Annotated in this window: 105 protein-coding genes (1 of these 105 running past the window's edge); 60 read left to right on the top strand and 45 right to left on the bottom strand. The window is 70.9% G+C overall.

The window, feature by feature from the left end:
• The 3 genes from KK097_RS04910 to KK097_RS04900 form a co-directional block, all read right to left on the bottom strand.
• Positions 1 to 637: the beginning of an alpha/beta hydrolase gene (locus KK097_RS04910; protein ID WP_214543891.1), read on the bottom strand. It extends 1,115 nt beyond the left edge of the window; only the first 637 of its 1,752 coding nucleotides appear in the window; it begins with the start codon at positions 635 to 637; the stop codon falls past the left edge of the window.
• A 191-nt stretch (positions 638 to 828) separates the two neighbouring features.
• A complete protein-coding gene (locus KK097_RS04905; protein WP_214528845.1) occupies positions 829 to 2,181 on the bottom strand; it encodes a M23 family metallopeptidase in 1,353 nt (450 codons plus the stop codon).
• Positions 2,182 to 2,257: 76 nt separating this feature from the next.
• Positions 2,258 to 3,925, bottom strand: a complete 1,668-nt coding sequence (locus KK097_RS04900) for a hypothetical protein (protein ID WP_214528846.1) — start codon at positions 3,923 to 3,925, stop codon at positions 2,258 to 2,260.
• Between the two features lie 97 nt (positions 3,926 to 4,022).
• Between KK097_RS04900 and pyrE the strand changes: the two genes are divergently transcribed.
• The 3 genes from pyrE to KK097_RS04885 all read left to right on the top strand — a co-directional run bounded on the left by pyrE (position 4,023) and on the right by KK097_RS04885 (position 7,766).
• Complete coding sequence (gene pyrE / locus KK097_RS04895; protein WP_214528847.1) at positions 4,023 to 4,574, top strand: orotate phosphoribosyltransferase; 552 nt, start codon at positions 4,023 to 4,025, stop codon at positions 4,572 to 4,574.
• Entirely contained in the window at positions 4,571 to 6,853 is a 2,283-nt protein-coding gene (locus KK097_RS18595) for a septum formation family protein (protein ID WP_214543890.1), read from the top strand. Before pyrE ends, KK097_RS18595 begins: the two co-directional genes overlap by 4 nt.
• Positions 6,854 to 7,121: 268 nt before the next feature.
• Positions 7,122 to 7,766, top strand: coding sequence for a HEAT repeat domain-containing protein (locus KK097_RS04885; RefSeq protein WP_214543889.1), 645 nt, complete (start codon positions 7,122 to 7,124; stop codon positions 7,764 to 7,766).
• A gap of 366 nt (positions 7,767 to 8,132) precedes the next feature.
• Here the strand turns inward: KK097_RS04885 and KK097_RS04880 are convergent, their stop codons facing one another.
• Positions 8,133 to 8,822 carry a metal-dependent transcriptional regulator gene (locus tag KK097_RS04880; protein WP_214528850.1) on the bottom strand — a complete coding sequence of 230 codons (690 nt, stop codon included), beginning with the start codon at positions 8,820 to 8,822 and terminating at the stop codon, positions 8,133 to 8,135.
• 37 nt (positions 8,823 to 8,859) lie between these two features.
• On the opposite strand from KK097_RS04880, the gene KK097_RS04875 reads away from it, so the two are divergent.
• Entirely contained in the window at positions 8,860 to 9,789 is a 930-nt protein-coding gene (locus KK097_RS04875) for a CPBP family intramembrane glutamic endopeptidase (RefSeq protein WP_214543888.1), read from the top strand.
• 54 nt (positions 9,790 to 9,843) lie between these two features.
• On the opposite strand, the gene KK097_RS04870 is transcribed toward KK097_RS04875, so the two are convergent.
• Complete coding sequence (locus KK097_RS04870) at positions 9,844 to 10,641, bottom strand: HAD-IIA family hydrolase (protein WP_027464991.1); 798 nt, start codon at positions 10,639 to 10,641, stop codon at positions 9,844 to 9,846.
• A gap of 180 nt (positions 10,642 to 10,821) precedes the next feature.
• On the opposite strand from KK097_RS04870, the gene KK097_RS04865 reads away from it, so the two are divergent.
• From KK097_RS04865 to KK097_RS04855, 3 genes are all read left to right on the top strand, one after another.
• Positions 10,822 to 14,292 carry an SdrD B-like domain-containing protein gene (locus KK097_RS04865; protein WP_214543887.1) on the top strand — a complete coding sequence of 1,157 codons (3,471 nt, stop codon included), beginning with the start codon at positions 10,822 to 10,824 and terminating at the stop codon, positions 14,290 to 14,292.
• Positions 14,293 to 14,473: 181 nt separating this feature from the next.
• On the top strand, positions 14,474 to 15,163 hold the full coding sequence (locus KK097_RS17915) for a TetR/AcrR family transcriptional regulator (protein WP_214543886.1): 690 nt from the start codon (positions 14,474 to 14,476) through the stop codon (positions 15,161 to 15,163).
• A gap of 30 nt (positions 15,164 to 15,193) precedes the next feature.
• Positions 15,194 to 15,841: a TrmH family RNA methyltransferase gene (locus KK097_RS04855; RefSeq protein WP_214528855.1), complete on the top strand. Its 648-nt coding sequence runs from the start codon at positions 15,194 to 15,196 to the stop codon at positions 15,839 to 15,841.
• A gap of 94 nt (positions 15,842 to 15,935) precedes the next feature.
• Here the strand turns inward: KK097_RS04855 and KK097_RS04850 are convergent, their stop codons facing one another.
• Entirely contained in the window at positions 15,936 to 16,925 is a 990-nt protein-coding gene (locus tag KK097_RS04850; protein ID WP_214528856.1) for a LacI family DNA-binding transcriptional regulator, read from the bottom strand.
• A 485-nt stretch (positions 16,926 to 17,410) separates the two neighbouring features.
• Here KK097_RS04850 and KK097_RS04845 point away from each other — a divergent pair, with 485 nt between their 5' ends.
• Complete coding sequence (locus tag KK097_RS04845; RefSeq protein WP_214543885.1) at positions 17,411 to 18,040, top strand: endonuclease domain-containing protein; 630 nt, start codon at positions 17,411 to 17,413, stop codon at positions 18,038 to 18,040.
• Between the two features lie 10 nt (positions 18,041 to 18,050).
• On the top strand, positions 18,051 to 18,854 hold the full coding sequence (locus KK097_RS04840; protein WP_214543884.1) for an NAD-dependent epimerase/dehydratase family protein: 804 nt from the start codon (positions 18,051 to 18,053) through the stop codon (positions 18,852 to 18,854).
• A gap of 74 nt (positions 18,855 to 18,928) precedes the next feature.
• Here KK097_RS04840 and KK097_RS18590 read toward each other — a convergent pair whose 3' ends face one another.
• The 3 genes from KK097_RS18590 to KK097_RS04825 are packed head-to-tail and all read right to left on the bottom strand — an operon-like array spanning position 18,929 to position 22,571.
• Complete coding sequence (locus KK097_RS18590) at positions 18,929 to 21,163, bottom strand: YhgE/Pip family protein (protein WP_214543883.1); 2,235 nt, start codon at positions 21,161 to 21,163, stop codon at positions 18,929 to 18,931.
• On the bottom strand, positions 21,160 to 21,909 hold the full coding sequence (locus KK097_RS04830) for a hypothetical protein (RefSeq protein ID WP_214543882.1): 750 nt from the start codon (positions 21,907 to 21,909) through the stop codon (positions 21,160 to 21,162). Before KK097_RS04830 ends, KK097_RS18590 begins: the two co-directional genes overlap by 4 nt.
• On the bottom strand, positions 21,906 to 22,571 hold the full coding sequence (locus KK097_RS04825) for a TetR/AcrR family transcriptional regulator (protein WP_250892799.1): 666 nt from the start codon (positions 22,569 to 22,571) through the stop codon (positions 21,906 to 21,908). The genes KK097_RS04830 and KK097_RS04825 overlap by 4 nt, the downstream gene beginning before the upstream one ends.
• Positions 22,572 to 22,722: 151 nt before the next feature.
• Here KK097_RS04825 and KK097_RS04820 point away from each other — a divergent pair, with 151 nt between their 5' ends.
• The gene (locus KK097_RS04820; protein ID WP_214543881.1) at positions 22,723 to 26,370 is read left to right on the top strand and encodes a S8 family serine peptidase; all 3,648 of its coding nucleotides are present in this window, start codon (positions 22,723 to 22,725) and stop codon (positions 26,368 to 26,370) included.
• A gap of 177 nt (positions 26,371 to 26,547) precedes the next feature.
• Positions 26,548 to 26,712, top strand: a complete 165-nt coding sequence (locus KK097_RS04815) for a hypothetical protein (RefSeq protein ID WP_155896763.1) — start codon at positions 26,548 to 26,550, stop codon at positions 26,710 to 26,712.
• 104 nt (positions 26,713 to 26,816) lie between these two features.
• Here KK097_RS04815 and KK097_RS04810 read toward each other — a convergent pair whose 3' ends face one another.
• Complete coding sequence (locus tag KK097_RS04810; protein WP_214528863.1) at positions 26,817 to 26,990, bottom strand: antitoxin; 174 nt, start codon at positions 26,988 to 26,990, stop codon at positions 26,817 to 26,819.
• 208 nt (positions 26,991 to 27,198) lie between these two features.
• On the opposite strand from KK097_RS04810, the gene KK097_RS04805 reads away from it, so the two are divergent.
• Both KK097_RS04805 and KK097_RS04800 read left to right on the top strand, forming a co-directional pair.
• A complete protein-coding gene (locus KK097_RS04805) occupies positions 27,199 to 28,545 on the top strand; it encodes an adenylosuccinate synthase (RefSeq protein WP_214528864.1) in 1,347 nt (448 codons plus the stop codon).
• Between the two features lie 2 nt (positions 28,546 to 28,547).
• The gene (locus tag KK097_RS04800) at positions 28,548 to 29,105 is read left to right on the top strand and encodes an arsenate reductase/protein-tyrosine-phosphatase family protein (protein ID WP_250892817.1); all 558 of its coding nucleotides are present in this window, start codon (positions 28,548 to 28,550) and stop codon (positions 29,103 to 29,105) included.
• A 60-nt stretch (positions 29,106 to 29,165) separates the two neighbouring features.
• Here the strand turns inward: KK097_RS04800 and KK097_RS18585 are convergent, their stop codons facing one another.
• Positions 29,166 to 31,760: a LamG-like jellyroll fold domain-containing protein gene (locus tag KK097_RS18585; RefSeq protein WP_214543880.1), complete on the bottom strand. Its 2,595-nt coding sequence runs from the start codon at positions 31,758 to 31,760 to the stop codon at positions 29,166 to 29,168.
• A gap of 95 nt (positions 31,761 to 31,855) precedes the next feature.
• Here KK097_RS18585 and KK097_RS04790 point away from each other — a divergent pair, with 95 nt between their 5' ends.
• From KK097_RS04790 to KK097_RS04775, 4 genes are all read left to right on the top strand, one after another.
• Entirely contained in the window at positions 31,856 to 32,347 is a 492-nt protein-coding gene (locus tag KK097_RS04790) for an SRPBCC family protein (RefSeq protein ID WP_214543879.1), read from the top strand.
• A gap of 266 nt (positions 32,348 to 32,613) precedes the next feature.
• A complete protein-coding gene (locus KK097_RS04785) occupies positions 32,614 to 33,588 on the top strand; it encodes a CPBP family intramembrane glutamic endopeptidase (protein WP_214543878.1) in 975 nt (324 codons plus the stop codon).
• Entirely contained in the window at positions 33,575 to 34,963 is a 1,389-nt protein-coding gene (locus KK097_RS04780; RefSeq protein WP_214543877.1) for a sensor histidine kinase, read from the top strand. The genes KK097_RS04785 and KK097_RS04780 overlap by 14 nt, the downstream gene beginning before the upstream one ends.
• Positions 34,960 to 35,631 (top strand): response regulator, encoded by a 672-nt coding sequence (locus KK097_RS04775; protein ID WP_214528870.1) that lies wholly within the window; start codon positions 34,960 to 34,962, stop codon positions 35,629 to 35,631. The genes KK097_RS04780 and KK097_RS04775 overlap by 4 nt, the downstream gene beginning before the upstream one ends.
• A gap of 27 nt (positions 35,632 to 35,658) precedes the next feature.
• Here KK097_RS04775 and KK097_RS04770 read toward each other — a convergent pair whose 3' ends face one another.
• Positions 35,659 to 36,174: a hypothetical protein gene (locus tag KK097_RS04770; protein WP_214543876.1), complete on the bottom strand. Its 516-nt coding sequence runs from the start codon at positions 36,172 to 36,174 to the stop codon at positions 35,659 to 35,661.
• A 117-nt stretch (positions 36,175 to 36,291) separates the two neighbouring features.
• Between KK097_RS04770 and KK097_RS04765 the strand changes: the two genes are divergently transcribed.
• Entirely contained in the window at positions 36,292 to 36,930 is a 639-nt protein-coding gene (locus KK097_RS04765; protein WP_214543875.1) for a TetR/AcrR family transcriptional regulator, read from the top strand.
• 157 nt (positions 36,931 to 37,087) lie between these two features.
• Here KK097_RS04765 and KK097_RS04760 read toward each other — a convergent pair whose 3' ends face one another.
• Together KK097_RS04760 and KK097_RS04755 are read right to left on the bottom strand one after the other, a co-directional pair.
• Positions 37,088 to 38,371 (bottom strand): PP2C family protein-serine/threonine phosphatase, encoded by a 1,284-nt coding sequence (locus tag KK097_RS04760; protein ID WP_214543874.1) that lies wholly within the window; start codon positions 38,369 to 38,371, stop codon positions 37,088 to 37,090.
• A gap of 74 nt (positions 38,372 to 38,445) precedes the next feature.
• Complete coding sequence (locus KK097_RS04755; protein WP_214528874.1) at positions 38,446 to 39,168, bottom strand: CPBP family intramembrane glutamic endopeptidase; 723 nt, start codon at positions 39,166 to 39,168, stop codon at positions 38,446 to 38,448.
• A 152-nt stretch (positions 39,169 to 39,320) separates the two neighbouring features.
• Here KK097_RS04755 and KK097_RS04750 point away from each other — a divergent pair, with 152 nt between their 5' ends.
• The 18 genes from KK097_RS04750 to KK097_RS04665 all read left to right on the top strand — a co-directional run bounded on the left by KK097_RS04750 (position 39,321) and on the right by KK097_RS04665 (position 59,402).
• Positions 39,321 to 40,772 carry a tyrosine-protein kinase domain-containing protein gene (locus tag KK097_RS04750; RefSeq protein WP_214528875.1) on the top strand — a complete coding sequence of 484 codons (1,452 nt, stop codon included), beginning with the start codon at positions 39,321 to 39,323 and terminating at the stop codon, positions 40,770 to 40,772.
• A 15-nt stretch (positions 40,773 to 40,787) separates the two neighbouring features.
• The gene (locus KK097_RS04745; RefSeq protein WP_214543873.1) at positions 40,788 to 41,735 is read left to right on the top strand and encodes a beta propeller repeat protein; all 948 of its coding nucleotides are present in this window, start codon (positions 40,788 to 40,790) and stop codon (positions 41,733 to 41,735) included.
• Positions 41,716 to 43,215: a sugar transferase gene (locus tag KK097_RS04740; protein ID WP_250892801.1), complete on the top strand. Its 1,500-nt coding sequence runs from the start codon at positions 41,716 to 41,718 to the stop codon at positions 43,213 to 43,215. The genes KK097_RS04745 and KK097_RS04740 overlap by 20 nt, the downstream gene beginning before the upstream one ends.
• Positions 43,216 to 44,022 (top strand): WecB/TagA/CpsF family glycosyltransferase, encoded by an 807-nt coding sequence (locus KK097_RS04735; protein ID WP_214543872.1) that lies wholly within the window; start codon positions 43,216 to 43,218, stop codon positions 44,020 to 44,022.
• A complete protein-coding gene (locus KK097_RS04730; RefSeq protein WP_214543871.1) occupies positions 44,015 to 45,139 on the top strand; it encodes a glycosyltransferase family 4 protein in 1,125 nt (374 codons plus the stop codon). Before KK097_RS04735 ends, KK097_RS04730 begins: the two co-directional genes overlap by 8 nt.
• Positions 45,140 to 45,164: 25 nt before the next feature.
• Positions 45,165 to 46,244 (top strand): glycosyltransferase family 4 protein, encoded by a 1,080-nt coding sequence (locus KK097_RS04725; protein WP_214528879.1) that lies wholly within the window; start codon positions 45,165 to 45,167, stop codon positions 46,242 to 46,244.
• Positions 46,237 to 47,103, top strand: coding sequence for a glycosyltransferase family 2 protein (locus KK097_RS04720; protein WP_214543870.1), 867 nt, complete (start codon positions 46,237 to 46,239; stop codon positions 47,101 to 47,103). Before KK097_RS04725 ends, KK097_RS04720 begins: the two co-directional genes overlap by 8 nt.
• On the top strand, positions 47,100 to 48,401 hold the full coding sequence (locus tag KK097_RS04715; RefSeq protein WP_214528881.1) for an O-antigen ligase family protein: 1,302 nt from the start codon (positions 47,100 to 47,102) through the stop codon (positions 48,399 to 48,401). The genes KK097_RS04720 and KK097_RS04715 overlap by 4 nt, the downstream gene beginning before the upstream one ends.
• Positions 48,402 to 48,451: 50 nt before the next feature.
• On the top strand, positions 48,452 to 49,465 hold the full coding sequence (locus tag KK097_RS04710; protein WP_214543869.1) for a glycosyltransferase: 1,014 nt from the start codon (positions 48,452 to 48,454) through the stop codon (positions 49,463 to 49,465).
• Positions 49,462 to 50,031, top strand: a complete 570-nt coding sequence (locus KK097_RS18350) for an acyltransferase (RefSeq protein ID WP_307858333.1) — start codon at positions 49,462 to 49,464, stop codon at positions 50,029 to 50,031. The genes KK097_RS04710 and KK097_RS18350 overlap by 4 nt, the downstream gene beginning before the upstream one ends.
• A gap of 22 nt (positions 50,032 to 50,053) precedes the next feature.
• A complete protein-coding gene (locus tag KK097_RS04700) occupies positions 50,054 to 51,112 on the top strand; it encodes a CgeB family protein (protein WP_214543868.1) in 1,059 nt (352 codons plus the stop codon).
• Positions 51,113 to 51,255: 143 nt separating this feature from the next.
• Positions 51,256 to 52,083 carry an O-fucosyltransferase family protein gene (locus KK097_RS04695; RefSeq protein ID WP_214543867.1) on the top strand — a complete coding sequence of 276 codons (828 nt, stop codon included), beginning with the start codon at positions 51,256 to 51,258 and terminating at the stop codon, positions 52,081 to 52,083.
• Positions 52,080 to 53,540 carry an oligosaccharide flippase family protein gene (locus KK097_RS04690; RefSeq protein WP_214543866.1) on the top strand — a complete coding sequence of 487 codons (1,461 nt, stop codon included), beginning with the start codon at positions 52,080 to 52,082 and terminating at the stop codon, positions 53,538 to 53,540. The genes KK097_RS04695 and KK097_RS04690 overlap by 4 nt, the downstream gene beginning before the upstream one ends.
• A 124-nt stretch (positions 53,541 to 53,664) precedes the next feature.
• A complete protein-coding gene (locus KK097_RS04685) occupies positions 53,665 to 54,570 on the top strand; it encodes a beta-1,6-N-acetylglucosaminyltransferase (protein WP_214528886.1) in 906 nt (301 codons plus the stop codon).
• A 40-nt stretch (positions 54,571 to 54,610) separates the two neighbouring features.
• Positions 54,611 to 55,639: a GDP-mannose 4,6-dehydratase gene (gene gmd, locus KK097_RS04680; RefSeq protein ID WP_214528887.1), complete on the top strand. Its 1,029-nt coding sequence runs from the start codon at positions 54,611 to 54,613 to the stop codon at positions 55,637 to 55,639.
• The gene (locus tag KK097_RS04675) at positions 55,639 to 56,610 is read left to right on the top strand and encodes a GDP-L-fucose synthase family protein (protein WP_214543865.1); all 972 of its coding nucleotides are present in this window, start codon (positions 55,639 to 55,641) and stop codon (positions 56,608 to 56,610) included. Before gmd ends, KK097_RS04675 begins: the two co-directional genes overlap by 1 nt.
• 35 nt (positions 56,611 to 56,645) lie before the next feature.
• Positions 56,646 to 58,466, top strand: coding sequence for a DUF4012 domain-containing protein (locus tag KK097_RS04670; RefSeq protein WP_214528889.1), 1,821 nt, complete (start codon positions 56,646 to 56,648; stop codon positions 58,464 to 58,466).
• A gap of 378 nt (positions 58,467 to 58,844) precedes the next feature.
• Complete coding sequence (locus KK097_RS04665) at positions 58,845 to 59,402, top strand: hypothetical protein (RefSeq protein WP_214528890.1); 558 nt, start codon at positions 58,845 to 58,847, stop codon at positions 59,400 to 59,402.
• Between the two features lie 82 nt (positions 59,403 to 59,484).
• Here KK097_RS04665 and KK097_RS04660 read toward each other — a convergent pair whose 3' ends face one another.
• Genes KK097_RS04660 through KK097_RS18580 form a run of 3 tightly spaced genes read right to left on the bottom strand, consistent with a single transcriptional unit; the run spans position 59,485 to position 61,468 of the window.
• A complete protein-coding gene (locus tag KK097_RS04660; protein WP_250892802.1) occupies positions 59,485 to 59,775 on the bottom strand; it encodes a hypothetical protein in 291 nt (96 codons plus the stop codon).
• Between the two features lie 47 nt (positions 59,776 to 59,822).
• Positions 59,823 to 60,986, bottom strand: a complete 1,164-nt coding sequence (locus tag KK097_RS04655; protein WP_214543864.1) for an ATP/GTP-binding protein — start codon at positions 60,984 to 60,986, stop codon at positions 59,823 to 59,825.
• A gap of 14 nt (positions 60,987 to 61,000) precedes the next feature.
• Positions 61,001 to 61,468, bottom strand: coding sequence for a VanZ family protein (locus tag KK097_RS18580; RefSeq protein ID WP_214543863.1), 468 nt, complete (start codon positions 61,466 to 61,468; stop codon positions 61,001 to 61,003).
• 259 nt (positions 61,469 to 61,727) lie between these two features.
• Between KK097_RS18580 and KK097_RS04645 the strand changes: the two genes are divergently transcribed.
• The 3 genes from KK097_RS04645 to KK097_RS04635 all read left to right on the top strand — a co-directional run bounded on the left by KK097_RS04645 (position 61,728) and on the right by KK097_RS04635 (position 68,309).
• Positions 61,728 to 62,057 carry a hypothetical protein gene (locus KK097_RS04645; protein ID WP_110892017.1) on the top strand — a complete coding sequence of 110 codons (330 nt, stop codon included), beginning with the start codon at positions 61,728 to 61,730 and terminating at the stop codon, positions 62,055 to 62,057.
• A 101-nt stretch (positions 62,058 to 62,158) separates the two neighbouring features.
• Complete coding sequence (locus tag KK097_RS04640) at positions 62,159 to 62,488, top strand: hypothetical protein (RefSeq protein ID WP_250896448.1); 330 nt, start codon at positions 62,159 to 62,161, stop codon at positions 62,486 to 62,488.
• A gap of 247 nt (positions 62,489 to 62,735) precedes the next feature.
• Positions 62,736 to 68,309 carry an Ig-like domain-containing protein gene (locus KK097_RS04635; RefSeq protein WP_214543862.1) on the top strand — a complete coding sequence of 1,858 codons (5,574 nt, stop codon included), beginning with the start codon at positions 62,736 to 62,738 and terminating at the stop codon, positions 68,307 to 68,309.
• An 86-nt stretch (positions 68,310 to 68,395) separates the two neighbouring features.
• Here the strand turns inward: KK097_RS04635 and KK097_RS04630 are convergent, their stop codons facing one another.
• The 3 genes from KK097_RS04630 to KK097_RS04620 all read right to left on the bottom strand — a co-directional run bounded on the left by KK097_RS04630 (position 68,396) and on the right by KK097_RS04620 (position 70,369).
• Positions 68,396 to 69,127, bottom strand: coding sequence for an SOS response-associated peptidase (locus KK097_RS04630; RefSeq protein ID WP_214528895.1), 732 nt, complete (start codon positions 69,125 to 69,127; stop codon positions 68,396 to 68,398).
• A gap of 108 nt (positions 69,128 to 69,235) precedes the next feature.
• A complete protein-coding gene (locus tag KK097_RS04625) occupies positions 69,236 to 69,844 on the bottom strand; it encodes a hypothetical protein (protein ID WP_214543861.1) in 609 nt (202 codons plus the stop codon).
• 3 nt (positions 69,845 to 69,847) lie between these two features.
• Positions 69,848 to 70,369 (bottom strand): hypothetical protein, encoded by a 522-nt coding sequence (locus tag KK097_RS04620; RefSeq protein WP_214543860.1) that lies wholly within the window; start codon positions 70,367 to 70,369, stop codon positions 69,848 to 69,850.
• A gap of 403 nt (positions 70,370 to 70,772) precedes the next feature.
• Here KK097_RS04620 and KK097_RS04615 point away from each other — a divergent pair, with 403 nt between their 5' ends.
• The 3 genes from KK097_RS04615 to KK097_RS04605 all read left to right on the top strand — a co-directional run bounded on the left by KK097_RS04615 (position 70,773) and on the right by KK097_RS04605 (position 72,643).
• On the top strand, positions 70,773 to 71,198 hold the full coding sequence (locus tag KK097_RS04615) for an organic hydroperoxide resistance protein (RefSeq protein ID WP_027465016.1): 426 nt from the start codon (positions 70,773 to 70,775) through the stop codon (positions 71,196 to 71,198).
• Between the two features lie 10 nt (positions 71,199 to 71,208).
• The gene (locus KK097_RS04610) at positions 71,209 to 71,595 is read left to right on the top strand and encodes a YchJ family protein (RefSeq protein ID WP_214543859.1); all 387 of its coding nucleotides are present in this window, start codon (positions 71,209 to 71,211) and stop codon (positions 71,593 to 71,595) included.
• Between the two features lie 166 nt (positions 71,596 to 71,761).
• Entirely contained in the window at positions 71,762 to 72,643 is an 882-nt protein-coding gene (locus tag KK097_RS04605) for a multidrug DMT transporter permease (RefSeq protein ID WP_214543858.1), read from the top strand.
• A gap of 389 nt (positions 72,644 to 73,032) precedes the next feature.
• Here the strand turns inward: KK097_RS04605 and KK097_RS04600 are convergent, their stop codons facing one another.
• Positions 73,033 to 73,896, bottom strand: a complete 864-nt coding sequence (locus KK097_RS04600; protein ID WP_214543857.1) for a shikimate dehydrogenase family protein — start codon at positions 73,894 to 73,896, stop codon at positions 73,033 to 73,035.
• Between the two features lie 58 nt (positions 73,897 to 73,954).
• On the opposite strand from KK097_RS04600, the gene KK097_RS04595 reads away from it, so the two are divergent.
• The gene (locus tag KK097_RS04595) at positions 73,955 to 74,962 is read left to right on the top strand and encodes an iron-siderophore ABC transporter substrate-binding protein (RefSeq protein ID WP_307858334.1); all 1,008 of its coding nucleotides are present in this window, start codon (positions 73,955 to 73,957) and stop codon (positions 74,960 to 74,962) included.
• Positions 74,963 to 75,094: 132 nt separating this feature from the next.
• On the opposite strand, the gene KK097_RS04590 is transcribed toward KK097_RS04595, so the two are convergent.
• Entirely contained in the window at positions 75,095 to 75,499 is a 405-nt protein-coding gene (locus KK097_RS04590; protein ID WP_214543856.1) for a DUF1304 domain-containing protein, read from the bottom strand.
• A 60-nt stretch (positions 75,500 to 75,559) separates the two neighbouring features.
• On the opposite strand from KK097_RS04590, the gene KK097_RS04585 reads away from it, so the two are divergent.
• The 3 genes from KK097_RS04585 to KK097_RS04575 are packed head-to-tail and all read left to right on the top strand — an operon-like array spanning position 75,560 to position 77,432.
• Positions 75,560 to 75,919 (top strand): chorismate mutase, encoded by a 360-nt coding sequence (locus tag KK097_RS04585; protein WP_214528902.1) that lies wholly within the window; start codon positions 75,560 to 75,562, stop codon positions 75,917 to 75,919.
• Positions 75,916 to 77,001, top strand: a complete 1,086-nt coding sequence (locus KK097_RS04580; protein ID WP_214543855.1) for a lactonase family protein — start codon at positions 75,916 to 75,918, stop codon at positions 76,999 to 77,001. Before KK097_RS04585 ends, KK097_RS04580 begins: the two co-directional genes overlap by 4 nt.
• A gap of 2 nt (positions 77,002 to 77,003) precedes the next feature.
• Complete coding sequence (locus KK097_RS04575) at positions 77,004 to 77,432, top strand: GNAT family N-acetyltransferase (RefSeq protein WP_214543854.1); 429 nt, start codon at positions 77,004 to 77,006, stop codon at positions 77,430 to 77,432.
• A gap of 25 nt (positions 77,433 to 77,457) precedes the next feature.
• Here KK097_RS04575 and KK097_RS04570 read toward each other — a convergent pair whose 3' ends face one another.
• Genes KK097_RS04570 through purS form a run of 4 tightly spaced genes read right to left on the bottom strand, consistent with a single transcriptional unit; the run spans position 77,458 to position 81,743 of the window.
• Positions 77,458 to 78,378: a 2-hydroxyacid dehydrogenase gene (locus tag KK097_RS04570; RefSeq protein ID WP_214543853.1), complete on the bottom strand. Its 921-nt coding sequence runs from the start codon at positions 78,376 to 78,378 to the stop codon at positions 77,458 to 77,460.
• A gap of 13 nt (positions 78,379 to 78,391) precedes the next feature.
• On the bottom strand, positions 78,392 to 80,773 hold the full coding sequence (gene purL / locus KK097_RS04565; RefSeq protein WP_231495638.1) for a phosphoribosylformylglycinamidine synthase subunit PurL: 2,382 nt from the start codon (positions 80,771 to 80,773) through the stop codon (positions 78,392 to 78,394).
• A 17-nt stretch (positions 80,774 to 80,790) separates the two neighbouring features.
• Positions 80,791 to 81,486: a phosphoribosylformylglycinamidine synthase subunit PurQ gene (gene purQ, locus KK097_RS04560; RefSeq protein WP_214543921.1), complete on the bottom strand. Its 696-nt coding sequence runs from the start codon at positions 81,484 to 81,486 to the stop codon at positions 80,791 to 80,793.
• Between the two features lie 5 nt (positions 81,487 to 81,491).
• Positions 81,492 to 81,743 carry a phosphoribosylformylglycinamidine synthase subunit PurS gene (gene purS / locus KK097_RS04555; protein WP_017886272.1) on the bottom strand — a complete coding sequence of 84 codons (252 nt, stop codon included), beginning with the start codon at positions 81,741 to 81,743 and terminating at the stop codon, positions 81,492 to 81,494.
• 178 nt (positions 81,744 to 81,921) lie between these two features.
• On the opposite strand from purS, the gene KK097_RS18345 reads away from it, so the two are divergent.
• Together KK097_RS18345 and KK097_RS04545 are read left to right on the top strand one after the other, a co-directional pair.
• Positions 81,922 to 82,530: a PadR family transcriptional regulator gene (locus tag KK097_RS18345; protein ID WP_214528906.1), complete on the top strand. Its 609-nt coding sequence runs from the start codon at positions 81,922 to 81,924 to the stop codon at positions 82,528 to 82,530.
• Positions 82,527 to 84,071: a DHA2 family efflux MFS transporter permease subunit gene (locus KK097_RS04545; protein ID WP_214528907.1), complete on the top strand. Its 1,545-nt coding sequence runs from the start codon at positions 82,527 to 82,529 to the stop codon at positions 84,069 to 84,071. The genes KK097_RS18345 and KK097_RS04545 overlap by 4 nt, the downstream gene beginning before the upstream one ends.
• A gap of 95 nt (positions 84,072 to 84,166) precedes the next feature.
• Here KK097_RS04545 and KK097_RS04540 read toward each other — a convergent pair whose 3' ends face one another.
• The 4 genes from KK097_RS04540 to KK097_RS04525 form a co-directional block, all read right to left on the bottom strand.
• Complete coding sequence (locus tag KK097_RS04540) at positions 84,167 to 84,988, bottom strand: cytochrome c oxidase assembly protein (protein WP_214528908.1); 822 nt, start codon at positions 84,986 to 84,988, stop codon at positions 84,167 to 84,169.
• A gap of 166 nt (positions 84,989 to 85,154) precedes the next feature.
• Complete coding sequence (locus tag KK097_RS04535; protein ID WP_214543852.1) at positions 85,155 to 85,832, bottom strand: acyltransferase family protein; 678 nt, start codon at positions 85,830 to 85,832, stop codon at positions 85,155 to 85,157.
• Positions 85,715 to 86,107: a hypothetical protein gene (locus KK097_RS04530; protein ID WP_214543851.1), complete on the bottom strand. Its 393-nt coding sequence runs from the start codon at positions 86,105 to 86,107 to the stop codon at positions 85,715 to 85,717. Before KK097_RS04530 ends, KK097_RS04535 begins: the two co-directional genes overlap by 118 nt.
• Before the next feature lie 81 nt (positions 86,108 to 86,188).
• On the bottom strand, positions 86,189 to 86,467 hold the full coding sequence (locus KK097_RS04525) for a hypothetical protein (RefSeq protein ID WP_214543850.1): 279 nt from the start codon (positions 86,465 to 86,467) through the stop codon (positions 86,189 to 86,191).
• 169 nt (positions 86,468 to 86,636) lie between these two features.
• Here KK097_RS04525 and KK097_RS04520 point away from each other — a divergent pair, with 169 nt between their 5' ends.
• Complete coding sequence (locus KK097_RS04520; RefSeq protein ID WP_250892804.1) at positions 86,637 to 87,134, top strand: Fur family transcriptional regulator; 498 nt, start codon at positions 86,637 to 86,639, stop codon at positions 87,132 to 87,134.
• Positions 87,135 to 87,229: 95 nt separating this feature from the next.
• Positions 87,230 to 88,747 (top strand): catalase, encoded by a 1,518-nt coding sequence (locus KK097_RS04515; protein ID WP_214543849.1) that lies wholly within the window; start codon positions 87,230 to 87,232, stop codon positions 88,745 to 88,747.
• A gap of 142 nt (positions 88,748 to 88,889) precedes the next feature.
• Here KK097_RS04515 and KK097_RS04510 read toward each other — a convergent pair whose 3' ends face one another.
• From KK097_RS04510 to KK097_RS04500, 3 genes are all read right to left on the bottom strand, one after another.
• Positions 88,890 to 89,456, bottom strand: coding sequence for a GNAT family N-acetyltransferase (locus KK097_RS04510; protein ID WP_214543848.1), 567 nt, complete (start codon positions 89,454 to 89,456; stop codon positions 88,890 to 88,892).
• A gap of 110 nt (positions 89,457 to 89,566) precedes the next feature.
• Positions 89,567 to 90,436, bottom strand: a complete 870-nt coding sequence (locus KK097_RS04505; protein WP_214543847.1) for a VOC family protein — start codon at positions 90,434 to 90,436, stop codon at positions 89,567 to 89,569.
• A gap of 68 nt (positions 90,437 to 90,504) precedes the next feature.
• Complete coding sequence (locus KK097_RS04500) at positions 90,505 to 91,290, bottom strand: SDR family oxidoreductase (RefSeq protein WP_214543846.1); 786 nt, start codon at positions 91,288 to 91,290, stop codon at positions 90,505 to 90,507.
• Positions 91,291 to 91,417: 127 nt separating this feature from the next.
• Here KK097_RS04500 and KK097_RS04495 point away from each other — a divergent pair, with 127 nt between their 5' ends.
• The 4 genes from KK097_RS04495 to KK097_RS04480 all read left to right on the top strand — a co-directional run bounded on the left by KK097_RS04495 (position 91,418) and on the right by KK097_RS04480 (position 95,282).
• Positions 91,418 to 91,993: a hypothetical protein gene (locus tag KK097_RS04495; RefSeq protein ID WP_214528914.1), complete on the top strand. Its 576-nt coding sequence runs from the start codon at positions 91,418 to 91,420 to the stop codon at positions 91,991 to 91,993.
• Positions 91,990 to 92,634 carry a signal peptidase I gene (lepB, locus tag KK097_RS04490; protein ID WP_214543845.1) on the top strand — a complete coding sequence of 215 codons (645 nt, stop codon included), beginning with the start codon at positions 91,990 to 91,992 and terminating at the stop codon, positions 92,632 to 92,634. The genes KK097_RS04495 and lepB overlap by 4 nt, the downstream gene beginning before the upstream one ends.
• A complete protein-coding gene (locus KK097_RS18575; RefSeq protein ID WP_214543844.1) occupies positions 92,631 to 93,458 on the top strand; it encodes a helix-turn-helix transcriptional regulator in 828 nt (275 codons plus the stop codon). The genes lepB and KK097_RS18575 overlap by 4 nt, the downstream gene beginning before the upstream one ends.
• A gap of 207 nt (positions 93,459 to 93,665) precedes the next feature.
• Positions 93,666 to 95,282: an MFS transporter gene (locus KK097_RS04480; RefSeq protein WP_214528917.1), complete on the top strand. Its 1,617-nt coding sequence runs from the start codon at positions 93,666 to 93,668 to the stop codon at positions 95,280 to 95,282.
• Here the strand turns inward: KK097_RS04480 and KK097_RS04475 are convergent.
• Complete coding sequence (locus KK097_RS04475; protein ID WP_214543843.1) at positions 95,263 to 95,580, bottom strand: hypothetical protein; 318 nt, start codon at positions 95,578 to 95,580, stop codon at positions 95,263 to 95,265. The genes KK097_RS04480 and KK097_RS04475 overlap by 20 nt on opposite strands.
• 88 nt (positions 95,581 to 95,668) lie before the next feature.
• Here KK097_RS04475 and KK097_RS04470 point away from each other — a divergent pair, with 88 nt between their 5' ends.
• A complete protein-coding gene (locus KK097_RS04470) occupies positions 95,669 to 96,883 on the top strand; it encodes a PP2C family protein-serine/threonine phosphatase (RefSeq protein WP_214543842.1) in 1,215 nt (404 codons plus the stop codon).
• 193 nt (positions 96,884 to 97,076) lie between these two features.
• On the opposite strand, the gene KK097_RS04465 is transcribed toward KK097_RS04470, so the two are convergent.
• Entirely contained in the window at positions 97,077 to 97,946 is an 870-nt protein-coding gene (locus tag KK097_RS04465; RefSeq protein ID WP_214528920.1) for a phosphoribosylaminoimidazolesuccinocarboxamide synthase, read from the bottom strand.
• Positions 97,943 to 99,211, bottom strand: a complete 1,269-nt coding sequence (gene purD, locus KK097_RS04460; protein WP_214543841.1) for a phosphoribosylamine--glycine ligase — start codon at positions 99,209 to 99,211, stop codon at positions 97,943 to 97,945. The genes KK097_RS04465 and purD overlap by 4 nt, the downstream gene beginning before the upstream one ends.
• A gap of 57 nt (positions 99,212 to 99,268) precedes the next feature.
• Here purD and KK097_RS04455 point away from each other — a divergent pair, with 57 nt between their 5' ends.
• Complete coding sequence (locus tag KK097_RS04455) at positions 99,269 to 99,640, top strand: sterol carrier family protein (RefSeq protein WP_214543840.1); 372 nt, start codon at positions 99,269 to 99,271, stop codon at positions 99,638 to 99,640.
• Positions 99,641 to 99,951: 311 nt separating this feature from the next.
• Here KK097_RS04455 and KK097_RS04450 read toward each other — a convergent pair whose 3' ends face one another.
• Positions 99,952 to 102,540 (bottom strand): LuxR C-terminal-related transcriptional regulator, encoded by a 2,589-nt coding sequence (locus KK097_RS04450; RefSeq protein WP_214543839.1) that lies wholly within the window; start codon positions 102,538 to 102,540, stop codon positions 99,952 to 99,954.
• Between the two features lie 108 nt (positions 102,541 to 102,648).
• Between KK097_RS04450 and KK097_RS04445 the strand changes: the two genes are divergently transcribed.
• Complete coding sequence (locus KK097_RS04445; RefSeq protein WP_214528924.1) at positions 102,649 to 103,050, top strand: hypothetical protein; 402 nt, start codon at positions 102,649 to 102,651, stop codon at positions 103,048 to 103,050.
• An 84-nt stretch (positions 103,051 to 103,134) separates the two neighbouring features.
• Here KK097_RS04445 and purF read toward each other — a convergent pair whose 3' ends face one another.
• A complete protein-coding gene (gene purF / locus KK097_RS04440) occupies positions 103,135 to 104,592 on the bottom strand; it encodes an amidophosphoribosyltransferase (RefSeq protein WP_214528925.1) in 1,458 nt (485 codons plus the stop codon).
• 74 nt (positions 104,593 to 104,666) lie between these two features.
• Here purF and purM point away from each other — a divergent pair, with 74 nt between their 5' ends.
• Entirely contained in the window at positions 104,667 to 105,782 is a 1,116-nt protein-coding gene (gene purM, locus KK097_RS04435; protein WP_214543838.1) for a phosphoribosylformylglycinamidine cyclo-ligase, read from the top strand.
• A gap of 494 nt (positions 105,783 to 106,276) precedes the next feature.
• Here the strand turns inward: purM and KK097_RS04430 are convergent, their stop codons facing one another.
• The gene (locus KK097_RS04430; protein ID WP_017886249.1) at positions 106,277 to 106,495 is read right to left on the bottom strand and encodes a DUF3073 domain-containing protein; all 219 of its coding nucleotides are present in this window, start codon (positions 106,493 to 106,495) and stop codon (positions 106,277 to 106,279) included.
• A gap of 158 nt (positions 106,496 to 106,653) precedes the next feature.
• On the opposite strand from KK097_RS04430, the gene KK097_RS04425 reads away from it, so the two are divergent.
• Positions 106,654 to 107,781 carry an NAD(P)-binding domain-containing protein gene (locus KK097_RS04425; RefSeq protein ID WP_214543837.1) on the top strand — a complete coding sequence of 376 codons (1,128 nt, stop codon included), beginning with the start codon at positions 106,654 to 106,656 and terminating at the stop codon, positions 107,779 to 107,781.
• Between the two features lie 128 nt (positions 107,782 to 107,909).
• Here the strand turns inward: KK097_RS04425 and KK097_RS04420 are convergent, their stop codons facing one another.
• The 4 genes from KK097_RS04420 to KK097_RS04405 form a co-directional block, all read right to left on the bottom strand.
• Entirely contained in the window at positions 107,910 to 108,350 is a 441-nt protein-coding gene (locus KK097_RS04420) for a DoxX family protein (protein ID WP_214543836.1), read from the bottom strand.
• A gap of 120 nt (positions 108,351 to 108,470) precedes the next feature.
• Entirely contained in the window at positions 108,471 to 108,746 is a 276-nt protein-coding gene (locus tag KK097_RS04415) for a DUF3072 domain-containing protein (RefSeq protein WP_017886246.1), read from the bottom strand.
• Between the two features lie 132 nt (positions 108,747 to 108,878).
• Positions 108,879 to 109,634, bottom strand: a complete 756-nt coding sequence (locus tag KK097_RS04410; protein ID WP_214543835.1) for a hypothetical protein — start codon at positions 109,632 to 109,634, stop codon at positions 108,879 to 108,881.
• An 11-nt stretch (positions 109,635 to 109,645) separates the two neighbouring features.
• The gene (locus KK097_RS04405; RefSeq protein WP_214543834.1) at positions 109,646 to 111,883 is read right to left on the bottom strand and encodes an APC family permease; all 2,238 of its coding nucleotides are present in this window, start codon (positions 111,881 to 111,883) and stop codon (positions 109,646 to 109,648) included.
• A gap of 129 nt (positions 111,884 to 112,012) precedes the next feature.
• On the opposite strand from KK097_RS04405, the gene KK097_RS04400 reads away from it, so the two are divergent.
• The gene (locus tag KK097_RS04400) at positions 112,013 to 112,465 is read left to right on the top strand and encodes a MerR family transcriptional regulator (protein WP_214543833.1); all 453 of its coding nucleotides are present in this window, start codon (positions 112,013 to 112,015) and stop codon (positions 112,463 to 112,465) included.
• 146 nt (positions 112,466 to 112,611) lie between these two features.
• On the opposite strand, the gene KK097_RS04395 is transcribed toward KK097_RS04400, so the two are convergent.
• On the bottom strand, positions 112,612 to 113,193 hold the full coding sequence (locus KK097_RS04395; protein WP_214528933.1) for a PadR family transcriptional regulator: 582 nt from the start codon (positions 113,191 to 113,193) through the stop codon (positions 112,612 to 112,614).
• Positions 113,190 to 114,068, bottom strand: a complete 879-nt coding sequence (locus KK097_RS04390) for a DUF4097 family beta strand repeat-containing protein (RefSeq protein WP_214528934.1) — start codon at positions 114,066 to 114,068, stop codon at positions 113,190 to 113,192. Before KK097_RS04390 ends, KK097_RS04395 begins: the two co-directional genes overlap by 4 nt.
• Positions 114,069 to 114,275: the final 207 nt, after the last annotated feature.

Raw genomic sequence — 114,275 nt, 5'->3', positions numbered from 1 at the left:
CGCTGAACGCGCTGGCGATCCGATCGATCCACGATGCGTCGTCGGCGTTCTCGGCGAGGTAGTCGGCGAAACCACCTGGCAACGACGCCCCGTCGACCGGGACCCAGCTGCAACCGCTGCGGAACACGGTCCACGCGTTGCGCACCCGCACGAGGTCTTGCTCCGTCGAGGAGTCTTGCACCCGAGCCACGGCAGCGAACTTCCGCAGCCGAGCGGGATCTGCCCCGCTCCGTTCTCCGGACCGGCCGCCGGTGCGCTGCCGGGAGCGCGCGCTGAACACCGCGGACACCGGAGAAGGTCGCTGTGGCGTGCCCGATGGTTCAGGGTCGAACACCGAGCTGCTCCAGTCGAGCACGGGCTGCATCGGGAGCCCGCCGCCGGCGCGAACCAGGTCACGGTCGGCCTCGCGCTGCCGCCACGCGGCGACGTCCGCCAACCGCTTGCGTTCGGCGTCGGCCTGCCGCTGCACGGCCCGGAGCTGCTCGACCAGGGACTCGAGCGCCTTCGCCAGCCGGATCCGGTCTTGTGACTCCGTGAGCCGTGCGGCCTCGAACAACCTCGAGTACGCGCCGTCGAAGTCGAGCAACGCGGCGTCGGCGATGCTCTGACGCGGTGCTGCGCTGGCTCGCAGTGTCATTGCCACCTCCACACCGCAGTCGATCAACCGCGACGCCGCGGCGTCGTCGAACTCGATCCCCATCGTCCCCCCAATACCGACCGGCCCCTCATGGAACCGTAGCAGCCGAAGTGCGAACGGTGAAGTTTCACGCCGATGTGTTGAGAAGTTGCCGCGGCGATGGGCGGCGGTCCCCATCGGGACCGTTCGGGTTAGAAGGCGACTCCCCGCGCGGACATGAACGGCACCGGGTCGGTGGTGGCACCGTTGATGTGCACCTCGACGTGGCTGTGGCAGCCGGTCGAGGCCCCGGTGGAACCGACGAGCGCGATGAGCTGCCCCGCGGAGACCTGCTGTCCGGTGGCGACCCGGAAGCCGCCGTCGACGATGTGGCCGTACGCGGTCTGCACCCCGCCACCGTGGCTGATGCGGACGTAGTTGCCGTAGCCGCCGTACCAGCCGACGTAGTCGACGGTGCCGGACGACGCCGCGACGATGGGCGTGTAGCAACCGCTCGCCAGGTCGGTGCCCTCGTGCATGGTCACGGCGCCGGTGATCGGGTGCACGCGGTAGCCGTAGGGGCTGATCACGTAGCCGCTCGCCGGACGGACCCAGCCGGTGCCCGAGCCTGCGCCGACGGAACCGCCGCCGCCCGAACCGCTGCTGCCGGTCGAGCCGCCACCAGACGGAGCGCCCCCGCCGGAGTTCGCGGCGGCCTGTGCGGCGGCCGCGCGCTGTGCGGCGGCTGCGCGCTCTGCGGCTTCGCGCGCCGCCTTCTCCTCCGCCGCCTTGCGGACGCGCTCACCCTTGGCGAACTCGGCTTCGGTGCGGACACGGCCGGAGGTCAGGGTCGCGAGCTGGGCGTCGAGTCGTGCCTTGTTGGACTGCTGCTCGTCGTAGGCGGCCTGTGCTGCGTCGGAGGCCGACTGGGCTTCCTGCATGCGGTCCTGAGCTTCGGCGGCGAGGTCGCCCAGTGCTTCGGCGGCCCGGTCGGCCTGGGCCTCGAGCGAACGGGCGACGGCGGCGTCGGCACTCGCGGCGGCCTGGACGCGCTCGGCCTGCTCCGAGAGCTTGCTCAGCGCACCGAGGTTGTAGAGGAGGTCACTGGCGTCTTCGCCCTGGGTGATCACCGACGTGGTGACGTCGGCACCGCCGGAGCGGGACATCTGCGCGGCGAACTGCCCGGCCTGCGCGGCGCTCTGGTCGGCGACCTTCGCGTGGTCCTTCGCGTCGGCGCGGAGCTGCTGTTCCTTCTCGGCGGCGGTCTGGGCCTTGCGCTGCGCCTTGTAGAACACGTCACCGAGCTTCTTGGCCTTTGCCTCGGCAGCCTCGACCTTGGCGTCCAGCTCGCTGATGATGCCCCGGATCTCGGTGATCTGCCCCTGCTTCGCGGACTCCTTGCCGCGGGCGGACTTCACTTCGTCCCACGTGGGGTAGCTCACCGCCTGGGCTGCCGGGGCGTCGGCGATGACCGTGCCGACGAGGCCCGCGAGCGCGAGGCCGGTGACGGCGAGGCGCAGGCGCACGGGGACACGGGGGGCGCGGGGGCTGGTGGGGCGAGACATCGAGCACGAGCCTATACATCCGTACAGCGAGTATCGGACGGCGACGCGCCGCTGTGGACAACTTCAGCAGTGGGCGTCAGAAGCCACGGTCACGGCGGATGACCTCGGCGCTCCCGACGACCTCGCGCCGCAGGACCGCTTCGCCCGCGGTGCCGGCGTAGTCGTAGACGTCGAAACCCGTGCAGTGCGTGATGGTCGCCGGTGCGCCGAGGGAGTCCTCCACGGCCGTCGTCCAGAGGTCGTGCGAGCCGACCACCACGAAGGTCGGGTCGGCGTCGCGGTAGGCGCCGAGGTCGACGAGCCACGGGTACGTCTCGAAGGTGTCGCGGACCTGCAGGAGCTCGACGTTCGTCGCCGCGTAGGTGGCGAGGGGCCGCACGGTCCAGAACTGTCCGACGCCGGTGACCTCGCGTCCGTCCGCCCAGCGGTCGAGGCACGCAGCCGCCGGGTACCGCGCGGTCGCCACGGCGTGCGCGGTCCCCGGGGCCACCGCGATCCCGACCGCGAGCACGGCGGCCATCGCGACGGCGACGCCGGCGCGCACCCCGCGGCGCGGACGGTGCACGCGGGTGCGGCGGACCGCGGTGCGGGTGAGTTCGGCGACGGCGACGAGCGCGAGCAGCGGTGCGGTGACGATCGGCTGGAGGTAGCGGGGGGTCTCGGACCCGGCGACGACGACCCCGACGGAGACGGCGACCACGGTGACCAGGGGGAGCAGCGTGGCGACGAGCACGGTGCGGGCGGTGTGGACCCGCCAGGCCCAGACCGTGCCGCCGACGGTGACGAGCACCCCGGCGAACAGCAGCAGGAGCCCGAGGTCGCCCGCGGCGGAGCCCGCCCGATCGTCGGTCAGTGCCGCGAAGAACCGCACGGTGGCACCGGCCCGCGACGGCTGCACGTACGTCGCCGGGTCGAGCGAGACGAAGGGCCGCAGCGGGATGCGCACCAGGTACCCGATGACCGAGCCGACCGTGACGGTGCCGCCCAACAGCACCGCCGGGTGCCACGGCACCCGTCGCGCGAGCACCAGGAGCCCGAGCGTGACCACCACGGGAGCCGCCGACCACGGCACGTACAGCGGGTTCGACGCCGTCGTGCACGCGGCGACGAGTCCGAGCACCACGAGGAGCGGCACCGACGCCCGCCCGAGCCGCACCGCACGCAGCACGAGCACCGCGGTGCCGAGCATCGCCAGCACGGCGCCGTAGTAGTAGGTGGTCGTGAGCAGCAGGGACGCCAGCTCGAGCGAGGTCGCCGTCGCCGACGACTCGGTCAGCACCAGCAGCGTGACGATGCCGAGCGCCCCGGCGGACACCGCGATCCGGGCCGGGCGGCCGGCTGACGGCATCAGCTCGTTCGCGGCCGCCCGCACCAGCGCGTACACGGCGAGGAGCACGAGCACCCCGTTCAGCGCCAGGGCCTGCTGCGGCGTCGCGGTGACGAACGAACTGACCAGGTACGCGGGCAGCTCGGGGAAGAAGAACAGCGCGGGCGACATCGCCCACTCGAACGGCTGCCCGGCCTGCACCGAGCGCTCGACGAGCGGCAGCAGCACCGAGTCGCCGTCGTACCAGAGCAACGCCACCCGGTCCGTGGCGATGACGTGACGCAGGGCGATGACGGCCAGGGCCAGCGCGACCAGGCCGCCCAGGGCCTCCCGACCGATCGTGACGGCCACGGCGCCGGGCCGACGGCCGCCGGACGGAGCCGGCGCCACGGCGGGGCGGCGCGGTGCTCGGGACATGCCCCGGAGCGTACCGAGGCAGCCTCGGTGCCGGCGCTCGATGACCCCACAGGACGGGGGAGCGGGCTGCGAGCCCGACCGACTACCCTTGTGGGCTGTGACCGACGCGCGCGAACAGTTGATCCAGTACATCTCCTCCGAAGCGGTGTTCCACGGCGACTTCACCCTGACCAGCGGGAAGAAGGCGACGTACTACATCGACCTGCGGAAGGTCAGCCTGGACCACCGCGTCGCGCCCCTGATCGGGCAGGTCATGACCGAGCTCGTGCAGCAGGTGCCGGACGTCTCCGCCGTCGGTGGCCTCACCATGGGCGCCGACCCCATCGCCAGCGCCGTCCTGCACCAGGCCGCCGCGCAGGGCCTGACCTACGACGCCTTCGTCGTCCGCAAGGAGCCGAAGGACCACGGCCGCGGCAAGCAGGTCGAGGGACCGGACCTCAGGGGCAAGCGCGTCGTCGTGCTCGAGGACACCTCCACCACGGGCGGCTCGCCGCTCAAGGCGGCCGAGGCGCTCGAGCGCGAGGGTGCGATCGTCGCCGCCGTCGCGGTCGTCGTCGACCGGGACACCGGTGCGAAGGAGACGATCGAAGCGGCCGGGTACCCGTACTTCGCGGCCATCGGGCTGGCTGATCTGGGGCTGACCGCGTGACCGGGGAGCGTCCGGACGACGCACGCGAACCCGACGGCACCGCCGGCCCGGCAGACGGGGACGACGGCCTGGAGGCTCGGCGTGCGTCCGGATCGGACGCTCCGTTCCACGGTCTCCGCAGCGCTGCGGACATCTTCGGGGCCCCGCGTGGCGAGGAGGACTGGCCGTCGCGGCGGGAGCGCCGGGAGGCCGAGCGCACCGCTCGGGAGACCGGCGCACCGCTGCCCGAGCCCTTCGTGGCGGACGCGGACGCGGAGGCTGCCGATCCTGCTGCTGATGCTCCGGCTGCTGACGCTCCGGCTGCTCCGGTGCTCGACGACGGGGCGACCCAGGCCATCTCGATGCCCGCCGAGCTGCTCGCGCCGTCGGAGAACCCCGACGCCGCCGTCGAGCACGAGCGCTCCACGCTGCACGACCGGATCCCGGCCGCCGCCGACGTTCCACCGGACTCCACCGCACCGCACCCGTCCTCGATCGTGCTGCCCACCGCCCAGACCCACCGCGACGAACGGGCTGCCGCCTCGAAGGCCATCGAGGACGAGCGCAGACGGGTCGACCCGTTCGGCGAGGGCCGTGCCGACGTCGACTGGCTCGGCCGTGCGACCGGATCGCACCCGGAGCCCGTCGCCCCTGCTGCGCCGCAGCCCCTCGGCGTCGAGAACGTGCTCCCCCCGACCGAGGAGCCGCCGACCTTCACCGACCTGCTGCGCATCACGAGCACCGGGCCGGTCCCCACGCAGACCGGTGGGCACGACCGGCCGTTCGACTGGGCGATCCACGACGACCAGGCCGGCGAGGTCCCGGCGACGCTGACCACCGACTCGTTCGACACCACCGCGCTCGCCACTGGGTCCTGGTCGCTCGCCGACGAGTCCGACGACGAGGACGAGGTCGTCGCGGGCGAGGTCGACACCCCGGCAGACGGGCTGCCCCAGGCACCGCGCACGTACCCGGTGCCGCCGGCCGTCCCGGTGCCGCCGGTGGTGCCCCCGGCGGTCCCCGCTGCGGGTGCCGCTGCCGCCGTCGCTGCCGGCGCTGGTTCGTCGGACGCGAGCGAGGCCGCGGAACCGACCGAGGCCGTGGAAGCACCCCGTGGGCCCGCCGGAGACGACGTGCCGGACGCGACCGAGGGCCTCCAGTCCGATGCCCCGACCACCGCGTTGCCGGCTGCCGGGACGCCCTGGTGGTCCGAGCCCGACGCGACCGTGCCGCCGACCGCTGCGCCGCCGCTCGTCCAGCCGGCCGCCGACGAGCCGTCCTACCCGGCGCACCTGCCGCCCTCGGTGGGACAGGACCTCGACGCCGTGCTCGGGCTTCGCGGGAACGACACGGGCCCGCAGCCGGAGTCCCTTCCGGCCGCTGCGCCGGAGGACCTGGACCAGTCCGAGTGGGACGGTCGCGAGACCAGCGACACGAGCGCCATCAAGGACCTGTTCGGCACCGAGGCCGTCGGGCAACTCGGCGGCACCGGCTACGACCCGGAGGACACCGGGACGCGGATGATGCCCGCTGCCGCCGTTCCCGCAGCTGCTGCTCCTGCTCCTGCTCCTGTTGCTCCTGCTGCCTCCCGCTCGGCTGTTGGTGCTGCTGGCGGTCCGGACCGTGAGCCCGGCGAGCGCGACAACTTCATCAACGAGGGCTTCGCGCGGCTGCGGAACGAGGGCAAGCGCGGCAAGCAGCTGCTCATCTGGGGCTCGATCGCCCTGATCCTCGTGCTCATCGTCCTGGTGTTCCTGCTGTCGAAGTGGATCCTGGGGAACAACATCGCCGACCAGGCCGTGCCGACGAAGTCGCCTGCTGCGGCCTCCTCGGCACCGGCGACCCCGACCGCTGCGCCGTCGGAGTCCGCCTCGCAGCCGAGTGACGCCGCGGCACCGGGCACCACGCTGCAGTTCGCCACGACGCCGGCGTTGCCCGGTGAGCACGCCTGGACCGACCTCGCGGGCGGGGAGTGCCTGTCGCCGTTCACGAACGCGTGGTCGCAGACCTTCACCGTCGTCGACTGCGCGACGCCGCACATCGGGCAGCTGACCGCACGGCTTGCCGTCGAGGGGGACACCTACCCCGGCGCCGAGGCCCTGGCGACCCAGGCAGCCGACCAGTGCCAGTCCGACGCGGCGCTGAACGCCTCGGCCGCTGCGGCCGTGGGTGACGTGCAGGTGCAGGGCTCGTACGCGCCGGACCAGGCGACGTGGGACCAGGGCAACCGGTTCATCTCGTGCTTCGTGACGCGGTCGTCGGGGCAGCCGCTGACCGGGTCGCTGGCGCCAGGGGCGTAGGGGCGGGGCGGTCGGTGCGGGTCGGTTGGCGCGGTCGGTCGGCGCGGGTCCGACGCGGAACGACGATGTCGACGTCGTACGACAACGACATCGTCGTTCCTCGTGCGCCGGGACTGTCCGCGTGTGCAACGAACGACATCCCCGCTGTCGTACGACAGCGACATCGTCGTTCCTCGTGCGCCGGGGCTAACGACAGCCGACCGCACGGCTCCTGACGCTGTGCCCCGAGGCTTGACACGGCCCCGGCGCGAGGGGCTTCGATGGTGAGATGACCGTGCTCACCGATGCCCTCGCCGACCCGCGATCCTCCGTCCGCCTGCAGGCCGTGATGGCCGCGGGGACCACCCCGGACCCGGCAGACATCGACGTGCTCGTCGCGCAGTGCGCCGTCGAGCCGGACTTCTTTGTCCGCGACATGCTCACGTGGGCGCTCACCCGGCACCCCGCCGAGGACGTCGTCGCGCGCGTCCTGCCCGAACTCGAGCGCCCCGAGCCGCAGGCCCGCAGCCAGGCGCTGCACACCCTGTCGAAGATCGGCGACCCGGGCGCGTGGCCCGCGGTGCGCCCGCTGCTCGAGGACCGGGACGACGAGGTGCTCCGCGCGGCCTGGCGGACCGCCGTCGCGCTGGTGCCCGACGGCGAACGGGCGGCGCTCGCGCGGACCCTCGCGGTGCAGCTCGGCGTCGGCGACCGGGAGCGTCGGCTCAGTCTGTCGCGTGCCCTGGTGGGACTCGGCGAGGACACCGTCGCGCCGGTCCTCGCAGCGGCCGCCGACCGGGGGACCGACGCCGTCCTGGAGCACGTGCGCGAGACCGAACGACTCCTGCACGACCCGGACGCTGCGTCCGCGCTCGCTGTCGAGCGGGCCCGGCGCGAGGTTGCCCTCGGCCGGACCCGGTCCGTCAAGGGCTAGGGCCTGCGGGCGCGCCCGGCCGGGAGCGCCGGGTGGTCGCGAACCGTCGGCTGCGGGGCTCCCGGGCGACAGATGGTGACTTCTCGACGGACGTGAGCGGGGTGTCGTGACCGGTGGGGGCGCCGGACGGGAGGCCCGTGGCGGCCGCGCACCGGGCCTCCCGTCCGACGCCACGCGCGTTCGCGGGCCGCGGCGCGGTCATGACGCCCCGTGCGCTGGGCACCGAGTGGTCGCGAACCGTCGCCTGCGGGGCTCCCGGGCGACGGTTCATGACCCCTCGGCGGACGTGAGCGGGGTGTCTCGACCAGCCGACCAGCCGACCAGCCGGCCAGCCGACCAGCCGACCAGCCCGCGTGCGCAGCGCCGTCAGTCGCCGTCGGGTGCGAGCCAGATGGCCGACGCGGCCGCGGCCGGCAGGTCGACGAGTGACTCCGAGCCGTCGGTGGACCGCCGCGACACCGCGATGACGCCGGCGTAGTCCCGCACCCGCTCGACCCGCAGGTGTGTGCCGAGCCCGACCCCGAGCTCGTCGAAGTACCGCAGCAGCGAGGGGTCGTCGTCCGAGACACGGTCGACGGTGCCGCACGCTCCCGGCTCGATCGCGCCGAGGAGGGTGCCGGGGGAGTCCGGCACGATGCCGTCGGCGCCGGGGATCGGATCACCGTGGGGGTCGTGCGTCGGATGGCCGAGGTCGGCGTCCACCCGGTCGAGGAACTGCTCCGACACGGCGTGCTCGAGGGCCTCGGCCTCGGTGTGGACCTCGTCCCACGAGTAGCCGAGCCGCTCCACCAGGAACGTCTCGATCAGCCGGTGCCGCCGGACCATCGCCACCGCGACCTGCTGCCCGAGCGGGGTGAGCACGACGCCGTAGTACGGGGTGTGCTCGATCAGGCCGTCACGGTCGAGCTTCTTGAGGTTGCCCGACACCGTCGACGCCGACACCTTCAGGGACGCCGCGATGTCCCGCGTCGCCAGGCCGGGCCCGCCACGCTCGCTGGCCTTCCAGATGAGCTTGACGTAGTCCTCTGCCATCGTGGACAGGGAGGGCAGGCGCATACCGCCAATCGTACGTCCCGCCTGGTACAACCAGCAGATGACCACCACCGCCCCCGTCCGAGCTCGCCGCCGCCGCTGGCCGGTCCCGCCGTCGCTGCTGCTCGGGCTCGCGCCGCTCGTGGTGTTCGCGGCGATCAGCGCCTGGCGGTCGCGGCCGAGCGACGACTACGCGACCCTCGGGCAGACGGTCGACAGCGTCGTGCACGCCCTCGTCATCCCCGAGGGCATCGCCGTCGCGGCACTCGCCCTGTTCGTCACGGCGCTCGGCTGGTGGCGGATCGCCACGGTCGACCCCGTCCGGACGCGGCTGCGCTGGACGATGCTCGCGCCGATCCTCGTGCTCGTGGTGTGCGTCGTCCGGCTGCCCCTGATCGACTGGTCGGCGCTGCCCGCGCACTACTTCCTGCTGCTCGCCGTCGGGGTGCTGTTCGTCGGGGTGTTCGAGGAGCTGATGGCCCGCGGCACCCTGCTCGTCGGGCTGCGGCGGCGCCTGCCGGAGATCGGGGTCTGGGCCCTGTCGTGCGCGCTGTTCGGGCTGCTGCACCTGCTCAACGCGCTCGCGGGCGCCGGGATCGGTCCGACGGTGATCCAGGTGGTGTTCGCGGCGTCGTTCGGGTCGACGCTGTACGTCGCGCGTCGGCTGACCGGTTCGCTGCTCGCACCGGTGCTGCTGCACGCCTTCTGGGACTTCGGGTCGATCGGGTTCTCCGCGACCGTGGACACGAGCGACTCGGGGCGCGTGGTGCTGCTCGGGCTGATCGGGCTGTTCTCGTTCGGGGTGCTCGCGTTCGGCATCGTGGCGGGCGGGATCATCGCCTGGTACGACGACCGGCCCCGTCGGCTGGCGAAGCGGTGGCGTCCGGTGCCGCCGATGGCGGCGTTCGCCCTGGAGGCCCGTGGGTCGTTCCACGAGCCGGCTGCGGCGGGTGACGCGGTCGCGTCCGGTGTCGGGGTCGACGCGCGGTAGCGGTCGCGTCCGGTGTCCGGGTTGACGCGCGTCAGCGGTCGCGTCCGGCCGGGGCTAGAGCTCGACCTCGAACGGCTCGGTGCGCACGAGCTCGTGCACGCCGGAGATGACCTCGCTCGGACGGAACGGGTACCGGTCGATCTCCGCCTGGTCGCTGATGCCCGTCATGACGAGCACGGTGTGCAGTCCCGCCTCGATGCCGGCTTGCACGTCGGTGTCCATGCGGTCGCCGATCATGCCGGTGTTCTCGGAGTGCGCCCCGATCCGGTTCATCGCGGAGCGGAACATCATCGGGTTGGGCTTGCCCACCACGTAGGGCTGCTTGCCGGTGGCCTTCTCGATCATCGCCGCGATGGCGCCGGTCGCCGGCAGGACCCCCTCGGCGCTCGGGCCGGTGGCGTCGGGGTTCGTCACGATGAACCGGGCTCCGGCGCGGATGAGCCGGACGGCCTTGGTGATCGCCTCGAACGAGTAGTTGCGGGTCTCGCCGACGACGACGTAGTCGGGCGCCGTCTCGGTCATGATGAACCCGGCCTCGTGCAGGGCAGTCGTCATGCCCGCTTCACCGATGACGAACGCCGAGCCGCCGGGCATCTGTGACTTGCAGAAGTCGGCGGTCGCGAGCGCGCTCGTCCAGATCCGCTCCTCGGGCACGTGCAGGCCCGATCCCCGGAGCCGGGCGCTGAGGTCGCGCGGCGTGAAGATCGAGTTGTTCGTCAGCACGAGGAACTCGGTGCCGTCGTCGAGCCACTGCTGGATGAGCTCCGGGGCGCCGGGGAGCGCCTGGTTCTCGTGGACGAGCACGCCGTCCATGTCGGTCAGCCAGCACTCGACGTCGTCTCGGGTCGCCATGGGCCTCACCTTACTGCGCAGGGGTTCACGCCTTCCGTCCTGATGCTCGGCAATCACCATCGACGATATGCGGAACATGAATAATTGTTTTGAGATGCAATATGTGCGTACGCTGCCGGTCGGGGCGGTCCTCGTCCCCACGATCTGCGGGACATCAGCCTCGCGAGAACAAGGAGACCCATGCGATCTCGAAGTAGAGCGCGCATCGCCGTGTCGGCGCTGACCACCGCTGGCGTCGTCCTCTGCCTTGCCCTGCCGGCCGCCCCGGCGTCGGCGTCGGCGAGCGAGCCAGAAGGACCCGACAGCACAGCATCCGCCGCGACGCAGAGCACGGTCGCCGTCGCGATCGACGTCACGAAGGACGGCAACGGCCCCGTCACCCCGACGGACGGCGCTGGTGGCGACGCGAGCGAGAAGAACGGCATCGTCCGCACGATGGACGCGATCACGTACCGCGTCTCCCTCAACTCGAACGACGGCACCAGCACGAACGAACGCTTCAGCGCGACCGCCCCCGCCGGCACGTCGTGGGCAGGGGTGCCGACCATCTGCGTCGGTCCGGGTTCGGCGGTCTCGGGGGCCGTGCTGACCTGCAACATCGGCACGCTCCGAGAAGGCCGGACGGTCTCCGTGCCGATCGTCCTCGACGTCTCGGGCGAGTTGCAGAACGGCGACACGATCGCCGTCCCGGTTACCGCGACGGCGGACGAGGCCGAGAACGGGACCGCCACCGCGGTCGCTGACTCCGTCACGGTGTCCGCAGCCGCGCGCTACAACCTGAGCAAGAACGTCCACGCGTCATCGCTCCGGACCGACGTCACCGGTCCGGACGGAACGACGAAGGGGTTGCAGCTGATCTACCCGATCGCCGTGGACTGGCAGCCGCTCGTGCCCGGACAGGGGCTCCTCGGGTTCGAGAAGAGCGTCGGCCCGATGTCGTTCACGGACGACCTCTCCGAGATCCTCGGCGATGTGCCCTCCGACGCCGTGCTGTGGAACGGCGGCAACCCGGCCTGCGGCCCGAACGCCGACAACGGCTGGCGGATGGCCGGTCTCCCCGGCGGCCAGGGCGGCGGGGAGGCAGCCGTCACCGACTCCGGGACGTTCAGCTGCACCCAGACCGCTCCAGGGCAGGACGTCGACGTCACGATCACCGACACCGTCACCGACCCGACGCGCATCCCCTCGAAGAACGTCGCCGGCGGCCCGATCAGGGGTGGCAACAAGTCGTACTTCGTCAGCGGGTACATCAGCCTGTGGATGCCCAACCCCCCGGTCGGTACTTCGGTTGACTCGATCAACACGTTCACCCCGCTCCAGACCACCTCACTCAGCGGTGCATCGAACTTCCCGGGCGGCACCGAGCCCACCGGAGACAACTCCGCGAAGCGCAACATCATCGAGTACGCACCCGGCGGAACGCAGAAGCAGTTCCACCGGGTCATCGACAACGGCAGGGTCGTCGAAGACGGATCCGCAAAGCACGGCGACCCGTGGACCACGCCCGGAACACTGCTCCGGAGCGACGTCGGCGCATGGAACAACGGCCTCTCCCCGTACGAGAACGTGATCCTCTGCGACACGTTCGACCGTGACACCCAGCGTGCCACCCGCGTCGGAGGCAGCAGGACCGTGGCATGGACCAGCGGTCTCACCGGCGCTGAGGTGCAGTACGCCGCGTACGACATGACCTCTCCGGCCGCCGGTCAGAAGGCGACGTGCGACGACGGCGACGGCCCCTGGTACGACCAGCCGGAAGACGTCCCCGGCGGCCTCGACGCCGTCGGCGCGGTCCGCGCAACCGGCGACATCCGGGGCGGCAACACCGGCACGCTCTACAGCTACGTCACCACCGAGGACGCCGCCGACGGCACACGGGCCCACGACTTCGGTCACGCGTGGTTCGGCGACCGCTCAGAGCGCTGGGTGCACGACGTCTGGTCCGACGCGGACCTCGGTGCCGGCCCCCTTTCCGACAGCGTCATCCTCACCGAGAACCTCGCCCGGATCCAGAAGAAGATCGTCGACCCCGGCCACGACGCGGCCGACACCCCCGACGAGACCACCTTCGCCGTCGCCGGTGGCACCGTCGACTACGCGCTGTACCCGTCGCTCACGAACGGCAACACCACCGGGAAGGAGACCTCCGTGGCGGTGCGGGACGTCCTGCCGAACCACGTGACCTACGTCGCCGGCAGTGCCTCCGAGGTGCCGGAGATCGACACCACGAAGGACGACGAGGGCAACGAGGTCCAGCGCCTCACCTGGACGATGCAGGTCAAGCCGAACGAGGCGATCGACCCGATCACGTACACCGCCGCGGTCTCGAAGCTCGCGCCGGCGGGGGCGATCACCAACACGACGGACATCGCCTCGCCGACGGACAAGTCGCCGCAGGCGCTCCGCAACGCCGAGCGCGCCGTCCAGGTCGTCGCAGCCGGCGGCGTCGGCGTCGAGAAGACCGCCGTCGAACCGGTCGTCGTCTCGGGGGACCACCTGGCGTGGGACCTCGGGTACACGAACATCGACGCCACCCCGATCGACGGCCTGGACGTCATCGACGTCCTTCCGTACCGGGGCGACACCCGCAACTCCACCTTCCACGGCACGGTCGGACTCGCCGCGCCCATCGCGGTCGCCGCCGCCGCCGGTGAGCGCGTCCGCTACACGAACCGCAACCCGCACGACGTCGTGCTCGACGCCGCTGACCCGTCGAACCAGGGCGGTGGCGCCACCACCTGGTGCTCGGCGTCGGCGTTCGGTACCGAGGGGTGCCCCGCCCGGCTCGCGGACGTCACGGCTGCGCGCATCCTGCGGACCGCCCCCGTGGGAGTGGCCGAGACCGTCACGCACCGGGTCGTGGTCGCGACGGCGGGCCAGCGGGACGGTGACGCGTACACGAACCGGTTCGGCCTCCGTGCCTCGAACCTCGCTCTGCCGGTCCAGTCCAACCCGGCGACGGTCACCGTCGTCGCCGGTTCGATCGGCGACCGCGTGTGGTCCGACGAGGACGGCGACGGTCTGCAGGACGACGACGAAGTCGGCATCGCCGACGTCTCGGTCCGCCTCACCGGCTCGGACGACCGCGGCGAGGCCGTGCGCCGGACCACCACCACGGACGGCGACGGCGAGTACACCTTCGACGACCTGCGCCCCGGCTCGTACACCGTCCAATGGACGGCACCGGACGGTCGGGAGTTCACGAAGGAGCTCGTCGGCGACGACCGCGCGATCGACTCCGACGCCGACGCCTCCGGCGTGACCGCAACCGTCGATCTCGCCGCGATCCGTTCCGACGAGGGCCAGCTCGAGCACATCGAACAGGACCGCACCGTCGACGCGGGGCTCCTGCCCGCAACGGAGACGCCGACCGGACCGCCGGTGACGCCCGGTGGCCCGGGAGTGCCCGGGACGCCCGGACATCCCGGGAACGCCGGGAGCGCCGGGTCTTTGGGAACACCCGGCACCCGCGACGACGCGGAGGCCTCGGCGGGTACCGGCGACGGATCCCGCGGCTCGGCACGCGGCGGACTGGCGTTCACCGGAGCCGACGGACTGGGACTGGCGGCGGTGACGGCGGTGTTGCTCCTGGCCCTGGGGGGCCTCCTCGCGGCGCGCAGACGTCGCACCCGCGGATCGAGCCAGCGCTGAGCAGTGGGGCCGCGGCGAGGCAGTCGCCGCGGCCCCACTGACGGTCCGCTCAGAAAGGGCCGGGAGGCCCGGAGCGGCTCTTGCGCGCTGCTCTGAGACCCGAGATGGTCGAGACACCGAACCGCGGTCGGCTTTTGCCCTACGCTTTTCGGGACACGTACCGAATCAAGGAGGCCCCCTCGTGCTCGTCGAACCCGGAACCCCGTCCACCGCGCCCCGACCCACCCCGGTGTCGGAGACGGAGCTCGAGGTGACGCCGCGACGACGCCGAGGCCGCCCGAACGTGTTGTCCCGTGAGCAGGTGATCGACGCCGCCACGACCATCGCGAACGAGGACGGCCTCGACCGCCTGTCCTTCCGGGCACTGGGCGTGCGGCTCGGCGTCGCCCCGATGACCGTGCACCGGACCATCGGCGGCCTGGACGACCTGCACGCCGAACTCGTCCGCCGCACCGTCGACGAGTTCACCGCGACGTTCGTCTGGCCGGACGAGTGGCACGCCGTCGTCCGCACCTTCGCCACGACGTTCCGCGACCTGATGCGCACGCACCCCCTCGTGCTCGAGTCGCACAGCCAGCGTGCGCCGCTCGCGTCGACCGAGTCCGACGCCGTCGTGGCGAAGGTCGTCGGGGCCTTGCAGGACGCGGGTCTGCCGCCGGCCGAGGCGATGTACACCTTCTTCGTCGTCTACGACTTCGTGGTCGGGCACGCCGGGGTGCAGGTCGGACGCGGGGACTCCGAGGCCGGACGCCCGGAACGGCACCGGCTGGTGGGCGAGATCCTCGGCGAGCACTCCTACGACGACCGGTTCGCGCTCGGCCTCGACATCCTGATCGCCGGCATCGAGGCCCGCATCGCTCGCACCGCCTGACGAGGCCGCGCGCGGCCCTACGCTGGTCGGGTGACCACTGCGCCCGAACCGTCGCACGAGCTGACGACCAACGGGGTGGGGCCGCACCCGGAACCCTGGCCCGACGACCCGAGGCTCGACCCGGAGCTGCTGGCAGCGGGGGACTCCCGGAACGTGCTCGACCGCTACCGGTACTGGTCGATGGACGCGATCGTCGCCGAGCTCGACACCCGCCGGCACGCGTTCGACGTGGCGATCGAGAACTGGCAGCACGACCTGAACATCGGCTCGATCGTGCGGAGCGCCAACGCGTTCCTGGCCGGCACGGTGCACATCATCGGGCGACGGCGGTGGAACAAGCGCGGGGCGATGGTCACCGACCGGTACCAGCACGTCCGGTACCACCCCGACGTCGAGGCGTTCCTCGCCGCGATGGCCGAGGAACAGCGTCCCGTCGTGGCGATCGACAACACCCCCGGTGCCGAGCGCATCGAGACCGCGACGATCCCGGAGCGCTGCGTGTTCCTGTTCGGGCAGGAGGGCCCCGGCCTCACCGAGCAGGCGGTGGCCGGAGCGGACGCGCACCTCGAGATCACCCAGTTCGGGTCGACCCGGAGCATCAACGCGTCGGCCGCTGCGGCGATCGTCATGCACAGCTGGGTCGTCCAGCACGCGGAGTTGCCTGACGCGACTTCGTGAGCAGAAATGGGCGGGTACGGGCCCTGAACCCGACCATTTCTGCTCACGAAGCGGGCGGGGCGGAGGCGGGCCGGGCCTCCCGGCCGGGGTGCCGTCAGCGCGCGGCGGTGGTGCGGCGCGCGACCAGGCGGGGTTCGACGAGGAGTTCCGTGGCGGCGATCCGCGGATCGGCGATGCGGGCCAGCAGGCGCTCGCCGGCGCCGCGGCCGATCTCGACACTGCGGTCGTCGATGCTCGTCAGGCCGACGTACCGCATCGCGGCGACGGGGGTGTCGTCGTAGCCGATGACGGAGACGTCCTCGGGGACGCGCAACCCGCGTTCGGCGAGCTCGGACAGGGCACCGAGGGCCATCACGTCGTTCGCGGCGAAGACGGCCGTGACGTCCGGGTGCTCGTCGAGCAGGATGCCCAGGGCGCGGGAACCGGCCTCTTCGGTGGGTTCGCCCGGCAGCACCGTCGTGACGACGGACGCGCCTGGCACAGCGGACTGCTCGAACCCCGCCTGGCGTTCGGCCGAGGCCGCCGAGCTCGCACCGACGAACCCGAGGCGGGTGTGGCCGAGGTCGAGCAGGTGCTGCGCCGCGATGCCGCCACCGGCGTGGTCGTCGTTCGCCACGGTGTCGGCGCGGGGGATCGCGACGCGGCCGCCCGCGATGACGAGCGGCATCGAGGCCGGGATCGCGAGGTCGGTGGTGGGCTCACCGGCGATGACGATGCCCTCGACGCGCATGGAGAGGAAGCCCTCGACCGGAGAGGCATCGAGCCCCGTGTTGAGGAACCGGTCGGCGACCACGAGCCGGTGCCCCTGGTCCTGCAGGCTCTCGCGCAGGCCGGTGAGCAGGTCCACGAACCACTGGTTGCGGAAGTCGTCGAGCACCACGCCGATGGTGCGGCTGCGGGTGCCCGCGAGGGACACGGCAGCAGTGGAGGGGCGGTAGTCGAGCTCCTGGATCGCCTTGAGCACGGCGGCCCGGCGCTGGTCGCTGACCCGGGGGGAGCGCTGCAGCACGAGGGAGACGAGGGACTTCGAGACCCCGGCGCGTGCGGCGACGTCGTAGATGGTCGCGGGCTTGCCGTCTCCCATGATGCGCTTCGACCTCCGTTGGCTCGTCCGTCGATCGTAGCGGGCGCGGGCCGGTTCGCTTCTTGAGCAGAAATGGTCGGGTGCGGGGCGGCGACCCGACCATTTCTGCTCACGATCGACGCGTGGCTGGTCCTCCACACGGGAGGCCCGGGGTGCGTTGTGCACAGAAGTCGCGTTCGGCGCACGGGTAGTGGGCGCGGGGCGCGAACGTGGTGGTCATGCGAGCGCGACCACTTCCGACACCGCTGCGCGGGCGCGCGTTCGACGTCGGTGCCGCCGACCGCGCGGGCGTCTCCCGACAACGACTCCGACGGCGTGACCTGATCCGGCCGACCCGGTCCATCCGGTGGGCACGTGACCGTCCGCCCGACCCGGCCCATCGGATCCGGGCGTTCCGGCCGGTTCTGGTTCCCGGGCAGTTCATCAGTCACGTCTCGGCTGCGGTCCTCTGGCAGCTCCCGGTCCCGGTCGCCGACGACGGCCCCGTGCACGTCACGAGTCCCGTGCCGATCGCGCAACCGCGCCGCCACGGGGTCGTCGGGCACCGCATCACACCGGACCGTGCCCGGGTGACGGAGCGGTGGGGGATGCCGACGAGCACGCCCGCGGCGCTGTGGGTGGACTGCGGTGCGATGCTCTCGGTCGACCAGCTCGTCGTGCTCGGGGACGCCATCGTCACGGAACGGCGGTGCGGGACGACGATCGAGGACCTCGCTGCCGCCGTCGCCCTGGCCGGAGCGCGATCGGGTGTCCGACGACTGCGTGTGGCGCTCGAGCTCGTGCGGGTGGGTGCCGGGTCGCCGCAGGAGACCAGAGCGCGGCTGGCGATCGTCCGCGCGGGGCTGCCCGAGCCCGAGCTGCAGGTCCACGTGCTGGACGAAGCCGGTCGGTTCGTCGGCCGGGTCGACCTGGCCTACCCGGAGCATCACATCGTCATCGAGTACGAGGGCGACCACCACCGGACCGACGCCGAGCAGTGGAGCCGTGACCTCCGCCGCTACCGTGAGATGGAACGACTCGGCTGGGCGGTCGTCCGGTGGACGAAGTCCGACCTCGACACCCCGGCGTTCGGCGCGGTCGCACAGCTGAGGTCGCTGCTCGCGCGCCGGGGGTAGCGTCCGCGGCATGGCGACGCTGCTCATCACCGGAGCCGCGGGCCGGATCGGGAGCGCCCTGCGTCCTCGACTGCGGTCCGCGGGACACGACCTCGTGCTGCTCGACGAACAGCGGCCCCACGATCCGATCGTCGCCGGGGAACGGTTCGTGCCCGGATCGGTGAACGACCCCGCGGTGCTGGACGACGCGCTCGCCGGGGTCGACACCGTGGTCCACCTGGCGGGCATCCCGACCGAGGCCGGTTGGGACGACCTGATTGCGGCGAACCTGACCGGCACGAAGAACGTGCTCGAACGGGCGGCCGCCACCGGGGTGCTCCGGGTGGTGCAGGCCAGCTCGATCCACGCGGTGGGGATGGTGCCCGAACCCCTCGACCAGCCGGGGAGCGTTCCCGGCGACCGGCTGCCCCGTCCGGACACGTACTACGGCGTGACGAAGGCCGCGATGGAACTGCTCGGCAACCTGTTCGCCGACCGGTACGAGATGTCGATCGTGTCCGCGCGGATCGGTGCGTTCGGTGCGCTGCCGCCGACGACCCGGGGGCTGCTCATGTGGACCTCGCCCGATGACCTGACACGCCTGGTGCTCGCCACCGTGGCACTCCGCGACCCCGGGCACCACGTGGTCTGGGCCCTGTCGCGGAACACCGGGTCGCCGGCTGACCTGTCCGCCGGGGAGCGCATCGGGTTCCACCCTGTCGACGACGCGTCCGCCGTGCTCGATGCGGACGCCCGTGCGGCCCTGCCGACCGACGACCTGCGCACCCTCGGCGGCGGGATGGTGCACCAGCCGCTCGGCGAACGCGCTTCGTGAGCAGAAATGGTCGGGTGACCTGACGTCACCCGACCATTTCTGCTCACGAAGCGTGCCGCGCCGCGCGCGCCCCGCTACCCGATCAGGCTCGGGCGCAGGTCGCGCAGCGTGCGGGAGCGGGTCTGCCGCGCCGTGACCACGAAGGACACCAGGAGCGCCCCGAGCAGCCAGCAGAGCAGCACGCCCGCGTCGGACCACGCGGCGCCGAGGTTCCCGCCGTACATCGTCTGCCGGATCGCGTCGACCGAGTACGTCATCGGCAGCGCGAAGTGCAGCGCCGCCAACGGCCCCGGCAGCGTCTGCCACGGGAACGTGCCTCCGGCGGTGACGAGCTGCACGAGCATGAGCACCAGGCCGAGGAACTGCCCGACCGATCCGAGCAGCACGTTGAGCGCCATGATGATCGCCGCGAAGGTCGCCGAGGCCAGCACCATGATCCCGATCGTGCCGCCGACGTGCACCACGTTGAGGTCGAGGGCGAAGCGCACGATGAAGAACAGCGCCACCATCTGCACCAGGCCGAGGAGCGCCGGGGTCAGCCAGCCGCCGAACACCACGGCGAGGGGCTTCCGCACCGCCGTGATGGCCCGCTTCGAGATCGGCTTGAGGATGAGGAACAGCGCGTACATGCCGATCCAGGCCGCGAGTGAGATGAAGAACGGTGCGAGGCCGGCTCCGTAGTTCGACGCGGCGGCGACGTTGTCGTCCCCGACCTTGACCGGGTCGGAGATGACCGAGGCCTGCGACTCACGCTCGGAGGCGTCCGACGCGGGGATCTTCGTGCGGCCCTCGTCGAGCGACGACGCGAGCTTCGACGAGCCGGTCGTGAGCTTGTCGAGCCCGGCGGCGAGCGACGATGCGCCCTCGTCCGCGGATGCTGCGCCCGACGCGAGCGAAGCAGCACCGGACGACAGGGTCGGAGCCGCCGACGCCAGCTTCGACGTGCCGTCGGCGACCTGAGAAGCACCCGACGAGAGCGTCGAGGCGCCCGTGGCCGCGTCCGCGATGCCGGAGGACAGTTCCGGAGCCTTCGCGGCGAGCTTGCCGGTGCCGGCGGCGAGCGTGTCCGAGCCGTCGGAGAGCTGCTGGATGCCGCTCGTCAGCGCCGGGGCCTGCTCGGCGAGCTGGGAGGCGCCCGCGGACACCTGCGCGCTGCCGGTCTTGAGCTTCTGCAGGTTGCCGGACAGGTCTCCGGCACCGGTACCGAGCTTGGTGCTGCCGGCCTGCAGGTTGTCGAGCCCGGCGAGCAGCCGGGTCTTCTGTTCCGCGGTGAGCACCGTGGAAGCTTGGACGACGGGCTTCAGCGACGCGACGAGTTCCGGCGACTGCGCAGAGAGCTGCTGGACGCCCGCGATGAACGGTTCGGCCTTGTCGGCGAGCTCGGCGTTCCCGGTGGCGACCTGCGACGCACCACTGGACAGGCGCGCAGAGTCGGAGGGAAGCGAAGCCGTCTGGTCACGGAGCTGGTGCAGCCCGGTCTGGAGCTGCTGCGCCCCCGCGTTCAACTGCTGCGTCTGCGACGGCAGCGCCGCCGTCTGCTGCTGCGCACTCGCCAGCCCGGACGCCAGGGTCGACGCCCCCGACGCCACCTGCTGTGCCCCGCTGTCCAGCTGCTGGGTCTGCGACGGCAGCGACGCCGTGCCGGACGCGAGCTCCGCTGCCCCGGAGGACAGCTTGCCGGTACCGTCCGCCAGCGTGTGCGCACCCCGGTCCGCCTTCTTGGTCCCGGATGCGAGTTCATCGGCCCCGTCGACGGCGTCGCCGAGGCTGTCCCGCACATCGGCGAGCCCGACGAGCAGGGTCTTCGCCGCCTGCTTGCCGACGCGCTCGGCGACGGCGGTGCGCATGGTCTTGCCCGCCTGTTCGGCGATGGTGGAGGCCAGGTACGAGTTCGTGTCGGCCGTCGTCATGACGAGCTTCGCCTGCGTCGGGTCGTCGGACTGCGCGGACACCAGGTGCTCGGAGAAGTCGTGCGGGATGGTGACGACGAAGTCGTAGGTGCCGTTCCGGACGCCGGAGCGGGCGTCGGCGGCGCTCGTCGTCGTCCACTTGAAGTCGGCGCCGTCGATGGCCTCCTTCGTGACGTCCTCGCCGTAGTCGACGTGGTCGCCGTCCAGGGTGGCGCCGGCGTCGAGGTTCACGATCGCGGCGGGGATCTGGTCGAGCTTCGCGTACGGGTCGCGGTTCGCCCACAGGTAGGCGCCGCCGTACAGCAGCGGCACGATCATCAGCGCGATGAACGCCAGGCGTGCGAGCGGGGTCGCGGTGAGCCGCGCGAGTTCTGCGCGGACGAGCGAGGTGGTGGTCACTTCTGTGCCTCCGTCGGGACGGTTGCGGATGCTTGGGTGACGGGGGGAGCGGTCGGGAGGCCCGGCTCGGTTCCGTCGGTTCGGGCCACGTCCTCGGGGTTCTCGGTCTGGGGCGTCGCGAGCGTCGCGATGTCGTGCGTGTCGATCGTGTCGAGCAGGTGCTCGACGGTCGTGGCGGCGGCCTTCGAGGTCACGAGGACCACGGTCACGCCGCGCCGTGCGACGTCGCGGACCACCTGGAACCAGTCCTCGACGGCGCCGCCGTGCCGCTCGGGCGAGGTGACCACGATGCCGGTCACACCGTCGCGGAGCAGGGCGAGCTCGACGAGCAGTCGGACGCGCACGGCCGTCGGAACCCGCTGGACGTGGGTGTCGCCGTACTCGCGCAGCCCGAGTTCGTCGAGCACGGTGTCGACGTGCTCGCGGTTCGGCCGCTGCCCGGCGAACGCGAGCTCCTCGCGCACGATCTGCTTGAGGCTCATGACCGGGAAGGGCTCGGCGACCCCCGGGGTGTCGACGAGGGCGAAGGAGCGGCGCACGGCGGCTGCGTCCTCGTGGCCGTCGAGGAGCAGGCGGCCGGTGTCGGGCTGCATGCGGCCTCCGGCGACGAGCGAGGCGAGCACGGGGGCCTGCTCGGTCTCGACGGCGATGACACCCGGGCGTCCGGGTGCGGCGACGGCGGAGACGACGGGCAGGGGTGCGCCGGGCTCCTCGCCGATGCCGACGTGGTCGAGTTCGAGCGTCATGCGTGGTCCTTCGGGGCTGGAGCGGAAGCGGGAGCAGCGGGTTCGGACAGCAGCGCGGTGCGCCAGTCGATGCCGGCCATGCCGAGCGCCGACACCACCACCATGCGCCGCCCGTCCTCGTCGCTCGTGCCGGAACGGGTGGCCTCGTCGAGGACGGCGATGCACGCGCCCTCGACCAGTCGGCCGAGGGTTCCGGGGTCGACGTCGTCCCGCATGGCACCCTCGGCGATCCCGAGCGCGCACGCCTGGCGGACCTGCGCGCGCAACGGCGCGAACACCTCGGCGACGGGTTCGGCGAACGGGCTTCGCACGGCGACCCGGGCCATCGAGCGGACGTGCGACACCTCGGTCCAGAGCGTCACCGCGATGGCGGCGAGGCGTGCGGCCGGCGGGAGCTCCTGCAGGTCCGAGGTGGTCGGCATCGCGGCGGCGATCCGGGCGGCCCCGGCGGTCACGACCTCACGCACCAGGTCGTCGCGCGAGGGGAAGTGTCCGTAGACCGCACGGCGGGAGAGTCCTGCCGAGGCGGCGATCGTCTCGATCGAGGCGTCCGGGTCCTGTTGCAGGCAGGTCTTCGCCGCGTCGAGGAGTGCTGCCCGGTTCTCCGTGGCGTCGCGGCGGGGCGCGCGGGAGGGCTGCTCGGTGGTGGTCACGCTGCCCATCGTAATAACGTGCACACAGGTGTGCAACTTAACAGGAAGCGACCCCCGGACGAGGGGTGTCCCCCGAAGTGCGGACTGTCCCGCCTGAGAACGAACGCATAGCTTCACAGGAATCTCATGCGAACCACGGACTGAGCCAGGAGTGTCCTCTTTGAACCGTGCAACACCGAACACCGACCCGAAACCCACCCCCCATCGCTTCACCCGCGTCCTGACCGCCGGCATCGCCGCCGCGGCCCTCGCGTGTGGCGGTCTCGCAGTCGGGGGCGCGGCCTCCGCAGCCCCGGCCGGGATCTCGGTGGCCGACCTCAAGCTCTCCGCCCCGCTCCGTGACGCCAAGCCGACGAAGACCGTCGCGGCGTTCGTCCGCACGACCGGCCAGGGCGCCCTCGAAGTGGACGCCAAGGCCAAGGGTGGCGACCTGACGCAGTCGCGCACCCAGTCCTCCGCCGCGAAGAACCGCGTCGAGGCGATCCAGTCCACCGTCGCTGCGGTGCGGTCGGCGGTCAAGCGTGCCGACGCCGACGCGACCGAGCTCTACTCGACCGAGTACACCGTCCCCGGCGTCGCGGTCGTCGCGGACGTGGACGCGTTCCGGCAGATCGCGGAGCGCTCCGACGTCGAGAGCATCATCCCGCTCACGCCGAAGAAGATCGTCGAGCCGACCGTCAACGAGAACGCGGACGCCGCCCCCTCGGGCGTCGACCCGAGCCTCGTCGAGCCTGGCGTCGACGGCGTCTCGCCGAAGAACTCGGCGAGTGACATCTACACGCGCTCGCTCAACGCCTGGCAGCAGACCGGGCACACCGGCAAGGACGTCAACGTCGCCGTCCTCGACACCGGTCTCGACTACACGCAGGCCGACTTCGGCGGCCCCGGCACCACCGAGGCGTACCAGCAGGCCCTGGCGGACGCGAGCGGTGGCGCTCCGGATCCCAGCCTGTACGACGCGTCGAAGTTCCTCGGCGGGTACGACTTCGCCGGTGCGACCTACAACGCCGACCCGACGGACCCGAACACCTACGACCCGGTGCCGGCTCCCGACGACAACCCGATCGACGGCAAGGGCGGCGACCACGGCACGCACGTGTCCGGCTCGATCGCCGGCTACGGCCTGACCGCCGACAAGCAGCAGTTCGACGGCGACTACACCAAGCTCACCACGCAGCAGGTGCAGGACATGTGGATCGGTCCGGGCACCGCGCCCGAAGCCGGCCTGTACGCCCTGAAGGTCTTCGGTGACAACGGCGGCTCGACCGACGTCACCGGTGCCGCGCTCGACTGGGTCGGCCAGGCGCTCACCGAGGGCAAGGACATCAACGTCCTGAACCTGTCGCTCGGCTCCGACTACGGCGCGCCGGACGACCCCGACAACGCCAAGATCGACGCACTGACCGCTCGCGGCGTGCTCCCCGTGATCGCCTCGGGCAACGCCGACGACTTCACCGACATCGGTGGATCGCCGGGCAACGCCGAGGGTGCGCTCACGGTCGCCGCGAGCGCCACCGGCCAGTCGCTGTACGACGGTGTCGAGGTCACGGCCCCGGCCGACGTCGCGAAGACCTACCGCTCGCAGTACTCGCAGAACTTCCAGGGCACGCTGCCGGTCGAGGGTGACGTCGTCGTCCCGACCGCGAACATCGACGGCTGTGCGGCGTTCAGCGCCGCCGACGCCGCGAAGATCGCGGGCAAGGTCGTCTGGCTGAAGTGGACGGACGCCGCGCTCGAGTGCGGTTCCGGCGTGCGCTTCAACAACGTCGAGGCCGCCGGCGGCGTCGGCGTGCTCCTCGCGGGGACGCTCGACACCTTCGAATCGGGCGTCGGTGGCAACGCGACCATCCCGGGTGCCGAGCTGACCGCGAAGAGCGTGGCGAGCCTCCAGGCCACCGCCACGGCGGGGACGCTGCACGTGCGCTTCGCGGACGAGCTCACGGGCTTCGAGGTCGCCACCGAGGCGGACGCCGTGAACACGCTCGCGTCGTTCACCAGCCGTGGCGTGCACGGGTCGTTCGACGACATCGTCAAGCCGGACATCGCCGGCCCCGGGGTCAACGTGATCTCCGCGGCCAACGGCACCGGTGACGGTCGCATGTCGATGAGCGGCACCTCGATGGCCACGCCGGACGTCGCGGGCATCGCAGCGCTGACGTTCCAGTCGCACCCGACGTGGTCCGCCCCGCAGGTCAAGGCGGCGCTGATGAACACGGCGACCCACGACGTGAAGGACGGCGACCGTTCGGCGACCCTGCTCCGCCAGGGCACCGGTCGTGTGGACGCGCTGCAGGCGGTCACCGCCGGCACCACGGTCCGCAGCGCCGACAACGACCAGCTCGTCACCGCGTCGTTCGGTGTCGTCGAGGTCGCCGGCGCGACGAGCGAGACCCGGACCCTGCGGATCGACAACACCGACAGCACGGCGCACACGTACGACGTGTCGTACCAGCCGCAGGTGACGCAGCCGGGCGTGACGTTCGCGCTCAGCTCGAAGCAGGTCACGGTGCCCGCCAACGGCACCGCGTCGGTCACGCTGACCTTCTCGGTCGCCGACCCGACGCAGCTCCGCCGGGTCATCGACCCCACGCAGGAAGCCGTCCAGCAGGGCTACCAGCGCGAGTTCGTGGCAGCAGCCTCCGGCATCGTGGCGTTCGCGCCGACCGACAGCACGCTCAACCCGATGCGTCTCGGTGTCTACGTGGCACCGAAGCCCGTCAGCGCGGTGCGTGCCCGGACCACGGTCTCGTTCACGGGACCGGGCAAGTCGGCCGAGCTCACGCTCAAGGGCCGCACGCTCGACCAGGGCGGACTGACGACCGGCTACCACGCCGCCGTCGCTCCGTTCGTGCTCGGCGGCACCGACCCGGCCGAGGCGTTCCCCGAGGGTTCGGCGACGCGCTCGCTGCAGGCGGCCGACGTCCGTTCCTACGGTGCGTCGTACGACAAGGCCTCGGGCACCCTCGCGTTCGGCGTGCAGACCGCTGGTCCGGACACCAACCCCGGTGCCGTGACCAACGTCGAGGTCCTCATCGACACGGACCGTGACGGCGAGCCCGACTACCTGGTGTACGACGCGAAGTCAGCGACCGTGGACGCCACGCTCGCCACGACGGTCAACCTGGCGACGGGCAAGACGGTCGACGCGCAGCCGCTCAACGGCGGTGCGCCCGGACAGGACGTGAACACGTTCGACAGCTCCGTGAAGGTGCTGACCGTCGCTGCGAAGGCGATCGGTTCGTCGAAGAAGTTCGACTACACCGTGCTGACGGAGTCGGCCTACGCCCCGGGTGCCGCCACCAGCGGTTCCTCGGTCGTGGACGAGACGAAGGCGGCCACGTTCGACCCGTCGAAGCCGAAGCTGTCGTTCTCGCAGGACGGTGCGACCGGCGTGCTGTTCGCCGACGCCGACTCCCTCACGGTCACCCGTGCGTCGGGTGTCACCAAGGCGACGGTGCTGCTGCTCCACCTCGACAACGCGGCGGGCAAGCAGGCCGACACGTCGACGATCACCGTGATCCCGCCGACGCTGGCGCTGGCCGAGGGCAGCAAGGTGACCGTGAGCGGGACGGCGAAGGTCGGCTCGACCCTCGCCGCGAAGCACGGCGCCTGGAGCACGACGAAGGCGACGTACAAGTACCAGTGGCTGCGTGACGGCAAGGCCGTCGGGTCCGCCACGGGCACGAAGTACAAGCTCGGCTCGTCCGACGTCGGGCACCGCATCAGCGTGCGGGTGACGGCCCACGCCTCCGGGTACGAGGACGGCACCGCCAAGTCCGGGGCGACCGCGAAGGTCACGCGCCGCTAGCCAGGCGCTCGGCGCGGTTCGCGCGTCACATGGTGAGCAGAAGAGGTCGGGTCCCGAGTGGGGATCCGACCTCTTCTGCTCGCGAAGCGCATGCGACGTGCACCCCACGCACCACGAGAACGCGCGTTCGGGACAGGTAGTTAGACAAACTAGTGAAGCGGTGCCAGTGTTGCTCACATGCAGAACACGCTGAACCAGCTCCGGTCCAACCCGGTCGAATGGCGCCGTCGTGGACTCACCCCGCCGGACGTCATCCAGGCCATGATCGAGCAGCGCCTGGCCGAGCCGGGGCACTCCCAGCCCGTCGGTGACCCGTCGTACCAGGACTTCTTCCGCAGCTGACGCGGGGCCGGTCGGGCGGTTCGTGACGTTCCGACCGACGGACAGGAGGCGCGGTGCCAGCTGGCACCGCGCCTCCTGTCCGTCGGTCCGTGACGTCTCGGACGTCACTTGCCGATCTTGCCGTCCGCCGCGTTCTGCGCCTTGTCGACCTGGTCGCCGTGCCCGCCGCCGGTCGCCTTGTCCGCGGCGTCGCCCGCCTTGTCGAGGCCGGCGTCCGTGGCCTTCTCGCCCTTGTCGCTGTCGGCGAAGTCCTTCGCCTTGTCTCCGAGGCCGCTCATGTCGTGCTCCTTCGTGTCGTGGATCTGGACGCGTCCGACCGTGCTCCGACCGATCCGGACGGGCACCCAGGTGCGCAGGTTGTGGACAGATGACCGACCGTCCACCGCTGTCGTGCCGGGTGACGCGGAGGTGACCAGCCGATAGACTCGGGTGGACCACCGGCCCGGACGGCCGTGTGCGGTCCTCCGCCAACGTGAGGAGAACCAGATGCCCGCAGCAGTCATCATCGGCGCCCAGTGGGGCGACGAGGGCAAGGGGAAGGCCACCGACCTCCTCGGCTCCCGCATCGACTACGTCGTGAAGTTCAACGGCGGCAACAACGCCGGACACACCGTCGTCGTCGGCGGCGAGAAGTACGCCCTGCACCTGCTGCCCTCCGGCATCCTGACGCCCGGCGTGACCCCGATCATCGGCAACGGCGTCGTCGTCGACCTCGAGGTGCTGTTCCAGGAGCTCGACGCCCTGCGCGCCCGCGGTGTGGACGTCTCGAAGCTCCTCGTGTCGGCGAACGCCCACGTCATCACGCACTACCACCGCACCGTCGACAAGGTGACCGAGCGGTTCCTCGGCAAGCGCCAGATCGGCACCACCGGTCGCGGCATCGGGCCGACCTACGCCGACAAGATCAACCGCGTCGGCATCCGCATCCAGGACATCTTCGACGAGAACATCCTGCGCCAGAAGGTCGAGGCCGCGCTCGACCAGAAGAACCACCTGCTGGTCAAGGTCTTCAACCGCCGTGCGATCGACCCGGAAGAAGTGGTCGAGTCGCTCCTCTCCTTCGCCGAGCGCCTGCGCCCGATGGTCGCCGACACCGCCCTCGAGATCCACCGCGCCCTGGAGCGCGGCGAGACCGTCCTGTTCGAAGCCGGTCAGGCCACCATGCTCGACGTCGACCACGGCACCTACCCGTTCGTCACCTCGTCGTCCGCGACCGCCGGTGGCGCCGCGACCGGTTCCGGCATCGGCCCGGGCAAGCTCGAGCGGATCATCGGCATCGTCAAGGCGTACACGACCCGCGTCGGCGCCGGTCCGTTCCCGACCGAGCTGTTCGACGAATCGGGCGAGTTCCTGCGCGCCAACGGCTTCGAGTTCGGCACCACCACGGGTCGCCCCCGTCGCTGTGGTTGGTACGACGCCCCGATCGCCCGCTACACCGCGCGGATCAACGGCGTGACCGACTTCGTGCTCACCAAGCTCGACGTGCTGACCGGACTCGAGACGATCCCGGTGTGCGTCGCGTACGAGGTCGACGGCGTCCGCGTCGACGAGGTCCCGGTCAACCAGTCCGACTTCCACCACGCGAAGCCCGTGTACCAGGAGTTCCCCGGCTGGACCGAGGACATCACCGGCGCCCGCACCTTCGACGACCTGCCGAAGAACGCGCAGGACTACGTCCTCGCGATCGAGGCGATGTCCGGTGCCCGGATCTCGGCGATCGGCGTCGGCCCCGGCCGTGACGCCATCGTCGTGCGGCACGACCTGCTCGGTGCCGACGAACGTGCCGACGAGCGCACCGGCCAGCGAGCCGGCGCACACACCGACGCAGCGTGACGATGCGGATCCTGTTCGTCTGCAGCGGCAACATCTGCCGGTCCCCGCTCGGCGCGCAGGTCCTGACGGCGCGGCTCGGCCCGGACGCCCCGGCGTTCGTCGTCGAGTCGGCCGGCACCATCGCCGACGACGGCGCCCCGATGGACGCCGCCGCGGCCGAACAGTCCGTACGGCTCGGGGGCGACCCGACGACGCACCGGTCGCGGTACCTGACGGCGGACATCGTCGAGCGTGCCGACCTGGTGCTGACCGCCGAGCGATCGCACCGTGCAGCCGCCGTCTCCCTGGCGCCCCGGGCGTCCAAGCGGACGTTCACGATCAAGCAGTTCGCGCGGGTGCTCGCCGGCCTCGAGCCCGGTGACCTGGCCGACGTCACGTCGCCGCAGGAGCTCGTGGAGCGCGTCGCTCGGCTGCGCGGCACCGTCCCGCCGCCCGCCGACCCGGCCGACGACGACGTGGACGACCCGTACCGCCGCTCGACGGCGACCCACCAGCGCGTCGCCGACGAACTCGACGTGGCCCTGACGGGCATCGCGGACGCCTTGCGCGCCGTGGTCTGATCCCTCGACGGTCAGGAGGCCCGGTGCCAGCTGGCACCGGGCCTCCCGTCCGTCCTCGTCCTAGCGACCGGTGCCGGCGTCCGTTCCGGGGCCGGTCACGCGAGGCAGGCCGGCGAAGCGGCGCCGCAGCAGCACCGCTGCGCCGGTCACGAGCAGCAGCAGCGCGGTGACGCCGAGGAGTCCGAGGCCGTGTGCGCCGGTGTAGGCGAGTTCGCCGTCGGCGACCGGACGGTCGTCCGCGCCACCGTCCTCACCTGGGACGACCACGGGGACCGCCGGAGCGACGGCGTCGCCGTCTCCCGCGCCGCCGTCACCGGCACCGGGCGTGCCGTCACCAGGGGTACCGGGCGTGGGAGCGTCCGGTTCCTCCGGCTCGGCCGCGGCGGGCACCGCGACCGCGAACGCGACGGGCGTCCCGCTGCGTGTGCCGATCGACTGGACGGCCTCGGCCGCGCCGGTCTCGACCGCGCGGGCGGCGGCGACCCGTCGGGTGTCGTCGCCGGTCAGCTCGACCGTCCAGCTGCCGTCGGAGGCGACCTCGGTGCGGCCGTCGACCGCGCCGGAGAGCGTGACGGTGGCACCGGGGTGTCCGTCACCGGAGATCGCGGTCGGGACGACCTCGGTGCCCGGCTCGTCGACGGTGAGCGCGTCGAGGTCGGCGCGGGCCGTCAGCCAGGACTCGGCGCCGATCGGGTGGTCGACCACGCGGGTCTCACCGATGCAGCCGTTCCAGCCGTTCGTGGCGGCGTCGTCGACCCAGTCGCTGCCGAACAGCCACGGCATGCCGTCCTGCACGGTCTGCCCGCCGGTGTCGGTGGCGTTGCGGAGGACCGGAGCACCGTCGATGTACATCGTCGTGGTGCGGGCGTCGGCGTCGTTCACGAGGGCGACGTGCAGCCAGCGGCCGGGGATGATCTCACCGGACCACGCGGTGCGGTCACCCTTCGCGGCGTCCGCGGTGATCTCGGTCCACTGGAACTCCTTGAGGTTCGAGATCCCGAGGGCGACCGGCGACGCGGTCCAGTCCCAGCGGGTCTGCGGGACACCGATCTGCGAGCGGTTGCCGCTCCGGACGATGGCCTTCGACCACGAGTTCGCGCCGTCGGTCCAGGACGGGTCGACCTCGAGGAACGTCTCGATCGTGTAGCCGTCCGGGAACGTCGCACGGTCGACGGTGGTGTCACCGGGCGAGGTCAGTGCGCTGAAGCGCTTCGCGGCCTTGTCAGCGTTCGCGAAGCAGAGCCCGGCGCCGTCGGACGACAGCGGGTGAGCCTCGTCGACGATCGTCACGTCGGCGTCCTGCGCGGTCGGGGAGCCCGACTCGGCGTGGGTCATGCGCGTGAGGTCGGCGTCGCCGACGACGTCGTCCACGGTGGCACCGGGGGCGAGGGTGCCGGGCTCCTGTGCACCGGGGCGCCACCACGCCAGGGTGCCGTCGACCTCGGTGTGGTCGGCGCGGCCACCGGGCAGCTCGGTGGTGACGGGCGGAGCGCCCTCGAACCCGTCGAGCAGCATCTGGCGGGCGCGGTCGATGAGCGGCTGCTCGTCGGCGGAACCGGCACGGAAGTCCGGTGCGAACCCGGAGAAGCGCGTACGGAAGTCGACCGGCACCGTGTAGCGCTGGTTGGCGGCGTCGAGCAGCGGCTGGTCGTAGGAGGTCAGGGTCTCGGACGGCTTCCACGTCACCCACGGCGACGCGGTCTGCATCGCGAGGGTGCCGTTCGTCAGGTCGAACTCCATCAGGCCGAGGTAGCCGTTGCCGCCCTCGTAGTCCATCTGGTGGTCGATGAGGACCTGGGTGACCGCGTGGCCCGCGGTGTTCGTGCGGCTCTTCCACGTGGACCCGTGGAAGTGCCCGTTGAGCGTCAGGAACACCTGGTCGTTCGGGGCGATGACGTTCTTCCACAGGCGTTCGCCGTAGGCCGTGTCGACCGCGGTGAGGCCGTCGGTGGCGATGTTGATGACCTCGTGCGAGGTGAGGATCGTCGGCAGGGTGGGGTGGGCCGCGATGACCTGGTTCGCCCAGGCGAGGGTCTCGTCCGAGGCCCGCCACGGCAGCGCGAGCGAGAGGAACCGCTGCCCTTCGGCCTCGAACACGTGGAACTGGCTCAGCCCGGTGCGGTCGGTGCCGGACTCGACGGTCGGCTGGCCGGTGGCGCGGGACGCCGGGAAGGTGCGCAGGTACGGCTCGGCGGCCAGGTCGTACGAGGTGTCGAACACGGTGTCCGCGGAGTTCCGGACGTCGTGGTTGCCCGTCGTGATGCTGTACGGCAGGTCGGCGTCGTCGAGCACCGACATCGCCCGGTCCGCTGCCTGCCACTCGCCGGCCTGTCCGACCTGGTCGACGACGTCGCCGACGTGCGTGGTGAAGGGGATGTGCAGCTCGTCGGCGTGCTCGGCGAGCCACTGCGTCTGCACGTGGAACGGGTCGTCGCCGTAGCGGGGGACGAACTGTGAGGCCGAGTAGCGCGAGTAGAACTGCGTGTCCGGCAGCACCGCGAGGGTGAAGCGGGAGGCGAGGTCGGCGGCGGGGGCGGCGGCCGCGGCGGCCGGTGCCGGAACGGCGGCGAGGAGGGGGACACCGACGGCGGCGGCGAGGGCGAGGGCGGTGGCGGCCACTGCGGGGGATCTGCGGCGGGAGCGGGGTGGGGTCACGCGACGATGCTGGTGGCGACGTCTGTCCCACTGGTTTCCTGAGTGTGACCACAGCGTGAGCGGCAGGCGGCGACCACCCCTGCCACGATGAGCGTATGCCCGTCGTCGAGTCCCGCTGCGTCGTCCCGGTCGAGCCCGACGTGGCGTTCGCCGTCTCGCAGACGCAGGGGACGATCCGGAAGCGGTGGGACCCCTTCATCCGCCGCCAGCACCTGATGGACGGTGCGACCGTGCCGGCGAAGGGCGTCCGGACGTACACGGTGCAGCGGTTCGGGCTCGCGATGGAGAGCGAGTACGTCTCGTACCACCCGCCGTCGAACGTCGGGATGAAGATGACGACGGGCTCCTGGTTCTTCGAGCGGATGGGCGGCGGCTGGCGCTTCACGGCGGCCGACGGCCAGCCCGGGCACACCCTGGCCGTCTGGCGCTACAACTTCACGTGCCGGCCGAAGTGGCTCGCGCCGGTCGCCGAGCGGATCGGCGCACTGGTGCTGCAGCGGGACATCGACCGCCGCATCGCCGGGTTCGCCCGCGGCTGCGAGGACCCGGTCGTCCTGGCCCACGTGGCCGCCCAGCGCGCCGCCTGAACGGGCCCACCAGACGCCGGCGTCGTGCGGGCCGAGTCGGTTCGGAAGACGCCGTCGTCGTACTGAGGCGCCGCCGAATGCTCGAGACGCCTCCGGATTCGGCGGCGTCTCGAGCACGACGGGGCGTCGAGCGATGACGACGGCGTGTTCATCCCCCCCCCGGTGAACCACGGAACGAAGCGCAGCTTGCATCCTTCGATGGAACTCCCGCAGGTGCGTCCCGAAGCCGGTCGTCCCCGGGCGCGATCGTTCCTAGCGTCGTAGTCATGACGAACACCACCGAAGCCCGGCCCGCCGCCGGCACCGCACCCCGCGACCGAGGGGGTGTCGGCGGCCTCATCGCCCGGCACCCGCTCTCGTCCTTCTTCACCATGGCACTCGGCCTGAGCTGGCTCGCGTGGGTGCCGTACATCCTGTCGCCGCACGGCATGGGCGTGTGGGACATCCACTTCCCCGAGGTGCTGGGCAGCGGACAGTTCACGGGCGTCCTGCCCGGTGCGCTCCTCGGCCCGCTGGGCAGTGCGTTCATCGTCACGGCGGTCGCCGACGGTCGCGCGGGGCTCCGCCGCTGGGTGGGACGGCTGTTCCGCTGGCGGGTCGCCTGGTACTGGTACGCACTGGCGCTCGTCGTCGTGCCGGCCCTGATCGTCGTGTCCGCGCTGCCGTTCGCCGGTGGTGACGTGCGGGCCCCCTCGGCCCTGGCCTTCGCGATGCTCGTTCCCGGACTCATCATCCAGCTGTTCTCGACCGGCCTGAGCGAGGAGCCCGGCTGGCGCGACTTCGCCCTGCCCCGCCTGCAGCACCGCTTCGGGGGCCTCGGCGCCGCCGCGATCCTCGGTCCGATCTGGGCGCTCTGGCACATGCCGCTGTACTTCAGCGACTGGGGTGGCTGGCCGAACGCGCACTGGAGCGAGCCCGTCGTGTTCGCCCTGTTCACCATCACCTTCAACGTCGTGATGATCCAGGTCTTCAACAAGACCCGCGAGAGCCTGCCCCTGGCACTGCTGCTGCACGTCGGCGTGAACAACACGATCTCGACGCTGTTCCCCGAGATGTACCCGAGCATGACCGCCGGCACGCTCATGATCGGCCTGACCATCATGTCGACGATCGCCGCCGTGGTGCTGCTCGTCGCGACCCGTGGCCGCCTGGGCTACGACCCCGCCCGACGCGCCCTGCCCCTCGACGCGCCGGTCCCCACCCGCGCCCGCCTCGTAGGATCCAACGATGGCACCCGCTGAGCACGACGCGCTGCGCGCACCAGCCGAGCCGACCGCGCAGTCCGCGCAGTCCGCGCGCCCGGCCGCGCCGGCCGAGCAGCCCGCCGCGCAGCGCGCCCGCCGCGTCGACGTCTTCGTCGCGCTCGGCACGGCCGTCGTCGCCCTCGGGCTGCTGCTCGGGCTCCCACCGCTCGACGCCGCCGAGCCGGACGGCGCCGCGCTCGCCCTGCGGGCACCCGCCCCGTTCACGGCGGCATGGAGCGTCCTGGCCCTCGGCCTGCTGGCCCAGTCCGCCGCGCTGCTCGCCGCCCGTCGGGCTCCCCGCGGCGTGCTCGTCGTGGTCGCCGCCCTGCCGGTGCTCGTCGCGGCGCTCGCTCCGCAGGCGTCCGACCTGTTCGGCCTCACCGCCCTGCCGGTGGTGGTCGCCGTCGTCCTCGCCGCGCTCCGTGTCCCACTGGCCCGACTGTGGCCGACGCTCCTGGTCACCGGTGCGCTCGTCGCGACCGGCAGCGCGGTGCTGTTCGCGGTCGCCGCGCCGTCTGGTCCCGACGTCACCGAGGGCCTGACCGGCTCGCTCGGGCAGGGCGTGCTGCAGGCGATCGGCGCGGTCGGCCTGCCGCTGCTGGTCACCCTGCTCGTGCAGTCCCGCCGCGAGGTGCGCGTCGCCCGCACCGCCGAGGCCAGCGCCGTCGGCCGCGAGCAGGACGCCCTGGTCGACGCCGCGGTGTCGCGGGAGCGTGCCGCGATGGCCCGTGAGCTCCACGACATCGCCGCGCACCACCTGTCCGGCATCGCCCTGATGGCCGCGGTCATCGACCGGCAGATCGACGCCGACCCGGAGCGTGCCCACGAGGGCGCTCGCCAGGTGCGGGAGCAGAGCACCGCCGTGCTCGACGACCTCCGTCGCCTGGTCTGCCTGCTCCGCGACGACACCCCCGCAGAGCGCGCCGTCGAGACCGTCGCCGGGATCGTCGACCTGACCGAACGCGCCCGGTTCCGCAGCGATGTCCGGCTGGACGTGCTGCCGGGGGACCACCCGCTCGCCGACGGCGTCGGCCCGCTCGCGCAGCTCGCCGCCTACCGCACCGTCCAGGAGGCGCTGGCCAACGCCGCCCTGCACGCCCCGTCCGCCCCGTGCACCGTCACCATCGACGACCGTGACGCGCCCCGTCTGGTGATCCGGGTGGAGAACGCACCGGCCGCCGTGCCGGCAGCGGAGACCTCTCCGTCGGGTGGCAACGGTCTGCGGGGGATGCGCGAGCGGGCGGACCTGGTCGGGGCGCGCCTCCAGACCGGCCCGACCGCCACCGGCGGATGGCTGGTGGAGCTGGCGCTCGGCCGGGAGGCACCTGCCGCACCCGCACAGGACGCCGACGGTTCCGGGGTGGTCGCGTGATCCGCGTGCTGGTCGCGGACGACCAGCCCCTGGTCCGTGCCGGGGTGTCCGCGCTCCTCGGCGCGGAGCCGGACATCGAGGTGGTCGGCGTGGCCGCGGACGGCGGCGAGGCGCTCGCACTGGCGCGCGCCACGCGACCCGACGTCGCCTGCCTGGACATCCGGATGCCGGTGATGAACGGGATCGAGCTCGCGCGGATCTTCTGCGCTCCAGACGCCGATCCGGCGATCCCCGCGCTCATGCTGACGACGTTCGACCTGGACGACTACGTGTTCGGGGCGCTCGAGGCCGGGGCCTCGGGCTTCCTGCTCAAGGATGCCGAGCCGGACACCATCATCGACGCCGTGCGCCAGGTCGCTGCCGGCAACGGCACGCTCGACCAGGCCCTGACCCGGCGGGTGCTGCGGGAGTTCGTGTCACGCCGGAGCCTGCAGCCGGTCTCCGGCGACCGGGCCGACGGCGTGCTGACGGCCCGCGAACGCGAGGTCCTCCTGCTGCTGGCGCAGGGGATGTCGAACGAGGAGATCGCGGCCGCGCTCGTGCTCGAGGTGTCGACCGTCAAGTCGCACCTGGCGCGGATGCTGCCGAAGCTCGGGGTGCGGTCGCGGCTGCAGGCCGTGGTGTGGGCGTACCAGAACCGGATCGTGACGGTGCCGGAGCAGCCGTAGGGGCCCCGGTGTCAGCCGCCTGCGGCGTCAGCCGGCGGGCTGTGGCTCCGCGGCGCCGGGGACGACGAGCCGCCAGACGACGTCGTCGCCGTCGTCGTCGGCGGGGGAGAGGTACAGGCGGAAGGTGCCCTCGTCGGCGAGCGGGTCGCCCTCGAGGTACTCGACCGGTTCGCCGCTCGTCTCGCACTCGTCCGAGGTGCTGATCACCTGGATCGTGTCGCCCGGCTTCGGACCCGAGGCGGCGTCGTCGCCCTTCGGGACGTCGGCGACCGTCGCCTCGTACACGTCGTAGATGCCCTGGAGTTCGACGGTGCGCTCGGTCTTGGTGACGTCGGCGTCGATGACCAGGTCGGCGGCGTCGCGGCGTTCGGCCGAGGTCTTCAGCGGGACGTAGTCGGCGCAGAACCCGGACTGCAGCGGCCCGGCCTGGGTGCTCGGGTCCGTGGGGCCGGCATCGCCGCTCGTCTCGGTGGCACAGCCCGCCAGGGTGCTGCCGAGCACCACGACGAGTGCCGCGACCGGTGCGATCCGTCCCCACTGCATGGGGCGAGTATGACCCACGCCGACCGCCGACACCAGGGCGGTCGCGCCCTGTCCGGGGAACGCGCGTTCCCGTTCGGGGGACTGTGCAGGGCTGCGGGACCCTGCTGGAGTGTGTGCATGCACATGGGAGCGCCGCCGGTCACCTCGCACGACGACCCCTCCCTCCGGGGCGAGGTCATCCACGGGATGATCACCGCGCTGCGTTCCCGTCCGCTGCACGAGGTGACCCCCGAGGTCGTCGCGGCTGCGGCCGGGGTGGACACCGCCGTCGTCGGCCGGACGTTCCCGAGCTGGGACGGCCTGCTGCTCGCGACCATCGACCGGTGGAACGAGGACCGCACCACGCCGCTCATGCCCCTGGCCGAGCAGCACGGGACCATCCGGTTCCTCCGCGCGATCGTGACCGCGAACGTGGCCGACCCGTCGCTCATGCGCTTCCTGACGGCGACGCTCAACATCGCGGCGTCGCCCGAGCACCCGCTCGCGCCCATGCTGCACGCCCGGTGGCGTCGGTTCCACGCCTTCGTGCAGCACGCGCTCGAGCGTGACGTCATGCTCGGGCGGGAGCCCAGCACGATGGAGCCGGCACGTGGATCCGAGCAGCTGCTCGCGACCTACGAGGGGCTGCAGCTGCAGTCCATGGTGCGACCGGAGATGGACCTGCTCGAGGCCTTCGACCGCGCCGTGACGCGCCTGCGCGAGGGCTGGTCCCGCGCGTACGTCCCGCCGCTCTGGGACCTCGACCGGGTCGGTTGACCCTCCGAGCGGCTCGTCGAGCCGCCCCCACAGACCGAGGACGCTAGGGCGTTCCGAGGGCAGACGCTCGTCGTCTGCACGCGTCGCCGCACGATTCGGGTTCGAGCGGCGGCGCGTACCAACCGCTCCGGCCCGGGCCCGGCGCTCGGCCGTGCCGTCAGTCGGCGTGCATCGCGAGCGGTCGCTCCGTGTCCACCTCGACCGGCTGCCGGCGGATCGCGATCACCGTGACGTCGTCGTCGTGCGGCACCTCGTCGGCGCGGGCCGACAGTGCGAGGACGACGGCGTGCGGGTCGCGGCCGGCGCGGGCGATCGCGGCGACGGAATCGATCGTGTCGTCCAGGTCGTCGTACAGGTCGAGCACGCCGTCGCTGAACGAGACGAGCAGGTCGCCCGGTTCGAGGGTGCCCTCGGCCGTCGCCCACTCCTCGCGGATGCCGAGCCCCAGCGGCATGTCGCCGGATCGCAGTCGGTCGACGTGTCCGTCGGCGCGCAACACGAAGCTCAGCCCGTGCCCGGCGTCCGACCACCGGAGGGTGCCGTCGTCGGAGATCCGGGCGTGGAACAGGGTGGTGAAGGCGAGGTCCGGTCCGACGCCCTCGGCGGTCAGGCCGTCCGACGCGCGCCGCAGAGCATCGGCAGGGTCCTCGACCGTGCGGGCGCTCCGCAGGGTCGCGCGCACCGCGGCGGCGATCAGGCCCGCGCCGACGCCCTTGCCCATCACGTCGCCGAGGCTCACCGCCACGCCGGTCGGCGTCGGGTACCAGTCGAAGAAGTCGCCGCCGACGCTGCGTGCCGGCAGACATGCTCCGGCCACGACGACGTCGTCGGTGATGCGGCCCGTGGTGGTCGGTAGCAGTGAGCGTTGCACGGCGGCGGCGCGGTCGATCTCCGCGCGGACCTTGCCCTCGCGCGCTTCAGCCGAGCGCAGGCTCAGTCGGGCCCGGCGGGAGAGTTCGTGCACGACGACGGCGACCGTGACGAACACGACGACGAGGATGGCCAGGCGGACCAGTTCACTCGCGCCGGGCGCGTCGGACGGGGTCAGGACGTAGGGCGCGAGGATCACGAGCACGACGCCCGTGATCGCGAACACCACGGTCCGACGGTTCTCGAGCGACGCCCACCAGACCACCGGGAGCACCACGATCGCTGTGAACAGCGAGGAGCCGGCACCCGTCCCGGTGCGCAGCAGGGCGATCGTCAGGAAGTCGACGGTCAGCAGGATCGGTACCACCCAGGCCGCGCGGCGCACGAGCGTCGGGATCGCGCTCAGCAGCGTCGCGACGGTCATGCCGATCACGCTCGCGACGAACAGGTCATGCTGGGTGATCGCCAGCGACGGCATCACGACGCTCAGGAACGCCGAAAGCGCCAACAGGCCGCTGATCGGAGCCTGACGGACGAGAGGGTTGTCGACGATGCTGGTTGGGCGAGTCATGCTCAGTGCAGGTTAGTGGTCAGCGATGGTCCATGACCGGTCCTGCCCCCATCTGGGGACGCGGCCTTGGCCGCTCAGCGCGGCCAGGTGGCGACGACGGCGACCGCGTTGAAGAGCACGTGCGCCAGGATCGCGCCGCCGATGCGGTCGGTCATCGCGACGAGCGTGCCGGTGAGGAGCCCGAGCACGAACGTCGTCACGAACACCTGGAACCCGCCGAGCGTCGTGCCACCCGCACCGAGCAGCAGGTGGAGCAGCGCGAACAGGACCGCGGTGACCAGCACGGCGAGGAACCGCGTGCGGGGCGTGAGCTCGGCGGCCAGCCGGCGCTGGAACAGCCCGCGGAACACCACCTCTTCGAGCACCGGGCTGACGATGACGATGCCGATCGCCGACACGAGCAGCAGCCCGACGTCCGGTGTGCCGAGCGTCGGAGCGGGGACGAGCCCGGTCGTGCCGGTGAACGCGATGGACAGGAACACGTCGAGCACGCGGCAGATGATGACGATGCCGATCGCGAAGACCACGATCCCGAGGTCCAGCCGCAACCGTGACAGCATCGCCGAGCGCGAGGTCCGACGGAGCACCACCGCGGCGCCGACCGCGAGGGGCAGCCACACGGCCGCATCGGCGGCGAGCACCTGCAGGACCGGCGACGGGATGCCCCCAGTCCGGGTGACCTGTCCGACGATGCGGGTGAGGATCACGGCGACGCCGAGTGCGACGAGGATGACGATGAGGTCCCGCTGCCGCCGCTCGCCGGGGTCGGTGGAGATCGGGGCCGGCTCGGAGCTCATGGGGCCACCGTAGAGGACACCGCGCGGCGGATGGCGACTTGCCCCGAGCAGCGCTCGTTCCTGTGGCACTATTTGTATGCCGTGCGCTGGGAATACCCCGGGGCGCCTGTGTCGGGACCACGGGGACGGCCATGATCGGGGAAGGCAAAGGCGTGGAACTCCGCGACTACATCACGGTGCTCCGCAAGGGATGGGTACTCATCGTCGTACTCGCCCTGGTGGGAGTGGCCGCGGCCGCAGGGTTCTCCCTGCTGAAGAAGCCGGTCTACTCGGCATCGGCGCAGGTCTTCGTCTCCACGGAGACGTCCGGCAGCGCGAGTGACCTGGCACAGGGCAACACGTTCACCCAGCAGCGGGTGCTGACGTACTCGAACCTGGTGTCGACGCCGATCGTGCTGCTGCCCGTCATCTCGACGCTCAAGCTCGACATGAACGCCGACCAGCTCGCGACGATGGTGTCGGCGACGGCGCCGACGAGCACCACCCTCATCGCCATCTCGGTCGAGGGCACCGACCCGGTGCAGGCCGCGAACATCGCCAACGCGACATCGCAGAGCCTGACCAACGTCGTGCAGGACATCGAGGCCACCGACGCGAGCGGCAAGAGCACCGTCAAGCTCACCCGCGTCAAGCAGGCCGACGTGCCGAGCACGCCGGTCAGCCCGAACGTCCCCGTCAACGTCGCGCTCGGGCTGCTCGTCGGGCTCGCGCTGGGTGTCGGCATCGCCGTCCTGCGCCAGACCCTGGACAACCGGATCCGCACCGAACTCGACGTCGAGAAGATCAGCGACAAGCCGGTCGTCGGTGGCATCGCCTACGACGCCAAGGCCGCCGAACGGCCCCTGATCGTGCAGGTCGACCCGCGCAGTCCCCGCGCCGAGTCGTTCCGCACGCTCCGCACCAACCTGCAGTTCCTGGACATCGGCACCGGTGCCCGCACCTTCGTCATGACGTCGTCGATGCAGTCCGAGGGCAAGAGCACCACGGTCGCGAACCTCGCCATCGCACTGGACAGCGCCGGGTTCCGCGTCATCCTGATCGACGCCGACCTGCGTCGCCCCCGTGTCGCCGAGTACATGGACGTCGAGAGCAACGCCGGTCTGACCGACGTCCTGATCGGCCGCGCCGACCTGGAGGACGTCGCCCACCCGTGGGGTCGCGGCAAGCTCGTCGTCCTGCCCGCCGGCCAGATCCCGCCGAACCCGTCCGAGCTGCTCGGCTCCCGGGCGATGCAGGACCTGATCGAACGGCTCGAGCAGCAGTTCGACTACGTCCTGTTCGACGCCCCGCCGCTGCTGCCCGTCACCGACGCGGCGATCCTGGCCAAGAAGGCCTCCGGCGCGATCCTCGCGGTCGCCTCGGGGCAGACCCTCAAGGGCCAGCTCGCCGCAGCCGTCGCGTCGCTCGAGAACGTCGGCGCCCCGATCTCCGGCTTCGTCTTGACGAAGATGCCGCTGAAGGGCCCGGGAGCCTACGGTCACGGCCGCTACGGCTACGGCTACAGCTACGGCCACGACGAGGACGACAACACCGTGACCACGTCGACGCACCCACCGAAGCGGGTCGGCAAGAAGCTCGGCGTGCTCCGCCGCGCCGGACGCTGAACGGGGCCGCGAACGATGAAGAACCGCCGAGGGACCCGAAGCCTCGGCCGCGCACTGCCCCGGACCACGTTCATCCTGGTGGCGGTCGTGGTGGTGGCGCTGATCGTCATCGACGTCGTGCTCGTCGCGCTCGCCCTGGGCCGAACGGCACCCGAGGAGAACGGACCCGCCGGTCCGATCCCCACCTTCACGCGGACGCCGGATCCGAGCGAGACGCCACGGGCAGGTGCATCTGCTGACGCAGACGCCGCTGCGACCAAGCAGCAGGGCCGCCGCCTGTTGGCAGCGGTCGACGGCCAGGAGGCGTGGCGCGCATCCGGCGGGTCGTGTGCCGGCCCCCGGCCGGTGCTGGAACACACCGTGGACGGCGGGGCGACGTGGGTTCCGGTGGGACTCGGGACGGATGTCGGATCGCTCATGGCGATCCGGGCCTCCAGTGCGGAGCTCTCGATCCTGGCGGGGGTCGGCGACGACTGCACCACGACGGCACGCACCAGCACCGACGCGGGCGTGACGTGGAAGGCCGGCAATGCCGGCGCCGCCGGCGCCGGCATCACCACCGACGGCGTCGTGCTCGCCAGCGGCACCGTCCAGGCGCCGTGCTCCGACCCGATCGAGGCGTTCCAGGGGGAGCAGACCTCCGTCGTGATCTGCGACGGCCAGCTCGAGTGGCGGACCGGCACCGACGCCTGGGTCGACGTGCCGATGGGCGGCGTGCGCTCCATCGCCGTCGACGGCGGCGAGTACACGCTGGCCCGCGTGGGCGTCTCGTCGTGCGACGGCGTGCAGCTCGTGACCATGTCCGCTGCCGGGGTGACGCCCACCACCCCCGTCACGCCGGTCGGTTGCGCCGACGGCACGGACACCGACGGCACCGTCACGATCGACCGCGCCGGGCAGGACGTGTGGTTGTGGGACGGTGAGACGGTCCGGGTCTCGAGTGATGGTGGCGCGTCGTGGTGACCGGGCGGCGATCGTGACGGCCGACGCGCTGCGCGCACCGCGAGCGATCGGGTCCACGGACGAGTGGAGCCGCACGTACTCGCGCCGCGTGCTCTTCACCGACCTGTTGGCCCTGATCTGGGTCGTCTTCGGCGTGCAGATCGCCTGGCTCGGGCTCGAGTCGAACCTCGCCACGAACACCGCCGACCTGCGCCTGAGCTACTCCGCCATCTCGATCGTCGTGATCGTCGTGTGGATGAGCGCACTCGCCCTGTACGACACCCGCGGTGCGCGCGTGATCGGCGTCGGCAGCACCGAGTACCGGCTGGTCGCGGACTCCAGCGTCCGCGTCTTCGGTCTGCTCGCGATCGCGGCGTTCCTGCTGCACGTCGACCTCGCCCGCGGCTACGTGCTCATCGCGTTCCCGATCGGGATCCTCGTGCTCCTGCTGTCGCGGTGGATCTGGCGCCAGTGGCTCGTCGCGCAGCGCCAGCAGGGCGCCTACTCGGCGACGGTGCTGCTGGTCGGTTCGCCGGCCAGCGTCCTGCACATCGGCCGCGAACTCGCCCGGTCGCCCGAAGCGGGCTACCGCGTCGTCGGGGCGGTCGTGTCGACCAACCTCCGGGGGCAGCTACCGGGTTCGGCGATCCAGTGCCACGGCGGGTTCGACGACGTCGGCTCCGCGCTGCGGGAGACCGGGGCCGACACCGTCGTGATCACGAGCTCCGACGACCTGCCGCCGGAGCGCGTCCGTGAACTCAGCTGGTCGCTCGAGCCCGGACGGCAGCACCTGGTCGTCGCCCCGAGCCTCACCGACATCGGTGGTCCGCGCATCCACACCCGTCCCGTGCAGGGCCTGCCGCTCATCCACGTCGAGACGCCGACCTACTCGGGCCGGAAGCTCTACACGAAGCGCGCCTTCGACCTGGTCGGAGCAGCGCTGCTCGTCGTCGTCCTGTCGCCGCTGCTGCTCGTGCTGACCGTGCTGGTGAAGACCACCTCGCCCGGTCCGGTCCTGTTCCGCCAGGAGCGCGTGGGCCTGAACGGCGGCACGTTCCGGATGATCAAGTTCCGCTCGATGGTCGTCGACGCCGAGGAGCGCCTGCAGGAGCTCAGCGCACTCGACCGGGCCGAGGGCAACGACGTCCTGTTCAAGATGCGGAACGACCCCCGGGTCACCCGAGTCGGCGCGTTCATGCGCCGCTACAGCCTCGACGAGGTGCCGCAGCTGTTCAACGTGCTGGCCGGCAGCATGTCGCTCGTGGGGCCGCGGCCGCCGCTCGCTCGCGAGGTCGCCCGCTACGACACGCACGTCCACCGTCGGTTCCTGGTGAAGCCCGGGATGACGGGGCTGTGGCAGGTCAGCGGTCGGTCCGACCTGTCGTGGGAGGACTCGGTGCGGCTCGATCTGTACTACGTGGAGAACTGGTCGATCGTGGCTGACCTCCTCATCCTCTGGAAGACTTTCAAGGCAATCGCCAACAGCCGGGGTGCGTACTAGATGGCTACTCACAGCGACGTCCTGCCCGACGGCGGGGACGAAGCAACTCCCCGCGACACCCTGCTGGCCCTTCCCACGGTGCGAGCAGCGGGCGTGCCACTGGTCGCGATACCCGGCGCGAAGATCCTCGACGAGCTCCGGCTCATCGCCGATCACCTGGACGGCGCTGGAGTGCCGGTCCATTTCGTCAACGCCTACACCGTCTCGTTGACCGCTGATGAGCGCTACTTGCGCTTGTTCCAGTCGGACGGGCTGAACATCGCCGATGGGACGCCCCTCGCTTGGATCGCCCGTCGGGCGGGTGGTCAGGTGGCGCATCTGCGTGGTCCAGATGCGTTCCGTGAGCTGCTCTCGTCGAACCCGTCGCACGGCATCCGACACTTCCTCCTCGGCGGAAGCGATGCCTCGCTGGCCCGTCTCGAGAGGGCGATCGCGCGGGACTACCCCGACGCAGTGGTGGTGGGGTCGTTCAGCCCGCCGTTCACCGACTTCGAACCGAGCGATCGAGAACTGATCGACTCGTTGATCCGGGAGTCGGGGGCGAACATGCTGTGGGTCGGTATCGGGACTCCCAAGCAGGACTACGAGGTCCAGCGACTCGCCGAGCGGCACCCCGCAGTCGTGTTGGCGGTCGGAGCCGCCTTCAACTTCGTGTCCGGAGATGTGGTCGAGGCTCCGAAACTGTGGCGCCGGACGGGCCTGGAATGGTTGTACCGGCTCTTCCGGGAGCCACGACGGCTCTGGCGACGGTACTTGCTGGGCAACGTGAAGTTCCTGCTCCTCGTCCTTCGGAGACGACATGGCTGAGGCAGGCGCGGACGTCGTGGTGATCAGCCAGCTTCCTCCACCGGTGCACGGATCGACCATCATGACGAGGACGTTCCTGGAAGCACTTCACCGTTCCGGCCTGCGGGCGGTTCTCGTGGATCGGCGTTTCAGCAAGTCAGTCGACGAGATCGGCGGTACGAGCCTCAAGAAGGTCCTCAGCGCTTTCTCGCTCCTGTTCCGACTCGGGAACGCACTCCGACGCAACCGAGGTGCGGCGGTGGTGTTCTTCACCACCAACCGGCCGCCATCGTTCTGGGTCGACGTGATGATGAGCGCAACCCTCCGGGTGCTGCGCCGTCCCTACATCGCGTACGTGCACACGTCGGGGTACCAGGAACTCGCTGACCGAGGCGCAGGACAACGCCGCGGCGTCGCTCTCCTCCTCGGCGGTGCTGCGTCCGTGGTCGTCCTCGGGGAGTCGATGGTGCCAGACGTACGGCGGTTCAACGACGCGATCCGCACGATCCCCAACGCTGTGCCGGAGCCGGAGCCGGAGCCGGAGCCGGAGCCGGAGCCGGAGGGGAAAGCCACACCTGTGACCAACGCATCGTCAATCGTCTTTCTGTCCAACCTCATCCCCGGCAAGGGTGCGGAGGACTTCATGCGCATCGCGAACCGATGCCTGGGCAGCACGCCGGAATCGCGCGCGGTCGTGATCGGTCGTGCTTCGTCGGACGAGTACCTCGACGGTCTCCGCGCGCTCCTCGACCCGCTCGTTCGCGATCGAGTCGAATTCACGGGTGCCCTGTTCGATGAGGACCGCGACGATGTGCTCTCGACAGCAGCCGTGCTCGTCTTTCCCAGCACCTACCGCTACGAGGCACAGCCGTTGACCGTGTTGGAAGCGATGCGGTTGGGTGTTCCGGTCGTCGCCTACGACGTCGGAGGCCTCCGCGATGTCATCGAAGACGGCGAGAACGGGTTCCTCGTCGACTCGAGTGATTGGGAGGCGGCGTCCGGACGTTGTCGGGAGATCCTGTCCTCGCAGCGTGATCGCGAACGCCTCGCAGCCGGAGCCCTCGCAACCTCGCGTGAGCGCTTCGGACTCGCCCAGTACAGCGCCGCTTGGGTCGCGCTCCTCGAGCGAGGTGTGTGACGTGGCAGGCCGAAGATTCGCGATCGTGCAGGAGTACGTTCCGGCATACCGTGCGCCACTCTTCGACAGGTTGGCGGAGGCGCTGTCGGCGGAGGGCGATGAACTCACCGTCTTCGCGGGAGAACCAGCGGGCACTCTCGCACAACGACGAGACGGCGTTCGAACCCGCCCGTGGTTGCGAAAGATCCGGCAGCGAGAGCTGAGGTTGCTCGGGAAGCGACTGACCTTCCGCGCTCTGCCTCGCGACGTCTGGCGAGCGGACCTCATCGTCGTGGAACAGGCCCGACGGAACCTCGACACTCCACTGTTGCTCCTCTGGCCCCGCACCGCGCGGAAGACAGCGCTGTGGGGTCACGGTGCTGACGTCGTGAAGGTGCCGTCCCGCCTCGAACGCCTGTACAGCCGCCTGATCACCCGGAAGGCCGCCTGGTTCTTTGCGTACACGCCTTCCGGTGCCGAGTGGGCAGCAGAGATCGGTAGGGATCCTCGGCGTACCACGATCTTGTACAACAGCATCGACGTGCGGCAGCTGCAGGAGGACCTTCGATCCGTCCAGACGACGACGTCGGCGCACCAGGTGTGCTTCATCGGCGGCCTCGACGTCAGCAAGAAGATATCCGAGCTGATCGCGATCGGAGAGGCCGCACACCGTGCGGATCCTGCCTTCCGCCTGGCGGTCGGGGGCGACGGACGCCTTCGGAGTGTGGTCCAGTCCGCCGCTGACCGACTTTCGTGGCTCGACTATCGCGGCCCCGTGTCAGGACGCGCGAAAGCGTCGATGCTCCGCGAAAGCGAGTTGCTCCTGCTTCCCGGTCGAGTCGGCTTGACAGCCATCGACAGCCTTGCAGCGGGCCGGCCGATCGTCACGCTCGCCTCCTCCCTGCACGGACCGGAGTTCGGGTACCTCGAGCCCGGCAGGACCTGCGTCGTGTCTGATGGTGTCGAGGACGCCGCCCGGTCCGTCGTGACGCTCCTTCGCGATCGGCAGGCACTTGCGAGAATGCAAGACAGCTGCCGCCGGGCATCTCAGAAGTACTCCATCGAGAACATGGCGCAGTATTTCCACAGCGGTCTGAAGGAAGCGATCAAGGACGACGATGAGTAGGTTGCACGTGATCGTGGCCAGCCACAACCGCGCTGACACCACCGGAAACGCGTTGCGGTCGCTCCACGAGGCGGCTTCCGGTGCGGGTGTCGAGTACGACGTGACGCTGTTCGACGACGGTTCATCAGACGACACCATCGCGCAAGCTACCGCCGCCGCGGATCGGCTGACGGTCCTGCGAGGTGACGGTTCGGCTTTCTGGGCGCTGTCCATGGCCACTGCTGAGGCAGCGGTACTGGCACGGGATGACGTCCGGGACGACGACTGGTTGCTCTGGTTCAACGACGATGTCCAGCTCGAGCGCTCGGGGCTCCGGGCACTGTTCGAAGCGGCATCTCGCCTGCCTGGGGGCATCCTCATCGGGAGTACCGTCGACGCGGTTTCGGGCGAGTTGACGTACGGAGGTCTCCGGCGCACGGGGATCCATCCGCTCTCGTTCGCTCTCGTCGAGCCGTCAGGACTCGTCGAGGAAGCGAAGCGAGTCGACGCGTTCAACGGCAACGTCGTACTCCTACCGGTCCACATCGCTCGGGCAGTCGGATCGATCGACGGAGGATTCAGTCACGCGTACGCAGATGTGGATTACGGGATGCGGGCGACCTCGGCAGGTGTGCCGATCTGGGTGACCGGGGGCACGGTCGGTTACTGCAGCCGGAACCCGACCGTCTCGCACCGATCCCTCATCAGCGCCTGGCGCTCGTTCGTCAGTCAGAAAGGGGCGGGCAATCCGCGCTCGCTGCGGCGTTACCTGCGCCGGCACAGTGCACGCTCGTGGTGGTTCTTCTACACAGCGTCCTACGCGCTCTGGTGGATTCGGACCCTCCGTCGGACAGCGCGCGGCGAAGGAGCAAGCCGGTGACGACCTTGCTCTTCCTCGCAGTGGCGATCATCTTTATGGTCCTCGCGATCGGTCTGGTGCGGATGCAGCCGCGCGTCGTCTACTGGGTGGCGTCCTTGTACGCCGTGACGGCATGGGAGTACCCGAACTTCGGAACGATCGGTACTTTCGGTGGCACGACCATCACCCTTGGCGACGGGCTTGCAGTGAGCCTGATCGTCGCGGGACTCCTGGACGCTCGTGCGGTGGTCCGGCGTTTCCCACCTGTTGCGGTCATCGCTGGTGCGGTGCTCGTCGCACTGCTCGCGATCTCGCTCGTTCAGGGGATCGCGACCTTCGGCCTCGGCGTCGCCGTGAACGAGGCACGTGGTTTCTTGTACGTCCTCGGCATCTTGTTCTGGGCGGTGACGCGTCCCTGGCCGCAATCCGAGGTCGTCTACGCGGAGAAGTTCCTCGTCATCGTGCAAGGTGTCGGACTGTGCATCGTGGGCCTGTACCACGTTGCGCGGTACGGGTTGGGCGGGACCGCAGACTTCGTTCTCGTCAGCGGAGAACTCAGCCAGACCGGCCGACCTCTGGTCTCGGGGCAAGCCCTGCTCCTCACGCTCTGTGCGGTTCTTGCTCTCCGGCTCTGGCAGCGGAATGCGCAAACGCGCTGGGTCTGGTTGTTCGGATTGTTCATGGTGTTCGTGATCGTCAGTCAGCAGCGGACTGTCTGGTTGACAGCCCTTGCAGTCGCACTCGTTCTCCTGGTCCGCGGACCTCGTGCGCTTCGCCAGAAGCTCGTGCTGCTCTTCGGGGCGCTCCTCGTCGGGGGCGTCCTGGTGTCGGCGGTTCAGTCGTCGACGAGCAGCATCGTGGCTGAGTTCGCCGGCTCAGCATCGAACACCGGAACGTATTCCGCGCGACTCACGAGCTGGATCGGGCTCATCGTGCAATCGGTGGGCGAGGGCGTGCTGACCGTCCTGTTCGGAGCACCCTTCGGTCACGGCTTCGGCAGGTTCGAGGGCGTCGGCCGATGGGTGGTTTTCGCTCCACACAATTGGTACGTCACCGTGTACCTGCGGGAGGGGCTGATCGGACTCGGCGCGATGTTGGTCATCTTCCTGCCTCGGTTCTTCGCCGGGTTCAGGGCCAACCGCGACGTGTTCCTGACTGCCGTGCTCGTGTGCTTCCTCGTCTACGGATGGACGTATTCGTGGCAGTGGTGGACGTGTCTGCCCCTCGCCCTGGCGTTCCTCGACCGAGACTTCCCCGAGGCGATCTCCCCACAGACGCCCGCGCTGCGTGGCTCCCCGCGGCTTGAGGTGCACAGGTGACGCCCGGGATTCGGGTCCTGCACGTCCTCGGGGAACTCAAACCGAGTGGCATGGAGCGAATGCTCGTCTCCGGAGCACAGGAGTTCGGAGCGGCGGGTGTCGACGGTCATGTCCTCGGTGTGGGTCAGCAGCATCCGTTCGGGAGCGCGATCCGGGACGCTGGCTACTCGGTGACCACCACTGACCGCGCATTGCACACAGCCGCTGGGCGCGAGGTACTGCGGCGCCTCCTCGCCGACGTCGAACCGGATGTCGTGCACATCCACACCGAGGGCCGGTACTTGCAGACAGTGCTCGCTATCCGGAGGCTGAACCGGAGACTGCCCGTCGTGAGGACCATCCACAACGTGTTCGACGCGCGCGGTCGATGGTTTGCACGTCGTGCCGTGCAGGCGATCGTCGCTGACCGGTTGATCAGCGCTCTGATCGCTCCGAGCCCTGACGTGGCAGCGAACGAGATGCGCTTCGGCCGTCGGCCCCAGGTGATCTACAACTGGGTGGAGGACCGGTTCTTCGACCTGGCGAGGCAGCGTGCCGAAGCGGTGGTGGCGCCCTCGGCCCCGATCGTCATCGTCGGGAACTGCTCGGGGATCAAGAACCACGAAGTGGCACTCGAGGCAGCGCTCCTCGGGAACCTCCGCGTTGCCCACATCGGTTCCGAAGACGATGCCGGGCCCGTCGAAGGGGAACTCCTCGAACGACTCGAGCGAGCAGGACTCCTCGTCGCTCGCGGGGTTGCTGATCCGGGAGCAGCGCTCGTCGCTGGGCGCGTGTTCGCGATGCCCAGCCGTCACGAGGGCATGCCTGTTGCGCTTGCTGAGGCGTTGGTCGTCGGCCTGCCCGCGATCGTTTCGGACGTTCCGGGGCTCCGGTGGGCCGTGGGGCAGAGTGGTGTCGTCGCACTCGCAGAACGGGAACCGGCGAAGTGGAGCGAACGTCTCCGAGCGGGAGCCGTGGCGAGTAGCGGTCCGACGATCGACTTCCATGCCGCCAGGGGAGTCGCCGAGTACACGGCGGTGTACCGAGCCACCATCACCAAACGACGAAGAAGGGTTGCCCCGTGATCCGAGGAGTGCTGACAGGCATCCGGCGGCGGCGGTGGTTCCGGTCGCTGCCGACGACCGTGTCGTGCGAGCGCGGCCTGCGCTTCGGCGCACGCGTCCGTCTCTGGGCGCCGACGTCGCTGACCATCGGCTCGGATGTCCATCTCGGGTCCGACGTCCGTGTCGAAGTCGACGGCAGCATCGGCGACGCGGTCCTCATCGCCAATCGGGCGGCCATCATCGGTCGACGCGATCACGACATGACTGTCGTGGGGGTCCCCATCACCGCGAGTCCTTGGGTGGGTGACACTCCGACCCTCAGCGCCGTCACGACGATCGGAAGTGACGTCTGGATCGGGTTCGGAGCGATCATCTTGTCCGGCGTCACGGTCGGGGACAGCTCCGTCATCGCGGCTGGCTCAGTCGTCACGCAGGACGTCCAGGCGAACACGGTCGTCGCCGGCAACCCGGCGAAGGTGCTCAGGCCTCGGTTCCGCGAAGGAGAACTGAGCGCCCACTGGGACGCATTGCGAGAGCAGGGTGTCCGGCTCGCCGTTGACAAGGCGGCGGGAGCACCCGATGTCTGAATCGTCGCCACGGATCTTCTACGTGCCGAACGAGTTCGGCGGTTTCCGCCAACTCGGCTTCCGTGATCCGCTGGAAGCGCTGGTCAGGGCCGGCCGCGTCGCTTCACTCGCGACCTTCAGCGTCCTGGACGCGATCCGCAACGGTGGAGACGCCGAGCGTCACCGTGAGGAGCTCGTGCGACGGGTGTCGGATTTCCGCCCGGACATCCTGTTCATGCAGCACCTCGGACACACCGGACTGCGTCGGCAGCACTTCGCGGCTCTGCGCGCAGCCTGTCCCGGCGATTTCATCTACCACGAGGCTGATCCCTACTCGAGGTACCTGCATCCGATCCCTCCCGAAGCGAAGGCGGCAGGCAGGGCCGCGGACGTCGTCTTCACCGTGGGGAGCAGCGGGTTCAGCGAGAACTTCCGCCGGGCGGGGAGCGCAGACGTCCGCTGGATCCCCTCGGCCTACGAACCGACGAGAAGCGCCAACTTCGACCGACCGATCCGGAAGGACCGTCCATTCGACGTCGTCATCGTCGCCAACCGGAATCGCCCTCGGCTCCGAGGTCTGCCCGACTGGCGGGAACGCATTCGATTCGTCGAGTTGATGCAGCAGCACTTCGGAGACCGGCTCGCGGTCTTCGGGAGAGGTTGGGACGGAACGACGGCCAAGGGGCCCGTGCCCTTCGAAGCGCAAGACGAGGCGATCACCTCAGGCTGGGTCAGCGCCAACTGGGACCACTTCGCGGGCGAAGCGTCCTACTTCTCGAACCGGCTGCCCATCTCGTTGGCTGCAGGGTCGATCCATGCGACGACCGATCACCCCGGGTACGACGAGATCTTCCCGGCGAGCAGCAGCCGATTCCTGTTGCGCGGACGGTCGCCGGAGGCCCTCATCGGTTCCATCGAGCGGGTGCTGGCCGAGACCACCAGGAATGATCGCCTCGACGCTATCGCCGCGGGCCGTCGCTTCGCTGACGAGTACTTTCGACAGGACGATCTCATGGTCCACATGCTGAACTGGCGCACCCGGTGGATCGACCCAGCGGACGCCCGCGCCGTCTGGGGCCGGACGACGGGAGGACGGCCGTGAGGATCGGACCGATCAGTACGCTCCCCCTTCGTGCTTCGCTTCGCATCGAGCGGGGCAAGAACGCCAAAGAGCTCCGCAGGAGGAGCGATGGCGGAACTGCGCCGGGGGCCTGGACACCTCCACGAAACCTGCTGGGACTCCGTGTGCGCATCGATCCGTACCCCGATCTCGGCCATCAGCTGTCGACGTGGATCGCGGGTTACCTCTGGTCCGCCGATCTCGGGGTGCCGTACCTCGGTGGGGAAGTGACGAAGGACACGAAAGGGCTCTTCGACCTGGCGCAGCTGACCGCTGCCGCACCGTCCGGGAAAGTGCGCGAGCATCGCCTCGCCGCGACTGGATTCGAGACCGACGACTGGTCGCTTCACGCTCTCCAGGAAACGACGAGCCGTGCAGCACCTCGTTCGAGCCGTCCGTGGATCGGGCGCCTGGCCTTGGACCAGCGTCGCTGGGACCAAACGCCGGCCGCAGAACCGCTCCGACGCGCAGTCCTCGGAGGCTACCTCGGCGATCAATTCCGCAGCCTCGAGTCGAACGCGGACTACATCGCTGTCCATGCTCGGCGCGGCGACATCGGTCCTCAGTCACATCCCGACCGCTGGATCGGTCTCGACTACTACCAAGGCCTGATCAACGAGATCAGGGGCGTGTCAGCTCTCAGCAGCATGCCGATCAGGCTCTTCACGTCGGGCGACGCTGCGGACCTGCGCGACCTGGAGCACGTCGGAGTGTCGATCAGCGACGGAGGCGAGCGCGATCAGGACTTCATCGAGATCGCGGCAGCTCGGGTGGTCGTAGCGGCACCGAGTTCCTTCGGTTTCCTCGCCGCGCTCGTGTCGCGGGCGCCCGTCATCGCCCGGACCCCCTGGTGGCACCATGTGCCCGACTCCGGCCGCTGGCTTGCCTACCAGGCTGACAAGGGCCTCGACACCACTCGTCTCGGCCGCCTGGTCGCGGGTGCCCCTTCGTGACGTCGCACGGGCGACGCCTCATGGCGGGGGCGTCATGGGTCTACGGGCTGCAACTCCTCACCGTCGTCGTGCAACTCGGCTACGCGGCCCTCACGTCGAGGCTCGCCGCTCCGGGCGTCTTCGGTGCGTACAGCGTTGCGCTTTCCATCGCGGCGCTCGTCAACCTCCTGGGTTCCGGTGGACTGTCGCAGACGGCCGCTCGTGCACCTGATGCGGAACGTTCGTCGACACGGCCCCTCGCGACCTACGCGCTGCTCCTCGGAGTGGCGGCGGCGCTCTTCACCCTGGTCACAGCCGATCTCTGGAGCGCATTCTGGGGCGCCCCGCAGGCCGCCGGCGCTGTTCGTCTCCTCGCCGTGAGCGCGCTGGTGATGCCGTTCCTCAGCTTGAGTACGGGCCTCCTGCGCCGCCAGGGCGCTTTTCGTGAGATGGCGATCGCCACCTTCTGTTCCAACGTCGCCGGGATGGTCGCGGGTGCCGGAGCCGTGCTCCTCTTCCGAAGCCCGGAGTCACTCGCCGTGTCGGCGATCATCGGACAGTGGGGGACGTTGCTCTGGGCGGCCACCCGGCTCCGCGGTGATCTCGTACCGGGCCGACTCGCCCTTCGGTCCGACAACGTCAGCTTCAGCACCAAACTGGTCGCGGTCTCGGTCTTCCAGTACATCTCCGGCAACGCCCCTCGATGGAGCGTCAGTCAGTTCGTCGGAGCAAGTGTGCTCGGGGCGTGGAATCGCGCTGACGTCCTCTCGACGATCCCGTTCTCGCAACTCCAGAACGCGTTGATGCAGGTGATCTACCCGGAATTCCGTCGTTACCAGATCGGCTCGTCAGCCGCGCGAGCCGCATGGCTCGACATGCTGAGCCTCGTTGCCTGGTTCACGTTGCCGTTGGGGGCCGTCATCGCTGGAGTGGGACCAGAACTCGTTCACGTGGCACTCGGGCCGGGGTGGGGACTCGCAGCTCAGATCCTTCCGCTGCTCGCCGTTCTCGGAGCTGTCCAGCCCTTGATGGTGCTCCTGGCCGGTGCGCTCGAATCGGCTGCGCTGTTCCGGTCCATCTGGATGTCCGAGGCCATCGCATTCGTCCTGAGCGCCGTCGGGGTGGCGATGGTCGCAGTCCACCAGCAGTACGTCTTCGCCCTCGTGGCGCTCATCGCAGCGATGGTCGGGAGGCACGTGGTCCACATCCTCGCGGCCCGGCGCGTCCGAGCGATCCGTCTCCGGCGACTCGTGCTCGGATATGCGCAGCCCGCCGCATTCGCGCTCGTGCTCTACTTCTCGCTCCTGGCGCTCCTGGCGCTCTTCCGCGACTCAGCAGTCTCAGTCGCAAACGTCGCCGGTGGGAGTGTCGGGCTCATCCTCCTTGCCGGGTGGGTCCTCGTTGCGCGTCGAGCTTTTCCACCACTGGAGATCCTTCGGCGCCGGGGGATCTTGGGGCGTCGCGGCGAGGCCACCTAGTGGGCCGCCGAAGCCCTGTTCGACGGCTGACCGAGCGTCACCCTCGTGCGGTAGATTCGGCCCCTCAGGAGACGGGTCGCGCTGTGGCGTGGACCGGGTTTCCCTCCACCATGAAGGGTCGACAGTGAAACCCATATTCCTCGTCTACACCTTCCAGGACGCGGAACACCTCCGGGAGCTCGTCGACGCCTTGTCGCCGCACGAAGTGATCGTCCATGTCGATGCAAAGGTCGACCTGCCGGCATTCACGCGCGCTGTTGCGGGCAGGTCCAACGTCCGAATGATCGAGGACAGGGTTCAGGTCAACTGGGGCGGCTACTCGCAAGTGCAGGCCATCCGGAAACTCGTGCAGCGAGGACTCGAATTCGCTGCCGACGATGACTACCTGATCCTGCTCTCTGGGTCCGACTATCCCCTTCGCGCAATGGACGAGCTGATCGCGCAGCTGGAGAGCCATCCGGGTCGGCAGTACCTCCGTGCTTTCGAGATATCGAAGAGCGAGCAGAAGTACCGCAGCCAGATCGACCGCCGTCATCACCGCGACCTGCGTCTCCTGTCGACCCGGACGAACAACAGGGTCCTCCGGAAGATCCGGAACGGATTCATACGGGTCATCGACGGCCCCTTGAGCATGCGGCGGGCTCCGCTCGTGCCTGACGGGCTGCGAGTCGGCCACGGTGGGACACATTTCGCGGTGACTGCGTCCTGCCTTCGCGAGATGGAGGCGCTGGTGACGCCGGAGGTCGAGCGTTACTTCGCGTCGATCTTCTGTCCTGAGGAGAAGTTCTACCATTCGTTGGTCATGCAGACGCGGTTCGCGTCGGCGACCCCAGCGGGTGGCTTCGAGGACTACGTCGGGCCAGGGAACTGGCGGTACGCCAATCTGCATCTGATCGATCCGACTCTCATCCGGGTGTTCACTGCGGAGGATTGGCCACTGGTTGCTTCCAACGACGCGTTCTTCATCCGCAAGATCGTGTCGGGCCCGAGTACGGCTCTGCGAGACAGAATCAAGGCGGAGCGGCTCTGAGCCGCGCGTTCACATCGACAACGTGAAGTAGAGGACCAAGTTGCGCAAGAAGGCCTTGATCACAGGCATCACCGGACAGGACGGGTCATACCTGGCCGAGCTGCTGCTCCGGAAGGGGTACGAGGTGCACGGACTCATCCGTCGCGCCTCGACGTTCAACACGTCGCGGATCGACCACCTGTACGTGGACCCGCACAACCCCGACGCCAAGCTGTTCCTGCACTACGGCGACCTCGGCGACGGAGCGCGACTCGTCAGTCTCCTCAGTGAGCTGAAGCCCGACGAGGTCTACAACCTCGCCGCGCAGTCACACGTGCGGGTCTCGTTCGACGAGCCGGAGCACACCGGCGACGTGACCGGTGTGGGCACGATGCGCATGCTCGAGGCCGTCCGCGTGTCCGGCATCCACACGCGCTTCTACCAGGCGTCGTCATCCGAGATGTTCGGTGCCACCCCGCCACCGCAGAACGAGGAGACGCCGTTCTGGCCGCGTTCTCCGTACGGCGCGGCGAAGGTCTACAGCTACTGGGTGACCCGGAACTACCGCGAGGCCTACGGGATGTTCGCGGTCAACGGCATCCTCTTCAACCACGAGTCGCCGCGTCGTGGTGAGACGTTCGTCACCCGGAAGATCACCCGCGCGGTCGCTCGGATCAAGGCCGGCCTCGAGGACCACGTGTACCTCGGCAACCTCGACTCGGTGCGCGACTGGGGCTACGCAGCCGAGTACGTCGAGGGCATGTGGCGGATGCTGCAGGTCGACGAGCCGGACGACTTCGTCCTCGCGACCGGCGGGGACTTCACCGTCAAGGACTTCCTGACCACCGCGTTCTCGCACGCAGGGTTGAACTGGGAAGACCACGTGCGGTTCGACGAGCGCTACCTGCGGCCCAGCGAGGTGGACGCGCTCGTCGGCGACGCCTCGAAGGCCAAGGAGAAGCTCGGCTGGGAAGCGACGGTCGACACCGCCGAGCTGGCGAGGATCATGGTCGACGCCGACATCTCCGCCCTCGAGCACGAGGGCCGTCCCTGGATCGACACCGTCCGTCTCGAGAGCTGGGGTTCCTGATGACCACGACCGACTTCGCCCCCGGTCCGATCGATCGAGCTGACCGCGTCTACGTCGCGGGACACCGCGGCCTGGTGGGCTCGGCGGTCTGGCGCAAGCTCGAGTCGGAGGGCTTCACGGACCTGGTCGGGCGGACCTCGTCCGAGCTCGACCTCAAGGACCGCGGCGCCGTCTTCGCCTTCTTCACGGAGCAGCAGCCGAAGCACGTCGTGCTCGCCGCCGCCAAGGTGGGCGGGATCATGGCGAACAACACGTACCCGCACGACTTCCTGAGCGAGAACCTGCAGATCCAGGTCAACGTGATGGACGCCGCTGTGGAGCACGGTGTCGAGCGGCTCGTGTTCCTCGGCTCGTCGTGCATCTACCCGAAGATGGCCGAGCAGCCGATCCACGAGGACGCGTTGCTCACGGGTCACCTCGAGCCGACGAACGACGCGTACGCCATCGCCAAGATCGCGGGCATCCTGCAGGTGCAGGCCGTTCGCCGGCAGTTCGGCCGTCCGTGGATCTCCGCCATGCCGACCAACCTCTATGGTCCCGGCGACAACTTCTCGCCGACCGGTTCCCACGTCTTGCCGGCACTCATCCGTCGGTACGACGAAGCGGCTCGCAGCGGCGCACGGACCGTCGAGAACTGGGGGACCGGTTCGCCCCGTCGCGAGTTCCTGCACGTCGACGACATGGCAGCTGCCGTCTTCCACCTCATGGAGCACTACGACGGCCCGGATCAGGTCAACGTGGGCACCGGGTCGGACGTCACGATCAAGGAGATCGCCGAGACGATCGGCAAGATCGTCGGGTTCGAGGGCGAGACGGTCTGGGACACGACGAAGCCGGACGGGACCCCGCAGAAGCTGCTCGACGTGTCGAAGCTGGCGGACGCCGGTTGGACGGCGCAGATCGGCCTCGAGGACGGGCTCCGCTCCACCATCGACTGGTACCGGGAACACGCGGACTCCGTCCGTCAGTGACGGGTGTGGGACGCACGGAACCGTAGGATCGCCTCATGTCCGACCAGCCCGAGTCGCGACGCACTGCAGTACGCCGGGGGTCCAGGGCCCGGATCGTCCTGTGGGTCGTCCTCGCCCTTGTCCTGCTGCTGATCCTCGCCGTCGCGTGGGTGGGCGTCCGCGGCGTACTCGCCAAGGGGCACCTGGAGCGGGCCGTCGCCGACGTCGACACCCTCCGGTCACAACTGACCGGTGGTGACACCGGGGCCGCGCAGAAGACCGCGAGGCACCTCGAGGACGAAGCCGCGTCGGCTCGGTCACTGACCGGCGATCCGGTGTGGGGCGCGGCGCAGTCCGTGCCGTTCTTCGGGACTAACCTGCGGGCCGTGCGGGACGTGTCGGTGATCGTCGACGACGTGGCCAGTGACGCCGTCAGTCCGGTCGCCGGGGTCCTCGGGAAGCTCGGTTCGGACTCGTTCGCGCCGAAGGACGGCAAGATCGATCTCCAGCCGATCGAGGACGCGCAGCCCGCGGTCGACAAGGCCACGAAGACCCTCGAGCAGGCGCGTTCCGACGCGGCGCGGATCGACACCAGTGGGACCCTCTCGCCGGTCACCACCGCCGTGGGGCAGCTGCGGAACGCGCTGTCGTCGGCGTCCGAGCAGGCGGTCGCAGCGAACCGCATCGTGCAGCTCGCGCCGGCCATGCTCGGGCACGACGGGCAGCGGCGGTATCTGCTGCTCTTCCAGAACAACGCCGAACTGCGAGCCGGGGGAGGTATCCCCGGTGCGGTGGCGGCGCTCGACGCGAAGGACGGTTCGCTCCGTCTGTCAGCCCAGGCCTCGAGCGGGGACTTCGGGCCCTACGACCAACCAGTCCTGCCACTGGCGGCCGACACGCGCGGGCTCTACGGGGAGATCACCGGGGAGTACATGCAGGACGTCACCCTCACGCCACGCTTCGACGTGTCGGCGAAGCTCGCGCGGGAGATGTGGAAGCAGAAGTTCGGCCAGCAGGTGGACGGTGTGCTCGCCATGGACCCGGTGACGCTCAGTTTCATCCTCAAGGCGACCGGCCCCGTGCAGCTGCCGACCGGAGACACTCTGACCGCCGACAACGCGGTGCAGCTGCTGCTCAGCGACGTCTACGCCAAGTACCCGGACCCGACAGTGCAGGACGCCTTCTTCGCGTCCGCCGCCAGCGCGGTGTTCGCCAAGGTCTCGTCGGGCGGGTTCGACGCGAAGGCCTTCGTGTCGGCGCTGACGCAGAGCTCGGACGAGGGGCGACTGCGACTGTGGAGCGCCGACGAAGCCGAGCAGCGCCGCATCAGCGGGACTCCGGTCTCCGGCGAGCTGCCGACGGCGAGCGTCGACTCGAACCAGTTCGCCGTCTACCTGAACGACGGAACCGGCGCGAAGATGGACTACTACCTCGACAAGAGCGTCTCGGTCGGCAGTTCGGTGTGCCGGAAGGACGGCCGCCCGACGTCCGTCGTCGAGATCACCCTGAAGAACACGGCTCCAGCCGATGCCGCGACCAGGCTGCCGCGGTACGTCACCGGCGGTGGGGACTTCGGCGTCGAACCGGGCAAGATCAAGACCCTGCTTGCCGCGTACGCGCCGCGGGACGCGATCTTCCTCGGCGCCACGAAGGACGGCAAGACCACTCCGGTGCAGACAGCGACCGACGGCGGTCACCCGGTGGCCCAGCTGCAGACGCTGCTCGCACCGGGCGAGAGCTTGACCTACCGCGTGGCCTTCCTCGGTGAGGCGCAGTTCGCGAAGTCGCCCGTGCAGGCGACCTCCACGCCTGGCGTCCGTCAGACCAAGACGGAGCCGCTCACGTTCGACTGCGAGCAGCCGCTCGCCGCAGGGTGACGCCGGAACCTCCACAATGCGAACCGGATCGCGCCCCCACTCCGGGGGGCAGCAGGCAAACCTGTCCGAGGCCAAAGGCTCTTGACCTGACGCACAGCCGGCTCCATCGCCGCGATTGAGCGGCTCTCATCTGGGGTTTCCGATTCCGAGGGTCAGGGCTGGCCGGAGACGGTGCTTCGTGGCGGGACGGTCACGGTGGTGAACACACGTCGACCAATGACCAAAATCCACGCGATCTGGTACCAAGCTGTGAAAGTCCGCTAGATTGAGACAACTTCGCCATAACAACCGCCATTTCCATGGCTGGGGTCAACCACCGGCGGACAGCGGGCTCTGGGTGTCAGGGTCTGGATATTCAGATCTTTAGGGGAACCATTCATGAAGAAGCTCATCGCAGCGGTGGTGCTGGCTGGCGCCGCACTGCTCGCCACCCCGGCCGTCGCCAACGCCGCCGGTTACACGCCTGACTCCGACGTCTCCGTCTCCGGCACCGCCGTGGCCGGTGGCACCGCTTCCGTGAACTTCACGGCCGGCGCCTTCCAGGACAACGAGACCGTCAACGTCCAGGTCACCGGTGCCGGTGCGGTCACGCTCGGCGCGCTGCCGACCACGACCGTCTCGAAGACCTACACGGCCGCCTCGGATGGCTCGCTCGACGTCAACGTCACGTTCCCCCAGGGTGCCTCGGGCACCTACAACCTGACCGCCACCGGCGCCACCTCGGGCGTCGTCGGCTTCGCGGCCTTCACCGTCGCCCCGGCTGACGCTGCTGCCGTGCCGGTCGCCGGTGCTGGCGACGGCACCGACGGCACGCTGGCCTTCACGGGTTCGACCGTCTCCGCCCTGGCCCTGTGGGTCGCCGGCGGCGCAGTCGTCCTCGGTGGTGGCCTCCTGCTGGTCCGCGGCTCCGTCCGCCGCCAGCGCGAGTCCGTCTGAGTCTCGACGAACTGAACGAAGCCCCCGGAGCATCTGCTCCGGGGGCTTCGTCGTGCTCGGCGTCCGCCCGCCAGATCTGACGTCAGGCAGCGGGCGGGGTCGGCCGGTCCCACACTGCGGCGTACCGGTCACGCACCAGCGGCCAGACTTCCGTCAGGGCGTCGTCCATCGAGCGAACGCGCTCGCTCAGCGGCGGGAAGAGCACGAACTCGTGGGGGATCGGACGACCGGCACGATCGCGCCGACCCTCGGGGTCGGTGAACCGCAGGGCCGCGGACCCGTCCTGGTGTCGAAGGACCTCGGCCGCGTCACCCACGCCGTCGAACGCCTCGTCGTAGGCCCGGAGCGGGTCGTCCCCGCTCCCGTCGGGCATCAGGAAACGGAAGCCCCAGGTCCGGCCACGCGTGGCCCAGATCAACGTCACGCGTCGCCCCGACGGAGGATACGTTGCGCGACACCCCGGTCGAGGTCGTCGGCGAAGCGTTCGAGCACGGCGGTCACGAAGTCCGCCTCGGCCGTCGTCTCCTTCTTCAGCTTGGCCACGCGCGCGGCAGCGAACTTCGTTCCGCGTCGACCGGCCTCGCCCGCGACGAGCCCGACCAGGGCACCGACCGGTCCGGGGAGCTTGAGGCGCTTGCTCCCGAGGAACCCCAGGACCGGCCCGGCGAACCGCAGGAGCTGTTCGGCGACGGCGACGGCGCGCTGCTTGTTCGTGGCCCACTTGGCGAACCGCTCGAAGGGGAGCATGGCGGTGATCGGCATGAGCAGGTCGACCCCGGTGCGTGTCCCGACGTCGATCCTGCCGGGCTCGAAGCGCGCCGACGACAACAGGAGGAAGTCCTCACCGACGTCGAGCGCGTCCGGGTCCTCGACGTAGCTCCGCAGGACCGACCGCAGTTCCTCGAGCTCCCCGCCCGCCTTGCCGAGCACCAGCTCGCGGAACCGCTCGACGTCGACGTCCGGCAGCAGGTCGGACTTCGACAGCCCGATCGCCCAGATCCGCGGGAACCGGGCGAGTCGTCGCCCGCCGTTCAGCACGTCGTCGCGGAGCTCGGACAGCCCGGTGTGGAAGTCCGTCAGCAACGCCTTCAGGTACCGTTCCTCCTCGCCCGGGTGCTCCGCCACGCGCTGTCCGTCCACCATCAGGATCGCCACGTCGGCGCTGAGCAGCGAACGGAACGTCTCGACCCGCCGCTCCGCCTCCTCCGCGGAGCTCGGGTCCTGCTCGAACCACTCGCCGGGGTAGTCGTGCCACACGACCCGGAGCGTCTTCGCGGCCTTCGGCTTCCCCCGGACCTTCGACTTCGACGTCGCATCGGCAGTCGGTTCGATCGTGAACGCGTACTCGGTCGACGCGAAGCGGTTCGCCGTCGGGGCCGACGCTGAATCGCGCATGCCGAGGTAGTTCTGGTGCAGCTTCCGACCCTGCGCCTTGTCCACGGCTCGGACGGCGTACCCCTTGGTTCGGCGGAAGCGCGGTTCCTGTGCGCCGCCGTAGAACGACGACAGCAGCACGGTCTTCCCGCTGCCGCTCCCTCCGAACACGGCGACGTGTTGCTCCAACGGATCCGTCTGTGTGCTCATGCGGTGAACGGTAGTCACCGTCGGCGATGAGCCGCACGGCTGAGCAGCAGCACCCCCACCACCGCTCCGAGGAGCGCACCCACGCCGTTCGCGACGACGTCGTCGATGGTCGCGGTGCGGGCGGGCAGGAACAGCGCTTGGCCGGTCTCGATGCACGCGCTGACGACGAGCCCCGCGGCGATGGCGGCCCACCACCACCTGGCGCCGGCGAGCAGCACGACGAGCAGGCCGAGCGGTACGAAGTAGGCCACGTTCGCCAGCGACTCGACGGTGGCGTAGTCGATGCGCTGTGGCAGGCCGTGTCGATGCGCGGCTGCGAGGGTGCGGGTGAGCCACGGGCCTCCTGCAGCGTCGACGGGGGAGCCCCAGAACCCGACGAGTACCAGGGCGACGCCGTAGGCGATCGCCAGCCCCGTCGCGAACCGACGGCTGCGCCAGGTGGCCGGAGCGCGGTCGTCGACGCGGGGCTTGTCGGAGGTCACGTGCCGACGCTAGCGAGTCGCGCCTCCAGGCAGGTGTCCGCACCATCTCGTCCCCTGATCGCGGCGATCCGGAAAACGAGTACCCCGATCCTGGCGCTGTACCCCGGAAGTGCGTCACACCACCCCGGAAATCCGGGGCAGCCCGATGAAGGGCATTGACGGAACCCGTGAATCCACGGGCCTCGCTGGCGATCCCCTCGGCGCTTCTCGTAGCGTTCTCGTGTCAGCAGATGTACCCCGGATCGTGAAGGAGAGCGACATGAGCATCACCGTGAACAACGCGACGCAGGCCGAGGTCACCCTCGACACCGACACCGTGGACACCATCGCGATCCTCGAAGCCGACGCAGCGCTCTCGTCGCGTCCGAAGCGGGCCAAGGTCACCTGGGTGCAGGAAGACCAGGGCGAGTGGATCGCCGGCTACGGCGGGTACTTCGGCGGCAGCGTCGACAAGCGTGACGACCGGTACGTCGCCTCCGACACCTTCGGGCTCGTCGTCGGCGAGTTCGCCTCCCTCGAAGAGGCGCAGACGAAGCTCGAGGACCAGCTGCACGTGATGCTCCCGCCGGTCATCCGGCCGGTCGAGTGACGACAGCTCCCACCAGGACCACCGGCGTCGACCGCGACGCCCGCACCACCCGGAACCACCGGCACCACCCAGTACGCAGCACAGCACGAAGGAGCAGCACCATGAGCACGACCGTCGCCCACCGCCAGCAGGCCGAGGTGACCCTGGACACCCAGACGATCGAGGTCATCGCCGAGATCGAGGCCGAGGTCCTGGCTCCCGTGCAGGCAGCCCCCGTCCGGATCTCGTGGGCGCAGGCTGACACCGGTCTGTGGGTCGCGAACTACGGCGGCTACTACGGCGGCACCGTCGACCGGCAGGGCACCCACTTCTTCGTCGCCGACACGTTCGGCGAGTACGTCGGGGACTTCCGCTCCCTCGACGAAGCCAAGTCGCGGCTGGCCGAGCGTCTGCACGTGCTGCTGCCGGACGTGATCCGTCCGACCGCCTGATCCACTGCTGATCGCTCGCTGATCCTCGAACCCCCGCCGGCATGCCGGCGGGGGTTCGTCGTGTGCGCACGAGGTGGCGCGCCGCTGTTCCGGCCGTACCCCCAGAACGAGTGGTCCCCCCGATTGGGGACCGGAATTGTCCCCGATGCGACTCGGGGAACTGCCAGGATCAACCTGGCGCCGTCCACCGTTCTCCCTGATCCTCCGGCCGGTTCGGCGCCCGCATCGTCTCGACCCGAAAGTGATCATGCAGCGTACGAACCCGGGCACCGCTGTGCCCACCGACGGTCCCGACCGTCCTGCCGGCACCCGTCGACCCGGCCTGCGCGCCGTCGCCGTGCTCGGAGCCGCACTCCTGGTGGGCACCGGTCTCACCGCGACCTCGGCCGTCGTCGCGGCTGCGCCGGCCTCGGCGGTCAGCGCCACCAAGGACGGCGCCCTGGTCTGCACCCCGCAGGAGACGCTCTACGCGATCGACGGCACCGGCAAGGTCGTCGCGGTCGACATCAGCACGGGAGCCTCGCGGGGCACGACCGCCGACGTCACCAACCTCGGCACCGGCGCGAACAACGGTCTCGGCATCTCGCGCGAGGGTGTCTCGATGTTCGCGGCGTCGAACAACCAGACCGCGACCCTGCGGCAGTTCGACCCGAAGACCGGCGTCGCGTCGGCCCCGGTCGCGACGGAGTCCGTCCGCTCGGTGATCCGTGGCGCGGTGAACCCGGTGACGGGCATCTACTACTACGGCTCGAACAAGGGCTGGCTCGGGGCGTACGGCCCGAAGAGCGGCAAGTACCTGGGGCAGGTCGGCCAGATCGACGGCCTGAAGGACGGCAACGGCGACTTCGCGTTCAGCTCGCGCGGCCTGTTCTTCGTCGTCGCGTCGGACACCGTGTACCGGGTGAACACCGACGCCGTGCCCACGGCCTCGGGCACGACCGCGATGACCACCAGTGCGATCGCCACCCTGCCCGCCGGCACGAACAGCCCCGGCATCGCGTTCTCGTCCGACGGCTACCTCTACGTCTCCAACACCCCGACGAACAGCACCGTCACGACGATCTACCAGCTCGACCCGACCTCGGGCAAGGAGGTCCGCAACTTCCGGATCGCCGGCGACTTCGCCGCGTCCGACCTGGCGAGCTGCAACTACGCCGACACCGTGACCGGTGCCGCGAGCGTCGACCAGCGCTGGAACAGCGGCGACCAGTTCGCCCTGGCCATCAGCGGTGGCGGCATCGACACCACCAAGCCGGGCAGCGCCGGCACGACCAGCGGATCCGCGACCGGCGTGCAGGCGCAGAAGGCCGGCGCCGTCCTGACGACGCCGAACAAGGACTACACGGTCAAGCAGACCGCCGCGGGCACCACCGACCTGGCGAACTACGACACCACGTGGAAGGCGGTCGACCAGACCACCGGCACGACCGTCGCCAGCGGCACCGGCACCACGGGGACCTTCACGTTCCCGGCAGCCACCACCGCGGACGGCACGGACGTCCTGGTCACCTTCACGAACACGCTGAAGGCCACGCACGTCACCACCAGCAGCGACACCGCCACGACCCCCACAGGCACGGCGCTGTCAGTGCCGGCTGCCTCGGGTGTGCTCGCGAACGACCAGGGGACCGGCCTGTCCGTGGTCTCGAACACCACGCCGACGCACGGCACCGCCACGGTCGCCGCCGACGGCTCGTACACGTACACGCCGGCCGGCGGGTTCTCCGGCTCGGACACGTTCCAGTACACGGCGAAGGACTCGTCGGGGCAGACCTCGACCAGCACCGTGACCGTCACCGTCGCACCGAAGGGCTCCGACGATGCGTACAGCGTGCACGCGGGCACCGTGCTCAAGGTGGACGCAGCGGACGGCGTCCTGACGAACGACCGTGGGTCGGACCTGACGCTGACCGGCCACGGCCAGCCGTCGAACGGTCTGGTGAAGATCGCCGCCGACGGTTCGTTCTCCTACGGCGCCGAGAAGGGGTACTCCGGCCCGGACTCGTTCACGTACACCGCGAAGGACGGCTCCGGCGCGACCGTCACCGCGACGGTGCGGCTCACCGTGCTGCCCACCGCGACGGCCGATGCCGTCACCGCGACGGCCGGGGCCACGGCGACCGGCAACGTGCTGGCGAACGACCTGGGCACCGGCCTGACGGTCACCGGCAACCGCACCCCCGCCCACGGCTCGGCGACGGTGCGTCCGGACGGCTCGTACTCGTACACCCCGTCGGCCGGATTCTCCGGCACGGACTCGTTCACGTACACGGTGACCGACGGCAGCGGCGGGACCGAAACCGTCACCGTCACCGTGCAGGTCGCCCCGGCCGCACAGGACGACACCGTCAAGGTCGCCGCGGGCGGCACGGCCACCGCCGGCACCCGCGCGACGGGCGTGCTCGGCAACGACTCCGGCGCCGGGCTCACCGTGGCGTCGAACACGACCCCCTCCCACGGTGCGCTGACGCTCGACGGGGCCACCGGCACGTTCACGTACACGCCGGCCGAGGGGTACTCCGGCCCCGACGCGTTCACGTACACGGCGGTCGACGGCTCCGGTTCGCCGAGCACCGCGACCGTCACCATCACCGTGAACCCGACGATCGGTGCCGACACCGCGTCGACGAACGCCCGTACCCCGGTGACGATCGACGTGCAGGGCAACGACCGAGGGTCCGACCTCGGCACCACGATCGCGACCGGTCCGACGCACGGCACCGCCGTGGTCGCCACCGACGGCGCGATCGAGTACACGCCGACCGCCGGGTTCTCCGGCACCGACTCGTTCACCTACACGGTGACCGACGGCAGCGGTGTCACCACCGGTGCGGCGACCGTCACGATCACGGTGCGGCCCGTCGCGACCGGTGACACGGTCTCGACCAAGGCCGGCGAGGCGCTGTCCATCGCTCCGGCCGCGCTGACCGGCAACGACCAGGGCGCCGGGCTCACCCTGACCGGCGTCACCGCCGGCAGCGGCACCGGCGCCGACGGCACCGGCACCGGCACCGACGGCACCGGCACCGGCACCGACGGCAGCACGGGCACCGGCACCGTCGTGCTGGACCAGGCCACCGGCCGGGTCGTCTACACGCCGGCGTCCGGCTTCTCCGGCACCGACACCTTCACCTACACGGTCACCGACGCCGCAGGCCGCTCCACCACCGGCACGGTCACGGTCGTCGTCGGCCCCCGCGCCACGGCCGACACCGCCACCGCGACGGCCGGCTCGACGCTGACCGTCGCGAAGGGCGACGGCGTGCTCGCGAACGACCGGGGCACCGGCCTGACCGCGGCCGTCGACCAGCAGCCCGCACACGGCACGGTCGAGCTCGCCGCGAACGGCTCGTACACGTACACGCCGAAGGACGGCTTCTCGGGCACGGCCACCTTCACCTACACGGCGACGGACCCCTCCGGCCGCACCACCACCGGCACCGTCACCGTCACGGTCCGCCCCGGCACGGAGCCCGACACCATCACGGTCGCGGCGGGTGGCAGCACCACGGTCACCTCCGGCGCCCTGACGGGCAACGACCACGGCACCGGCCTGACCGTCGTGTCCGTCTCCGGCGGGAAGAACGGCACCGCCACCCGCAACGACGACGGCACGATCACGTACACGCCGAAGGACGGCTTCTCCGGCACGGACACCGTCACGTACACGGTGACGGACCCGTCGGGGAACACGAACACCGGCACCGTGACGGTCACCGTCACCCCGGTCGCCGGCGGCGGATCGACGTCCGCCGAGGCCGACGCCACCACCACCGTGCCGGCCGGCACCGGACTGCTCGACGGCGCGAAGGGCACCGACCTGGCGGTCACCGACCACACCAAGCCCGGGCACGGTGACGTGGAGGTCGGCAAGGACGGGTCGTACACGTACAAGCCCGAGCCGGGCTACTCCGGCCCGGACGGGTTCGACTACACGGTCACCGACGGCTCCGGCACGCCCGCCACGGGCACCGTGACGATCGTCGTCGCCCCGAAGGCCGCCGCGGACACCGCGACGACGAGCGCCGCGACCCCGGTCGACGTCGCCGTCACCGGCAACGACTCGGGTACGAAGCTGGCCGTCACCGCGGTGTCGCAGCCCGGCCACGGCACCGCCACGATCACCGGCGGCGCGACGGGCGGCAGCACGACCACCCCCGGCAACGTCACGTTCACGCCCGCCGAGGGGTTCTCCGGCACGGACACGTTCACCTACACGGTGACCGACCCGACCGGTGGTACCGCGACGGCGACCGTCACCGTGACCGTCACGCCGACCGCGGTCGCCGACGCCCTGCGCACCGCGGCGAACACCGCGCTGCCGATCAGCGGCGCGACCCTGACCGGCAACGACCACGGCACCGGCCTCGCCGTCACCGCGCACGGCCGCGCCGAGCACGGCACCGTGATCGAGGGCACCGAACCCGGCTCGCTCGTCTTCACGCCGGAGAAGGGCTTCTCCGGTGCCGACACGTTCGAGTACACGGTGACCGACGGCGCCGGACGGACCTCGACCGCGACGGTCACGGTCGTCGTCGGTGTCGCCGCCGTCGACCACTGGCGCACCATGTCGACGAACCGCTCGATGCGCATGTCCGCCGACAGGGGCGTCCTGGTCGGCGACTCCGGCCGTGGGCTGTGGGCGGCGATGGAGACGAAGCCGCTGCACGGCGCGCTGGCGCTCGAGAAGGACGGCTCGTACGTCTACGAGCCGACGTCGAACTGGTCGGGACGTGACTGGTTCACCTACTCGGCCAACGACAGCGCCGGCACCGCGGCGTTCGCGCTCGTCGTGATCGACGTCACCCCGGCCGCGAAGGACGACAGGGCGACGACCACGGCCGGCACGACCGTCCGGGTCGCCGGCCACGGTGTGCTCGGCAACGACCACGGTGACGCCCTGACGGTCGTCGCGGTGGGTCAGGCGCGTCACGGCACGGCCTCCATCGCCGCCGACGGCACGTTCGTCTACACCCCGGCGACGGGCTTCTCGGGCACCGACACCGTCACGTACCGTGCGCAGGACTCGATGGAGCAGCAGGTCGACGCCACCGTCACGATCACGGTCGGCATCGCCGCAGCGGACGACTCCGGGCACACCGTGTCCGGCACACCCGTCACCCGTGACGCCCGCCACGGCCTGCTCGCCGACGACCAGGGCACCGGCCTCACCGCCGCCCCGGCCCGGAAGCCCGCCCACGGCACCGTCGCCATCCAACGGAACGGCGCGTACGTCTACACCCCGGCCGCCGGCTTCACCGGCACGGACACCTTCACCTACACGGTGACGGACGCCTCGGGGCAGCGGGCCACCGCCACCGCGACCATGACCGTGGTCGCCGCGGCGGTCGCCACCGACGACTCCGCCACCGGGATCGTCGGACACCGGGTCGTCGTGGATCCGCTCGACAACGACTCCGCCACCGGCGGCGCCACGTTCGAGTCGGGCACGCTGCACCTGCTCCACCCCGAGTCCGGCACACCGACCGACCGCGTGGTCGTCGCCGACCAGGGCACGTGGACCATCCGCGACGGCCGTGTCGTCTTCACCCCGCAGGAAGGCTTCACCGGAACCACCTTCGTCGGTTACATGATCACCGACAGTGCGGGTCAGACGGTCACCGCGACCATCACCGTCACGTTCCCGACCGGGCTCGCCGCGATCGTCCACGGCGCCGAACTCGCCTTCACGGGCGTGACCGGGCTGGTCGGCCTCGGGCTCGCGGCACTCGCGCTCATGTTGGCGGGTGTGCTCCTGGTGACCCGACGACGGATCGCGGTCCGCGCCGCGCCGGGCATCCGCCGCAGCGCACGTCCGTAACAGGGCACCGGACTGGAGGCCCGGATCGCCGCAGCAGACCCGCTGCGGTGATCCGGGCCTCCCGTCTGCGAGCGGGGCGCGACCGGCTACGCGACGGGCGCGATGAGCTGCGGCCCGTCGTTCCGGACGCTGTTCACCGTGCGGGCGACCTCGTACTGCGCAAGGCCCGCCGCCACCGTCAGTGACTCGTGGTCGAGCAGGGCCAGCAGGTCGTCGGTGTGCAGGTCGCCGCCGAGCCAGTCGTCGTAGCCGTCGGGCGTCAGGAACGCGGGCATGCGATCGTGAACCTCGCCCGGGGCGACGTGGGCGTCACGGGTGATGATCGCGAGCGACAGGCGCCACTTGTCCGGGTCGCCCTCGGGCTTCGTGGGGTCGGGCCAGGCGCTGACGACGCCGGCCATCGCCAGGGCACCGCCGGGTTCGTGCACGAAGTGGGGTTCCTTGCCGTCCTCGCGCACCACCCACTCGTAGTACCCCTGCGCCGGGACGATGCAGCGGTTCGTGGCGAAGGCCCGCTTGAACATGCCGCTCGTCGCGACCGTCTCGATGCGGGCGTTGATCGGCTTCGGGCGCTGCTTCTGGAAGTCCTTCGCCCAGCTCGGCACGAAGCCCCAGCTGATCTGCGGCAGTTCGCGCTCGCCGTGCCGCTGGCGGACCGCGTACACGGGGTCGGTCGGGGCGACGTTCCAGCTCGGGGCGAGGCCGGGGTGCACCTCGCCGGTGTCCTCGTCGACGTGCTCGGTCCGGGCGGCGAGCTCGCCCATGAGCTCGGGCAACAGATCGGCCGTGGTGTCGGAGACGACGAACCTTCCACACATGCGCCCAGTGTGCCCGCCACCGCCGACAGTCGTGCGCGTCGGGGTGCGCCGTTCACGCTTCGTGAGCAGGAATGGTCGATTGCCCCACAGCGACTCGACCGCTTCTGCTCACGAAGTGGGGCGTGCGGGCGTCTCGGGGGCGGGCTCGAGGGACTCGGCGGCCAAGCGGGCTCGTTCGGAGCGGCCGAGGCGGACGACGTACTCCGACAGCACGAGCACGTAGCTCGCCATCCACAGCACGTGGAACCACCTCGCGTTCCCGAGGATGAACGCCGCGAGGACGGCGCCGACACCGGCTGCGACCACCGGGGCGACCCGGGCGAGCATGCCGATCATGCCGCGCCGCAGCAGGACCGTGTCGGTGCGGACGATGTCGCGGTGTTCCGGCAGGACCGGCACCGGACGACGCTGCACGTACAGCTGCGTGGCGCCTCGCGCGGCGAGCTGCCACGAGGGTCGCACCTGTCGACCGTTGATCGTGGTCGAGGGGTCCGGCGGCCGCCACGTCGGGATGCACGCGAAGGTGAGCAGTCCGACGCCGAGCGCCAGCAGCACCATCGCGACCACGCTGCGGACCGGGGTGGTCCCCGTCCAGTCGACCCGGGCCTCCAGGACGACCATGCCGACCAGCGCGACGACCGCTGCACGACGGACGCGTGCCGGATCTAGCACGTCCGTGACGTGCCGGCGGAAGACCTGCCAGCCGAGCGTGAACACGGGTCACTCCTCCGGCAGGGCGAGCTTGCTGCCGCTCCGTGCGCCGGGACGGCCGCGGGGTGGCAAGGACGGGGGGAGCGGCGGGAGCGCTTCGGCCTCGACCCGGAGCTGCTCCTGGCGGCCGAGGGTGCGCAGTCCTCCGATCGCGGTGACGGCGCCGCTCAGGGGCACGACGAACCAGAAGGCGGACAGCCCGACGAGCCCGTCGCCGGCCGGCACGGTGGCGACGTTGACCACCACGGTCGCGACGAGTGCCAGGGCCCAGCCGCCGAGCAGCAGGAAGCCCCGGAACGCTCCGCGGACGATCAGGTCGCGGGTCTCGGACATGCGGTCGAGGACGGCGTCACGGTGCTTCGGGGCGACCGGAGGCGGATTGCGGCGGTAGTACCGGGCGACGGCCTCCTGGGTGCGCCATCCGATGCCGGGGATCGGCGGGACCGCCCACCCCTTCGGGTCGATCGGGACGAAGCACGAACCGATACCGCCGACGCCGGCCGCGAACAGTGCCGATGCGACCAGCCACACCGCGAGGGGACCGAACCGTCGTCGACGAACAGTGCGAGGCACTGCAGTCCGATGAACGCGACCACCGTCGTGACGGCGGCGACGATCATGACGCGACGGCGGTACTGCGGCCCGATGAGTGCGGGGAGACGCTCGCGGAACACCTGCCACCCGATCTTGAACACTCATCGTGTCTACCCGGTGGGGGTGCCGGGTGCCCGGACGGTCGATCGTCCTCTCGTTCGTGAGCAGGAGATGTCGGGTGCGGGCGGGGGACTCGACATCTTCTGCTCACCAAGCGACACGCTCGCGCCCGCCGCCGGCCCGCCCGGACACGCCCGAGCGCTCGCCGCCCGGAGCACCGCAGCCGCGACGTGGTGCTGCCGCTCAGGATTCGTCCAGGCGAGCACGGTGACCTCGGACCATGAGTCTCGACATCGTCTACACCGCCGCTGCCCACGCCACCGGAGGCGGCCGCGACGGACACGTCCGCAGCGAGGACGACCGGCTCGACCTCGACACCCGTCCGCCCAAGGAGATGGGCGGCAGCGGCGAGGGTACGAACCCCGAGCAGCTCTTCGCCGCCGGGTACGCCGCGTGCTTCCTCGGTGCCCTGCACGCCGCCGGCAAGGAGCTCGAGGTCGACACCACCGGCGCCGAGGTCTCCGCCGAGGTCGGCATCGGCGGCACGGGCAACGGCGCCTTCGGTCTCGCGGTGGAGCTCGACGTCTACGCCCCGAACGCCCCGCAGGAGCAGCGCCAGCGCCTGGCCGAGCGTGCACACGAGATCTGCCCGTACTCGAACGCCACCCGCGGCAACATCACCGTCACGCTGTCCATCGTCGACTAGCGTTCGACCGGTGGTCACCGACGCGACGCGCTGCCCCTGCCTGAGCGGCAACCCCTACGGCGAGTGCTGCGGTCCCCTGCACGCCGGGGCCGTGGCGCCGACCGCGGAACGGCTCATGCGCTCCCGCTTCAGCGCGTTCGCGCTGGGCCTGCCGGAGTACCTGTTGCTGACCTGGCACCCGCGCACCCGCCCGGCGGGTCTGGAGTTGGACCCGTCCCAGCGCTGGACCCGGTTGGACGTGCTGGCGACCACCTCGGGAGGCCCGTTCGACTCCCACGGCACCGTCACGTTCCGCGCGTGGTGGCGTTCCGACGACGAGCGCGGCACGCTCGAGGAGACGAGCGACTTCGTCCGGGAGCAGGGACGATGGTTCTACGTGGACGGCGTGGTCGCCTGACCGTCAACACCAGGCCCCTCAGGCTCATCGGCAGCTGACTTTCTGTATCGCATACGACCGGTAGAGTTTCAGCACCAGCGCCCACATGTAGACGCGTTGGTGAAGGGGCGGCTGACTTGGTGCTTCACCGACCGCTCCCGGATCCGCCGATCGAGTCTGGCCTCTGATGGGCGCGAGCGCGCTCGCTGGGCTGATGATCCCGGTGGCCCTGATCGGTGCGGTCTTCCTGTCGCTCGGGGCGCAGTTCCAGAGCCGCGGGGTGCAGCGGGTCGAGGCACGTCTCGGTCGGCAGTCGAAGGGGCTGAGCGTCCGGCACGTCGTCGCGCTCGTCTCGAGCGGCTACTGGGTGCTCGGCACGCTCATGCTCGGCATCGCGGTGGTGCTGCAGCTCGTCAGCATCGCGTTCGCCCCCCTGATCGTCGTGCAGCCGCTGGGCGCCGTCGCCCTGGTCATCACGACGTGGTTCTCGTCGCGGTCGTCGGGTGTGCCGCTCGGTCGTCGTGCGCGGCGGGCAGTGTGGACGTGCATCATCGGCGTCGGCATCTTCGTGGGGATCGCGGCGTTCGTCGGGCACGAGAGCGCGATCACCCGCCAGCAGCTCGTCACCGTGCTGGTGATCCTGGCCGTCGTGCTGGTGCTCGTGCTGGTGTCGTTCCGTCTGGTGGCCAAGCACCGCAGCGCGCTCTACTACATCGTCGGGGCCGGGGTGCTCTACGGGTTCGTGGCGACACTGGCCAAGGTCGTCCTCAACCGGTTCGTGAACGGCACCTTCGACTGGCTCACCGTGCTCGCCATCGCCGGCGTGGTCGTGGCGGCGTCGCTCGGCGGGTACTTCGTGCAGAACGCGTACTCGAGCGGTTCGGCCGACCTCGTGATCGCGGGGCTGACGGTGATCGACCCGATCGTCGCGGTCGGCATCGGCGTCATCGTGCTCGCCGAGGCATCGGGGGCACCGTGGTTCGCGGTCGCCGGGTTCGTGGTCGCCGCGGGCATCGCCATCACCGGGGTGTTCCTGCTCGCCAAGCACCACCCGCAGACCCGGGCCTGACGCCGCCCGACACGGGGCCGGAGCGCGATGGCCGTCCACTCGGCAGGGTGCCCGATGCAGCTTCTCTTGGGGGTGCGCTTACCCGGAGGCTAGAGGACTTCCATTTCAATGTAAAAGCCAATATGCATGCCGAGCATGTTCATCCAACTAGTGAAAGTCCCCCGTTCCCTCGCAATGGCAGCCGTAGGCGCTGCGGTCCTCGTAGGGGTGCTCCTACCGAGTGCGGCGTCCGCCAGCACGGATGCAGTCGGCATCACGCAGGGGGGATCCGCATCCATCAATGGCTCCGAGGGGCTCCACCGTCCTGACCGCTACGCACGATCGCGACCTGATCGAACGGTGTGACGCGACTATCGGTCTTTGACGACTCGCGGTCCGCGAGGGGTCGCCTAACCGATGACGGCGGCGAGGCCGACCGCGGAGCGCATCGCCCGGCGGACCCCGGCCTCGTCGGGGAGCAGCTCGTCTTCGTCACCGGTCAGGAAGAACCGGATCTGCCCGATCGCCTGCTCGGTGAGCATGTCGAGGCCGTTCAGCACCCGGCCCCCGGCGTCGGTCCAGCGGCTGGCGACCGCGGTCGGCCACGGCTCGTAGGCGACGTCGAACAGGACGGCGTCCGGCCCCGACGGACGGAACTCGAGCGGGTCGGCGGCACCACCCGGCAGCGTCGAGAGGACGAACCCGTGGTGCGTGCCGGCGAGTTCGGTCAGGGGGTGCACCTCGAGCGTCACACCGAGCCGGACAGCCAGGTCGACCAGCGCGCGCGTCTTCGCGGTGTCACGGACGAACACCCGGACGAGCGACGCCCCGAGCCGCACGGCAGCGGTCAGGGCGCTCGCCGCGGTGGCTCCGCCGCCGAGGATCGTGGCCTCGCCGGGCAGGTGTCCGAGGGCCTCGACCGGGCGGACGAGCCCCTGCACGTCGGTGTTCGCGCCGGCTCGGACGATCGCGGAGCCCTCGTGGCGGAACGCGACCGTGTTGGCGACCCCGAGCTCGTCGACGAGCGGGGTCGTGCGGTCGAGCAGCGGCAGGACCTCGCGCTTGAGTGGCATCGTGAGGCTCAGCCCACGCCATTCCGGACCCAGCCCCGCGACGAACGCGGCGAGCTCGCCGGACGCGACCTCGTGCCTCCCGTACGTGAAGGGCAGGTCGAGCGCGTCGTAGGCCGCAGCGTGGAGCGTGGGCGAGAGCGAGTGCGCGATGGGGGAGCCGAGCACCGCGAGGTGCGTGCGGCCTGGATCGGTGAACGCCACGGTCACCCAGCCTAGCCAGCCGTGTTCCTGAGCACCCCGTTAGGTTAGGCTACCCTTCGTGAACCGTTCTCCCTTGCGTCTCCGACGCGTGCTCGCCGCAGCCGGCGCCGTCGTCGCAGCGTCCCTCGTCCTCGCCGGATGCGCGTCCGGCTCCGGCTCCTCGACCGACTCGGCGTCGTCGGGGTCGTCCGACGCCGCGTTCCCGGTCTCGATCACGACCGGCCTCGGCACCACCACCATCGAGTCGGCACCGAAGCGCGTCGTCGCGCTCGGGTGGGGCGACGCCGAGACCGCGCTCGAGCTCGGTGTCCAGCCGGTCGGTGCGAGCGACTGGCTCGCCTTCGGCGGCGACGGTGTCGGTCCGTGGCTCAAGGGTGCGTACGACAAGTCCCCGAAGATCATCCAGACGCTCGAACCGAGCTACGAGGACATCCTCAAGCTGAACCCCGACGTGATCCTCGACGTGAAGTCCTCGGGCGACAAGGAGCGGTACGACAAGCTGTCCGCCATCGCGCCGACCGTCGCGATCCCGAAGGGCGGCGAGAACTACCTCGCCTCGACCGAGCAGCAGACGACCATGATCGCGAAGGCGCTCGGCAAGGAGTCCGAGGGCAAGAAGCTGCTCTCCGGCCTCGACGACGCCTACGCCGCAGCACGCAAGGCGCACCCGGACTTCGAGGGCAAGACGGCCGTCGTCGGGGCTTACAGCTCCGAGGGCTTCGGGGCGTACGCCTCCACCGACAGCCGTTCGACCTTCATGCGGAACCTGGGCTTCGAGATCCCCAAGGCCATCGACGAGCAGGCCGGCAAGGAGTTCTCCGTGCACCTGTCGGACGAGAACCTCGACCTGCTCGACGCCGACCTGACGCTGATCCTGCCGATCTACGTCGACGCGTCGGAGGCCTCGTCGAACAAGCTGTTCCAGAAGGTGCCGTCGGTCGAGGCCGGGCACGCGATCGTCTTCGACGACAAGGACGTGTCGTCCGCGTTCTCGATGGGCACCACGGCCGCGATCGAGTGGGCGCTCGACGAGCTGCCGGCGCAGTTCGAGGAGAAGCTCGGCTAGGGCTGGTCGTTGCTGCTGGCCGGTGCTGGTCAGCGCTGGCCGGTTCCGCTGGTCAGGACCGCGAAAGCGACAGGGTGCCGCCGATGTTCGGTGGCACCCTGTCGCTTTCGCAGTTCGGGGAGGGAAGCGGGGCTAGACGCCGACGGTGGAGCCCAGCAGCGCGAAGAGCAGCGCGATGAGGGGGAGCGTGCCCTGCTTGAAGGCGGAGTTGACGTACTTGCGACCCGAGCCGAGCAGGATCACCGCGGCACCGAGCATGCTCGCGGTCGAGAACACCACGAGGGTCCAGCCGCTCACGGTGTTGCCCGCGAGCACGAGCACGACGCCGAGGATCGCGCCGATCGCCAGGAAGAGGTTGTAGAAGCCCTGGTTGAAGGCGAGCGAGCGGGTCGCCACCGCTTCTGTCTCGGAAGCGATGCCGAAGATCCGGCGCGCTTGCGGACTGGTCCAGATGACCGATTCGAGGAAGAAGATGTACACGTGGACGAGGCCCGCGAGGACCGCACAGACACCCGAGATCACCAGCAGGACCGACATGTGCACATTCTCGCAGGAGCGGGCCGGGTTCCGCTGCACGTCCGCCAGTAGGCTCGGATCATGAACGACGACGTCACCCCGCCCGAGGCCGACGCAACCTCTGACACGCGCGCCGACGCGAGTGCCGACGCGACGGCCGTCGCCGAACTGCGGAGCATCCGGCAGAGCATCGACAACATCGACGCCGCCGTCATCCACATGCTCGCGGAGCGCTTCAAGTACACGCAGCGCGTGGGGCACCTGAAGGCCGAATCGGGCATGCCGGCCGCCGACCCGGACCGCGAACGGACCCAGGTCGCACGGCTCCGGTCGCTCGCCGCCGACTCCCACCTCGACCCGGCCTTCGCCGAGAAGTTCCTCAACTTCATCGTCGCCGAGGTCATCCACCACCACGAGCGCATCGCGGGCCGCGACGAATGAGCGCCGAACTGCCGACGCTGCTCATCGGCTCCTACACGGCGACGGGCGGCGGCAACGCCACCGGCATCTCGCTGGTCGACGGCGGACCGGTCGGAGCCGCGGCGCCCCGGACCGTCGCGGTGCTCGACGACCCCTCGTTCCTGGCGGTCTCGGGCGACCGGGTGTACGCGGTCTCCGAGACGAACGACGGTGCCGTGTCGGCCTTCCGGCTGCACGGCGGCGCACTCGAGCACCTGTGGGACGCCCCCGCCGGCGGTGACGCCCCGTGCCACGTCCGGGTCGACCCCTCGGGCGTGCTCGTCGTCACGAACTACGTCTCCGGCACGGTCACGGCGATCTCCCTCGCCGCGGCCGAGTCGCACGCCGCCTCGGTGACCGCCAGCGACGGCGTGGTGCTGCACGGCGAGGCCGACCAGCGCTCGGTGCCGGCCGAAGCGGTGGCGGTCGCGGTGCTGCCCGACGCCACCGGTCCCGACGAGGAGCGTCAGGACGGCCCGCACGCGCACCAGTCGATCGCCACTCCCGACGGCACGGTCCTGGTCGCCGACCTCGGCGGGGACGCCCTGCACGAGTTCCGCATCACCGTCACGGCGGACGGGGTCCCCGGCGTCGAGGCGCTGCGCGTGCACCGCGTGGCACCCGGTACCGGACCGCGGCACATGGCTTGGATCGACGGTGACCTGCTCGTCGCCGGTGAACTCGACGGGCACGTGCACCGCCTGCGCCGTGACGACTCCGGGTCGTTCGTGACGATCGCCGCCGTGCCCACGTTTGACGGCCCCGTGGGGGAGTCGCTGCTCAGTCACATCGAGGTCGACGACGCCGGCCGCGCGTACGTGGCGGTGCGCGGGCGCGACCTGCTCGTGGTGCTCGACGCACGTGACGGCGGGCTCGCCGCCGTCGGTTCGGTGCCCTGCGGTGGGGTCTGGCCGCGGCACTTCGCGCGGGTGCCCGGGTTCGTCCTGGTGGCGAACCAGATGTCCGACGCCGTTGCCGTGCTGCCGCTCGACTCCGAGGGCATGCCCGGCGAAGCCGTCGCGCAGATCCCGGTCGGCATCCCCACCTGCGTCGTCCCGCTCTGACCATGACCTCCGCCACGGAACAGCCCGAGTACCGCATCGTCGTCGGTCCGCCGCCGCTCGAGGACTACCTGCGGCTGCGCCGGGAATCCGGTCTGTCCCCGAAGGACCCCGCCCAGGGTGCCGGAGCGATCGCCGGCAGCTGGTCGGCGTGCCACGTGGTCGACGAGCACGGCACGCCCGTCGCGATGGGTCGCACGATCGGCGACGGCGGGTGGTACTTCCACATCGCCGACATCGCCACCGATCCCGCGCACCAGCGACGGGGGCTCGGTCGCCGGGTCGTCGAGTGGTTGCTGGCGGACATCCGTGACCGGGCGCCAGCGGGTGCGTACGTCACGCTCGTCGGCGACCCGCCGGGGCAGCGGCTCTACCGGTCCCTCGGGTTCGACGACGTCGCGCCGAGCCTGGGGATGGCGCTGCGCCTCGAGTGACGCCGCGAACCCGCTCGCCTGCGCGCTAGAACTCGATCAGGTTCTCGAACGGGCGACCCTCGGCCAGTGCCGCGACCTGCTTGCGCATCAGTGCGATCGACCGCGGCACGCTCAGGTCGGTGTTGCCGCCGACGTGCGGGGTGAGCACGGTGTTCGGCGTCGTCCACAGCGGGTGTCCGGCGGGCAGGGGCTCCGGGTCGGTGACGTCGAGGGCCGCGAACAGCCGCTCCGACCGCAGCTCGGCGACCAGGGCGTCGGTGTCGACGACCTTGCCGCGCGCGACGTTGACCACGAGCGCGCCGTCCGGCAGCGCCGCGAGCAGGTCCGCGTCGACCAGGCGTTCGGTCTCGGCGGTGAGCGGGGCGATGAGCACGAGCACGTCGGTCGTCGGGGCGAGCTCGGGCAGCTCGCCGAACGCGTGCACGTGCCGGCCGTCCTGCTCGCGAGCGGTCCGGGCGACCACCGTCACCTCGGTGCGGAACGCCTCGAACCGGGTGGCGATCGCGGACCCGATCGCCCCGTAGCCGACGACGGTCACCCGGCGGTCGGCGAGCGATCGGGTCTCGCGGGCGTCCCAGACGCCGTTGGCACGGTCGACCTGGAACGCCGAGATCTCACGGAGCGACGTCAGCGCGAGGCCGACCGCGAGCTCGGCGGTCTCGTCGTCGTGGATGCCGCGACCGTTCGCCAGCTGCGCGTGACCCGGCACGTGCGGGACGGCGTGCTCGTACCCGGCGCTCGGCAGCTGCAGCAGCTGGAGCTCGGGCAGGTCGTGCACGAACTGCCAGCGGTGCCGCCCCTCGAAGTAGAACGGCAGGAAGGTGATCGCGACGTCGTCCGGGCGACCGTACGGCGACTCGACGTCCCAGACGTCCAGCTCGACGCCGTCCGGCACGGGGCCGAACCGGTCGACGAGCTCGGCGAAGGGCAGGGTGACGATCGGCATCCGCGACCCGGGCCTAGGCGTCGGTGCGCGGCGAGAAGGCACCGTCGGAGTCGAGCGGCCCGCGGCCGACGTACCCCTCGGTGACGTCCTCGACAATCACGTCGCCGAAGCGGGCCGGCAGCGTCGCGGCGTGTGTGCCGCGCAGCTCGTCGACCGTGGCCTCGAACGCGCCCTGGACCTCGAGCGTGCTCGACGTCGCGTCGGTCACACCGATGCGCAGCACCGGGAAGCCCCGGCCGTCGCACATGCCCTGGAACCGCACGTCGTCCTCGCGGCGGACGGTCACGATGACGCGACCGGTCGACTCGGAGAACAGCGCCGTCGCGGTGTCGATGCCGTCGCGGGTCTCGAGTTCGTCGAGGACCACGCGGGCACCGATGCCGAACCGGAGCACCGACTCGGCGAGCGACTGGCCGAGGCCGCCGTCCGCCAGGTCGTGCGCGCTGGTGAGCAGCTGCTCGCCGGACGCCGCGTACAGCAGCTCGGCGAGGGCCTTCTCGCGCTCGAGGTCGACCGCCGGCGGACGCCCGCCGAGGTGCCCGTGCACGGTGCCGGCCCAGGCGGAGCCGTCGAGCTCGAGGCTCGTGGTGCCGAGCAGGTAGATGTTGTGGCCGTCGTCCTGCCATCCCGACGGCACGCGCTTGGCGACGTCGTCGATGATGCCGAGCACACCGACGACGGGCGTCGGGTGGATCGGGGTCGAGCCGGTCTGGTTGTAGAACGACACGTTGCCGCCGGTGACCGGGATGCCGAGCTCCATGCAGCCGTCGGCCAGGCCCTCGACCGCCTCGGAGAACTGCCACATGACCTCGGGGTTCTCGGGGGAGCCGAAGTTCAGGCAGTCGGTGACGGCGGCGGGGACGGCACCGGTGACGGCGACGTTGCGGTACGCCTCGGCCAGGGCCAGGCGTGCACCCTGCTTCGGGTCGAGCTGGCAGTAGCGTCCGTTCGCGTCGGTGGCGATGGCGACACCGAGCCCCGTTTCCTCGTCGACGCGGATCATGCCGCCGTCGTCGGGGAAGGACAGTGCGGTGTTGCCGAGCACGTAGGTGTCGTACTGGTTCGTGACCCAGTTCTTCGACGCCAGGTTCGGCGAGCCGAGCAGGCTGAGGAACTGCGCCTTCAGCGCGGGGCCGTCAGCCGGACGGTCGAGCGAAGCGGCGGTGTCCGCCTGCAGTGCGTCGATCCAGGTGGGGTACGCGACCGGGCGGTCGTAGACCGGGCCGTCGACGGCGACCGTGCGCGGGTCGACGTTCACGATCTCCTGGCCCTGCCAGTCGATGACGAGGCGACCGGTGCCGGTGACCTCGCCCAGAACGCTGGTCTCGACCTCCCACTTGCCGACGACGCTCAGGAACTCGTCGAGCTTGTCGGGACGGACGACCGCCATCATGCGCTCCTGGCTCTCCGACATCAGGATCTCTTCGGCGGTGAGCGTCGGGTCGCGGAGCAGGACGTCGTCGAGCGAGATGTGCATGCCGCCGTCACCGTTGCTCGCGAGCTCCGAGGTGGCGCACGAGATGCCCGCGGCACCGAGGTCCTGGATGCCCTCGACCAGGTCCTTCTGGAACAGCTCGAGGCAGCACTCGATGAGCACCTTCTCGGCGAAGGGGTCACCGACCTGCACGGCCGGACGCTTGGTCGGGCCGCCCTCGGTGAAGGTGTCGGACGCCAGGATCGACGCGCCGCCGATGCCGTCGCCACCGGTGCGGGCACCGAACAGGACGACCTTGTTGCCGGCGCCGGACGCGTTCGCCAGGTGCAGGTCCTCGTGGCGCAGGACGCCGACCGCGAGGGCGTTGACCAGCGGGTTGCCCTGGTACACCGGGTCGAAGTAGGTCTCGCCGCCGATGTTCGGCAGGCCGAGGCAGTTGCCGTAGAACGAGATGCCGCCGACGACACCGTGCACGACGCGTGCGGTGTCCTCGTGGTCGATCGCGCCGAAGCGGAGCTGGTCCATCACGGCGACGGGGCGGGCGCCCATCGAGATGATGTCGCGGACGATGCCGCCGACACCGGTGGCCGCGCCCTGGTACGGCTCGACGTAGGACGGGTGGTTGTGCGACTCGACCTTGAAGGTCACCGCCCAGCCGTTGCCGACGTCGACGACACCGGCGTTCTCGCCCATGCCGACCATCAGGTTCTTCGTCATCTCCGGCGTGACCTTCTTGCCGAACTGACGGAGGTAGTTCTTCGAGGACTTGTAGGAGCAATGCTCGCTCCACATCACGGAGTACATCGCCAGCTCGCCCGAGGTGGGGCGGCGGCCGAGGATCTCCTTGATGCGGGCGTACTCGTCCGGCTTGAGGCCCAGCGCGTCGTACGGCTGTTCCTTGTCGGGGGTGGCCGCCGCGTCCTGCACGGTGTCGGGCTTCGGGCGAACGGGTGTCGTCACGGTGTCGTTGTTCCCTGTCACTTGACGAGCGCCTGCTCGATCACGGAGGTGAAGAAGGTGAGGCCGTCGGTTCCGGAGGCCATGGCAGCGGGGGTGTCCGGACCGAACCCGGCTTCCGTCGCGTGCTCGGGGTGCGGCATCAGACCGACCACGTTGCCGCGCTCGTTCGAGACGCCCGCGATGTCGTCGATGGAGCCGTTCGGGTTCACGCCGACGTAGCGGAACACGACCTGGCCGTTGTCCTCGATGCGCTTGATCGTGTCGGCGTCCGCGACGAAGCGGCCGTCGGCGTTCTTCAGCGGGATCGTGATCTCCTGCTCGGCGCTGAACCCGGAGGTCCAGGCGGTCGCGGTGGTCTCGACGCGGAGCTTCTGGTCGCGGCGGATGAACTGCTGGTGCGCGTTGCGGGTGTGTGCACCGGGGACGAGACGGGCCTCGGCCAGCATCTGGAAGCCGTTGCAGATGCCGAGCACGGGCATACCCTTGCCGGCGGCGTCGATGACCTCGGCCATGATCGGGGCCTTCGCGGCGATCGCGCCGGCGCGCAGGTAGTCGCCGTAGGAGAACCCGCCGGGGAGCACGATCGCGTCGACGCCCTGCAGGTCGTGGTCGCCGTGCCAGAGAGCGACGGGGTCGGCGCCGGCGAGACGGACGGCGCGCTGGGCGTCGCGGTCGTCGAGCGAGCCCGGGAACGTGATGACGCCGATGCGCATCCGGGTCACTGGCCTTCCACGGTCACGGACACGACGTCCTCGATGACCGCATTGGAGAAGACGTCGGCTGCGATGTCGCGGACCTCGGCCAGCTTGGCGTCGTCGACGGGGCCGTCGACGGTCACCTCGAAGCGCTTGCCGATGCGGACGTTGGTCAGGTCGGCCTTGCCGAGGCGGGCGAGGGCGTTGCCCACGGCCTTCCCCTGGGGGTCGAGGATCTCGGCCTTGGGCATGACCTCGACGACGATCGTTGGCACGTGTTCTCTCCAGCACTTCAGGGGTGGGGGGACGCGACCAGTCTACGGGGCGCGCGCGACACGCCGGGACGGCTCCGGGCCTCCAGGCGGGTGCCTGCTGTGCGTTTGCTCACGTGTGTTCCAGCGCGTATATTCCAAGTCGAATAGTCAACAACGAACAAGCGGACTGGAGGCACGTGTGCCGTCGCTCACGCCACTCGCGTTCGCCGCGCTCGGGCTCCTGGCCGAGGGGCCGACGCATCCCTACGAGATGTTCCAGACGATGATGCACCGCCGTGACGGACGGAACGTCAAGGTCCGGCCCGGCACCCTGTACCACCAGGTCGGCCGCCTGGTGGAGCTCGGCTACGCCGAGGTCGTCGGGACCGACCGGGCGGGGAACCGTCCGGAACGCACCACCTACGCCATCACGGACGCCGGGTGGACGGCCCTGCACGACGGGCTCGTCCGGCTGATCGCCGAACCGGCCGAGGAGTACCCCGTCTTCCACCTGGCCGTCGCCGAGATCGAGAACCTGTCGGTCGACGAGGCCGAGTCGGCACTCCGGGCGCGGATCACCGCACTCGGGGCCCAGCGCGACGAGACCGACGAGATCCTCGGGGTCGTCCGCGCGAAGGACCTGCCCGAGCGCTACTGGCTCGACGTGTCGTACGTCCGTGCCACGCTCACGACGCAGATCGAGTGGCTCACCGCCACGGCCGACCGCATCGCCGCCGGCCACATCTCCTGGGACGCCCCCGCCGCGTCCGCAGACACCACCACGAACAGCAAGGAAACCACTCGATGACCACCGTCACGCCTCCGCGGACGACCGAGAAGAAGCCGTGGCCTGCCCTCTGGGCACTCGTCGTCGGGTTCTTCATGATCCTCGTCGACTCGACCATCGTGTCGGTCGCCACCCCCACCATCGCCCAGGAGCTCGACGCGGACATCAACTCCGTGATCTGGGTGACGAGCGCCTACCTGCTCGCCTACGCCGTGCCGCTGCTCATCACCGGCCGGCTCGGTGACCGCTTCGGCCCGAAGGTCATGTACCAGATCGGCCTCGTGGTCTTCACGCTCGCCAGCCTGTGGTGCGGCCTGGCCGGGTCCATCGAGATGCTGATCGTCGCCCGCGTCGTGCAGGGCCTCGGCGCCGCGATGATGAGCCCGCAGACCATGTCGGTCATCACGCGCATCTTCCCGCCGCAGAACCGCGGGGCGGCGATGGGCCTCTGGGGTGCCGTCGCCGGCATCGCGTCGCTCGTCGGCCCGATCCTCGGCGGCCTGCTCGTCGACGGCTTCGGATGGGAGTGGATCTTCTTCGTCAACGTCCCCGTCGGTGTCGTCGCCTTCGTGCTCGCGCAGCGCTTCGTGCCGTCGTTCGAGCGGCACGGACACCGCTTCGACTACCTCGGCATCTTCCTGTCCGCGGTGGGCCTGTTCCTGCTCGTCTTCGGCATCCAAGAGGGCGAGACCTACGACTGGGGTGTCATCGCCGGCCCGATCTCGGTCTGGTCGCTCATCATCGTCGGCCTCGTGGTGCTCGCCGGGTTCGTCGTCTGGCAGGGCGTGCAGAAGGGCGAGCCGCTGCTGCCCCTCGGCCTGTTCAAGGACCGCAACTTCACGCTGGCCAACGTCGCCATCACCGCCGTCGGTGTCGCGATCGCCTCGTTCGCGCTGCCGATCATGCTGTGGGCCCAGGACGTCCTGCGCTTCTCGCCGACCCAGGCCGCACTGCTCCTCGTGCCGCAGGCCGTGCTGTCCGCGGCCCTCGCGCCGATCGTCGGCAAGAACCTCAACCGCTGGAACCCGCGCTGGGTCGCCTCGTTCGGGCTCGCCTGCTTCTCGGTCGGCCTGTTCTGGTTCGGCCTGCTGCTGTCGAGCGGTGCCGAGTGGGGCTGGGTGCTCCTGCCGAGTGCGCTCCTCGGTCTCGCCAACGCCTGCATGTGGGGACCGCTGTCGGTCTCGGCGACGCGCAACCTGCCGCCGAAGCTGGCCGGTGCCGGCTCGGGCGTCTACAACACGACGCGCCAGATCGGTGCGGTGCTCGGTTCCGCCGGCATCGCGGCCCTGATGGAGGCCCGGATCACCGCGAACTTCCCGGCGTCGTCCGGTGGGGTGTCCGCCGGCGGTGCCGAGCAGCAGGTCGGCGCGATGCCGGGCTCCCTGCTCGAGCCGTTCTCCAAGGCCATGGGCGAGTCGCTCTACCTGCCGGCGATCGTGCTGGTCGTGGCCATCGTCGCGGCGCTGTTCCTGGCGAAGCCGAAGCAGACCGTCGCCTGGCAGCAGACCGGCTCGGTGACCACGCAGCCCGACGCCGAGCCCGCGGGAGCCCCGTCGAAGTAGGGCACGAGCGCACTTCGTGAGCAGGAATGGTCGGGTCGCCTTCGGGCACCCGACCATTGCTGCTCACGAAGTGGAACGAGGGACACTCCGACTCGTCAGCCGCGGCGCTGCAGGTGCGCTCGGGTGAGCGCGTCCATCTGTTCGTCGGTCAGGGCGTCGACCGCCCGGGCCTCGCGGCGGTCGGTCCGCTGCCACCGGATGAACAGGGCGACGAGCACGGGGATGTCCGCCACCTCGGCGATGAACCACAGCAGGTCGCCCGCCAGGTGCTGGTCCTGCAGCGGCGACGGGTACCAGGCCCGCCCGACCACGGGCACGAGGGACCCGTCGAGCACGTGGTTCGTGATCCGCAGCACGATGCCGGGCACCGCGTCGACGACGAGCTCGACGAACGCCAGCAGGAACTCGGCCGTGGCGAACGTCGACGAGACGAGCACGCCGACCTCGGACAGGGGCGCGAGCAGGCCGAACCCGAGCGCCGGCACGGCCACGGTGATGACGGCGGCCCATGCGGGGGACTCCCGGATCACCGCCGAGAACGGGGTGAGCAGGACGGCGAACAGCGCGAGCGCGACCAGCGGTGCGACGATCGCGTTGCCGAGCAGGCGCACCGGACGTGAGCCCATGACGGCGTCGGCGGCGCGGACGAGGCGAGGCGGGCCTCCCGTCCGGAGCAACGGGACGGGCGCGCCGAGCGCGGCGAAGGTGGGGACCGCGAAGAACAGCAGGGCGGCCCGCAGCACGAACGCCCAGCGCAACCGCTCGTCGTCGACGCCGACGATGCCGAACTGCAGGACGCCGAACAGCGCGAGCGCCGTCGCGAAGGCGAGCGTGCGCCACCACGGCCAGCGGGTGTCCCGTCGCGCAGCCCCCACGATCCACCGGCCGTAGGCGACCGCGGCGACGAGGATGAGCACCGCCGCCAGGGGATCGAACCGCCAGGTGCTCCAGAACTCGGGTGTCGACGGCGTGGGGAGCCTCCTGGGGATCGGGCGGACTCGTCCGTCGTTCCGCCGGAGCCATCCTCCGTCCGCCCGAGGTCCACCGGGGGTCCGTCCTGGCCCCGCGTCGGTGAGAACCGGCTCAGATCCGGGCGACCCCGCGTGCCGGGACGGTCCGCGACAGCAGCCAGACGCCCGCCGGCACGGCCACGGCTCCGACGAGCGCGACGCCGAACGACAGGTGCAGCTGCATGACGACGAACGCCGGACCGATCGTGCAGACGACCGCGACCGCGACGACCGGCCACGACGGACGGTCCGCGGACGGCAGCAGCCGGGGGAGCGGCCGGTCGAACCAGCGCAGAGCCCGGGCGACCCCGATCGCGACGGCGAGGACCACGACCAGTGCGACGACGCGGGACGCCCACCACGGGCCCGACCCCGGCGGGGGGAACGGCACCCCGACGAGCAGGGCGACCCCGTTCAGCACGATGAACAGCGGCAGGTGCCAGAGGTAGATCGTCATGCCGTCGCGGCCGAGCACGAACACGGCACCGAGCGCGGCCCGGGTCCGCATCAGCCGGGTGAGCGGAGCGTGCACGAGCTGGACCAGGCAGGCCTGCGCGATCGCGAGGAACGCCAGCGGGAGCATCGGCGGGTTGAGGTCCTGCAACATGTCGGGTGCCCACAGCCCGATCGAGGTCATCGGCACGAGCACGGCGTACGCGGCGACGGCGACGCCCAGCAGCAGCACCTTCGAGCGCCGCGCGAACCAGCCGTCGGCCCAGAGGAACCCGAGCTGCTGCGCGAAGAGCCACACCGGCCCGAGGTTGAGCAGCCGACCTCGGCGACGCCGGTGGCCAGGCGGACGGCGTCGACCGCTCCGGCCAGCACCAGCAGCACGGCGAGGGTGGCCCAGGGTGCACGCTCGTGCAGGCGCATCATCAGCGGGACGCAGCACTGCGTGATGCCGTAGGCGGCCAGGAACCAGAGCGGGGAGCCGATGCCGAACGCGACCTCGGCGAGGAGCTCCGGCGGGGTCCCTGCGGCCGTGGCGACCCCGAGCCCGAGGGCCAGGAAGACGAACAGCGGCACCGCGGGCCGGAACAGCCGCACCAGACGGGTGGCGAGGTAGTCGCGGGCTGGGCTCGGCGCACCACGGGCGACGGTGCTGCGTCAACCGACGGCACTCGCGAACCCGCCGACCACGAAGAACAGCGGCATCACCTGCCCGACCCAGGTGGCGGCGACGTACCAGGGGAGTTCCTGCAGCGGGCTCGTGACCCGCACCCCCTGGTCGTCGGCGGCGACGCCGACCATCGTGACGTGCACGACGACGACGAGGACGACGCAGGCCGTCCGGATGAGGTCGACGACCAGGTCCCGCTTCGCGATGATCCCCCGGACGTCTGCGGTGCTGTTCGCCTGTTCAGGCAGACCCTGGCTCGTGGACATGTCCGGACGCTAGCGTGCGGATCAGTCGGTCCAGCGTCGTTCCAGCTGATCGCGACCGGATCGTGACACTTCGTATTCCGGTAGCGGCATGCGTCGTGTCGCGGGCCGGCAGCAGAAGCTCGTGTACAGTGAACCTGTTGTCTTGATTCCTGCAAAAGAAAGGCTCAGCATGGATGCCGACGCCGATCTGCTCCGTTCCTCGGGGCTCCGGGTCACGACCCCACGACTCGCTGTGCTCCGCGCGACGGACTCGATGCCGCACGCCACCGCCGACGACATCGTCACGGCGCTCGCCGCGGAACTGCCGACCACCAGTCACCAGGCGGTCTACGGCGTGCTGAACGCCCTGACCGGCGTCGGGCTCGTCCGCCGCATCGAGCCGGCCGGCAGCCCCGCGCGGTACGAGCGGCGCACCGGCGACAACCACCACCACATCGTCTGCACGCTGTGCGGCGCGATCGAGGACGTCGACTGCGCGGTCGGACACTCGCCCTGCCTCACGCCGTCCGAGACCCACGGCTTCGCCGTCACCACCGCCGAGGTCACCTACTGGGGCATCTGCGAGCGCTGTGCAGCGGCAGAGCGCGACGACGCAGAGCGCGACGACGCAGAGCGCGACGACCCGGACGCGAGCGCGCAGGCGCCCGACGCCCCCTTGCCCGCCTGACGGCGACCGCCCTCCGCACCGGCGCGACGACGCGCCGGACCCCGAACCACCCGAGCATCCCTGACCGAACCAACGTCCCACCCCCAGGAGGAACCGTGTCCGACCAGAACACGCCGACCGGCACCCCGACCACCACGACCAACAGCGGCGCACCCGTCTCGAGCGACGAGCACTCGATGGGCGTCGGGGCCGACGGCCCCCTCGCGCTGCACGACCACTACCTGGTCGAGAAGCTCGCCCAGTTCAACCGCGAGCGCGTCCCGGAGCGGGTCGTGCACGCCAAGGGCGGCGGCGCCTTCGGTACCTTCACCGTCACGCACGACGTCTCGCGCTTCACCCGTGCGGCCTTCCTGCAGCCCGGCCAGACCACCGAGATGCTCGCCCGCTTCTCGAGCGTCGCCGGTGAGCAGGGTTCGCCCGACACCTGGCGCGACCCCCGCGGCTTCGCGCTGAAGTTCTACACGTCCGAGGGCAACTACGACCTCGTCGGCAACAACACCCCGGTGTTCTTCATCCGTGACGGCATCAAGTTCCCCGACTTCATCCGCTCGCAGAAGCGCCTGCCGGGTTCGCACCTGCGCGACCACGACATGCAGTGGGACTTCTGGACCCTGTCGCCCGAGTCGGCGCACCAGGTCACGTGGCTGATGGGCGACCGCGGTCTGCCGGCGAGCTGGCGCGAGATGGACGGCTTCGGCTCGCACACCTACCAGTGGATCAACGCCGAGGGCGAGCGCTTCTGGGTCAAGTACCACTTCATCACCGAGCAGGGCCACAAGACCCTGACGCAGGAGGACGCCGACCGCATCGCCGGTGAGGACGCGGACTTCCACATCCGTGACCTGCACGCCGCGATCGACCGTCAGGACTTCCCGCGCTGGACCCTCAAGGTGCAGGTCATGCCCTACGAGGACGCCGCGACCTACCGCTTCAACCCGTTCGACCTGACGAAGGTGTGGCCGCACGCGGACTACCCGCTCATCGAGGTCGGCACGATGGAGCTCAACCGCAACCCGGAGAACTACTTCGCGCAGATCGAGCAGGCGACCTTCGCCCCCTCGAACTTCGTGCCCGGCATCGCGGCCAGCCCCGACAAGATGCTCCTCGCGCGCATCTTCAGCTACGCGGATGCCCACCGCTACCGCGTCGGCACGAACCACGCCCAGCTGCCGGTGAACGCCCCGAAGAACGAGGTCCACTCGTACTCGAAGGACGGCGGCATGCGCTTCGACTTCCAGAAGTCCGAGGTGCCGGTGTACGCGCCGAACTCGCTCGGTGGGGCGCACGCCGACCCGAACGCGACCGACGACGCACCCGGCTGGGAGTCGGACGGCGCGCTGCAGCGTTCCGCCGCGACCCTGCACCCGGAGGACGACGACTTCGGCCAGGCCGGCACGCTCGTCCGTGAGGTCATGGACGACGCCGCCCGCGAGCGCCTGGTCGGCAACATCGCCGGCCACGTCTCGAAGGTGACGCGCGACGACCTGCGCGAGCGCGTGTTCGCCTACTGGACGAACGTCGACGCCGACCTGGGTGCGCGCGTGCGCGCCGCGGTCGCGCCGAGCGCGCCGGGCTCGAACGAGGACCCGGAGAAGGTGGCGGTCGAGGCGTAAGCCCCGCTGGACGACCTGACGGACAGGAGGCCCGGTACCAGCTGGTACCGGGCCTCCTGTCCGTTGGTCTGAAGCGGGTCAGACCTGCTGGCCGTTCAGCCGGATCGGGCCGGCGCGTCGGGGGTACCCACAGTCCTCGTGCTCAGACCTGCTGGCCGTTCAGCCAGATGGGTCCGTCCGGCCAGTCCTCGAGCTGCGCTGCCACCGGCAGCGCCATCCAGCCGCCCTGCTCGGTGTTGCTGACGCCCGCGCCCTCGGCGGTGAACGCCGAGAAGGTGCCGACGGCCTCGGGGAACTCGTGCCAGCCGAGCTTCGCGTAGAAGGGGATGCGGTCCTCGCCCGCGCCGAGGAAGCCGTACGGCACCCGGAGCCCTTCGAGGACCGCCGCGGTCCGGGTCATCAGCTCGCGGCCGACGCCGGTGCCCTGCAGACGGGGTGCGACGGCGACCAGGCCGGTGTCGCCGACCAGCACGTCTTCGCCGCCGACGGAGATGTACATCCGGCGGATTCCGACGTGGGCCAGGACGACCCCGTCGGCGTCGTGCGCGAGCACCCGGCGTTCCGGCTGCATGCCGGACCAGCTCCTGCCGCCCACGTACCAGTGCGACCAGTCGGGGAAGGCCTGCCCGAGCAGCGCCGCGATCGCTTCGTGGTCGGGGAGCGACAGCGTGCTCTCCTCGACCACCTCCCACCGGATGTCGTCAGTCACGCGTCCATCCTGCCGGTCCCGCGGCCCGAGTGCCGAGGTTTCGCGCTGCGCGACACTCCACGGGTCCGGGCGCGCGTGAGGTGTCGGGCAGCGCGAAACCTCCCGAGCCGTCAGCCGCGACCGGGCGCGGTGACCTCGATGCGGTTCGCCCAGGGGTCCTCGAAGGCCAGCGTGCGGCCGTCGTCGGCGAGCTCCACGCCGCCGTGCCGCATCCGCTCCGTCAGGGCGCCGAGGTCGTCAGCGCCGGGCACCTCGATGCGCACGATCCCCAGCCCGAGCGCCAGCTGGCGTCGCCCGGCACCGCGGGAGTTCCACGTGTTCATCGCCATGTGGTGGTGGTACCCGCCGGCGCTGACGAACAGCGCCTCGCCGAAGCCCGCGGTGGTCGCGAACCCGAGCGTGTCGACGTAGAAGGATCGTGCGGTGGCGACGTCGCCGACGGACAGGTGCACGTGCCCGACCTTGCCGGGGCGCGCCGCTGCGGTGTCCAGGGCGTCCTGCGTGAGGTGGGACTGCAGGAACGCGTTCGGGTCGACGTACTTCGTGTCCATGTCGACCATGCCGTGCGTCCACGACCACTCGGTGCGGTCGCGGTCCCAGTACAACTCGACGCCGTTGCCCTCGGGGTCGGAGAAGTAGAACGCGTTGCTCACCAGGTGGTCGGCGCTGCCCGTGAACGTGGCCGGGTACTGCGTCGCGACCGAGTACAGCGCGGCGGCCAGGTCGGCGCGGGTGTCGAACAGGATCGCCGTGTGGAACAGTCCGGCTTCGCGGGGTCCGGCATGCCGCATCGCGGGAGCGTGCTCGAGGACCACGATCGGCGTGGCGCCCCGGCCCAGCACCGCGACGCCGCCGTCGTGGGAGAGCAGCGACAGCCGCACGCCGTCGCGGTAGTACCGGATCATCGCGTCCAGGTCGGCGACGCGGAGCGTGACGGCGCCCATCCCGGTGTCGGCGGCGAGGAGTTCGTGCGTCTGCATGCACCCAGTGTGCGCCGGATTGGTTGACGCGTCAACTAAGTTGATGACGCGTCAACCGAGCGGGTGTCCTACGCGCTGTTCGAGATCCCGCCGTCCGACTTCAGCAGCTGGCCGTTCACCCAGGCGCCCTGCTCGGAGCAGAGGAACCCGACGAGCGCGGCGGTGTCCGACGGGCGTCCGAGCCGTCCGAGCGGGGTGCCCTCGACGGCCCACCCCTTGACCTCGTCGGACATCCAGCCGGTGTCGTTCGGCCCCGGGTTCACCACGTTGGCGCTGACCCCGAGGCTGCCGAGCTCCTTCGCGGCACCGAACACGATCCGGTCGAGCGCGCCCTTCGATGCCCCGTACGGCAGGTTGTACGCGATGTGGTCACTCGTCAGTGCGACGATCCGGCGTCGGTCGCGCGGCGCGGCGTCCGCGGCGCGCTCGAGCCCGGCCGCGTAGGCCTGCACGAGCAGGAACGGTGCGCGGGCGTTCACCGCGAAGTGCCGGTCCCACGACTCGACCGTGGTGGTGCGGAGGTCGGAGTCGACGGACTCGCAGTGCGACATGACGAGGGCGGTGACGGGGGCGCCCGCCTCCGTCTCGGCGCGGCCGACGAGCGTGGCCGCCTGCTCCGGGTCCTCCAGGTCGACCGGGAGGCGCGTCACACGTGCTCCCGCCGCCTCGCAGTCCTGCACCACGGACTCGATCCCGTCCGGGTCCGCCCCGCCGCTCACGCGGTCGTCGTAGGGTCCCCACCACGAGATGGCGAGGTCCCAGCCGTCGGTCGCCAGCCGGGTGGCGAGCGCTGCGCCGATGCCGGCTCTGCGGCCCACCCCGGTCACCAGGGCGAGTGGTCGTGCGGACGTCATCCGTGCCTCCTGTGCGGCGCTCCCTCGCGCCGATCGGTCCCCAGTCTGCCGGAACCGGCCGTCCGCGTGGCCATCGCATCCGGTGTCCTGTCGGCGGACAGCCGACCGCAGGGGCCAAGATGGACGGATGCCACGCACACGACGGCCGTCCCGACCGGGGCACGGACCCCGAGGCGGCCGTCCGGACCCCCGCGACCTGCCGCTCGAGCACGTGCGCGACCGGATGTCGTCGTACATCTACGGCAACATCACCGTGCTCGCGGTCGCGATCGCGGTGAACCCGGAGCAGATCCACCACGGGGCCGCGGTGGCGACCGTCCTGGCGACCGCCGTGCTGACCTACCTGGCGCACGTGCTGGCGCACCTCGTCGCGCACGGCCTGGGTGACGACGGTGCCGAGGGCGACGACGAGCGTGCCGCCCGCCGGGACTCCGTCGCGACGATCGTCCGCAACGCCAACCCGATCGCGACCTCGGGGCTCATCCCGGCGGTCCTCTACGCGGCGGCCTGGATCGGCTGGCTCCCGGCCGAGTGGGCGCAGATCGCGGCGACCGTGATCCTGGTCGTGCGCATCGGGCTGGTCGGCGTGTTCATGCAGCGGTTCAGCGGGAAGCAGCCGACGTTCCTCGGCCTGTGGGGCGGGATCGTGCTGGCCGCGGTGGCGTTCGTGATCGGTCTCGTCAAGGTGGTGCTGACGCATTGAGCGACACGCACGCACCGGCCGACAACGCCACCCACCACGCCGAGACCGAGCCGAAGCGCGGCGGTCTGCGCTTCCTGCGCGACCTCGTCATCATCGTCGTCGTGGCACTCCTGGCGTCCTTCCTGGTGAAGGCGTACCTGGTCCGGTCCTTCTACATCCCCTCGGCCTCGATGCAGAACACCCTGCTGATCGGGGACCGGGTGCTCGTCAACGAACTCGTCCCCGGGGTCGTGCCGCTGCAGCGCGGTGACGTCGTCGTGTTCGAGGACCCGGGCGGCTGGCTCGGGATGGGCCAGGGCGACGACCTGATCAAGCGGGTCATCGGCCTGCCGGGCGACACGGTGTCGTGCTGTGACGCCCAGGGTCGCCTGTCGGTGAACGGGCACGCGGTCGACGAGCCCTACGTCGTGCACGAGCCCGGGTCGGACCGCGTGGCGGCGGAGGACTTCGACGTCACCGTGCCGAAGGGCCGCATCTGGGTGATGGGCGACAACCGGTACGACTCCGCCGACTCGCGGGTGCACGGCACCGTGCCGGTCGACGACGTCGTGGGGCGCGCCTTCGTGACCACGTGGCCGATCTCGCGGTGGACGGTGCTGTCCCGGTACGGCGACGAGTGGGACCGCGTGCCGTCGCGGTGACCATCGACGACGAGGGGTTCCGTTACGAGACCGGCGGTGACGACGACCTGTCGATCCACCGCATCGCCACGCCGGGAGCGCGGTCGGGCACGATCGGGCCGCGCCCCGACCACGTCGTGTTCTGGCTCGCCGACGGCCGGGCCAGCCTGACGGCGGACGACGGCGAGCACTGGGAGGTCGGTGCCGAGCGGCCGATGATGCTCTCGGCGTCCGTCGCGTACGGCTTCGAGACCGACGCGACCGCCACCACGCTCCTGCACCTGTCGCCGTCACTGCTCGCTGACACCGGGGCGTCCTCGGTGTTCCGCCAGCCGGACGCCGCCGATCCCGCGCTCGAACCGTTGCGGGCGGTGCTGCGCGAGGTCTCCGGGCGCATCCTCGACCCCGCGCTGCCCGCCGACGACCGGGCCGCCCTGAACCGGCGGATCGCCACCGTGGTGCTCTCGACCTTCACCCGGTCGCGGTCGGACGTCGCGGACCGGATGCGGCGGGCGATCGGATTCGTCCACGACCACGCCGACCGGGTCCTGACGGTCGCCGACATCGCCGCGGCCTGCGACCTGAGCGAGCGCGGGGTGCAGGACCTGTTCCGCCGCCGCCTCGGGGTCACCCCCATGGAGTACCTGCGCGAGGTCCGGCTCGACCGGGTGCACCTCGAACTCGGACGGTCGGGCTCCCGCACGCTGCTCGTCGGCGAGGTCGCCCGGCGCTGGCGGTTCACGCACCTGGGGCGGTTCGCGGCGCACTACCGGGTGCGGTTCGGGGAGCGGCCGCACGAGACCATCGAACGGAGCGCCGTCCGACCGGACCAGCCGGTGCGGTGATCCCCCGAGCGGCTCGGCTCGCTGCGCTCCCCTCGGCGCACCCGCTGGCCGCTCCCGAGCACCGCGGCGCGCTCGGAGTTTGCGGATTCCGGCTATCCTGCCCGGAGTCGCCACTCCGAGCGTGACGCGACCACGGCACGGAGGCACGGCGCGCGTCCGACGCGCACCGCGCCTCCCGGTCGTCCCCACTCCACCGCAGGAGGCGACGTGACCACGGAACGCACCACCCCCGCACCCCGCGGCGGCGCCCTCGCGCCGCTCGCGATCCCGGTCTTCCGCGCCCTGTGGATCGCGGCCCTGGTGAGCAACATCGGCAGCTGGATGCAGACCGTCGGCGCGCAGTGGCTGCTCATCGACGAGCACGCCGCGCCCGTCGTCGTCGCCCTCGTGCAGACGGCCTCGAGCCTGCCGGTGCTGCTCGTCGGGATCCCCGCCGGGGTGATCGGCGAGTTCGTCGACCGGCGGCGACTGCTCATCGGCGTGCAGGCGTTCCAGGTGGTCGTGGGCGTCGCGATGACCGTGCTCACCGCGACCGGAGGCATGACCCCGGCCCTCCTGCTCACCGTCACGTTCCTGCTCGGCACGGCGTCCGCGCTCCAGCTGCCCGCGTACCAGGCGCTCGTGCCCGAGATCGTCCCGCGGGCGGCGATCACCGACGCCGCCGCGCTGAGCTCGGTCGGCGTCAACGTCGCCCGGGCGATCGGCCCCGCGCTCGCCGGTGTGGTGATCGCGCAGCTCGGCGTGCCGTTCGTGTTCGCCGCGAACGCACTGTCGTTCGCACTCTTCCTGGTGGTGCTCGTGGCCTGGCGCGGCTACCAGCGCCCGGAGACCCGGGCCGAGCCGTTCATCGACGCGACCCGCGCGGGCCTGCGGTACGTGTTGCACGCCGCGGTCGTCCGCCGGCTGCTCGTGCAGCTGGCCGTCTTCATGGTGCCGGCGAACGCGCTGTGGGCGCTCCTGCCACTCGTCGCCGACGGGTCGCTCGGACTGTCGTCCGGCGGGTACGGACTGCTCCTGGCCGCGGTCGGCACCGGATCGGTCGGTGGTGCGTTCGTGATGCCGGCCGTCCGCGCACGGCTCGGCATCGGCCGCACGGTCGGGGTCGCCTCGGTGGTGTTCGGACTCTGCACCGCGGTCGTCGCGCTCGTCCCGGTGCTGGCGGTCGTCCTGGTCGCGCTCCTGATCGGTGGAGTGGCCTGGATCGCCGTCGTGACCACCCTGAACGGCACGGTGCAGGCGTTCCTGCCCGCCTGGGTCCGGACCCGCGGGCTCGCCGCGTACCAGCTGGTGCTCTTCGGCTGCACGGCGATCGGTGCGGCGGTGGCCGGCGCGGTCGCCACGCCGCTCGGTGTCACCGGCGTGCTCGCCGGTGCCGGTGTCCTCACCGCCCTGAGCGCCACCGCACTGTTCGTGTCCGGGTTCCCCGTGCTCACCGACCGGCAGCGCACCGCCACCCCGATGCCGTTCGCGGACGACGCCTTCGTGCCGGACGGCCGCGGTGCGGAGACGGGGGAGACCCTCGTGCTGCTGCACTGGACCGTGCCAGCGGAGGCCGTCGACGAGTTCCGCACGCGTGCCGCCCGGCTCGGCCGGAGCCGTCGGCGGACCGGAGCACGCGATTGGAACCTGTACCGGGACGCCGCATCCGGACCGGACGCCTGGGTCGAGGCGTTCCGGGTGGGGTCGTGGCAGGAGCACGTCGACCAGCACGAGGTCCGCCAGACCGGGGACGACGCCCGGACCCTGCAGGCCGTGCGCGAGGTCGCCGGTGAACCGCGCGTCGAGCACCTCGTCGCGGTCGGGGTCAGCAGCCCGTCGTCGTGAGGGTGACCGTCGCGACCGAGCCACTCGAGACCTCGGTCGTCTGCGGGCACAGGTCACCGGCGCGGACCGTGACCTCGCCGAGCGGGACGCCCGCGAAGTCCGCCGTGCCGCCCGGGAACACGCGTTGGTGTTCGGAGAGCTTGCCGGTGGACGCGAAGACCTTGACCTCGTAGGGGTGGTCGGCGGCGATCGACGACACCGTGACCGAGACCCGGCCGGTGGAGTCGTGGGCACCGCAGCCGGTCAGTGCCAGGAGGGCGGCCACGCCGAGGACGGTTGCGGGGACGACTCGGATCACGACGACCAGGGTAGACCGCCGCGCCCGAGGATCTGCGCCCTCCGGACTGGGGACAGGACCTGTCCGTTCAGCGCGTTACCGTGGGAGCATGCAGCCGGAAACCGCGATGTCCGTGCCCGCGTCGACCGGGGCCGAAGCGATCCGGCGAGCGGCCCTGATCGCGGCGCTCGACGTCGTCGACGCTGGGGTCGAGGAACGGTTCGAACGGATCACGCGGATCGCCCGTGAAGCCCTCGGTGTGTCCGGTTCGTTCCTCAACCTGGCGGGCGAGACCACGCTGACGATCAAGTCGCAGCAGAGCGACACCGTCTTCGACCCGGTGATCCCGCTGCAGGACACGTTCTGCGGGCGGACGCTCGGCCAGCGAGAGCCCGTCGTCGTGCCCGACGCCCGTGCGGACGACCGGTACGCCGAGATGCCGATGGTCGTCGGCGACCCGAACGTCCGTTTCTACGCCGGGGTCGGGCTCCGTGCCGGCGACGACGACGTGAAGATCGGCACCCTCTGCCTGATCGACCCCGAGCCCCGCACCCTCGACGCCGACGAGCTCGCCCTGCTCCAGGAACTCGGGGTCTGGGCAGAGCGCGAACTGCTCGCCGGCGCCGACGAGGACCGGCTGCGAACCGTGTTGAACGGCCTCGAGCCCAGAGCGGTCAAGGTGCCCGGGTACCGCATCACGGGTGTGTCGATCCCGCATGGGCTCGTCTCCGGAGACTTCCACGACTGGCACCGCTCCGGCGAGGACTCGATCCACCTGACCGTCTCGGACGTCATGGGCAAGGGCATGTCCGCCGGGCTCCTCGCGGCGAACATCCGCGGCGGGTTGCTCGCCCGCGGTGACCTGGAGCCGGGCGTCGCGGTCGCGGAGCTCGAGGCGCAGGTCGCCCCGGAACTCAGCCGTGCAGAGTCCTTCGCGACGATGTTCCACGGACGGCTGACCCCGTCCACCGGACGTCTCGACTTCGCCGACGCCGGCCACGGGCTCGTGCTGCAGCTCCGCGACGACGGTGCCGAACGGATCCTGCGGTCGTCGGACCTGCCGATCGGGCTGCACCCCGCGGGGATGCCGCGCGCAGCCGGGTCGCTCGTGCTCCGGCCCGGTGACGTGCTCATCGTCGTGACGGACGGCGCGCTCGAACTCTGGGACTCAACGCTCGCGTCGCTGTCGGAGCTCGGTTCCCTGTACCGGGAGTCCCCGGACGTCGAGACGTTCCTGCAGCGGGTGCGCGCGCGGGTCCTGGAGCACGACCCGGGCGACGACCTGACCGTCGTCGTGGTGGCGCGCGACGCGCTCGGGGCCTGAGCGGTCGAGAACTGTCGCCGGCTCGTCGCCCGTCGTGCGGCGAGTGGTCGTGACGTGTCGTGCGTGGGGCGCCGAGTGGTCGCGAACTGTCGGTCGGCGGGGCCTCGGGCGACGGTTCGTGACCGCCCGCCGGAGCTGAGCGGTGTGTCGTGACCGTTGGCCGGGCGGCACCACGCACCGACCGGGCGCGTCGTCAGGCGCCGAGGCGCTCGATCAGCTCGGCGTAGCGCGCAGCCGTGCGCTCGACGATCTCGTCCGGGAGCACCGGCGGCGTGCCCTGGCGGTCCCAGTGGGCGCTGAGCCAGTCCCGCACGATCTGCTTGTCGAACGAGTCGGTGCGGTCGGTGGACCGGGCGTCCCAGTAGCGGCTGGAGTCGCTCGTCAGGACCTCGTCCGCGATGCGGATCCGGCCGGTGGCGTCCTGCCCGAACTCGAACTTGGTGTCCGCGATCACGACGTCACGGTCGAGCGCGATGGCCGCTGCCTCGGTGTAGACGTGCAGCGAGAGCTCGCGCAGCGTGGCAGCGGTCTCGGCCCCGACGAGGTCGACGGTCTGCTCGTACGAGATGTTCTCGTCGTGCTCGCCCTGCGGCGCCTTGTACGCCGGCGTGTAGATCGGCTCGGGCAGGCGGTCGCCGTTCGACAGCCCGTCGGGGAGCGCGACACCGCAGACGCTGCCGGTCTCCTGGTACTCCGCCCAGCCGCTGCCGACCAGGTACCCGCGCACCACGCACTCGACGGGGAACATGGTGAGCGGCATGACGTGCATCGACCGTGCCTCGACCTCGGCGGGCACCGGTGTCCCGCCCGAGGACGGACCGATGATGTGGTTCGGCACGTCGCTCAACTGCGTGAACCAGAACCGCGACAGGCGGGTGAGCAGCTCGCCCTTGCCGGGGATCGGTGGCTCGAGCGCGAAGTCGTAGGCACTCACGCGGTCCGAGGCGACGAGCAGCAGCTCGGTGGCGCTCGCGATGTCTGCGGTGCCGGCGGGCACGTAGAGCTCGCGGACCTTGCCGGAGGAGACGTGCCGCCAGCCGTCGATCGTGGCGGGGGCGGTCACCGGGTGACCTTCGCGGCGATGTCGGTGCGGAACTGTGCGCCGTCGAGCGTGATGTCGCCGAGTCCGGCGTAGGCGCGCTCGCGGGCCTGGGCGAAGTCGGACCCGGTCGCGACGACGCTGAGCACCCGGCCGCCGGTGGCGATGAGCGTGTCGTCGAGGACGGCGGTCGCGGCGTGTGCGACGGAGACGCCGTCGCGGGCGTTCGCGTCGTCGATGCCGGTGATCGGCCGGCCGGTCTGCGGGTTCTCCGGGTAGCCCTCGCTGGCCAGGACGACGGTCACGGCGACCTCGTCGCGGAACACCGGAGCGGGGACGGCGCCGAGCTGCCCCGTGGCCGCGGCGAGCAGGAGTGCGCTGAGCGGGGTCGCCAGGCGGGGGAGGACGACCTGCGTCTCCGGGTCGCCGAAGCGTGCGTTGAACTCGATGACGCGGACGCCCTGTTCGGTGACGATGAGCCCGCAGTACAGGAGCCCGACGAACGGCGTGCCCTCGTGCTCGAGGCGGCGGACCGTCGGCAGGGCCACGAGGTCGGTGACCTCGTCGACGAAGGCCTGCTCGGACGGCCAGCGGTCGGCGAGCCACGGCAGCGGCGAGTAGGCGCCCATGCCGCCGGTGTTCGGGCCGAGGTCACCGTCGGCGAGGCGCTTGTAGTCCTGCGCGGGGCTGAGCGCGCGGACGTCGTGTCCGTCGCTCAGGAAGAACAACGAGACCTCTTCGCCGTCGAGGAACTCCTCGACCACGACGTGTCCGTGCTGGAGCCAGTAGGTGGCGTGGTCGATCGCGGCCTGACGGTCGTCGGTCACGAGTACGCCCTTGCCGGCTGCGAGTCCGTCGGCCTTGACGACGTACGGTGCGCCGAGTTCGTCGATCGCGGCGACGGCTTCGTCCACGGTCCCGGCGGAGATCGGACGCCCCGTGGGGACATCGGCCTCGCCCATGATCCGCTTGGCGAACGCCTTCGAGCCCTCGAGCTGGGCGGCGGCCTTGCCCGGACCGAACACCGGGATGCCCCGTGTGCGCACCGGATCGGCCACACCGGCGATGAGCGGGGCCTCCGGACCCACGACGACGAGTTCGACGTCGTTCTCGATCGCGTACTCGGCGACGAGCGCACCGTTGGTGGGGTCGAGGGAGACGGTCTCGACGTCGGCGGCGATGCCGGCGTTGCCGGGCGCTGCCGTGATGACGTGACCCGCATGCTCAGCGAGGAGGGCCGTGATGATCGCGTGCTCGCGGGCACCGGAACCGAGGACGAGGATTCGCACCCGATCACCCTACCCAGCCCGACTCGCCGCCCGCGATGCGAGGGCTAGCCTGTGGAGATGCCACCCAGGAGGATCGAGGACGCCGACGGCCGTGCAGCACTGGCCGCGGTGCGTGGCGGGGAGACGGCTCGACCGGCGGTCGCGACCGCCGTGCGCTGGACGCTGCAGTGCCTGGCGGACGAGGTGCCGGGCGACAGCGTCGAGGTGCGGGTGCCGCCGTTCGCCGCCGTCCAGGCCGTGCCCGGCCCTCGGCACACGCGTGGCACGCCGCCGAACGTCGTCGAGACCGACGCCACCACCTGGCTGGCGCTCGCGTCCGGCGAGCTCACCTGGGCCGAGGCGGTCGCGCAGTCGCGCGTCAGCGCCTCGGGATCCCGCGCGGACCTGACGGCGTTCCTGCCGGTCCGGCTACCCGCTCCCGGCAACTGACCAGGACCGGTCGGCGGCGTTGGTTGCCTGCTCCGCGAATTAGGTAGTGCTTACCGATGCGCCCGCATCGATCGCGTTCCTAAGCTTGAAGTCGCCGGGATTCGGACCCGACCCGAACGGGTCCGAACCCGGCGACAGGGACCAAGGTACGCGATGTTCCGCGTGACGTGTCAATCGCGGCGGCGCGTCGTGCTGCAGTCCGCAACGTTCTTGCGTGCGCGACAGCAGTCGCCCAACGCCGACGACAGCAGTCGCCCGACACCGATGACAGCAGTCGCCGACGCGGATCGGGCCGCCACGCCCCGATCCCGTCAGAGCAGTTCGCTGAGCTCCGACCGCGCGTGCAGGTCCCACTTCGAGAAGACCCGGGACAGGTGCGCGTCGATGGTGCGGGTCGACAGGCCGAGCGACTCCGCGATGCGCCTGTTGCTCAGCCCGTGGGCGGCGAGCTCGGCGACCTCGTACTCCCGCTTCGTCAACGCCGGCCTCGTGCGCCCGGCGGACACCGAGACACCGTGCGAGGCGAGCAGCCCCTGCGCCGCGATGACCCGGGTGCGGTCGTCGGCCTGCACCGCGTCGGCGTACTCCACGATCGCGCCGGCGAGTGGTCCGTCGACCCGGGCCGCTGCCGCGCGCATCCGTTCCAGCGACCCCGAGGTGTCACGGCCGTTCAGGACGCCCACGGCGTAGTGCAGGGCGTGGCCGTACATGACGTGCGTCCACGAACCGTTCGCCGTGCTGCGTTCGATGATCTCGTCGGCGTGCTGCAGTCCGGCCGGGTTGCCGAGGACGGACTCGGTCCAGGCGATCGACACGGCCACCTGCTCGCCGGTGATCCGCATCGCCCGGGGCGGCGTGGTCCGAGCACGCTCGAGCGCCCGGGTCGCCGCCTCCGTGTGACCGGCGTACGCGTGCGCCAGGGCCAGGCGCGCCCAGGGGTACGCCGCGAACCCGCCGTGGTCGGCGATGTCGTACCGCTCGCACGCCGCCGAGAACGCCGCGACGGCGTCGTCCCAGCGGCTCTGCGCGATCGCCAGGTTGCCCTGACCGATGAGCTCGAGCGTGAAGTCGTACTTCAGGTACGGGCTGGACCGTCCCGCCGGCACCTCGGTGATCAGGTCGTCCATGTCGCCGCGCCACATCTGCGCCTGGTGCAGGACGGAGGCGTTCTCGCCGACGCTCCACGGGGCGTCCTCGACGTGTGCCACGGCGGTCGCCAGGGCGCGGCGACCGAGTGCGGCGGCGTCGTCCAGCCGGCCGGCCGTCGCCAGGGCCATCACGGCGCAGGGCGCGACGGCGAGGAAGGACATCGGCATCGTCGGGGCGTGCACGATGCCGCTGCGCTCGATCTCGGCGCGGACCTCGGTGAAGTCACCGGCCCAGCCGAGGTGCGCCATCCGCAGCAGCCGCAGACGCTCGACCGCGTCGGCGGACGACACCAGTCGCGTGGCGGCGTCGGTCAGGGCCACCGCTGCCGTGACGTCGTCGTCGTGGAACTGCCGGATGTTGGCGAGGGTCTCGCACGCCTCGATGACGGCCTCGTCGGTGACCTCGGGCACGTGCTGCTTCGCGACGCCCCACGCCGCCTCGGCGTCCGCACGCCCGGCTTCACGGCCGTCGGAGTACGAGTGCGCCAGCGATCGGAGGCAGTGCGCGGTCACCTGCTCGGTGGGCGTGAGCGTCGTGCGGAGGGCCGCCGAGGCGAGGGCGATCCCACTCTCGTGCTCCTGCAGGCGCACCGCGACCTGGGCCGCGTCGAGCAGCTGGTCGACCGACGGCAGGACCCCGCACTCGAGCGACCACAGTGCGGCTCGCAGGCGTGCGGCGGGCGGTGCGCCCTCGGGACGGTCGGTACGGAAGGCGTTGGCGCGGGCGAACAGCGCCGTGCGTCGGGCCACCGGCACGAGGGTGCGGATGACCTCGCCGACGAGCGGGTGCGACGGTCGGACGACCGCGGCACCGTCCTCGAGCGAGTCGATGCGGACGAGCCCGAGCGCGACGACACGGTCGACGTCCCCGCCGCTGACCAGGCCGAGCAGTCGGGCGAGCGGGATCGGGTCGGCGAGGGCGACGATGTCGACGACGTCACGGAGGTCCTCCGGCAGCGACCCGAGCTCCGTGCGGTACATGTCGGCGAGGCTGTCCGACGCGGTCACCCGGCCGCGCCAGTACCACCCGCTCGCCGTGTGGTCGAGTGCGCCGGAGGCCCGCGCCGCACGGACGACCTCGCGCAGGTACAGCGGGTTGCCCGCGGTGGCCCGGTGGACGCGCTCCGCGGAGGCGTTCTCGAGCGGTGAGCCCAGCGCCTCGGCCACGAGCGCGCCGGTCTCGTGCAGGGCGAGCGGCTGCAGGTCGATGCGCTCCAGCAGGTCGTCCTGCCACAGCGCGCGGAGTGGTTCGGGGAGCGCCGTGAAGTCGCGGCAGGTCAGGACGAGCCGGGCGCCCTGGCGGCGGACCAGCCAGGCGACGTAGCGCGCGGAGATCGCGTCGAGGTGGTCGGCGTCGTCCACGCGGAGCAGGACGTCGCGGTCGACGAGGTCCTCGATCGCCCGGAACCGCTGCTCGGCGCTGGTGTCGTCGGACAGCTCCGAGATCGACGCCGGCAACTCACCGAAGCGCTCGGCGAAGGCGCCGAAGGGCATCGAGCGACTCGCGGCGACCGCCGTGATCGGCACGACGACGGTGCGACCGGTGCCGTCACGGCCGGCGACCCGGTCGGTGACCCGTGCCGCAGCGGTGCTCTTGCCGAGACCGGGCGCGCCGACGATCGCGACGCTCCAGCGGTGCTCGGCGACGACGGCGACGGCGCGGTCCTCCTCCACGCGCTGGGCGACGGGCCAGGCGACGCGGGCGGGAGACGCCGGTCGCCGACCGCGGGCAGAGGCCGTTCGCTCACGCATCCGACACACCTCCTCCGCTTGGGATACCGACCAGTAGCGACCATCCTCCCCCGGATCGGTCGCCGCGCACAGGCCGCGGGACGTCCCACAGTGGGGGACAATGGACGGGTGAGCACCACCGATCAACCCGACGAGCAGCCGCTCCCCACGCCGGCGCCGGCTCCCAGCGCGGTCTCCACCCCCGACGAGGTCACCATCCGCCGTGCCCCGAAGTTCGGCGTGTTCATCGTCGGCGGTGCCGTGCTCGGCTTCCTCGTGACGCTCGTCGTCATCACCCTCACCATGAACCTCGGCGGCCAGCAGGACGACACCAGCTTCGGCAGTCTCGTGGGGTACTTCAGCCTGTGGGGCGTCACGATCGGCGCCTTCGTCGGCGCGGTCATCGCCATCGTCCTCGACCGGGTCTACGCCCGGCGGTCGGCCCGCCTGACGGCGGAGCGCGTCGAGGTCGAACTGCCGCCGGAGACGGTGGACGGCGAGCTCGACGACCACGGTGACCAGCGGCCGTAGCCGCGACCAGCAGACGGACTGGAGGCCCGGTGCCAGCTGGCACCGGGCCTCCAGTCCTCCTCTTGGTCGCGTCCTGGACGCGACCTAGCTGAGCTGGTTCGCCTCGACCCAGGACAGGTACTCCGGGCTCACGGTGCCCGTGACGTACTCGCCCGTGAAGCAGCTCATCTCGAGGTCCGTCACGTCGGAGCCCTCGATGATGGCGTCACGCATGTCCGCGACCTCCTGGTAGATCAGGTGGTCGCTGCCGAGCACGCGGTTGATCTCCGGGATCTTCCGGTCGTGCGCGATGAGCTCGTCGCGCGTCGGCATGTTGATGCCGTAGACGTGCGGGAACCGGACAGGGGGAGCCGCGCTCGTGAACGTGACCTCGTTCGCGCCGGCGGCCCGCGCCATCTCGACGATCTCGCGGCTCGTGGTGCCGCGGACGATCGAGTCGTCGACGATCAGGATGTTCTTGCCCTTGAACTCCGAGGACATCGCGTTGAGCTTCTGGCGCACCGAACGCTTGCGCTCCGCCTGGCCCGGCATGATGAAGGTCCGGCCGACGTAGCGGTTCTTGTAGAAGCCCTCGCGGTACTCGATGCCGAGCTTCCGCGCGACCTGCATCGCCGCCGGACGGCTGGAGTCCGGGATCGGCATGACCACGTCGATGTCACCGGTCGGCGCGTACTGCTCGATGGTGTCCGCGAGACGGTCACCGAGACGCAGACGCGCTTCGTAGACCGAGATGCCGTTCATCACCGAGTCCGGACGGGCCAGGTAGACGTACTCGAACGAGCACGGCACCAGGCGCGGGTTCTTGGCGCACTGGCGGGCGTGCATCTGACCGTTCATCTCGATGAAGACGGCCTCGCCCGGGGCGATGTCGCGGACGATCTCGTAGCCGCCGGACTCGAGCACGAGCGACTCGCTCGCGACGACCCACTCGGGCTGCCCGGCCTCGTCGAACTTGTGCCCGAGGATGAGCGGGCGGATGCCGAACGGGTCACGGAAGGCGAGCAGCCCGTGCCCGGCGATGGTCGCGATCGTGGCGTAGGAGCCTTCGACCCGCTCGTGCACGCGCTCGACGGCGTCGAAGACCTGGCCGGGGTCGAGGTTCGCCCCGCGGACCTGGCCCTGCAGCTCGTGCGCGAGCACGTTCACCAGGAGCTCGGTGTCGCTCGTCGTGTTCAGGTGGCGACGGTCGATGTCGAACAGTTCACGCGTGAGTTCCCGCGTGTTGGTGAGGTTGCCGTTGTGGACGAGGACGATGCCGTACGGCGCGTTCACGTAGAACGGCTGGGCTTCTTCCTCGTTCGTCGCGGCACCCTTGGTGGCGTAGCGGACGTGTCCGAGGCCCATGGTGCCGAGGAGGGCGCGCATGTCCCGGGTCCGGAACGCCTCGCGCACGTGGCCGCGGGTCTTGTGCATGTGGTGCACGTGACCCTCGACCGTGGCGATGCCCGTCGAGTCCTGCCCGCGGTGCTGCAGGAGGAGCAGTGCGTCGTAGATGGATTGGTTGGCGGGGCCCTGCGCAACAAGGCCGACGATGCCGCACATTCGCGGGTGTGCTCCAGATCAGTAGAATCGGGGGGTACCGCACAAGTCTGCCATGTCACCGCGAAGGACTCCGCATGCCCAACCCGTACGCCGAAGCCGGAGTGGACACCGCTGCCGGTGACCTGGCCGTCGAACTGATGAAGTCCGCGGTCGCGGCCACCCACAACGCCTCGGTCCTCGGTGGCGTCGGCGGGTTCGCCGGGCTCTACGACGTGTCGTTCCTGAAGGACTTCTCACACCCGCTGCTCGCGACCTCGACGGACGGCGTCGGCACCAAGGTCGCCATCGCGCAGGCGATCGACAAGCACGACACCATCGGGCAGGACCTGGTCGGCATGGTCGTCGACGACATCGTCGTGGTCGGCGCGAAGCCGCTCTTCATGACGGACTACATCGCCTGCGGTCGCGTGGTGCCGGGCCGGATCGCCGACATCGTCGCCGGCATCGCCCGCGGCTGCTCGGAGACCGGCACCGCCCTGGTCGGCGGCGAGACCGCCGAGCACCCAGGGCTGCTCGGCCCGGACGACTACGACGTGGCCGGTGCCGCGACCGGTGTCGTCGAGGCCGACGCGCAGCTCGGCGCGCACCTGGTGCAGGACGGCGACGTGGTCCTGGCGATCGAGTCGTCGGGTCTGCACTCGAACGGCTACTCGCTCGTGCGCCACATCCTGGCGTCGCGGGGCGTCGGGTTCACCGACCAGCTGGCCGAGCTGAGCGGTGCCGGGTTCGGCGGCGCGGTCTCCGTCGGCGAAGCCCTGCTCGAACCGACCCGCCTGTACACCGCACCGCTCCTGGCCCTGCTCGAGCAGCACCCGGGCGCCGTGCACTCGCTCTCGCACGTGACCGGCGGTGGCATCGCGGCGAACCTGGCGCGCGTGCTGCCCGTCGGCTCCTGGGTCGAGGTCGACCGTTCGACCTGGCAGCCGCTCCCGGTCTTCCGGGTCCTGGCCGACATGGCCGGCACCCCGATCGAGGACACCGAGGGCACCTGGAACCTGGGCATCGGCATGTTCGCCGTCGTCTCGGCCAGTGCTGCGACGGAGGTCATCGCGTCGCTCGGTGCCGCGGGGATGCCGACGTGGCCCGTCGGCACGATCGCGACGTCGGCGCGCGACCTGACCGGCTTCGAGCAGGGAGCCAAGGGCGTCGACGGCGGCGCGGTCCGGCTCGTCGGGAGCTACGCGGCCTGACCCGCTGCGCGGCTGGCTGCCGCCGCGCCGTTCTGCGTGCGGTGCGTGGTCACGAACCGTCGTTCGGCGGGCCCGCAGCCGTCGGTTCTTGACCGCTCGGCGTCGTGCACGCGGGGAGTAGTGACCACTCGGGGCTGGGACCCGGGCGCGCAACCGGCTCGCCGTGATGCGTGCGGTGCATGGTCACGAACCGTCGCCTGCCGGGCCTGCAACCGACGGGTTGTGACCGCTCGGCGTCGTGCGCACGGGGAGTCGTGACCACTCGGGGCTGGGGGCTGGGACCCGGGCGCGCAACCGGCTCGCCGTGGTGCGTGCGGTGCGTGGTCACGAACCGTCGCCTGGCGGGCCTGCAACCGACGGGTTGTGACCGCTCGGCATCGTGCACGCGGGGAGTCCTGACCACTCGAGGCCGGGACCCGAGCGCGCCGACGCGTGTCCGGGCACGCGGAAACGCCGCGCTGCCCGAGGGCTGCGCGGCGTGACTGCGAGAGAGGTCAGGCGGACTTGTTCTGGTCTGCCTGGGTCTCGAACTCGTCTTCGTCTTCCGCCGGTTCCGGACCGTACTGGTCCGCCCAACGGTCGACGTAGTTCTCGTCGGAGTGTTGTCCGGCGGAGAGCTCCTGCTCGAGCGCACCGTAGTTCGTCTGCGGGCTGAAGTACTTCAGCTCACGGGCGACCTTGGTGTGCTTCGCCTTCTGACGGCCGCGCCCCATGCGTGACCCCCTCGTTCGGCTCTGGTCCGGTCCTGGCGAATGACGGAAGATCACTCGGGGAACCAGACGGTTCGTGGTTTGAAATCTGCCGATCACTCTACCATGTACCTCGATCTGGACGTCGCGCGACGGCTGGCCCGCACAGCAGAATCGAAGTGATGACGGAACCCCTCGAGACCCCGGTCGACCAGCACGCCCGCGTGGTGGTGATCGGTGCGGGGCAGGCGGGGCTCTCGGTGGGATACCACCTGCGCCGGCTCGGGCTCACTCCCGGCAGCGACCTCGTGCTCCTCGACCGCGCACCGAGCACGGGCGGGGCGTGGCAGTTCCGGTGGGAGGCCCTGCGGCTCGGAGCAGCCCACCGCGTGCACGACCTGCCGGGCATGCGGGCCATGGGCCTGGAGTTCGACGACGCCGACCGGTCGCGGCCCGCGCGGGACGTCGTCGGCGAGTACTACCGGCGGTTCGAGCAGCACTACGACCTGCGGGTGCGACGTCCCGTCACGGTGACGTCCGTCTCGCGCATCGAGGACGAGGGAGCGGTGAGCGCGGGCTTGTGCGTGACGACCCGGAGCGCGGACGGCGCGGTCAGCCGGATCCACGCGGACGTCGTGGTGAACGCCTCCGGCACCTGGGGGACACCGTTCGTACCGTGGTACCCGGGTCGCGACGCGTTCCGCGGGCGCCAGGTCGACACGACCGAGTACCGGAGCGCCACCGACTTCGCCCGCCAGGACGTCGTGGTGGTGGGCGGGGGCACGAGCGCGATCGGCTTCCTGCTCGAGCTCGACGGCGTGGCCCGATCGACGCACTGGTTCACCCGTCGTCCGATGGTGTGGGCGGGTACGGCGTCGCTCGACGTGGAGTCCGCGGTGGCCGCCGTCGACGAACAGGACCGGGCTGCCCGCGCCGGCGAGGTCCTGCCGAGCATCGTCAGCGGCACCGGGGTCCCGGTGTCGCGACGGATCCGTGCGGGCATCGAGCGGGGCGCGCTGCGGGACGAGCCGATGTTCACGCGGATGGACGCGACCGGCGTGGTCGCCGCGGACGGCACCCACGTGCACGCCGACGCGGTGATCTGGGCCACGGGGTTCCGCGCCGACCTGCGACACCTCGCCCCGCTGCACCTGCGGACCGCGGCCGGGGGTGTGGTCGTGGAGGACGGCCGGTCGGCGGAGGAGCCGCGGTTGTTCCTGGCCGGCTACGGCCCGCAGGCGTCAACCATCGGTGCGAACCGCGCCGGACGGCGCATCGCCCGCCAGGTCATGGACGCGCTGGCGAGCTGACCGGACGCACGCCCCCTCGCACCGTGCGAGGGGCCACGTGAACGGTGCGAGGTTCCGTTCCCGGTGCGGCCCTCGCGAGCTCGCACCGAGTACGGAACCTCGCACCAGACGAAACCGGGACGCGCGGCTCAGGCGGGCAGGGGCTCCTCGACGCCACGACGACGGCGCGACGACTTGAGGAACAGGGCGTCGACCGAGAACCGCCCGGGCCCGGTCAGCGCCACGGCGAGCGAGGCCACCGCGAGCACGAGCACGTACTCGAACCCGCCGTCCTGCGAGTAGAAGCCCGCGGAGGCATGGGCGAGGAATCCGGCGGCCACCATGTCGACGGCCAGCAGCACACCGACGACGCGGGTCGCGACGCCGAGCACGAGGAGCACCCCGCCGACGAGTTCGAGCCCGGCGACGAGGGGTGCGGCGACCTCGGCGAGGGGCACACCCATGCCCGAGAAGCCCTGCACCACGTTCGGGATGCCCTGGGCGAACTTCTGGGCCCCGTGGGCGATGAACACCACCCCGAGGACGATGCGGAGCGCGGTCAGGCCGATGGAGGTCGATGTCGTTCGCATGGCCACGAAGCTATCCGGTGACGCGTCATCGATGTCCCTCCAACAGGGGACTGACCGCGCTTCGCCAGTACATGCCCAGAGCATGCACAGACAACGGTCCGCCGAAGGGCGGACCGTTGCTCAGGAATCGGCGCCGCGGCCCGTCTGCTGCTGGAGGCGGTCGATGTGCTCCGACGCCTGGGCCTTGGTCAGGTCGGCCGGGAGTTCCTCGCCGGCTTCACGGGCCAGGGTGTCGAGGTAGCTGCGCTGCGGTCCGGTCATCGGCTCGTCGCCGGTGACCCACTGCTCGGGATCCTTGCTCGCGTCGGTGGAGGGGTCGGGTCGGGGGCCGCCGAGGGTCTCGCCCTGGATCGGTGCGTCCGGGGTCTGCTGCTGGTCGCGGTCTGCGTCACTCATGTCCGCGACGGTACGCCGCACCCCCGTCACGGCACGCAGCAGCGGCGTCCCCCGAAGCGGCGAGCGATCCACCGCCGGAGCGGCGCATGACCGCCCACCGAAGCGGCGCGCAGCCGTCCCCGACACCGCGGGTCAGACGGGCGCGGCGGCGTACCGGACCAGGTCGGCCCCGACGGCGCTCGACGCGATCGGCACCACCCGGTCGTCCCGCCGGATCCAGATCGTCGCGGCACGCTCGTCGATCCGGTCGACCTCGTGCAGCTCGCCGTCGAGCAGCACCGACGCCGTCACCCGGACGTGCCCGCTGGCCGGCCGTGGGGGCAGCCCGACCACGTCGTCGTCGTACGCCGGGTGCTCGCCGGGCTGCAGGAACGGGGACACGGGCGCGGTGACGACCTCGAGGCCCTCGTCGACCGCGCGCACGGCGACCAGGCGGACCGCCTGGTCGGTCGGCAGCGGCACGTCGACGACGGGCTCGTCGGTGGGTCCGGCCAGTGCACGGAAGGCGGGCCGACCGTCGGGGGCGAGGTGTGCCTCCAGACCGTCGATCCGGACGCGACCGCGCCCACGGGAGTCGGCGTAGAGCCCCGGCTCGATGCCCGACTGCCGGGCCTCGAGCCGGGTGAGGACCACGCGGTCGGGGCGGTACCAGTCACGGAGTGCAGCGGGGTCGACCCAGCCGACGCTCGGCACCCCGCGCGAGAGTGCGGCGGAGTCGTCGGCGGCCCGCTCGTCGAGCGCGCCGAGGGGGTGCTCGCCCCGCACGGCGACGAGCCCTTCGAGCGGGCTGCCGGCCGGCGGCTCGTGGTCGAGCACCTCGACGCGCTTCGAGACCTTGCCGCCGTGTCCGTCGAACGTGGCGAACGTCCGCAGGTCACTGATGGTCATGGGGTCACATGCTACGACTCGTCGGCTCCCCGTCGCGGCGGGGAGGGGACGAGGGCGTGGATCTCGCCCGTGCAGAGCGCGGGGTCGACGCCCTCGGCGGGGCCGGCCGGACGGGTCGCGCGGCGCGGCTGGATGCTGTTGCGTTCGGCGGACCGGAGCAGGCGGTCCTCGGCCGAAGCCGAGGCGGCGGCCTCGGCCGACGAACCGGGCTGCGCGGGGCGGCGGAGCGGCGGTCGGACGGGCTCGCCGCGGCGCTCCTGGCCGGGCAGCGGGCGGGAACGGCGGCCGTACAGCAGCTCGGACGAGTCGAGCAGCCACGGCACCAGGGCCACGGTGACGCCGTGCACGAGCAGCAGCTTCTTGCGGATGCGGCGGCCCCGGTGGTTGTGGAGCAGACCCTCCCACCAGTGCCCGACGATGAAGATCGGGGTGTAGACGGTGACGACCTCGGAGCCGTGTTCGGCCCGGTGCGCCTTGATGTACTTGATGAGGGGCATCGAGATGTCGCGGTACGGGCTCGGCACGATGGTCAGCGGCACCTGGATGCCGTACTCCGCCCACTGGTCGCGCAGGCGCTGGGACTCGGCGTCGTCGATCGCGACGTGCACCGCCTCGATGCTCGCGTGCTCGGCGGCGACCGCGTAGTCGAGCGCCTTGAGCACCGGCTTCTGCAGCTTGTTCACCAGGACGATCGCGTGGTCACCGGTGGCGCCGAACTTCGTCTCGACGTCGGCCTCGATCTCGTGCGAGACGTCGCGGTAGTAGCGGTTCACGCCGAGCATGAGCACGTACAGCACCGGCATGATCAGGAACACGAGCCATGCACCGTGGGTGAACTTCGTGATCGTGACGATGACGAGCACCACGAGGGTGAAGGTCGCGCCGATCGCGTTGATCGTGCGGGAGCGGACGACCTGCCCGCGGTTCACGGCAGGGTCACCCGCGGGCACCGTCCCGTCCCGGTCTGCTCGGAGCAGTCGTGTCCAGTGCACGACCATGCCCGTCTGTCCGAGCGTGAACGACACGAAGACACCGATGATGTAGAGCTGGATGAGGCTCGTGACGTTCGCCCGGTAGACCACGAGCAGCGCCGCGGCGACGAGGGCCAGGACGATGACGCCGTTCGAGTAGATGAGCCGGTCGCCGCGGGTCGACAGGGCCTTCGGGGCGTACGAGTCGCGCGCCAGGATCGAGCCGAGCAGCGGGAACCCGTTGAACGCGGTGTTCGCGGCGAGGAGCAGGACCGCGGCCGTCGTCGCCTGGATCACGAAGAACAGCACCGAGTTGTTGCCGAACGTCGCCGCCGCGATCTGCGCGATGAGGGAGCGCTGCGGCGTGGTCGCACAGTTCGCGAACCCCTGCAGGTCGCAGGCGCGCTCGGCGTAGTGCACGTGCGACACGAGCGCCAGGGTGATGAGCCCGATGAACAGGACGATCGCGATGCCGCCCATCGCGACCAGGGTGGCCTGCGCGTTCTTGATCTTCGGCCGGCGGAACGCCTGCACGCCGTTCGCGATGGCCTCGACGCCGGTCAGGGCCGAGCAGCCCGAGGCGAAGGCCCGGAGCAGCAGCAGGATGAACGCCGCCTGCGTCGTGTGCTCCACGTTCTGCACGGTGTACGCGGCCGACTCGGCGACCGGGGCGTTGCCGGCGGCGACCCGGACGAGCCCGGTCACGACCATCACGAAGACGCTCGCCACGAACAGGTAGGTGGGGATCGCGAACGCCTTGCTCGACTCCCGCACGCCGCGCAGGTTCGCGGCGGCGAGCAGCACGACGAACAGCAGGGCGAGCTCGACGCGGAAGTGGTCGAGCATCGGGAGCGCCGAGATGATGTTGTCGACACCGGAGGCGACCGACACGGCCACCGTCATCACGTAGTCGACGAGCAGTGCACTCGCGACGACCAGCCCGGCCTTCTCGCCGAGGTTCCGGTGCGCCACCTCGTAGTCGCCACCGCCGGACGGGTACGCCTTGATGAGCTGCCGGTACGACGCGACGACCACGACGAGCAGCAGCACGACGAGCGCGGCGACCCACGGTGCGAACGTCAGGAAGGCCATGCCGCCGAGCAGCAGGATCATCAGGAGTTCCTGCGGCGCGTACGCGACAGAGGACAGCGGGTCACTCGCGAAGATCGGCAGGGCCAGGTGCTTCGGGAGGAGCTGTCCTTCGAGCTTCTCAGAGGGGAGGGGATCCCCGATCAGTCGTGCTTTCAACGACCGGATCTCGTTCGTCACGAGCGGCAAACCTACTCAGTTCCGGGCGCGAGTCAACACGGTTCGCCTGCCGCACATTCCCGGGTGACCACGGGCGCTCGACGCTGGGTGCCGGGAACCCCTTGCGGTTGACGCGGCGTCAAGCACTACAGTCCCAGCATGAGCGCATCGACAGGCCCGGACGACGCAGCTGCGAAAGCGCCCCACGGGATCACCGAAGTGGCGCGTTCCGCCGGCATCTCGAGCCGGACGCTGCGGCACTACGAGGCCATCGGGCTGCTGCCGGCCACCGCGGTCGGAGCGGGTGGCCTCCGCCGCTACGACGACCGCGCGCTCGTGCGCCTGCAGCGCATCCTGCTGCTGCGCCGGCTCGGGCTCGGCCTGCCGGAGATCGCGCGGCGGCTCGACACCGAGGGCGACGACCTCACGGCCCTCGCGGCGCACCTCGCGTGGCTCGAGCGCGAACGGGACCGTCTGGCGCGACAGCTGGCGGCCGTGCGCACCACCGTGACGCGGATCGAGCACGGCGAGCGCCTGACGGCGGTCGACGCGTTCGCCGGCTTCGCGCCGACGCGGGTGTCGGCCGTCGAGTCACCGGTTCCGGGGCGGTGAGGGAACCAGGTTCCGGACACCACACCGCGCATCTGCACGGCGCTGTGTCCGGAACCTGGTTCCGCGGGCGGTGTCGGTCGCGACCGCGGGTGGTCGCGGTGACGGCCGGGAGGCCCTGGTCGCCACCGTCTGTCGGCCGCGGGTCGTCAGAGCGACTTGCGCAGGGCCTCCAGGCCGTCGCGCAGGCGCGTCACGGTGTCCGCACCGAGCGTGCCGCGGGTCGCCCGACGACGGAGGTCCGCACGCACCTGCTGCCGGAACGACGACAGTGCCATCTCGAGCTCGCGCAGGGCGCGGGCGCTGTCCGACGGCACGGACACGGGCTCCTCGGCGGGACCGGTGGCCGGGCTCTCGGCTGCGGCCGCCAGGTCGGCCCGGAGAGACCGCATGGCCTCGCCGACCGAGGCTCGCACGCCGTCGGCCAGGGACTTCACCGAGTCGCTGACCCCGGACTCGACCGCGGCGATCTCGTCGGCGCGGGCCGCGAGTTCGGCGCGGCCGGCGTCCGTGATCGCGTAGACGGTCTTGCGGCCGTCGGCGGTCTTCGTGACGAGGCCGTCGTCCTCGAGCTTCGCGAGCCGGGGGTAGACGGTGCCGGCGCTCGGCACGTAGGTGCCGCCGAAGCGGTCGCCGAGTGCCTGGATGAGCTCGTAGCCGTGCATGGGGTGGTCGGCGAGCAGGACGAGCAGGTAGAGGCGCAGGTGGCCGTGGGCGAAGACGGGGCTCATTCGGGCACCTCGCTCTCGTTCGTCGGGGCGGTCGGAGCCGTCGGTGTACTCGGAGCCGTCGGGGGTGCCGGCTCGGCGACCGGCGGGGCGTGCAGCACCGCGATGTCACCGGAGACGGAGTTCACGCGCAGGTCGAGCCACTGGCCGGACAGCTCGCCGCCCTGCTTGACGTACGAGCCACGCACGCCGCGGATCTCGGCGTCGTCGAACTGCAGCTTGCCGGTGGCGGTGTTGACCGTGCACTTGTAGGCGACGCCGTCCTCGAGCCGGACGCTCACCGAGCCGGACACCGTGTTGATGCGGGCGGACTCGGGGACCCCGTGCAGGTCGAGCACGACGTCGGCCGAGACGCCGTCGGCCTGGAACCGCGGGATCTCGCCGGTGGCCACGACGTCACCGGAGACGGTGTGCACCGCGAGGGCGCCGTCGAGGTCGCGGATCGTCGTGGCGCCCGAGACGGCGTTCACGGTCACGTCACCGGCCACACCGTCGACGACCAGGTCGCCGGACACCGTGTTGAGGGTCGCGCCGCGGTTCGTGCCGGACAGCAGTGCACCGGCCGAGACGACACCGAGCGTGATGCCGGCGTCGCGGGGGACCAGGATGCTGACGTCGGCGTGGGCCTTGCCGCGGAAGGACTTCAGGAACCCGATGGGGTCGTCCCACCGGACCTGGGGGTGGTCGACGGTGAGGGTGTCGCCGTCGACCTCGATGAGCATCTGCTTGCCGGACACGCTGTGGACCTCGACCCGGGCCGTGGGTTCGTCGTGCGCGACGACGTCCACCTGCCCACCGACGAGCCCGATGCGCACGGTGCGCACGATGCCGGTGTCGATGACCTTGGGCTCGTCGACGAGCCACTTCTCCTGCGCCATGTTGCCTCCTGAAACTCGCGATGTATCGCGTCTGTGGAGGTCACGCTATATCGCGTTCACCCTCGCCGCAAGGGTCGCCGGGCGACTGCCGGGCGACTGCCGGGCGACTGCCGGGCGGATCGTGAGCAGGAATGGTCGGGTCGGCGCCGTGGACCCGACCATTCCTGCTCACGGAGCGGGCGTGGCGGGGGCGGGGTGGGCCTCCAG

Origin of the sequence: Curtobacterium flaccumfaciens (assembly GCF_018598405.1) — a bacterium.
GTDB classification, from domain to species: Bacteria; Actinomycetota; Actinomycetes; order Actinomycetales; family Microbacteriaceae; genus Curtobacterium; species Curtobacterium aurantiacum.
This window is presented reverse-complemented; position numbering and strand designations above follow the sequence as displayed.

What these genes read in the sequence shown, in the direction of transcription:
- KK097_RS04905 (WP_214528845.1), bottom strand. Translation starts at nt 2,181, where the DNA reads ATGTCTCGCCCCACCAGCCCCCGCGCCCCCCGTGTCCCCGTGCGCCTG.
- KK097_RS04900 (WP_214528846.1), bottom strand. Translation starts at nt 3,925, where the DNA reads ATGTCCCGAGCACCGCGCCGCCCCGCCGTGGCGCCGGCTCCGTCCGGC.
- KK097_RS04885 (WP_214543889.1), top strand. Translation starts at nt 7,122, where the DNA reads ATGACCGTGCTCACCGATGCCCTCGCCGACCCGCGATCCTCCGTCCGC.
- KK097_RS04880 (WP_214528850.1), bottom strand. Translation starts at nt 8,822, where the DNA reads ATGCGCCTGCCCTCCCTGTCCACGATGGCAGAGGACTACGTCAAGCTC.
- KK097_RS04875 (WP_214543888.1), top strand. Translation starts at nt 8,860, where the DNA reads ATGACCACCACCGCCCCCGTCCGAGCTCGCCGCCGCCGCTGGCCGGTC.
- KK097_RS04870 (WP_027464991.1), bottom strand. Translation starts at nt 10,641, where the DNA reads ATGGCGACCCGAGACGACGTCGAGTGCTGGCTGACCGACATGGACGGC.
- KK097_RS04865 (WP_214543887.1), top strand. Translation starts at nt 10,822, where the DNA reads ATGCGATCTCGAAGTAGAGCGCGCATCGCCGTGTCGGCGCTGACCACC.
- KK097_RS04850 (WP_214528856.1), bottom strand. Translation starts at nt 16,925, where the DNA reads ATGGGAGACGGCAAGCCCGCGACCATCTACGACGTCGCCGCACGCGCC.
- KK097_RS04840 (WP_214543884.1), top strand. Translation starts at nt 18,051, where the DNA reads ATGGCGACGCTGCTCATCACCGGAGCCGCGGGCCGGATCGGGAGCGCC.
- KK097_RS04830 (WP_214543882.1), bottom strand. Translation starts at nt 21,909, where the DNA reads ATGACGCTCGAACTCGACCACGTCGGCATCGGCGAGGAGCCCGGCGCA.
- KK097_RS04825 (WP_250892799.1), bottom strand. Translation starts at nt 22,571, where the DNA reads ATGGGCAGCGTGACCACCACCGAGCAGCCCTCCCGCGCGCCCCGCCGC.
- KK097_RS04815 (WP_155896763.1), top strand. Translation starts at nt 26,548, where the DNA reads ATGCAGAACACGCTGAACCAGCTCCGGTCCAACCCGGTCGAATGGCGC.
- KK097_RS04810 (WP_214528863.1), bottom strand. Translation starts at nt 26,990, where the DNA reads ATGAGCGGCCTCGGAGACAAGGCGAAGGACTTCGCCGACAGCGACAAG.
- KK097_RS04805 (WP_214528864.1), top strand. Translation starts at nt 27,199, where the DNA reads ATGCCCGCAGCAGTCATCATCGGCGCCCAGTGGGGCGACGAGGGCAAG.
- KK097_RS04800 (WP_250892817.1), top strand. Translation starts at nt 28,548, where the DNA reads ATGCGGATCCTGTTCGTCTGCAGCGGCAACATCTGCCGGTCCCCGCTC.
- KK097_RS04790 (WP_214543879.1), top strand. Translation starts at nt 31,856, where the DNA reads ATGCCCGTCGTCGAGTCCCGCTGCGTCGTCCCGGTCGAGCCCGACGTG.
- KK097_RS04785 (WP_214543878.1), top strand. Translation starts at nt 32,614, where the DNA reads ATGACGAACACCACCGAAGCCCGGCCCGCCGCCGGCACCGCACCCCGC.
- KK097_RS04780 (WP_214543877.1), top strand. Translation starts at nt 33,575, where the DNA reads ATGGCACCCGCTGAGCACGACGCGCTGCGCGCACCAGCCGAGCCGACC.
- KK097_RS04770 (WP_214543876.1), bottom strand. Translation starts at nt 36,174, where the DNA reads ATGCAGTGGGGACGGATCGCACCGGTCGCGGCACTCGTCGTGGTGCTC.
- KK097_RS04765 (WP_214543875.1), top strand. Translation starts at nt 36,292, where the DNA reads ATGCACATGGGAGCGCCGCCGGTCACCTCGCACGACGACCCCTCCCTC.
- KK097_RS04760 (WP_214543874.1), bottom strand. Translation starts at nt 38,371, where the DNA reads ATGACTCGCCCAACCAGCATCGTCGACAACCCTCTCGTCCGTCAGGCT.
- KK097_RS04755 (WP_214528874.1), bottom strand. Translation starts at nt 39,168, where the DNA reads ATGAGCTCCGAGCCGGCCCCGATCTCCACCGACCCCGGCGAGCGGCGG.
- KK097_RS04745 (WP_214543873.1), top strand. Translation starts at nt 40,788, where the DNA reads ATGAAGAACCGCCGAGGGACCCGAAGCCTCGGCCGCGCACTGCCCCGG.
- KK097_RS04740 (WP_250892801.1), top strand. Translation starts at nt 41,716, where the DNA reads ATGGTGGCGCGTCGTGGTGACCGGGCGGCGATCGTGACGGCCGACGCG.
- KK097_RS04735 (WP_214543872.1), top strand. Translation starts at nt 43,216, where the DNA reads ATGGCTACTCACAGCGACGTCCTGCCCGACGGCGGGGACGAAGCAACT.
- KK097_RS04730 (WP_214543871.1), top strand. Translation starts at nt 44,015, where the DNA reads ATGGCTGAGGCAGGCGCGGACGTCGTGGTGATCAGCCAGCTTCCTCCA.
- KK097_RS04720 (WP_214543870.1), top strand. Translation starts at nt 46,237, where the DNA reads ATGAGTAGGTTGCACGTGATCGTGGCCAGCCACAACCGCGCTGACACC.
- KK097_RS04710 (WP_214543869.1), top strand. Translation starts at nt 48,452, where the DNA reads ATGGAGCGAATGCTCGTCTCCGGAGCACAGGAGTTCGGAGCGGCGGGT.
- KK097_RS04675 (WP_214543865.1), top strand. Translation starts at nt 55,639, where the DNA reads ATGACCACGACCGACTTCGCCCCCGGTCCGATCGATCGAGCTGACCGC.
- KK097_RS04670 (WP_214528889.1), top strand. Translation starts at nt 56,646, where the DNA reads ATGTCCGACCAGCCCGAGTCGCGACGCACTGCAGTACGCCGGGGGTCC.
- KK097_RS04665 (WP_214528890.1), top strand. Translation starts at nt 58,845, where the DNA reads ATGAAGAAGCTCATCGCAGCGGTGGTGCTGGCTGGCGCCGCACTGCTC.
- KK097_RS04660 (WP_250892802.1), bottom strand. Translation starts at nt 59,775, where the DNA reads ATGCCCGACGGGAGCGGGGACGACCCGCTCCGGGCCTACGACGAGGCG.
- KK097_RS04655 (WP_214543864.1), bottom strand. Translation starts at nt 60,986, where the DNA reads ATGAGCACACAGACGGATCCGTTGGAGCAACACGTCGCCGTGTTCGGA.
- KK097_RS04645 (WP_110892017.1), top strand. Translation starts at nt 61,728, where the DNA reads ATGAGCATCACCGTGAACAACGCGACGCAGGCCGAGGTCACCCTCGAC.
- KK097_RS04640 (WP_250896448.1), top strand. Translation starts at nt 62,159, where the DNA reads ATGAGCACGACCGTCGCCCACCGCCAGCAGGCCGAGGTGACCCTGGAC.
- KK097_RS04635 (WP_214543862.1), top strand. Translation starts at nt 62,736, where the DNA reads ATGCAGCGTACGAACCCGGGCACCGCTGTGCCCACCGACGGTCCCGAC.
- KK097_RS04630 (WP_214528895.1), bottom strand. Translation starts at nt 69,127, where the DNA reads ATGTGTGGAAGGTTCGTCGTCTCCGACACCACGGCCGATCTGTTGCCC.
- KK097_RS04615 (WP_027465016.1), top strand. Translation starts at nt 70,773, where the DNA reads ATGAGTCTCGACATCGTCTACACCGCCGCTGCCCACGCCACCGGAGGC.
- KK097_RS04605 (WP_214543858.1), top strand. Translation starts at nt 71,762, where the DNA reads ATGGGCGCGAGCGCGCTCGCTGGGCTGATGATCCCGGTGGCCCTGATC.
- KK097_RS04590 (WP_214543856.1), bottom strand. Translation starts at nt 75,499, where the DNA reads ATGTCGGTCCTGCTGGTGATCTCGGGTGTCTGTGCGGTCCTCGCGGGC.
- KK097_RS04585 (WP_214528902.1), top strand. Translation starts at nt 75,560, where the DNA reads ATGAACGACGACGTCACCCCGCCCGAGGCCGACGCAACCTCTGACACG.
- KK097_RS04580 (WP_214543855.1), top strand. Translation starts at nt 75,916, where the DNA reads ATGAGCGCCGAACTGCCGACGCTGCTCATCGGCTCCTACACGGCGACG.
- KK097_RS04575 (WP_214543854.1), top strand. Translation starts at nt 77,004, where the DNA reads ATGACCTCCGCCACGGAACAGCCCGAGTACCGCATCGTCGTCGGTCCG.
- KK097_RS04570 (WP_214543853.1), bottom strand. Translation starts at nt 78,378, where the DNA reads ATGCCGATCGTCACCCTGCCCTTCGCCGAGCTCGTCGACCGGTTCGGC.
- purQ (WP_214543921.1), bottom strand. Translation starts at nt 81,486, where the DNA reads ATGCGCATCGGCGTCATCACGTTCCCGGGCTCGCTCGACGACCGCGAC.
- KK097_RS04545 (WP_214528907.1), top strand. Translation starts at nt 82,527, where the DNA reads ATGACCACCGTCACGCCTCCGCGGACGACCGAGAAGAAGCCGTGGCCT.
- KK097_RS04525 (WP_214543850.1), bottom strand. Translation starts at nt 86,467, where the DNA reads ATGTCCACGAGCCAGGGTCTGCCTGAACAGGCGAACAGCACCGCAGAC.
- KK097_RS04520 (WP_250892804.1), top strand. Translation starts at nt 86,637, where the DNA reads ATGGATGCCGACGCCGATCTGCTCCGTTCCTCGGGGCTCCGGGTCACG.
- KK097_RS04505 (WP_214543847.1), bottom strand. Translation starts at nt 90,436, where the DNA reads ATGCAGACGCACGAACTCCTCGCCGCCGACACCGGGATGGGCGCCGTC.
- KK097_RS04500 (WP_214543846.1), bottom strand. Translation starts at nt 91,290, where the DNA reads ATGACGTCCGCACGACCACTCGCCCTGGTGACCGGGGTGGGCCGCAGA.
- KK097_RS04495 (WP_214528914.1), top strand. Translation starts at nt 91,418, where the DNA reads ATGCCACGCACACGACGGCCGTCCCGACCGGGGCACGGACCCCGAGGC.
- KK097_RS04470 (WP_214543842.1), top strand. Translation starts at nt 95,669, where the DNA reads ATGCAGCCGGAAACCGCGATGTCCGTGCCCGCGTCGACCGGGGCCGAA.
- KK097_RS04455 (WP_214543840.1), top strand. Translation starts at nt 99,269, where the DNA reads ATGCCACCCAGGAGGATCGAGGACGCCGACGGCCGTGCAGCACTGGCC.
- KK097_RS04450 (WP_214543839.1), bottom strand. Translation starts at nt 102,540, where the DNA reads ATGCGTGAGCGAACGGCCTCTGCCCGCGGTCGGCGACCGGCGTCTCCC.
- purF (WP_214528925.1), bottom strand. Translation starts at nt 104,592, where the DNA reads ATGTGCGGCATCGTCGGCCTTGTTGCGCAGGGCCCCGCCAACCAATCC.
- purM (WP_214543838.1), top strand. Translation starts at nt 104,667, where the DNA reads ATGCCCAACCCGTACGCCGAAGCCGGAGTGGACACCGCTGCCGGTGAC.
- KK097_RS04430 (WP_017886249.1), bottom strand. Translation starts at nt 106,495, where the DNA reads ATGGGGCGCGGCCGTCAGAAGGCGAAGCACACCAAGGTCGCCCGTGAG.
- KK097_RS04425 (WP_214543837.1), top strand. Translation starts at nt 106,654, where the DNA reads ATGACGGAACCCCTCGAGACCCCGGTCGACCAGCACGCCCGCGTGGTG.
- KK097_RS04420 (WP_214543836.1), bottom strand. Translation starts at nt 108,350, where the DNA reads ATGCGAACGACATCGACCTCCATCGGCCTGACCGCGCTCCGCATCGTC.
- KK097_RS04415 (WP_017886246.1), bottom strand. Translation starts at nt 108,746, where the DNA reads ATGAGTGACGCAGACCGCGACCAGCAGCAGACCCCGGACGCACCGATC.
- KK097_RS04410 (WP_214543835.1), bottom strand. Translation starts at nt 109,634, where the DNA reads ATGACCATCAGTGACCTGCGGACGTTCGCCACGTTCGACGGACACGGC.
- KK097_RS04400 (WP_214543833.1), top strand. Translation starts at nt 112,013, where the DNA reads ATGAGCGCATCGACAGGCCCGGACGACGCAGCTGCGAAAGCGCCCCAC.
- KK097_RS04395 (WP_214528933.1), bottom strand. Translation starts at nt 113,193, where the DNA reads ATGAGCCCCGTCTTCGCCCACGGCCACCTGCGCCTCTACCTGCTCGTC.
- KK097_RS04390 (WP_214528934.1), bottom strand. Translation starts at nt 114,068, where the DNA reads ATGGCGCAGGAGAAGTGGCTCGTCGACGAGCCCAAGGTCATCGACACC.